A 115,343-nucleotide genomic window follows, 5' to 3' on the forward strand; every position below is an offset into this window, starting at 1 on the left:
GGGAAACGAGATTCGAACTCGCGACCCCAACCTTGGCAAGGTTGTGCTCTACCCCTGAGCTATTCCCGCAGTTAAAATGAAGTCCGCATTCTATCAGATTGTTTTTCATTTGTCAAGATTTTATGGAAGTTTTATAAGAGAAATTTCACTATTTTGTAAAATTTCGCTTTGATCTGGGCTAGTTAAAAACATAAAAGTACTTTTTAAAATATGATCTATCATGCCAGAGCCGTATTTTCCACCATTTGTTGCTATAAATTTATCATTTTCAATATTTCCAAAAATGGCATTGATCCTGCCTGATTTTACCTTTAAATTTTGCGCATTTATAGCATTTTGTATCACAAAGCAATCCTCTTTTAAAAGAGGCAAAACAAGCATCATCATGCAAACATAAGCTGCCATTGGATTTCCAGGAAGGACAAAAATAAGTTTGCCATCTTTTTCATAAGCCTTGCAAGGTTTGCCAGGTCTTATATCAATATGTGAAAAAATTTCATTGTATCCAAGCTCGCTTAGAGCTATTTTCATAAAGTCAGCCTCACCAGCGCTTGCTCCGCCAGAACAGATAACTATGTCGTAGTTTGTGGCATTTAGAAATGCCTGTTTGACAGCACTTAGCTCATCTTTTATGATGCCAAGATATGAGCTATCTTGCCCAATAGAACTTAAAAGTGCAGCGATGCCAAAGGCATTTGCATTGTAAATTTCATCCTCGCTCGCTCTTTGCCAAGGCTCGATGATCTCGTTTCCGCTTGAGTAAACTGCAACACTAGGCTGTTTTTTAACATTTATAAAACTTATGCCCTGTGCTGCTAGTATCATTATGCCTCTAGTGTTTAAAACCTCGCCACTTTTTAATAAAATTTCACCAATCTTTACCTCTTCGCCTTTAAAGCGATACCCATCACCTTTTTTAAGATTATTTGGTGCTTTTATAAAATTTCCATCAACTACGCAGTCTTCAATCTTTATGATAGTATCAGCACCCTTTGGCATCTTCGCGCCAGTCATTATCTTAACGCACTCATTTTTGCCGATGCTTAGCTGCTCTTTATCGCCTGCAAAGGCACTTGCAACTATTTTATATGGCTTGTCTTTATCTTCAAATTTCACAGCAAAGCCATCAAGCGCAGAGTTATCAAAACATGGCAAGTCTTTTACCGCCACTACATCATTTGCCAATGTTTTACCAAGAGCCATGCTGATAGGTAAAATTTCACTATCTGTTTTTAATTTGAATTTAGATTTAAGCGCATCTAATGCATCATTTAGTAGCATTTTTACTCCTCAAGCCTAGTAATATTTGCACCAAGGCCTTGAAATTTCTCTTCTAAATTTTCATATCCTCTATCAAGGTGATAAATTCTATGTACCAAGCTTTCGCCATTTGCTATAAGAGCAGCTAGTATCAGCGCTGAGCTAGCTCTAAGATCTGTCGCCATCACATCGGCTGCATTTAGCTTGGCTGGTGCATAAACGCTTGCAATATGCCCATTTAATTTAATATCTGCTCCCATTCTAGCAAGCTCGCTAACGTGCATAAAGCGGTTTTCAAAAAGTCTCTCATCTATCGTGCTAACACCATTTGCCGCAAGGCAAAGCGCCATAAATTGAGCTTGCATATCTGTTGGAAAGCCCGGATACTCAGTGGTTCTTATCTCTACTGGTTTTATCTCTTTTGCTGGCAATATCGTGATCTTGTCGCCATCTATCTCTATACCAAAACCCATCTCTTCAAATTTATTTAAAATAGCCGTCATATGGGCTGCATTTGCCTTTGTGACTGAAATTTTGCTATTTGTTATAGCTCCAGCACAAAGGTATGTACCAGCCTCAATCCTATCAGGGATGACCTCGATATCGCAAATTTCAAGCAATTTTTGGCCGCTTCCAGTTATCTTTAGTTCACTTGTGCCGATGCCTTCTATTTTAACGCCACTCTTAGCCAAAATTTCACAAATTTGCACCACTTCAGGCTCAAGCGCTACGTTAAAAAGCTCTGTCGTGCCGTGAGCTAGAGCTGCAGCCATGATGATATTTTCGCTGCCAGTTACGGTGATCTTATCAAAAACGATCTTTGCGCCTTTTAGTCCATTTGGTGCTGTTGCAACGACGTAGCCTTGCTTTATTTCGATATTTGCTCCCATTTTTTCGAGTGCATTTAGATGCAGATCAATAGGTCTTTGTCCGATCGCACATCCTCCAGGTAGGCTCACTTCGCAGTGGCCAAAACGTGCAAGAAGCGGTCCGAGCGTTAAGATCGATGCTCTCATCTTTCTAACGATGTCATAATTTGCAGTAGTTGAGCTTACACTGCTTGTATCTATGCTTAGTGAGTTTTTGTCTTTAAATTCGCACTTTGCTCCTAGGTTAGTTAGCAGTTGGCAAAGCGTTTTTATATCAGCGACATTTGGGATATTTGTTAAATTTACACTTTTTTTTGCGAGTAAGGTTAGGGCGATGATCGGTAGAGCAGCATTTTTAGCACCGCTTATTTTTACTTCGCCACTTAGTTTGGTATTTCCTTTTATCTTTAAATAGTGCATCATTGTTTTTTGCCTTAAGAAAATATGTTTTTTGCCGATATTATATTGCTTTTTAACTTAGAATAAAGAAAGCAAAGCACTATTTCCGGTTCATTTACGTTTAAAAGTTAAAATTGCAAATACTAAAATTTTGGATATAAATATGTCAAATTCAATAAATAAAAAAATCTTTTTTATTCTTAGCATTATATTTTTTACAGGTTGTTCTTTTACCTCTAATCAACCGACAACTCCACAAAATGAAACAAATCAGACCGTAACTTCAAGTGTTGATTTTAGCGAGCAAATGATTGGTGAAATCATAGATGAAGATAATGATAGAGAAGATAAAAAATTTGGTTCTTTTTTTAAAAAATACCTAAATACAAGAGCTGGCGGTGATTGCTCAGGATTCGTTTCTATCGTAAATGCAAAGCATCAAAATATGTATTTTGATGAAAAGACAATAAATCGCTACTACGATAATGGCGGTAGAAAGTCAAAAGCGATCTATAATTTTTATGAAAGTAAAAATTTAATTACTCATAAAAATCCAAAAATAGGCGATCTTGTATTTTTCTCAAATACTCTTGGCAAGGGTGTTCAGAAAAATAAAGATAAGAAAAATATCACTCATGTTGGCATAGTTACAGCTGTTCTTGGCGATGAGACGGTAAAATTTATACATAATTCTGGCGGAAAGATAATTCATAGCTATATGAATCTAAAACAAAAAAATGTGCATCTAAAAGGAAATCAAGAGATAAATAGCTACCTTGTAAGGTGTTCAAACTCAAGTTGCTTGGCAGCAAATAGATTTGCTGGATATGGCAAAGCAAAATAAATCAGAAATTTTTACTAAAAACCTTTTAAAACAAATACTAGGCTCAAATTTTAAGCATTATTTATATAAATTTACACTTGTAAATGCAGATTTAAATAAAGAGAAAATATGAATTTTTTTGATGAAATTTGGGAAATTTTAAATGAAGGTGACATCGGGCTTAAATTTTTAAAATTTGAACTATTTTATGAGAAATTTAAACGAGATTTTAATATAAATTTTTGTGAAAGCTCTAAACCAAACGAGCTAATAACGCCTAGCTATGCAAAATTTTGTGAAGTAGTTAGCATGAAAGAGCTAAACAAAAAAGTAAAGCCAAAGGATAAAAATTTAAATTTTATCCATTCGGTAGCTCATATTGAATTTAGTGCTATTGACATCGCGCTTGATGCTTGTTATAGATTTAGAAATTTGCCAAGAGAATTTTATGAAGACTGGCTAGAAGTAGCTGAAGATGAGATCAGACACTTTTGTATGATAGAAAATTTGCTCTTAAAACAAGGCGGTAGATACGGCGAACTAAGTGTGCATGATGGCCTATTTATCGCACTTCAAAAGACTTCAGATAGTCTAACTAGCCGTATGGCGCTACTGCCACGATATATGGAGGCAAACGGCCTTGATGCAAACGCTCATATTATAAAAAGGCTCGAAGGTGAGGGCGGAAACGAAGAGCTCATTGAGTGCCTAAAAGTCATCTTAAAGGAGGAGGTCTCTCATGTTTATAAAGGCGATAAGTGGTTTAAATTTGCTTGTAAAAAAGAGGGTATTGATGAAAATAGTTACTTTGACATTATCTTAAGTTTGTATCCAAATTCATTTAAAAATGTTAGAGAGATCAATGAGCAAGATCGCTTAAAAGCTGGATTTAGCAAAGAAGAGCTTTGCTTGATAAAGAATTTCTCAAAGGAGAGATAGTGAGTAAAATTTATTTCATAAGACATTCAAAAGCGGTTGATGAGAATAAGGACGGAGCTAAAGATGCCTTAAGGGAGCTTAGTCAAAAAGGCAAAGAAGACGCTAAATTTATGGCAAATAGACTAAAAATGTATGATGTGATGCCAGGAGCCATCTTTTCAAGCAGTGCTAAAAGGTGCGAGCAAACGGCAAAGATTATCACTAAAACTTTAAAATTTAAAGAAGAGACCAGCCTTATAGATGAGCTTTATGATATAAGTTTTGAAGATCTTTTAAAATTTGTCAAAAATATAGATGAGAGTTTGGATGAAATTTTTATCATCACGCACAACCCAAGCATAACTGAAATTTGTGAGTATTTAAGCGATTCATCAATAGACAATATCCCAACTTCTGGAATATTTTGCGTTGAGTTTGGATGTAAATTTAGTGAGTTAAAAGAGGGTAGTGCAAAAGCGTTATTTTTTGACCACCCCAAAAAACATCAAAGATAATTTAACACTTTAGTTTTTATCTTTAAAAATTTCGTTATACGAAGCAAAAATTTGCTCGCTTAGATCTTCTATTTTTTTAGACTTATCAACAAAATAATTTAAATTTTGTTCATTATAGCCAGAAGCTGACTTCTCGAGCAAGAGTTTGATTTCATTATTTAGCGACGTTGTAAGTTCTTTTGACTTATCAAAATTTTTATTTTGCTTGTGTTCGCTTATACTCTCGTTCTCATACCAATCTAGCAGACTTTGCGCTAAATCACGTATTTCTTCACTATATCCTTGTTCGTTTATAAGATCAGAGTACACTTTAGTTTTGTAGGCAATTTGCGAAATTTTTGCAATTATGGCAAAGGTTTTATTTTCGACATATTTTGATGTTTGAGCAGTATTTTGTGCATTTGCATTAAACTCGCTCAATACCTTTTTGAAATTTTCTACATTTTGTGTCGTTAGTTTAGAAATTTCATCGATTTTTTTAGAATTTTCATCGATATCATTTACCTCTTGCTGAAGTGTTTTTATATTGACTTCTATGTCGCTTGCGGCTTTTTGTGTGTTTTCAGCTAGTTTTCTTACCTCATCAGCAACTACCGCAAAACCACGTCCGTGCTCTCCTGCGCGGGCAGCTTCAATGGCGGCGTTAAGAGCAAGCAGATTTGTCTGATCGGCAATATCTTTTATTAAATTTAAAACAGAGCTTATTTCAGAAGCCCTAGTGCTTAGCATACCAGTAGCATTTGAGCAGCTTTGTACTAGACCATCAAGCTCTCCCATGTTTTGACTAAGTTCGACGATGTTTGACATATTTTCTCTTGCTATTTGTGCAGTTTGTTTAGCATCTGTTGCTGTTTGGCTTAAATTTTTGATACTTTCATTTAGATCATCTCTTACATAATTTATACCATTTATACCGTTTCCAAGTTTGTCAAGCTCGCTTGATAGAAGACCTCTAACCTTGCTTTTTTGGCCGTCTTTTATACCTGTGACACCCTTGCTCATAGATATGGCATTTCGTTTAAATAAACCCCTAAACCCTTCTACAAATATATTTCTATATGTTTTCGAGTTTTGTGCAGCTTGGACTGAGGTTGAAATTTCACGTTGAAGCGCCTCAACTTGATCTAATAGATCATTTATGCCAAGGGCGACTTCATACATCTCGTCCTTTTCTCCAACATTGACAATGCGAGGCTCTAGTATGCCATTTCTTGCCGATTTGACAACACTTAAAATCTCATTTATTGCATTTGATTTTTTCTTAAACATATCTAGAGCCTTTGTAAGTTGTTTATAAATTCATCATAGCTTGTTGATTTTTCTTCCAAAAAATTAAATAAATATTTTTTAGATGCTTCGATACCGCCATCTCGTTCTAGCTCAAGTAGTTTTGCATAAAGTGGTTTTATGATCTCTATCGCTTTTGCATTTGGCTTACGTCTAACAGAATAGTATCCAACGATATTATCTTGTTGATCAAGTGAAGCTGTGATATTACCAAATACCCAGTAAAATCCACCATTGAGAGTTTTATTTTTAATAAAGGCAAAAATTTCCTCTTTATTTTGTATGCGCTCCCAAAGTAGCTTAAAAATAACTCTTGGCATATCAGTGTGTCTTATTATATTGTGCGGTTTTCCCAAGAGATCACCTTGTTTTACTCCTACGATATTTAAAAAAGGCTCGTTGCAATAAGTGATCCTTCCTTTTGTATCTGTTTTTGAAACTAAAAATGCGTTCTCATCAACGCCATATTCTCTTTCTATAGGCATTTTACTCCTTTAAATGTTGATTTAATTTTTAACAGCTTTTGCCATATCCCACATTGGCATAAATATACCAAGGGCGAGCAAAAGCACCATAGCTGCGATAAATATTAGTAGTATCGGCTCAATATAGTTTGAAATATTATCAATAATATCATTAAATTTCACTCTATAATAATCAGTAACTTTTTGTGTCATGTCATCTAAGCTACCACTTTGTTCGCCAGCACCTATCATTTGTATAAGCATGCCCTCATAAAGTCCTGTTTGCCTAAAGGCCTCGGTTAAGCTTATGCCGCGACCAACCAGTACTTTTACAGCAGTTAGCTTATTTCTTATATCTTGATTTGAAACAGTTACAACGGCAGTATCTAGCGCATCAGCGATAGGAAGTCCTGCGCGAACAAGCTCTGTAAAGATTAGATTAAATCTACTCATATTTGCAAAAAATATTATTTTGCCCACAAGATAGACTTTTAGTAGATATTTATCGACCTTATCCCTAAAATTTTCATCATTTGAATATTGCCTTTTTAGCAAAAAAGCAAATGCGACAAGAACAACTATTATGTATATACCGTAATTGCTCATTATGTATTCAATGTTTAGTAAAATTTTAGTAGGAAGTGGGAGATCGGCATTAAGCTGGCTAAAAATTTCTCGAAATTGTGGAACAACTGATGTCATAAGCACAATAAAAGCCAAAATTATAGAGCATATTACGGTTATTGGATACCTTATGGCTTTTTTAAATTTTTGCTGGTTATCCCAGACTTCCTGTAAGATAGAAGCTAGCTTTGATAATGCATCGGCCATATTACCAGTACTCTCTCCAAGCCTTACCATAGCGACAGTGACATCGCCTAGCTCTTCTTGAAAATTTTCTATACTTTGAGTTAAGCTTGCACCTTGATTTAGGTCTTCATCTAGTGTTTGAAATATTGCTTTTAGCCTTTTATCCTCGGTAGCATTTGCTGTCTCTTTTATGCCATCATGTATTGATATACCAGCATTAGTCATAACGCTAAGTTGCCTTATGGTAGCAACAAGAGCTGGAATTTTTACTTTTGAAGAAGAGAAAATTTTGTTAAATTTTTCTTGCAAGTCCAAAAAATCATTATTGATACTTGAAACTTGAGTTTCTTTGATCTTTACTATCATGCCTTGAATATTTGCACGATTTTTTACATCATTTTTGCTATTGGCCTTTAGGCTCATCTTTTGGCGTTTGCCATCTTTTATATATTCTATTTCATAAAATTTCATATCTTGGCAACTCTATATACTTCTTCGATTGTTGTTACACCATTTGCTGCGCGTATAACGCCATCGTGGAACATATCTATAAAGCCTTCGTCATAGGCAGCCTTTTTAAGCTCTTCTTTTGAAGCGTTGTTTGCTACGATACTTGCTATATGATCGCTGATAGACAATATTTCACTTATCATTTCACGCCCTAGATATCCGGTTTGTGAGCAGTGTTGGCAACCTACGCTTTTATAAAACTGATAATCTTTAGGAAGAAATTTCTTAATCTCATCAAGAGCTTTTTGAGATAGCGTGACTTTTTGTTTGCAATACGGGCAAAGCTTTCTTACAAGCCTTTGCGCCTCAATGCAAACTAGTGCACCACTCACTAAATATGGCTCAATACCCATATCAACCATACGAGGTAAAGCGCTAATAGCGTCGTTTGTATGAAGTGTAGAAAAAACCAAGTGGCCAGTTAGTGCTGCTTGAATTGCGATTCTAAGCGTCTCTTGATCTCTGATCTCACCTATCATAATAATGTCTGGATCTTGCCTTAAAATAGAGCGAAGAGCTGAGATAAAAGTAAGCCCAGCCTTCTCATTTACATGTACTTGTTGGATCATATTTAGCTGATACTCAACCGGATCTTCAACGGTAATAATCTTAGTTTTTACACTTTTTATGTCATTTAATGCACCATAAAGTGTAGTCGTTTTTCCTGATCCTGTCGGACCAGTAACTAGGATGATGCCATAAGGCGCTTTCATGCTCTTTTTAAACTTAGCAAAGTTATCTGGATGCATACCGAGGTCTTCAATGTTTATGATAACTTTTGATTTGTCCAAAATTCTTAAAACTATGCTTTCGCCGTTTAAAATAGGTAGTGTGGAGATACGAAAATCGTACTCTTTATCTAAAATTTGAGCTGAAAATCTACCATCTTGTGGGCGGCGACGCTCTGCGATATCCATATTTGAAAGTAGCTTCATACGGCTAACCATCGGAGGATAGATATCTTTATCAAATATAAATGTCTCACTTAGCATACCATCTATCCTGCTTCTTACGATGCAGTTTGTCTCAGTTGGCTCGATGTGAATATCGCTTGCTCTGCTTTGAATAGATGTTTTTAAAATTATCTCAATTAGTTTTAAAATTCCAGAGCTTTCTGTGCTTTGCCCTTGACTGCTAGAGCTTGAAAGCTCTTTTCTAATCTCTGTAATGACGTCTTTTATACTTTCATTAAGAGCTATTTTATTTATATATTTTTCTATCTGGGCTGGATCGGCGCAAGCTACTTTTAATAGCTTTCTGTTAAATAAATTTTGAACTTTATCTTGAATGATCACATCAAAAGGATTTTTAAAAGCAACATAAACGCTTATCTCATCTTCTTTTACAGGGATGGCGTTATATGATTTTAGCTGCGAGGTGCTTAGCTTTTCACTGATACGGTAGTCGATATCTATATCATCAAGATCAAAAAATGTGATTTTAAATTTATCACATACATATTGAATAAAGCGCTTTTGATCTATCTGAAGACTAGTCGAAATTTCATCAATGTCAGTGTGTCCTCTTCTATAAATATCAGATAGAATTTCAAAAAAAATCTCTTCTTCTAGCATATTTTCTTCAAGCAAAATAGCCAAAAGACTTTTTTCGTTTATTTTTTTTATCTCTATAATCTTTAAAATTTGCTCATCATTTAGTTTATTAAGTTGTTCTAATGTCTTTAGCGTTAAATTTTCTAAATTATTCATCTCTTCTCTTTATCTATACTCAATCTGCGAAGTAAGATCGTCATTTTTAAAAATTTTTAAAATCATTTTTGCAAAATTTGAGCCAACAATTGCACTAAGCTCATATCTTGTGTCTGAATTTGGCTCTTCAAAAATAAATACGCCAAGCTCCTCAACGTATTCTTTTTTGACAAATTTATCAAATATAAATGAAAGAATGTAATCGCTCTTTGGAAGCCTAATATAGCTTATATCAGCCCCATCCAAGATAGCATGAAGCAATAGCTTTTTTTTAAGTAATATATCAGCAAAATACGCTGCATTCTCTCTTGAGCTTTGTGTTTTTGATAGTTTGCTTGCTGGAAGAGCGAGCCTATCTATATCATTTGTTTTTAAGCAAGATATGCCAAAGATATTAAGAAATTCTTCATTTTGTGAATCTTTTAAAAGATCTTGTATTTTTTGATTACAAATTTTAGGATATTCAGCTTTTTCAAAATAACTTTTAATGTCAGCCGTCCCAATAGCAAAGGCATTTAATGATAAAAATATAATAAGTAAAAATTTCACAACGTATCACTTTTTATCTTATTTATTAGCTCATTTATCTCGGGCTTATTTTTATTTTTATTATATTCTTCTAATGCGCGCAAGGCATCATCTTTTTGTTTTAGCATATATTTTGCCTTAGCAAACATGACCCAAGACTCCTCAATGCTACTATCTAAATTATTTGCCGATAGTGCCCATTTTATAGTGTCGCTATATCTTTTATCTTGATAGCATTTTCTTGCTATTTTAAGGGCTATTTCTGGATTTTTATTTTTATTAAAATCTTCCTTTAGTATAGAAATTTCATTGTTTTCACTTGAAATTTGAATATCAATTTTTGGCTTTGCCTTTGGTTCTAATTCTATTATTTCTTCATTTGGTAAAGGCTGTTCATTTTGCATATTTTCATTTTCAGTTGGTAAATTTAGCTTTAACCAACCGCCACCGCTTCTTTGCTTTTTATCTGCTGTCTGCTCTTTGTTATCTTCATTTAATTTTATGGATTGTTCTAGCTTTTTGGCTATTTTCTCAGCAAGCTCATCTTGCTTCTTATCTGATTCAAACCTCTCTTTTGCCTGCTCACTTTTTTGTTTGCCATCTTCTAAAATATTTTTGCTGACATTAGTTTCAGCAAAGGTCATGTTCTTTTCTTTTATATCTGTTTGTATTGTCAAATTTTTCTCAACTAAAGTTGGAGTATCGGTTGTCTCTTTTTCGTTTTTAGCATTTGAGAAAAATAAAAAAGCACCAAAGATAAAAGCAATTAGCAAGGTTGTAATAATTAAAAGACCTAGCTTTTTATGTGACAACAATTTTAAAAGGCTATTTTTATTCTTTTTTTCGTACTCTTCATAAAGCTTTTCTAGCCTTTGAATTTCTTGTAATTCAAGCATGAATTATTCCTGTATCAAGTGCAGACATTGTCAAAATTTTAATATTTGCATCCTCGCTACTTAATTTTGATGGCTGGTTTTGTTCGTAATATTCACAAATTTCATAAAATTTATACATAATTTTATTTAGTGTGCGTAGATTTCCACAACAAAGCTCATAGGCTTTGTCATAGTCTTTTTTCTGAAAATTTAGGTATTTATCGTAGCCCTTTTGTCCTATTTTTCTTTGCAAATAAACTATAATTTCATTCGTGTTTGCACTTCCAAGCTCTATACTCTCCCAAATTCTAGTTTGAAAATAGTCCTTTGCTAACACATCTTCATTTTCAGTTTTATGAATAGTAAATAGAAATTTAAATAATCTTGTATCGGCCATTAGCCTTATTTTTTCGATCAATTCAGTAGGATAAAGTTGTGCTTCATCCAAGATGACGACTATTTGGTTTTGTAAAATTTCATCTTTATTTTTAAATTCTTTTGAGTAGTGTGCAACAAAACTTTCAAAATTATTTATATTATCAATTTTATTTCCGTATATATCTTCACAAAGAGCTTCTATAAATGTAGCCTCGCTAAAAAAAGGATGCGGGAAAAAAATTAATTTTTTATCCTTTTGAAGATCAGAGGCTATCTTGTTTAACAAAAAGGTCTTTCCACTACCAGGCTTGCCATAAAAAAGTATAAGCTTTAATGGCTTTTTTAGAGCCGAAACGATCTTATTGTAACAAGTGATTGAGTTATCTAGATTAACAAAATCAGCTACTTCGTCTTCGTTGATAAAGATATCTTTTATATCTGTATAAATATTCTTGTTATTCATAGATCGTTTTAGAAAAACCTAAGTCTTTTAGTGATTGATTAAGTGGCTTTTTTTTGTCAAAATCAACTACATGAGGAGTGATGACAAAGATAAGCTCTGTTGTTTTTATATTGTCTCTTGTACTTTTAAAGACGCCACCTATAAGTGGGATGTCAGAAAGAAGAGGTACAGAAGTATTGTTTTTACCCTTTGTCTGACCTATTAATCCACCAAGAATAATAGTATCACCGCTATCAACTTGGACGACAGTTGAGAGTTTCTTTTGTACTGTATCTGGAGCGATCTCTCTTAACGCATTTTGTCTTGTGTCGTCTTCAGCGTATTTGAAGTTACTAAGCGATGGATTGATTCTAAGCATGATTTTATTATTATCAGAAACTTCTGGTAATAAATTTAATAATATACCTATAAAAACAGAGTATTGTTTATAAGTAGTTGTCAGCCTATCACTATTGCTGTTTCCATTGTCAGTTTTTTGTTGAACACGGTAGTTTATATTATCACCAACTGAGATTAGTGCTTGCTGATTATTAAGTGTTGTTACTTTTGGGCTTGATATAACCTTTGTCTTTCCATTTGTTTCAAGAAAATTTATCATTCCATCAAGGCTGAAATTTAAATTAGCTGCAATATTTAATGTGCGTCCAAATCCATCACTTAGGCTATTGCCTTTATTTGTCCAAGTAGCACTTGAGCTCGGATTATTTCTTGAATTACCAATGTATGTATTAAACCCGAGTTCAAATTTACTCCAGTCAACACCTTGCTTGTATTCATTATTTAACTCAACTGAAATAATAGAAACATCAATAATTACTTGTTTTTTTAGTCTTTTTTGCATTTCATCTATATATTTCTCGACACGCTTAAGTTGAGAAGGAGTGGCTGTAACAGTGATAAGACCTGCGTTTTGATTTATGATAGGATCAGGTGCTGTGATATGTTCGCTACTATTATTTAAAATAGCTTTGAGCTCAGCATCTAGTTTTTCCCAAAAGTCAAACCTTTCGGTAGTTTTTATAAGGTTGCTTGAGCCTTGAGAACTATCATCTTGGGAATTATCGCTACTACTTGAGCTACTAGAAATTTCAGATGGAGTAGCATCCACTGAAGCTTGGGTGACAGCAGTTCCTTCTCTAATAGAAGTTATATAGTCTAGTTTAAAAATTTGAGTTTTTAAAGATAAAATTTTTAATACATTATTTGAAAACTCGTAGCTTAAATTTTTCTCACTTAAAAGCAGGTCAAAAACTTCGCTAAGACTCATATTTCTGATATTAACACCAAAAACTTTATCTTTTAGCTCTGTCTTGCTATAAGTATCCTTTGCAACAATACTAAAGTTACACATCTCTGAAAGCTGATTTAACACATCTACTAGTGCAACATCATCTGAAATTTTCATATTAAAATTCTTGCTTAAACAACTACTCTCATTAGCACTAGCATAGTTCATATTCAAGCAAATGAGTGCACCTATTATTAATATTTTATTTAATTTTAATCTCAACATTTTTACTTCCATTTTTTAAAATTAGCTCTTGTTTTTCATCACCTTTTACTAAAAAAACACTATTTTTAGTAATGTTGGTTATTTTGTAACCATCAACAATATCACCGACAGCATACCACTTGGAATCAATATTTGCTTTGTTTAATAAAATTGCTTTTAAACTAAGCCCTTTTGAAGCTTGAGTGACAATTGATGAATTTTGATCTGTTATCGTCTTGATAGGTTCTTGTTTAAAAGGATTTTTTATACTAGAAAGCTCAATATCGCTAAGACCGCTTCTTTTTTCCTTTATTTTTTCAAAAATTTTATCATAAGAGTCCATTTCCTCTTGAAGCTGATTAGCAAAAGCAATATTTAAAAATAAAAAAGCCAATAAAATTTTTATTTTCATTAGTATTTCATCCCCCAAACAGATATTGAGATCTTAGCGCCAAGCTCTTTTTGGGTAGAATTTACATCCATTTTATGAAGATCAACTACTAGCTTTGATTCTTCAAGGCCATTTATATATGAAAGCATATCTTTAAAACCTCCCAAAAATGTCAAGTCAATATTTAAAATTTGCTCAATCTTTTGGAAATTTGGCTCTTTTATATCGCTTTTTAACTCTAAAATTTTTATATTATTTTGCTTTGCTAAAGATACGATGTTGTCTAAAAAATTTGCCCAATTTTGATCGTTAAATAATAAAAATGATAGTTCTTTTAGCTTTGAATCAAAATGAGCATTAAATTTTAAAACACTAGAGTATTTGCCTTTAAGCGTTTCAAGTATTTTTGACTCTTCATTTATTTTAAAATTTTTATCCCCACTAGGTGAGCTAGTTGATCTTAAATAATCTCTTGTTCTTGAAAGATCATTGCTAATTTTAGTATGCGCATTAAGTCTTTCATCATAAAAATCTTGCGACGGATCAAAGCAAAGCATATAAACAATATAAATAATAATTAAAGCTGAACCCAAAAAAATTATATTTGTTTCGCTTTGCTTTTTTGCATCAAAATACTTATCTATTTTACTTAAAACGTCTTGTCTCATTGTCTAATCTCTATACTTATATTGCTTTCATACTCGTTGTTTTGTTTATCTTCTTTAATTTTTTTTGTATTTACTGAATATTTAGGCATCTTGCTAATATCTTTTATTAGCTGCGTAATCCTTTTTTCATTATCGCTAACAACCGTTACAGTTAAATTTTTATCGTTATTTTTAATATTTGTTATAAAAACGCTATTGTTATTTATCATATCGGTAATTTCAAAAAGATTTAAACCTTTCATTACGTAATGATCTTTTTTGTTTTCAATTTCTTGAAGCAACCCTTTTCTAAAATTTAACTTCTCTTCCTCTTTGTCAGTTAATCCTTTTATATCATTTTGATCTTTCTTTAGTCTTTCAAGAGTATTTCTTATTTGTGCTGCTTGCGCATTAAGCACATCAAGCTCATCACTTAGTCTTTGCGAATCTGCCTCTAAAATACTGCCAGCTATATAATTATAAAGTGGATAGGACATGCTTAGGCAAAAAGCGGCAGCACATGTCAGTATAAATTTACCACTTTTTCTTTTTGTGAACGGATCAGGCCTAAGCAAATTTGAGAAGTTAAAATCAGCATTAAAGGCCTCTTTTTTGTAAAAATTTGCATATAAAGCCATCATGTTATATCGTTCACTAATGGCTAAATTTTTAGAATTTATTACAGTACTTGTATTTAATTTCGTAGCATTTGTGCCAAGCTTTGTATTGATAAATTTTTCAAAACGCTCTATTTTATAGTCGCAGTCAATATAGATATTTTTTATATTTATGCTATAGATTCTATTGACAACATTTATCGTGTCATTTACGTAAAATATGTAGTCCTCAAAAACAGTATTTAGATCGTAGCTAAAGCCTTCTTCATTGCTATCTAAAAGTCCTCTTGTCTTTAGGATATTCAAAAAGCTTTCTAGGCTTACTCTTTCGCCACTTTGCTCTATAAATTTATCTTTTAGATAATTTAGTGTGTATCTTAAACCTCTTGATGTAAGGTATTCTCCATTTACATAAATGCTTATAAATGCTTCATCGGCCCTAAATGTCAAAAAACAATCACTCTGAGTGCTAGGAAGTAAGCCCTTTTTATAGATAGCACTATATAAGAGTGGCTCTACAACGACATAATCTATAAAAGGTACTCTTTTAGAAATATTTTTAAAAATTTTATTTATCGTTTCGTTTGTAGCAATAAAAACATTAAAAATTCTATCTTCTTTTTCAACATTGCTTTCAAAATAAACTATTTTATAGTCAATCGCAGGATCAAGAGAGAGCTCTTCGTAAATTTTGATAGAGATATTGTTTTCAATATCCTCATCATCTATTGTTCTTGAGATGTTTATGGTAGCTGTTATTATATCTTTGTACTCAATATAAGATATAAAAAAGTCTCGCTTTAGAATATTCTTTGAAAGACTTAGCGTATCGACATTGCTATTAGAAAATCTAAAACCTTCATATTCATAAGGATCTAGTGTAACGATTGGATTATCGTTAATTTTTCTAAGCTTTAACATAAAAATTTACCTCATAATGCTCTAATTGGGCTGTATTTTAATATTTTTACAATAAAAAATCAATAACCAATTATTTTATTAAGGCTCTTTTCTTCTTTACTCCAGCCTTTTTTAACGACTACATCGAGCTTTAAAAAGACCTTTGATCCGGTTAAATTTTGTATTAACTTTCTTGCAAAAATTCCTATTCGTTTTATCGTTTCACCATTCTTACCGATGATCATACTTTTATGAATTTCACGCTCAGTGATGATGCTCGCATAAATTTCAGTTATGCCAGGTTTTTCTTTTACGCTTTTTATGATCGCATCGCTAAGATATGGGACCTCATCGCTTAAATTTTCATAGATCGCTTCAAGTATAAATTCTCTAAAAATTTCTTTTTCATTTGTTGAAGTAAGAAATTCCGGATCGTAAAAATACTCATGCTCTGGCAAAAGCTTACAAATTTCATCAAGAAGCGGCTTTTTATAGGTTGGCTGCTTGGTGCTAAAGGTAAGCAAAGCTGTAAATTTATCTTGAAATTTTTGATACTTAGTGATCTTTTCAAGCACTTTTGCGTTTGAGCTCTCATCGACTTTTGTTAGCACTAAGATGTGTGGTTTTTCAGGATTTAAAGCTAGAAATTTTTCATAGTCACTTGTATCATCATGAATAGGCGCTAAAAATACGATAAGATCGCAGTCTCCCATCGATTTTATTGCTTGGCTAATTAGTAATTGATTTATCGCCTTGTTGCTCTCGTGAAGTCCAGGTGTGTCGGTGAAGATGATCTGATCTTCACCGTTCATTACTATACCATTTATCTTTCTGCGGGTTGCATTTTGCTTGTGCGAAACAATGGCGATCTTTTCGTTTAACAAAGCATTTAAAAACGAGCTTTTGCCAGCATTTGTGCGTCCTATGATGCTAACAAAGCCTGATTTCAAAGTATGTACCTCGCTAGATCTTGATTCTCAACCACGTCTTTTAGGCGCTCTTTTACGAGCTCTTTTGTCACATTTATCTTCTCGCCGCTCTTTTCGCTAGCTTCAAAGCTGATATCTTCTATCACGCGCTCGATCACCGTATGAAGGCGTCTAGCACCGATGTCTTCCATCTTTTCATTTGCTGCGTGAGCGATCCTTGCTATCTCTTTTATCGCTTCATCGTCAAATTCTAGCTCGACATTTTCAGTTGAAAGAAGTGCGATATATTGTTTTAAAAGCGAATTTTTTGGCTGAGTTAAAATTTGATAAAGCGCGTCCTCATCAAGGCTATCAAGCTCCACTCTTAGTGGAAAACGGCCTTGAAGCTCTGGGATGAGATCGCTTGGTTTGCTTATATGAAAGGCACCAGCCGCGATAAACAAAATGTGATCTGTCTTTAAATTTCCAAATTTAGTATTTACGTTTGAGCCTTCAACGATAGGTAGTAAATCTCTTTGTACGCCTTCTTTACTAGGATCTTGCCTGTTTGAGCTACCTGAGCCAACGGCTACTTTATCGATCTCGTCTATAAAGATGATACCTTCGTTTTCAGCTCTTCTTAAAGCCTCAGTTTTTATGCTCTCAAGGTCTAAAATTTTATCATTTGCTTCGCTTTGAAGAGCTTTTTTAGCGTCTTTTACCTTCATCTCTTTTTTGATGTTTTTACCGCCGATGCCAATTATCTTTATAAAGCTCTCTTGCATCTGCGCCATATCAGGTGGCACATTTGAGCCAGCTTCAAGTGGGTTTTGCTGCACCTCGATCTCGATACTTAGCTCGTCAAGCTCGCCGTTTCTTAGTCTATTTAACATTTTTTCATAGCTCTTTGCGTACTCTGCTTGTTTCTCTTCACTCGCACCTTTTGGAAGTGGTGGAAGTAGCTTTGAGACGATCTTTTCTTCGATGTAGGCGTTGATTTTATCTTGATTTTTCTCGCTTTGCTCGTTTTTTACGAGATTATATGAGGCCATTGCAAGGTCTCTTACCATGCTCTCAACGTCACGACCAACAAAGCCAACCTCGGTATATTTGCTAGCTTCAACCTTGATAAATGGCAGTCCCATCATCTTTGAAAGACGCCTTGCGATCTCAGTTTTACCAACACCAGTTGAGCCGATCATCAAAATGTTTTTTGGCATGATGTCATCTTGCAAGCTCTTTTCAAGCTTCATACGGCGATAGCGGTTACGAAGTGCAATCGCTATGATCTTTTTGGCGTCCTTTTGACCGATCACATAGTCATCTAAAAATTTAACAATTTCTCTTGGTGTTAAGTTCATTTTCTCTCTTATTCTAAAACATAAGTTTTGATGTTCGTATTTGTATAGATGCAAATTTCGCCGGCGATCTTGAGGCTCTCTTTGACTAGCTCCTCTTCGTCTATATCGGCAAATTTATCTAAGGCACGGGCCGCTGAAAGTGCGTAGTTACCACCACTTCCGATAGCTGCTATCTTGCCATCTTCTGGTTCTACAACATCTCCAGTGCCACTAAGTAAGAAAATTTTATCCCTATCAAGCACAAGCATCATCGCCTCAAGCTTTCTTAGATACTTGTCTTTGCGCCACTCTTTACTAAATTCTATAACCGCTTTTAGCAAATCGCCCTTTGTATGCTCTAAATTTTTCTCAAACATATCAAAAAGATTAAACGCGTCAGCAGTGCTACCAGCAAAGCCAGCTAGGACTTTGCCGTTGTGAATTTTGCGGATTTTAACGGCATTGCCTTTTAAGACAGTATTGCCAAAACTCACTTGTCCGTCGCCGCCGATGACAGATTTATTTTTGCCTTTGTAGGCTAAGATGGTTGTCGCATGAAACATCTACTCTCCTTGCACATCAACCTTTAAATTCGCATTTATCGAGTGTCCGAGCTTTACATGAACGTCATAAAGGCCGACTGCTTTTAGATGCGTATCCATGTCGATCGCTTTTTTCTCGACAACTAAATGATGAGTTTTTTCAAGCTCTGCTGCGATCTCCTCTTTTGAGACCGAGCCAAAAAGCGAGCCATTTGCACCAAGGGTTTTTTTGATGACGACTGTCACTTTTTCAAGCTCTTCTTTAAGCTTTTCTAAATTTGCGATCTCATATTTTAGCTCTTCAGCCTTTCTCTTTTGAGCCGCTTCATATTGGCGAAGGACATCTGGAGTGGCTGCTTTTGCAAAGCCTTTGCCGATTAAAAAGTTATTGCCATAGCCATCTTTTACCTCTTTTATCTCGCCAGCTTTTCCAAGCGCCTTAACATCTTTTATTAATAATACTTTCATTTCTTTCCTTTTTCAATTTTATTTTTTAGTAAAATTTTCGCCCATTTTTACGTGCGATGATGAAGCGAAGTGCATTTAGCTTGATAAACCCAGCTGCATCTTTTTGATCATACACGCTGTCTTCCTCAAATGTGCAGTATGCCTCGCTAAATAGATTGTCATTTTTGCTGTTTCTGCCAAGGATAGTCACGTTGCCTTTATAAAGCTCAACTTTAACAGAGCCATTTACGTGCTCTTGACTTTTGTCGATGAGAGCTTGAAGCATATTTCGCTCAGGTGACCACCAGTAGCCGTTGTAAATTAGCTCGGCGTATCTTGACATGATCTCATCTTTTAAGTGAGCCGCACCGCGGTCAAGTGTGATGCTCTCTATCGCTCTGTGAGCTTTTAGCATTATCGTGCCGCCAGGAGTTTCGTAGCAGCCGCGGCTCTTCATGCCAACTGAGCGGTTTTCTACGATGTCAAGTCTGCCTATACCGTGTTTTGCGCCAAGGCGGTTTAGCTCGGTTAAAATTTCAGCTGGGCTCATTTTTTTGCCGTTTATGCTCACTGGATCACCTTTTTCATAGCCGATCTCGATGATCTCGCTCTTATCTGGAGCATCTTTTGGACTTACTGTCCATCTCCACATATCATCTTCTGGTGCGTGGCTTGGGTCTTCAAGCACTAGACCCTCATAGCTTATGTGAAGTAAATTTGCGTCCATTGAGTATGGGCTTTTGCCTGGTTTTTTGGTGATATCTATGCCATTTTTCTCAGCGTATGCTAAGAGCTTTTCACGGCTGTTTAGATCCCACTCACGCCATGGAGCGATGATAGTTAGGTTGTCACCAAGTGCGTAATATCCGAGCTCAAAGCGAACTTGGTCGTTGCCTTTGCCTGTTGCTCCGTGGCTCACGCCATCAGCGCCAACAAGTCTTGCGATCTCGCTTTGGCGTTTTGCTATTAGTGGGCGCGCTATCGAAGTGCCAAGCAGATACTCGCCCTCATAGATGGCATTTGCTCTAAACATTGGAAACACATAATCACGTACAAATTCTTCTCTTAAATCTTCTATAAAAATATTTTCAGGCTTTACACCAAGTGCTAAGGCTTTTTTGCGTGCAGGCTCTAGCTCCTCGCCTTGGCCAATGTCAGCTGTAAATGTGACTACTTCGCAGTTATATTCATCTTGAAGCCATTTTAAAATGATACTTGTGTCAAGTCCGCCAGAGTATGCTAAAACCACTTTTTTTACGTCTTTTTTCATAGCTCTTCCTTTTGTTAAAATGGTCGTATTTTAGCCTAAATTGATTAATTTTTAATAAACTAATTTAATAAATAATGTAAGTTTTTTCTTAGAAAATTTTATAAAAAAGCTTACTATTTAAAATTATGATAATTAATATTGTTTTAAAAGATACTTCGCTAAATTTCAAACTTTTTCAAATTAAATTTTTAAAAGGATAGTCGTGAGAAAAACAAAATTTATTGCCATCTGCCTTAGTGTTTGTGTGACAAATTCGCTCTTTGGAGCAGAGCATAAAGACAATAACGAAACAAGGCTTGATGGTGTTGTAGTAAGTGCGAGTGGCTTTTCGCAGCAGATCAAAGAAGCTCCTGCGAGCATAAGCGTGATAAGCGGCGATGAGCTTACAAAAGATAGCTTTACTTCGCTCCAATCTATCGCCCAAAAAGTGCCAGGCGTAAATGTCGTTGGTGGCGAAGACGGAGCAGCTAGTGGTATCTCGATACGTGGTATGGAGAAGTCTCAAACGCTAGTTTTAATTGATGGTAAAAGAGTAAATTCAAGTAGCGCAAATCCAAAGGGCGGAGCAGGGGATATGAACTCAAATTTCATCCCACCAGCCGAGGCGATCGAGCGTATAGAGGTCATCCGTGGTCCTATGAGCTCGCTTTATGGTAGCGACGCAGTTGGTGGCGTGATAAATATCATCACTAAAAAAGATTTTTCAAAATTTAGTGGCAATGTCGGCATCTCAACCACGATAAACACTCATAAAGGTATAGGCGATGGCAGGCAAGGCGACTTTTATCTAAATTTACCTCTCTATAAAGACCTTTTTGCACTCCAGCTTTGGGGCTATAAAAAACTAAGAGATGAGGACAACTATAAAGGCGGATATCAAAAGAGCGATAAGAGAAATTTAAGCGCAAAACTTTGGATCACACCAGACGAGCACAATAAATTTTTCATCCTTGGCTCAAATGAAAGGCATGATTACTCAAGAACTATTGGAAAGTCAGCCACTACTAGAACAAACAGACTTCTAAACGCCTATGACTATGAGAAAAAGAGCTATGGCGTGGGCTATCTTGGCGAATTTGATAATCTAAATGCCGATCTTAGCTACATTTATGATGAGACACAAAGAACGAGCCTTTTTGACAGCCTCATACCTGCAAAAGCCAAAAATCACAACTTTAATTCAAAATTTACAACCTTTCTTGGTGCTCACGCACTAACTTTTGGCTATGACTTTAGCAAACAAAATGTTGGTACGACCTTCATCGTCTCAAACGCCTCAAGGAATGGTCTTAGAAATCCAAAAAGTTACTCAATGAGTGAGCATGCGGGATTTATCGAGGATGAGTGGCAAATTTTAGATGAGAAGCTATTTTTAACGCTTGGCTCAAGACTCACTCACAACGAATTTTTTGGTAATCACCTCTCGCCAAGAGCCTACCTAGTCTATAACGCCACAGATACGCTAAGCTTAAAAGGTGGCGTAGCAACTGGCTATAAAACGCCAAATGTCAATCAAATTTCTCCAGAAGTAGGCACTATTCAAAATGCTTGGAGAATAGTTGATTTTGGAAACAAAGATCTAAAGCCAGAAAAAAGCATAACTTATGAAGTTGGTGCATATTATGACAATCAGGCTGATTTTAGAGGCTCGGTAATGTTTTTTAAAAATGAATTTAAAGACAAGATCCTAGATACCGACGGCAGTAATGTAAATAGAATTCCAGCTTTTGGTACTTGCACAAATGCACCAGACGTTACTTGCCCTGGCTGGGGAACTTACTTTAACATTGAGGGTGCGACCGTTTGGGGAGTGGAGCTAAGTGGCGACTATGACATCCTTTCAAACTTAAATCTAAGCTCAAATTACACCTATAATAAGTCAAAGATAAAAACCGGCAACCCAACTATAAATACGCCAAGAGGCCCTATGAAATTTAGTGAGACAAATCTTGGTAGACTTGATGCAAAAAGCCTAACAGCAACCCCAGAGCATGCATTTCATGCAACACTTGCTTATAAACCAATCAAGAGTGTAAAAACATTCTTCACCACAAACTATGAGAGTAAGCTTACTAGTGTGAAATTTGGCCCTGGCAATAAAGTGAGTGAAAATAATAAAAATTTACTCACATTTGATACAGGCGTAAGCTGGGATGCGAACAAGCACCTAACGCTTAGCCTAAATGCTTACAACATCTTTGATAAAATAAGATACGATGAGGCGCTAGCAGACGACGGCAATTACTACTGGTATCCACAAGAGGGCAGGAGATTTTGGTTTAAGGTCGCTGCAAAATGGTAAGAGCGTTTAAATTTTTGCTTTTTACGCTTGGTGTGACGCAGACTTTGCACGCAGGACCTAGCCAAACGCCTGAGCCACTTAGCCAAAAAGCTGCTAGTAAATTTGAAATTTCAACCTTTAAAATGAGTGCAAATGATGAAATTTATAAAATTTTTACAGCCAAGCTAAAGGGGCAAAATGAGTTTAAAAATGTGCTTTTCTTACTTGATGCAAACGCCCAGTTTAACATGCTTTTAAATGAATTTGATGGCAAGGCTGCACCACTAATAATAGGCATAGGATATGACACAGACAAAAGTTACGAGGTAGAAAAACGCACAAGAGACCTCACGCCAAAGGCAGAGGGTGAGGAGTTTAGTAAAGGTGGGGGCGCAGATGCGTTTTACCACTTTTTAACTAAAAATTTAGTGTCGCTAATCGATGAGAAATTTAACGTGCAAGGTAGCCAAAAGAGCCTTTATGGACACTCTTTTGGCGGCCTTTTTACGCTTTATGCTTTGCTTAAAAATGATGGTGTATTTTCGAATTTCTTTATCGCTTCGCCATCTCTTTGGTGGGGCGAGTCTGAAATTTTAAAGCGAAATTTGAGCGAGGGTAAATTTAAAGAGAAACTAAAGGCTAAATTTGTCTTTCTCAGCGTTGGCGAGCTTGAAAAGAGAAAGGGCAAAACAGACAAAGCTGGCATTTTAAAGGCGAGCGATCTAGCCCAAATTTTAAAACAAAGTGGCGTAAATTCTCACTTTGAGCTTTTTAAAAATGAAACCCATGGCAGCGTCATACCTCTAAATTTAAAAGAGCTTTTAAAATATCTAAAGGATTAAAAATTTAAGGCTATTTTTGTTAAAATCCGCCGCATGAGAGTAGATAAATTTTTAAACGTAGTAAATATCACCAAAAGGCGTGCCGTTAGCGAAGATATGTGCAAAAGCGGCGTTGTGAGCATCAACGGCGTGCAGGCAAAAGCAGCAAAAGATGTAAAGATCGGCGACGTTATCACTATAAAATTTCTAGCTCGTGAGGCGAGATACGAGGTGCTAGCGATCCCAACTACAAAAAGCATACCAAAAAGCGCTCAAAGCGAATATGTAAAAGAGCTTTGATGTTTTTTGAGCTTTTAGAAAATGAGCTTAATGAGCTTGTGCGGGTGCTGCCAAAAAGTGGCGTGGTGCTACTAAGTGGCGATCTAGCAAGTGGTAAAACGACGCTTGTAAAGGCGATCATCAAGGCTCATGGCATAGAAGAGAGTGTGACGTCGCCTACGTTTTCTTTGATGCAAATTTATGGTAAAGATATCTACCACTACGACATTTATCAGATCGGATTTGACGGGATGGCAAAAAACGGCCTTTTTGAAAATTTATTTGAAGAGGGGCTTCATCTAGTAGAGTGGGGCGATGAAAATTTAGAAAAAGCTCTAAAGAAAAACGGCGAGAGCTATACGTTAGTAAAAATTTCTCCTAGCAAAAATGGCAGAAAATACGAGGTTATAAGTGCATAAACTAGAAGTAAAAGATCTAAAAAAGACGATTAAGAAAAGTGAGATCATAAAAGGCATATCTTTAGAGGTAAATAGTGGCGAAGTCGTGGGGCTTCTTGGGCCAAATGGCGCTGGAAAGACGACCACTTTTTATATGATCTGCGGGCTGATCTCGCCAACTAGCGGAGATGTCTTTTTAAATGACGAAAAGATCACAAACGTCCCACTTCACAAAAGAGCGCACCTTGGTATTGGCTATTTGCCGCAAGAGTCAAGCATATTTAAAGAGCTAAGCGTCGAAGAAAATTTGCTCCTTGGGGCTGAAATTTTAAATCAAAGCAAAGAAGAGATCTCTAAAAGAGTAAATGAGATGCTAAATATGCTAAACATCGAGCCTATTCGCCTAAGAAAGGGTGTTAGTCTAAGTGGCGGCGAGCGCAGACGCTGTGAGATCGCTAGAAGTCTCATCATAAAGCCAAAATTTTTGCTGCTTGATGAGCCATTTGCAGGCGTCGATCCTATCGCAGTTAGCGACATCCAAAGTATCGTTAGAGACCTTAAAAAGCTAGGCATCGGCGTTTTGATAACTGATCACAACGTCCGTGAGACGCTAGCCATTTGCGACAGAGCTTATGTCATCAAAGATGGCTCACTTCTAGCAAGTGGCAGTGCGAGTGAAGTAGCAAACAATAAGCTTGTAAGAACGCACTATCTTGGCGAAGAATTTAAGCTGCTTGAGTAGATGATGCTAAGGCAAAAGCAAACTTTAGCGCCAAAGATCAAACTAAACCAAACGCTAAGAAGCTGGCTTCCCATACTTCAAAGCGGACTTGATGAGCTAAAAGAGACGCTTGAACCTTTCATAAAAGAGAACCCATTTGCCACAATTGAGCATAAAAATTTAGAAAAAAACGAGAAAAAGCGAAATTTTTTCGAGCAGGTTAGCAAAAACTCGGTTAGCGAGAGTATCGAGGCTTTAAGCATCTATAAAGAAAGCCTCTATGAAAAGCTCATTAGCCAGATAAATCCACCACTTTTCCCCACGCAAAAGTCTCAAGATATCGCGTATAAAATCATCGAGTGCTTAGACGATGAGGGCTATTTTTCCTATGATAATGAAATTTTTGCTGATTTTTGCGAGAGCGAAGTGGAGCGGGTTAGGGCGAGATTTGCCTACCTTGAGCCCTGTGGCGTGGGTGCAAAGGATGTCAAAGAGAGTTTTTTGTTTCAGCTAAGCGAGGCAGAGGCGAGTAATGAGATCATAGAGTGCGCAAAAAAGATCATCTTAAATTTTGAAAATATAGAAAAGCTTAGAAAGCTTAAATTTTACGACGACGCGCTAAAGATCATAAAAAAATTTAAAAATCCCCCGGCCATTGAGTATCTTGAAGATGAAAAAGAGGCGGTGCCTGATATCTTCGTGCTAAGCACAAGCAGTGGCATAAGTGTGCAGATAAATGATGAGTACTATCCAGAAATTTTGGTTGATACCGAGGGATTAGACGAGAAAGAGGCCTTTGTAAGCTCGCGCATAAAAGAGGCAAGCGAGCTTATAGACGCCCTTGAGATGAGAAAGGCGACGCTTTATAAGATAGGGCTCATGATAGTTGAGTATCAGTATGACTACTTTTTGGGTGGCGACATAAAGCCTATGAAGCTAAAAGACCTAGCTGACGAGCTTGGACGCAACCCTTCAACCATCTCAAGAGCGATCGCAAACAAATATCTAAGCTGCTCAAGAGGCACGGTCGCGCTTAAAAATTTCTTCGCAACTGGCTTTGACGATGAGACTTCAAACGCTGCAATAAAGGAATTTTTACTAGAGCTCATTAAAGGCGAAGATCACAAAAAGCCACTTTCTGATCTAAAAATCCAAGAGCTTATACAAGCTAAATTTAACATCCAAATCGTTCGCCGAACCATCACAAAATACCGCAAAATCCTAAATATCGGAAGCTCAAGCCAGCGAAAAAGAGTCTATCAGATAAACGGCTAACTACCACTCATTTACAGCAAAAAGTATGGCCTTGCGCATCTGTGCAAAAAGTTCGCTACTAAGCTCTTCGTACTCTTTGCCACGTTTTTTATATTGTGCCATGCCCGCTGCATCGTCATTCCAAGAGCCCATACCGCCAAAGACATCAGCTAAGCTTGCCGTAGCAAAAAGGGCTAAATTTTTCTTTGGCATAAGCGGTGCATTAAATATCTTTTGATCATCCTTACTAGGAAATTTAAGTGATTTTAATGCCCTGCGAAAACACTCACCAAAATTCTCACACTCTATCTCATCTGCAAAGGCTGCTATCTTGGTAAGTATGGCCATAAAAGCCTCTGTGTTGTCGCTAAAATTTTCTAAATTTACATCTTTTTCAAGACCAAATTCTTTATATATTATGTCCCAGTCTCTTTGATCTTTGTTGTATTTCCAGTAGGGCACGAAGCAGCTCATGTGCTCTTTAAAAATACAAATGATCGATTTTGCGGTAGAGTTTGAAAAGCTAAGCAATAAACGTTCATCTGATGAGCCAGTTAAATTTGCAGTAAGTCTTACATCGCTCAATCCAAGTTTTAATGTGTACTCAAACCACTCATTTACGCTATTTGCCCTATGGCCTGAGAGAAAGTGAAAATTTATACTATTTTCGTAGCTAGTGCCATTATACAGGATAGGAGAATTTGACTTTATGGCCTGCTTTACGGCAACAATAATGGCGCATATATTAAACATTTCACCATTCATTTTTTCTCCATTTAACAGCCCTCGTGGCAAGCTGTGCTTTAGCCAACCATCACAAAATTTTCTTGATTTTTAAAGTATGGCTTTAGGCTCTCATAAGCAGATTGAATATTTTTAAATTTCTTTGCGTATTCTTCTTGTATGAGAGGATTTTTGTTGGCGTGCCTGTCTGGGTGATAGATATTTACGAGCGAAAGGTAGCTCTGCCTGATAGTTTCAAAGTCATCATCTTTTTTACAACCCAAAATCCCAAAATTTTCCTCAAGTAAATTTGCAAGCACAGAAAATCTGCTTACAAATTTAGATGAGCTTTTTATTTTTATGCCTTGTTTAAAGGCTTTGTAGTCTTTTTCATCATAGATAAAATTTACGCTAAATTTTGGATAGCTTCTTTTGTAAAGCAGTTTGTTTAATGTGTTTATGTCGTTGTCATTTGAGATGGTGATGTTTAAAAAATCATCATTTTTGCTAAAAGCAACATTGCTTTTTACTAGACTCTCACTGATGTAGCTAGCAAAATCTCTGCAAAGTGTATCTTTTAGTTCAAATTTGACTTCATTTTTTACAAAATTTACATTTAGGCTAATGACTGGAGTTAGAGTATTTTTTTGAACAAAGCCAAGTTTTATGGTTTTATAGTTTGCAAAACGAATATCAAGCTTATCATCGCTTTGCTTTTCATAAAGTTTTTTTATAAATTTTAAAAAGCACTTGCGTTGTGGGATCTCGCTCTCTTCGTAAAACGAAATAACCTTATTTTTATTAGATAAAATTTTTGTAAAATTTCTGCTTATCATATCTCTAAGCTCACGAAACAAAGTGTCATTATCAGTTAAAATGCTTAGAGATTCTAATGTTTGCGTAACTTTCATTGCCTACTCCACATAAAATATTACATGTTTTAGCAATAAGCATTCCAAATTTATATTTTTCTTATATCTTGGCCTTTAATGTACTCTGCAAATTCGTTTTTTAGCTTATTTTCTTTATACAAGATCGCCTCTTCTTTTGTATGAGAAACGGCTTCTTTTTGAGTTTTTTTGATCTCACCTTGCTCTTTAGTAAGTTCTTTTTTTATCTCTTTTAAACTATCGAAAAAATCATTCATTTTTACTCCTTTTGTTTTTATCGGATTTTACTAAAACAGTTATAAAATTAAAATGAATACAATTTTTCTTTAAGGAAAGTTTGGCTAATATCTCGACTTAACTTTCTTGTGCGCTCGTAGCTCAGCTGGATAGAGCATTTGATTGCGGTTCAAAAGGTCAGAGATTCGAATTCTCTCGGGCGCACCATCTTTTTAATTCTTAATGACAAACTTCATGATTTTTATAGTAAAATAAGTAAAAATTTGAAAGAGAAAAAATGGATTTTCAAAATATTCAAAAACAAATTTCGGTACTAAAAGAAAGTTTGACAGCATTAGAACAAAATAGTGAGCACGAGATCGGCTTGGCAGTTGGGGTTGTTGAGTTTAATAAAAATGCTGATGAACTTAAAAAAAAGCTTACAAATTTAAAAGGTGAAAGCGATTTTTTTAAAAGTGTCTTCAACACAGAGGACTATTATGAAAACATTAGTACTTATTTGGAGCAGATAAAGAGAAGCTTAAACTATAAAATTGAGAAAAACGGTGTGAGCTTTAAGGCAAATGAAAATTTACAAGAAAGCTATGTCGCCATTTTAAATATAATAGAAATTTTAGTAGCAGAGTATCAAATACAAAACAAAAATAAAGCGAAAAATCTCTTTTCTAGGACAACAGATACTACTCAAATAAAATCACTACTTGCGGAGCTAAATACTCTACAAGAGCGTATACATAATGTTTTGCATATTCATTCTAGGATAGTTTCAAATGTTATTTTGCAAAATTTTAAGATAATTTATACGTTCTTTTATAATTGTATTAAGGCTGCGAAGCAACGCAAAGATGAGCTTTTGCTAGTGGAGATTGCGGGTATAACTGATAAGATAATAACTATGATAAAACCAGTCTTTAGTGCAAAAATTTTAAATACAAATGAGCTTATTTATCACTACTTGATCTTTGAGCTAAAAGAACTAAAAGCTTGTGCGATAGGCGAGGAGCTAGTTTAAAATTTTATCAATTATCTCTTTTGCTCCATTTGGCAAAAGGATCTCTTTTAGAGCTTTACTGCTTTTGTTTAGATCAAAATTTTCTATCATTCTTATAACTTCGTCTTTGTCTAAAATTTCTCCATTTTGTAAGCAAATTTCAGCAATGCCTTTATCTTTTAAAAATTTAGCGTTATAAAATTGATGATTACCAGCAGCATAAGGAAATGGCACAAAGATAGATGGCAAAGCATTTGCGCAAAGCTCCCAAAGCGAGCTAGCTCCTGCTCTTGATATGGCAAGGTCAGCCTTGCTCATCTTATTTTCTATCTCTTTACTAAATTCAAAAATTTCTAAATTCGTTTCATTAAAGCCAAGTTCATCATATCTTTTTTTAAGTTCATCAAAGCCATTTTTACCACATTGATGAATTATTTTTATGCCTTTTTCTTTAAGATATGGAGCTAAATTTATAGCTAGCTCGTTTATCGCTTTTGCACCTTGTGAGCCTCCTAAAAACAAAATAGTCTTTAACTCCTCTCTCACTCTTGCGCTATCAAAAAATTTCTTTGCCACAGGGTAAGGGTAGGGCGAAGCTTCATCATAAGAGCTAAAAAAGCCCTTCGCGTAGGGCTTTAAAATTTTATTTAGTTTGCCCATTACAGCATTTTGTTCGTGGATAAAAAGCGGCACTTTTGAGATAATGGCTGCAATGGCTGCTGGAGCTGCTGAATAGCCACCAACGCTAATAACTGCCTTAACGTCATTTTGCTTAAAAATTTTTCTACATTTTAAAGCAAGATTTACGATATTTATTAGTGATTTTAGCTTAGCAAAGCCTCTCTTATTTACCACGCCACTACTTGGTAAGAAAAATTTTTGTAAAAAATTCTCGTCATTTTCAAACCAAAATTTATCTTGACCACTAGTTGAGCCGATAAATATAGGCTTGATATCACGAGTATTAAGCTCCTCGCAAAAGCTTCTTGCGATCGCTAAATGCCCACCAGTGCCTCCACCGCAAATAACAATCATAATTTTGCCCTTTTACTAACCATCAAAACCATGCCGATACCGATACAAATCGCAAGCACAGAGCTACCGCCATAACTAAGAAATGGCACAGCAATACCTTTGATAGGCGTGATCGATGTGATACCATAGCTATTCATTAAAAATGAAAACGATAAGATAAGCCCGACACCAAGCGTAAATAGATGATAGACCTTATTTTCGCTTCTAGCTGAAATTCTAAAAATTCTATAAAGTAGCGTTATAAATATAGCTACGATACACAAAATACCAAATACACCAACCTCTTCAGCGATACCAGCTAGTACAAAGTCAGTATGGACCTCACTTAAAAAGCCAAGCTTAAAGATGCCAGCGCCAAGCCCTTCGCCGAAAAATTCGCCATGCTTTATAGCGTTTAACGAGTGAGAAATTTGATATGGCTCTGGTGCATCAGCCACTCTTAATACATCTGCAACGCTATCAGGCAAGAAAGAAAGCACCATATTTTGTATCGTGCCCCACCATGACTTTATACGTAAAATTCTATGCTCAGAGCTGATTATCGCTACTGTCATAACAAAAGCGGCCCCTAAGATACCGATGCTAAAAAGTCTCGCACTTGCTCCTGCAAAAAGTGCCATCGTCACAAATGTAAGCGCCAGCACGACCACTTGACCAAGGTCATTTTGCATAACAGCGATAAGAAAGATAGCAACACCAAAAAGAATAATATAAGGCATGAGTATCTTAATCTCATCTAGCAAGGTTCTTTTGCCCTCACTAAATTTTCTAGTAAAACTCCAAGCTAAGAAGTAGACAAAACCGATTTTAAAAAACTCGACTGGAGCTAGCGAAAAGCCAGGTAGCCTAATCCAACGTCTAGCACCACCAGCGTCAGTTACCATTGAAGCTGGCAATGCATGCATTAGCCCCATGGCGATACCGCAAGATATAAGAAGGCCAAATCCTATCCAAACAAGCGTTTTTTCGGGATTGAGCCTAGAGAGCCACCACATAATGAAAATTCCAATACAACCAACAATAAACTGGCGGATGAAAAAGTGAAATTCGTCGTAATTAAAAAATAAAACCGTAAAAACTGGCAAAGATAGTGAAAAAATAATGCTTATAGCGATCAAAGTCGAACAAAGATAGAAAATGATCTTATCAACTGCCAAAATTTAACTCCAAGTTTAAAAAGTGCCAAAGTATAATAAAAAACGGCTTACAAAGATATTATTTGCTATAATTGCAGGCTTTAAGGAAGGGCATGAAGATAGGTATATTTGACTCAGGACTTGGTGGACTAAGTGTCTTAAATGAAGCTTTAAGCAAGCTTAGTGAGCATGAATTTTTATATTATGCAGACGTAAAAAATGTCCCGTATGGACAAAAGAGCAGAAATGAGATTTTAAAATTTAGTTTTGATGCGGTGAAATTTCTCATAGAAAATGGCGCAAAAGCTGTCGTAGTAGCTTGTAATACGGCAACAAGCGTAGCGATAAAAGAGCTTAGAGCAAATTTAAGTATACCTATAATCGGCATGGAACCAGCTGTAAAAAAGGCTCATGACTTAAGCCATAATGATACCTTAAAAACGCTTGTCATAGCCACTCCAGTCACCGTAAATGGTGCAAAACTAAAAGAGCTGATCGCAAATTTACACGCAAAAGACAAGACTGAGCTGCTCGCTCTACCACGTCTTGTAAATTTTGCTGAAAATGGAGAATTTGATACCGAGAATGTGAAATCATATCTAAAAGAAGAGTTAGACAAATTTGATCTAAGTAAATTTGGTTTTTTAGTGCTTGGCTGCACGCACTTTAACTATTTTAAAGATAGCCTAAGAGAAATTTTGCCGTCAAATATAAGCATAATTGATGGCAACGAAGGGACAATAAATCGCCTTATAAGTGAGATTGGACTAAAAATTTCTACTTTAAATAAAGCCCCAAAAATTAGATTTTTCTATTCTGGTGATGAAGTATTCAGTAAATTTGAGCTAGATAAAATTTCAAGAAATTTAACTCATCTAGAAAAGATGAGGGCGATTTGCTAGGTTAAATCTAACTAAATACCACAAATAAAAATTTTATAAAATACACTAAATTTTACATACTCTTATATGTATTTAGCCTTTTCTTTGCTTTATTATATAGACCACGCTTATTACAGTAACTACAGCCAAAAGAGTGATCGTGATCAATAAAAGTGTCTGTTTGCTAGGATTTGAACCTAGAAAATAGCCAACTCCAAGCAAAACAGCACACCAAATCCCGGCTCCAAGTGTGGTAAATAGACAAAATCTAAATATATTCATCTTGGCAAGTCCAGCTGGTAGGCTGATGCATTGGCGAATGCCAGGAATCAGACGTGAGTTAAATGTAGAAATTTCGCCGTGTTTATTGAAAAATGCTTCAAATTTATCCATTTTTTCGTGAGTGATTCTCACAAATTTGCCGTATTTTAAAACGATCTCGCGACCAAAAAAGTAGCAAAGATAATAGTTAAAAATAGCGCCAAGCAGGCTTCCAAGCGTGCCTGCAAGAAAGGCCAAAATTAAACTCATTTCACCTTTATGCGCCAAATAGCCAGCCGGTATCATTGCGACCTCGCTTGGAAATGGAAAAAACGAGCTTTCTAAAAACATCATCACAAATATGCCAGCATAACCCCAGCTACTTACGCTCGCAACTATAAAATCAATAACATCATGCAGCATTTAAATTCCTGAAAAATTTTAAAGTGAGCCATTTTAGCAAAGCATAGCTTAAGCTTTTTGACAAAAATAAAGAGAGTTTGTAGCTTATAAAACAAAACGAAATTAGAAACAAAATAGGGCGAAAGCTCGCCCCGTTTTTAAAATGCAGGTATAACCTCGCCTTTATAGCGAGTAATGATGAAATTTTTAGTATCAGGGCTAAGCACCGCATCAATCAAAGCTTTGATCTTAGGGTTATTTTCATTGCCAGCCTTTGTGACGATGATGTTAGCGTAAGGACTATTAGCGTCTTCAAGCAAAAGTGCATCTTTTGCCACGCTCATACCAAGATCAAGGACGAAATTTGTGCTAATAGCAGCGATATCTACATCATCAAGCGTTCTTGGTATCTGAGCACCCTCAAGCTCTACAAACTGTAAATTTTTAGAATTTTTAGTTATGTCATTTATAGTTGCAACTTTTACGTTTTTATCGATCTCGATAAGGCCAGCCTTTTCTAAAATTCTAAGCGCTCTGTTGCCATTTGATGGATCATAAGCGATCGCAACTTTTGCACCATCTTTTAACTCTTTTATGTTTTTTATCTTTTTAGAGTAAAAGCCAAGTGGCTCTACGTGCACGTTTGCAACGCTTACAAGATGCAAGCCTCTAGCCTTGTTTTGCTCCTCAAGATATGGTAAATGTTGAAAGAAATTTGCATCCAAACTGCCATCTTCTGTGGCGACATTTGGGATAGAGTAGTCTGAAATTTCAGAGATAACAAGGTCGTAGCCTTTATCTTTTAGCTTTGGTTTTACAAATTCTAAAATTTCAGCGTGTGGTACTGGTGAAACGCCAACTACGATAGTGTGGTCCTTGTCGGCTGCGTGAAGGCTTAGAGCAACTAAAGATGCGGTTAAAAGTTTGATAAATTTCATTGTTTTTCCTTTTTTGTTTGGTTTAAGCGACGCTAAAAAGGTAAAAGCTTTTACGTCGCTTATTTAAAATTTTAATTAAAATGCTGGAAGAATCGCGCCGTTGTATTTGATCTCGATAAATTTTTTAACTTCTGATGAGTTTATTGCTTTATCAAGAGCCTTTATTTTAGGGCTATTTTCGTTACCAGACTTTACTACAACGTAGTTTACATACGGGCTATTTTTGCTTTCAAGCACAAGTGCGTCTTTTACCGGATTAAGATTAGCATTTAGAGCATAGTTTGTGTTAATAACTGCGATAGTAACATCATCAAGCGTTCTTGGTACTTGAGCAGTCTCTATCTCTTCAAATTTAAGCTTTTTAGGGTTATTAACTATATCAAGCGGAGTTTTTAGTGGATTATCGTTTAGCTTAATAAGTCCAGCGTTTGCAAGAATATCTAAAGCACGGCTTTCATTTGTCGGATCATTTGGGATAGATACGGTCGAACCATCTTTTAGATCTTTGATATCTTTTATCTTTTTAGAATAAACTCCCATTGGCTCAAGATGAACGCCAACTGTTTTTATAAGATGAGTGCCTTTGTTTTTGTTAAATTCTTCAAGATATGGAAGGTGCTGAAAGAAATTTGCATCTAAATCGCCATCTTCTGTTGCAAGGTTTGGCGTAGTGTAGTCGTTAAATTCTTTGATCTCAAGCGTATAGCCATCTTTTGCCAAAATAGGCTTTACAACCTCTAAAATTTCAGCATGTGGAATAGGTGTAGCACCAACGATTATTATTTTTGATTTATCAGCTGCATTTGCGCTTACACTAAGTCCAAGAGCAACTAAAGAAGTGAGAAGTAGTTTTTTCATTTATTATCCTTTTAAAATTTGCCAAGCACCAAAAAAGGATAAATTTAAGCTAGAGGGTTAAATTTCTTTTTAAGCGCTTAAGCTAGTTCTAAGCACTTAAAAAGAAATTTTGCGCTTAGAGATTAGTCTTTCGACAACGCGTTTTTTAATAGGCGGCACATGTGGCACATATCTGATTTCATCTTTTATCCTTTCAGCTAAAAATTAATTCGGGCAATTTTAAGGAAAAAAGCTTAAAATCAGATAAAAACAAAGGCCTATTTTTTAGAAATTTTATATAAGTAGTTACCTAAAACTTGAAAAATTTGAACCATAATGATAAGAATAATCACGGTGTAAAGCATGATATCTGGGCGAAATCTTTGATATCCGTAGTTTATAGCAACAGATCCTAGTCCGCCACCGCCAACCGCACCAGCCATCGCTGAAAAGCCGATATTTACGATAAGCGTTAGCGTAAATGCCGAGATAATGCCAGGAAGTGCTTCTACAAACATGACTCGAAATATGATCTGAAATTTCGAGCTTCCAAAGCTTTGAGCAGCTTCGATGATGCCTTTATCAACCTCTTTTAGCGCATTTTCAATAAGCCTTGCCACAAATGGAGCCGCTCCAATAGTTAGCGGAACGATCGCAGCCGTAGTACCGATGCTTGTGCCTACGATCATTTTTGTGACCGGAAAGAGCACAATAATGAGGATAATAAATGGAAAGCTTCTAAGCACGTTTATAACGATATCAAGCACAAAATAAAGTTGTTTGTTTGGCTTTAGTCCGTCTTTGTCTGAAAGGATGAGCAAAACCGCAGGTATGAGGCCTATGGCAAAGGCGAGCAGGGTAGAGACGATGCTCATATATAGCGTCTCGCCGATAGCTGGCAACAGTATCCTAGAAAATACATCTGGAAATTTAGAAAAATCAATACCAAACATCAAGCAACCTCCCATAAAACGCCACTTTGCTTGATGTAGTTAAGTACGTTTTCTTTATCTTTTTCATCTATGTTTATGACAAGCGAGCCAAGAACATTTTCGTTTAGCTTTTCAAGCTTGCCCCAAACTATGTTAAAGTCGATATTTAGGCTTCTAGCCATATGCGTGATCAGGCTATTTTGGGCCACTTCTTTTGGGAAAAATAGCCTGATATTTGTGCCAGTGCTTGGCAGAATTTCAACCTCGCCCAAAAACTCTTTCATCTTCTCATCTGGCTTTAAAAATAGCTCTTCAATGCTTCCAGAGCCTATGATCTTGCCGCATTCTAGCAGTATTGCACGTTTTGCGATCGATTTTACGACCTCCATCTCGTGCGTGACGATGACGACGCTTATGTCTAGCTCTTTGTTTATCTTCTCAAGCAGCTCTAAAATTTGATTTGTCGTGTTTGGATCAAGAGCCGAAGTCGCCTCGTCGCTTAATAAAATTTTAGGATTTAAAGCAAGCGCTCTAGCGATCGCCACACGCTGTTTTTGACCGCCACTTAGCTCGCTTGGATAGCTTTTTGCCTTATTTTCAAGACCGACTAAATTTAAAAGTTCTCTTACTTTTTTTTCAGTTTCATCGCTTTTATAACCCCAAAATTTAAGTGGAGTAGCAACGTTTTCAAAGACATTTTTTCTAGCCATTAATGCAAAATGCTGAAATATCATCCCGACATCTCGTCTTAAATGCCTTTGCTGCATCTCATCTAATTTTTTTATCTCTTTATCAAAGACTTTTAGGCTGCCACCTTGATAGCTTTCAAGCCCGTTTATGCATCTTAAAAGCGTTGATTTGCCAGCACCACTGTGTCCCACTATAGCAAAAATTTCACCCTTTTTAACTTCTAAATTTATATCAAAAAGGATCTGTGTATCACCATAAAATTTGCTTAAATTTTCTATCTTTATCACTATTTTTCTCCAAGAGCTTCTAGCTCTTCGCATACTTTTTTAAATTTAGCCTCAGCGCTTTGCAAAGCCTCTTTGTTTGTCTCTATAACTTCTTTTGGTGCGTTTGCTACGAAATTTTGGTTATTTAGCATACCTGAAAGCTTAGCTATCTCTTTTTCAAGCTTTGTCTTTTGAGACTTGAGCCTTGTGATGATACCGCTCATATCAAGCCCTTCAAGCGGGACAAATGCCTCTAAATTTTCGCTCACATCTCTGATAGAATTTTCTATTTTCTCATCTACAAAGCCGATCTCCTCGCATTTTGCAAGCAGTTTGATATACTCTTTGACCTCGTCAAGATCTATTTTTTCATTAAATTTAACAAAGGATTTTGCGATCTTTGAGTTGCCAAGATCTATGGTCGCTTTTGCACGGCGAATAGCCACGATCGCTTCGATAACTAGCTCAAATTTCTTCTCAACGTCTAAATTTCGCTCTTTTACCTCTGGGTAGCTCATCACCATTATTGACTTTGCGTTTTCAAGCTGTGTGCCGCTAAGCTCCTGAAATAGATACTCTGAGAGAAACGGCATGAAAGGATTTAGCAGCTTCATCGCCTCTTTAAATATACTTCCAAGCTCTTTTACACTCGCTTTATCAGCCTTGCTAAGCTCGATACCCCAGTCGCAAAACTCATCCCAAAGGAATTTATAAAGTGTGTTTGCAGCGTCATTGAAGCGGTAGGCGTCGATGTTTTCGCGCACCTCTCTTACACACTCGTTAAAGCGGCTATTCATATAAATTCCAAGCTTTGTTTGAAGCTTGATATCCTCTAAATTTGCAAATTTGCTCTCATTTAGCATGAGGTATTTGCTCGCGTTATAAAGCTTGTTTGTAAAATTTCTTACCTGCTTCATCTTGGCGTCACTTAGCTTGATGTCGCGTCCTTGAACAGCTAGAAGCGTTAGCGTAAAGCGCAAAATATCAGCACTATACTCATTTATGCTATCAAGCGGATCGATGACGTTGCCAAGGCTTTTACTCATCTTTCTACCAAACTCATCTTTTACAAGCGCGTGCAGATAGATATCGTCAAATGGTAGCTTGCCAAGAGCATTTTCGCCCTGAAACATCATCCTAGCAACCCAGAAAAATAATATATCAAAGCCAGTTATAAGAAGGTTGTTTGGATAAAACTCAGCCAAATCGCCTTCAAACCATTTTTCATTTTTTAGCTCATTTTCATTTCCCCAACCAAGCGTGCTAAATGGCCAAAGACCAGAGCTAAACCATGTATCTAGCACGTCTGGATCTTGGTGAAAATTTTTACTTTTACACTTTTTGCACTCGCATGGCTCTCCCTCATCAGCCCACATATGACCGCAATCATCGCAGTAAAATACTGGAATTTGATGTCCCCACCAAAGCTGGCGTGAGATACACCAGTCCCTTAGCTCTCTCATCCACGCGTTAAAGCTGTTTATCCAGTGCGGCGGATAAAATTTAGCAAGGCCCTCTGAGACCTTTTGTATCGCTTCGTCTGCGATCTCTTTTTTGACAAACCACTGCTTTGAGATGTATGGCTCGACGACATTTTTGCAGCGGTAGCAGTAGCCTACCTGGTTTTCGTAGTCTTCTATCTTTTCAACATTGCCAAGTTTTTCAAGCTCGGCCACGACGATATCTCTAGCCTCAAGCCTCTCAAGTCCTGCAAATTTATCGCACTTGTCGTTTAAGATGCCCTTTTCATCAAAGATAGTAATAAACTCAAGGTCGTGCCTTTTGCCAACTTCGTAGTCGTTTTGATCGTGCGCAGGAGTGACCTTAACAAGGCCTGTTCCAAACTCCATATCGACGTGCTCGTCTGCGATGATCTCGATCTCTCTATTTATGATAGGTAGCACCACCTTTTTTCCGATTAAATTTTTATAGCGCTCGTCGTTTGGATTTACCATTACGGCAGTGTCGCCAAAGTAGGTTTCTGGACGAGTTGTTGCAACAACAACAAATTCACTTGGCTTGTCTGCAAAATAATATCTCAAATGATAAAGCTTGCCTTTATTCTCTTTGTGCTCGACCTCGATGTCAGAAAGCGCCCCATCATGCGTACACCAGTTTATCATATAGTTTTTCTGAACGATCAGTCCTTTGTCGTATAAATTTACAAAGGCTTTTTTTACAGCTTTTCTTAAGCCCTCATCCATAGTAAATCTCTGGCGAGACCAAGCTGGAGTGATACCAAGCTTTCGCATCTGATGGACGATCATGCCGCCACTTTTCTCTTTCCACTCCCACACTTTTTCTACAAATTTCTCGCGTCCAAGCTCCTCTTTTTTGATCCCTTGGGCTAAAAGCTGTTTTTCAACGACGTTTTGAGTGGCGATACCAGCGTGGTCAAGTCCTGGCTGCCAAAGCGTCTTGTAGCCGTCCATCCTCTTGTAGCGCGTCATGATATCTTGGAGTGTAAAGGTTAGGGCGTGTCCGATGTGAAGCGAGCCAGTCACGTTTGGAGGTGGCATCATAATGCAAAATTTACGTCCATCTTTTTGGATATCTTTGTTCGCGTCTATCTCGAAGTATCCGCGTTCTTCCCAAATTTTATAAAATTTATCTTCTATCTCTTTTGCATTGTAAAATTCTGCCACTTTTGTGTCCTCTTTCGTTTAAAAAATGCTTAATGTTATCTAAAATTTGTTTAAAAAAATCTTTGCAAAAGTTGGGAAATATGGGCTTGGGGCGGTTAAACGCCCCAAAGTTTAAATAGCTATTTTACGGTAAAGCTTCTTTGAGCTAAGTCGTAGTCGTTTTGTCTTTCGTTATACATATTTTCAGTTGTGACCGCACCAAGCGAGCATTTGCCGCTAAGTCTTACACGATAAGGTGTGTAAAGCACAGCCTCTCTCTTATCACTATCTAATGTATAAAAACTTAAAACGCGATCATCTTTTATGCTCTGATATTCAAGCTCAATACTATCTTTAAAACTCTTATTAAAACCACTTAAATTTTCATTTATCGGCTCAAAGCAGCTACTTACGACCTCGTTTATAACGCCATTTCTGACCATTGTTTTTGAGTTTATTACTACTTTTGAGTAGATGACGTCATTTACTTTTAAGCTGTCAAGACCTAGCTCTTTGCCCTTTTCATCCACGAATGTTCGGTAGATGTCAAGCTCTTTTGGCTCTATTTTGTGCTTGATCTCAAGTGGCACGTAAGCGTAGCTTAAAATAGTGGCATATAGCTTGTTTTTGCCAAGTGGTGTAATAGTGAAATTTCCATCTTTTGTTGTAAAAGATACGCTTAAAAGGCCGTCAAATTCTTTACTTGAACCGTTGTAGGAAAGCTTAAATTTATTGTTTTTCTCGCCACTATCTTTGCCAAAGTAAGCATTTAGTGCCCTAAGGGTAAATGCACGCTCCTGTGTTGAGCTTAGCTCATTTAAATTTGTGATCAAGAAATTTGCAAGATCATCTGAGTAGTCGTTTTTCTCAAAATATTTTGCATGCAGATATAGAATAAACGCATTATCTCTCATCTTTGAGCCAAAGCTAGAATAATCCTTGCTGTAATCAGCCGCTTGAGCTTTTTTAATATCTTTTAGTGCTACTTTTGCTTCGTCATTTAGTCCGCTTAGTTTCAAAGCTGCTGCCATTAAATATTTATTAAGCGCGGTTGTATTGTAGGCTTTGTCATCGTAAATTTTATTTAGTAGCGACTTGTCAACCATATTTGCACGAGCACTTACATATAGAGAGTAGAGCGCTTCAAGATCGCTATTTACATATTTTGCCATTGAATTTACAGCACTTTGTTTTACTCTTTTGCCTATATCATATCCAGCCTCTTCAAGATCCAACAATACATCAGTTGTAAAGATGTTTGCAAATGCATTTGTATAGCCTAGATCACTCCAGTAACCAAAGCTACCATCTGGCTTTTGCATCTTGATAAGCTCACTCATACCGTGAGTGATAAACCTCTTTTGATCATTTTTTTCAAGCTCATCTTTTGGCTTTAAATTTAAAAGCGCGAGCAGTCTTGAGCTCCTTTGCTCAGCACATCCATAAGGATACTCGACTAAATTTTTAGAAGCTGCCAAAAGCACACTTGAGACAGAGCTTGACGCATCTATACTAACATTATGAAAGCCTTTTGGAAGTGAGATCATGCTCTCTTTGTCAAAGACACTACTTTTTGCGTAGGTGCTTATTGTGTAAGGGTTGACAACGTCAAGTAAGCTTTGGACAGTTTTTGAGCTATTTTTGTCACTTATAGTCACGTTATACTCGGCCGCACCAGCCTCAAGAGCTGAAATTTTAAACGTAAAGGCTTTATTTTCAAGTGGCTTTAAATTTGCATTTTCTTTTGTCTTGATGCTTAAATTTTTACTGCTAGCCACTTTTATGGTTAAATTTTTATCCTCATTTGTCGTATTTATGAGCCTTAAATTTGCATTTAGCTCATCGCCTTTTAAGAGATAAACTACGACACTTGGCTTTATGATGACTTCATCTTTTATGAGAATTTCGCTACTTACTGCGTTCATACCGCTTTCATTATTTGCCACAACGTCCACTCTGACAGCCGAGTTAAAACCATTTGGTGTTTTAAACTCGTATGAAATTTCACCCTTGTCGTCTGCTTGAAGGCTTATCAAATTTGCAAAAGTTTTTACATTTTTACTATCGACCGGGCTTGCATGTTTTGCCATCTTGGCCTCCATGGCCATCGCCGTCATGTCACCACCAAAATTTAGTATTTTACCTTCGACCTTGTAATTTGTGAGCCTATTATAAATGTCGTAGTCAAATACACCGTCTGGTAAAATTTTGTCAAAAAATTTAAGTGGATCGGCTGGTTTTTGTGAGGTTATATCAAGTACGCCAACATCTGTGATAAATAAATTTACATATGCTTTTGGCTTTGTTTTTAGTGAAATTTTGATGTTTTCATCGCTTTTTGCGACTTTTGGCGCATCAAGACTAAGGTCAATCTTTCTTGAAGACTTATCGCCATTTGCATAGACTTTGCCATATGTTCTAAACGGAGTTAATCCAGCATCAGTCATGCGGTAGATGTTTGCACTTACATAAAGACCACTAAAGTCAAAGTCGAGCTTAAATTTAACATTTGCTGAATTATTTTTGATCTTAACCACCTTGTAGGCCTTGACACCTGCATCCTCAAGCGTGACAAGAGCGATACCTTCTTTTATGGCAGAACTGATGTCCGCACTTAGCTCATCGCCTCTTTTATAAACGCTTTTGTTTAGCTTGATCTGAGACTTGCTAAGCTCTTTTGTAGGTGCAAGAGTTGAATAGTTATATCCGCTAACATCGATATCAAGGCTCGTACTTGCTCCACTTACTAAATTTGTCGCAGTGATCACATACGAACCGCTTTGTGTAAATTTATACCCAAACTCACCGCTACTTTTATAAAAACTATCAATATCTTCTAGTGTTCGTATCCATTTTATATAGCCATTTGCATCCCTTTGGTACTGCCATGAAACACGTTTTACATCAAATTTTAAATTTGACTTTACAGCCTTTTGGCTTGACATCTCAAGTACGACCGTTCTTAGTTTTACATCCTCGTTTGGCTCAGCAAAAGTCGTACTAGCGGCTATTCCGACCATATCTTTATATGGATAAAGTGTAAAGCTTTTTGCCTCGCTTACGTTCTTACCATCGTCATTTACGTTGAAATTTATAACACCTCTTATGATAGAAGGTGCGTTTTTAGTACTAAAACTAAGATCTATAATATGGCTTGATTTGCCATCTTTTGAAAGTGCAAAATCACTAACATAGCCTGGATATGAGCTTGCTTTTATCGTATCGTTTTTAAATTTATACTCTTTGTATTCACTATTTTTGTATTCATCATCAAAAAAGTCTACTTGTAAATTTCCATCAAGCTCGCTAGCCGCACCGCCAAAAAGGTAGTTGCTTATTAGATTTGCCCTTAAAAGATCGTTTTTGAAAAATTTTTCCGACTCAAGGACAATTTCATTTTTAATCCTATTTGGCACAAAGCTCTCGACATAAAATGGTACGCTTGATATCACTTTGCTAGCGTAAATAACTTGCATGTTAAATCTACCGCTTAGATCACTTAATATCTCTTTTTCGAAATTTATCATGCCAGCATCATTTGTATTTTGTGAAATTTCACTACTGCTTTTGCCTTGTGGGTCTATAAATTTAATCTTAACTGGCATATTTTTAAGCGGTTTAAAATCTCTATCTCTTAGATAAATTGCCCCTTGCAAGCTCTCATTTGGCCTTATAATGTTTGACGCAAAATGCGTATAGACATCGATGGTATCACTTGGATTTTGGCTTATAAATTGAGCATCATTTAGTGCTTCATTTTCTTGTATGATGAGGAAATTTTGCTCTTTGCCAAGCGAAACCACGACAGATGATGCGATTTTGTGTATATCTTTTTTATTAAATTTAAATACACCCTCATCATTTGTAGCACCAATAGCTATTTCCTCGTTTTTTACACCGTAAATTTTAACATTTGCATTTGGCAGCATTGTATTTTCGCCAAGGCGATTTGCAAAGACAAAAATTTCATCCTTGCCAAGCTTGACGTTTACGGCAATGTCGCTTAAGTAAACCACTTTTGAGACGCTCTTGTTTTTGCCGTAGTTTAAATTTATCTTATATACGCCGTCTCCTGCACCTGCAAAGTCAAGTTTTATCTTGTTAAGCGCGATCTCATTTAAAGCACCATCAAGCTTATAGCTCTTTTGTGCTACTTGAGTACTAAAGCTACTTAGATTTTCGCTATCGTAGTTAAAATTTAAAAAAAATCTAAAATTTTGTTCAGCAAGCCTTTCCACACTTACATTTAGCTCAGCTAAATTTGCACTTCTGATACCGATCTCACCGACGCTTGAGATATATGGCTCATTATTTATAAAATTTGCAAATGGAGTGAAATTGCCAGCTACTACTTCATAGCTACTTTCTTCTCTTACTACATTTCTATCATCGCCAAAGCCTGGCTTAATGGTGATTTCATAACTATTTTGTGGCTTAAAATCGTCACTTGTAATATCAATGTAGTAATAATATTCGCTAAGCTCTGAGTTTTCTTCATAGTTGTCACTATATTTGACGTCACTAATGCTAAAGTTTTTTACACCTTTAATGTTTATAAATTTCTTTAAGTTAATGTCGTCATCAAGCCAATTTTTTAGATAAATTCTGAAGCCCAAGATGCCATTATCAAGGCTCACTGGATAAATTTCTGGTATCTCAAGACTCTTTGCATTATCATTTATATTTACGCTTTCTTCACTTATTTCATCAGCAAAATTTACTATCGTTTCACCTGAAAGCGTTGCGCCAAATTTGCTCTCAAATTTTTCACCAAAATCAAAAACTGGATTGCTTAAATTTTTATCAAGATTAAGCTCAAAGCTATTGTTAGAAAGCTCAATCGCTTTAAATTTTGCATCTTTTACAGCAATATTTTTGATAGCTTCAATATTTACTTCATCATTAAATTTAACTATATATTTGCTATCGCTTATTTTTTCTATCTTTGTTAGCTCAAATTCTTTCGTGGCAAAACTAGCAGTGCTTCCGTTTTCAAGCTTGCAGCTATAATCCAAACCAGCGTGCATATCTTTTGTAAAAAGTAGCAAGCTTTGATCCCTAAATTTTACTATGCCATTTAGTGCCGGCTGGCATGAGATGATCTTTTTATCGCTTAGTGTTCCAATAAGATTTTTGCTTACTTTATCTTCTAGTCCAAATTCTACACTTAGGGGCGATTTTATCTCAGCAGTACCATTTAGGCTAAAAGCATATAAATTTACCACCCCCAGGAGTGCCATAAGTGCTACTTTTTGACGCATGTTATCTCCTTAGTTTTATTGTTATTTCACTTTGATTTGAATTCTCATCAAGACACTTTAGACTATGCTCGCCAAGAGTCATATCAAGCTTTTTCTCACTTGCATTCTCTATCTTTGTAAAATTTAAATCATCTATTTTTAGGTAAATTTCATCACCTAAGAACGCGTAGCATTTTACCATAACTTGGGTAATATTTTCATCTGTCACTATCTCTTCTTTGTCATAAGGATAGGCAAAAACTGGCTTTTTATCTTTAAAAATTTCAGCACAAGGACTTTTTTGTATCTCATCTTTATCCAAAAGCTCATTTTTAACCAAAAAATCAAGCTCTTCGCCCCTTAAACTTTCGCATTTATCCTTTAAATCTATACCCTTTATCCTATCATCAAGTGCCGTTTTTTTGCACGTTTCATAGCTAAAAGCATCAAGGCAGGTTGGTAGCTTTTCTATGCCATCTGGCTCACTCATAAATCTTAACTTCTCTTTTTGAGCAATTATCTTAAACATATCAAAAAGGCTCTTTGATACGTCATTTAGTCCTGTTAATTTATCAGTTTTACTGGCATTAAAATTTCCAATCCAAATAGCAATTGTGTAATTTTCATCAACGCCTATGGCGTAAAGATCACGTGAGTTTGCGCTTGTGCCAGTTTTAAAAGCGATCTTTGGCGTATTTTGGGCGTACTGCCAAACATTTTTTAGATACGATCTTGAGGCTTCGCTTAGCATTTTAGCGGTTAAATAGGCACTTTGAGGCGAGATGAGAGTTGCATTTTTCTCTTCATTTTTGTAATTTTTGCCAGCAAACTCAAGTGGCCTATAAATGCCGTCGTTTGCATAAATAGTATAAAGATGAGCAAGATCAAGCAGGCTCATTTCAGCACTTCCAAGCGTTATAGAAGCTCCATAATACTCTTTATCTTCATCTACTAAATTTACCTTTTCAAGTAGTTCGTAAAGCGAATTGTCTTTTAGCTTTAAGTTTAAATTTATAACTGGGATATTTAGACTAAAATTTAGAGCATCTTTCGCACTTACGATACCTAAAAAATCATTACTAAAATTCTTTGGAGCATACTCTTTTATATAAATTTGCGTGTCTATTAACTGCGAATTTGGCGTTATAAGCCCGCTATCAAGCGCAAGTGAGTAGATAAAAGGCTTTAATGTGCTGCCAGTATTTCGCTTCATATTTAGAGCTGAGTTTTTGCCATCACGTGCGTGCTCATCGTGTGAGCCGATAAAGGCAACAACGCTCATTTTTTTATTATCAATGACTACCGCAGCGGCATTGTTTGCATTTTTAGCCTTTAGCGAAAACATCGCGTCTTTTAAAATTTTAAGCATATCTTTTTGTAAATTTAGATCCAGGTTTGCCTTTGAAATTTGGTTTTTAAAAGCGACATTTGCATAATCTTCCGCGGTTACGATAGCTTTTGCTCTTACATTTTTAAATGGCTCAGCCTGCGCTCTTTTAAAGGCGCTAAGATCGATTAAATTTGCCTTGTAAAGCATCTTTATGACCCTGTTTTTTAAGGCATTTATGTTTGAAACGCGGTCTAGTCTATTTTTATTTGGATTTTTAGGGATCGTGCTTAAAAGTGCGGCCTGAGCGTAGCTTAGCTCATTTAGCTCCTTGCCAAAGTAAAAGAAACTTGCCGCCTTTGCACCCTCGATGTTACCGCCATATGGGGCTAAATTTAGATAAAAATTTAAAATTTCATCCTTGCTAAAGTGAAGCTCAAGCTGAAATGCTCTAAAAATTTCTTTTATCTTGTTTTTATAGCTTCGATCACTTGGCTCAAGCATCCTAGCTACTTGCATCGTGATAGTGCTAGCCCCTATGCGGTTGTCGCTTCTTAGGTTGTGAAAAAATGCTCTAAAAATGGAGGCAAAATTTACGCCAAAATGGTAATAAAAGTATCTATCCTCAAATAGCACAACGCATTGTTTTAGCGAGTTTGGGAAGCTTTGCTCGTGAAATCTCCAAATTCCATCGCTACTAAGCTTCATATTTATGATCTCGCCATTTTTATCAAGTAAAATTTTGGCTTCGTCTTTTTTAAGCGCGTCTAAATTTAGTGGATAAATTTGATCAAGTATCAAAAAAATAGCGACCACTAAAGCCAAAAATAGGGCAAGGAATTTTAGAAATTTAAACTTTTTCATCCGCGTGATTATAGCTGTTAAAGTTTAAGTAGCTATAATTAGCCCTTTTTAAAAAAGAGGAAACAATGCCCTTATCTAGGTTAAACAAAGAACAATACACTGCCGCAACTGCGCCATTTGGACACAATCTCATCATCGCTTCAGCTGGCACTGGCAAGACTAGCACGATTGTCGCTCGCATCGCTCATCTACTAAATTTAGGCGTAAAGCCTGAGAAAATTTTGCTTCTAACTTTCACCAATAAAGCGGCCAGCGAGATGATAGAGCGTTTAAATAGATATTTTGATAAACAAATCACCTCTAAAATCACTGCAGGCACATTCCACTCGGTCTCATTTTCGCTTTTAAAAAGCCTTGATAAAGGCGTCACGCTAAAGCAGCCAAGCGAGCTAAAGACGCTTTTAAAAAGTCTTGTTGAGAGGCGAAAATTTTACCATTTAAGCGATGTCAAGCCTTATGGCGGAGCCTATCTATATGACCTTTACTCGCTATTTCAAAACAGCGAGCAAGGCACCACCTTTGGCAAGTGGATAAGCGATAAGAGCGAAGAGCAGGGCGTTTATGCTGAAATTTATGAAGATGTTTTAGAGGAGTTTGAGGCTGAAAAGGCTAAATTTGCCTACGCTGACTTTAACGACCTTCTCATAAAAATGCGCGACGAGCTAAAAAAGGGAGCAAATTTAGCTTATGATGAAATTTTGATCGACGAGTATCAAGACACAAACACGCTTCAAGGCAGCCTCATAGACGCATTTGCGACAAAGAGCCTCTTTTGCGTGGGCGATTTTGACCAGAGCATCTACGCGTTTAACGGCGCAAATATCGAGATCATTGGCTCATTTAAAGATCGCTTCCCAAACGCAAATATCTACGCTTTAAATGTAAATTACCGCTCAAGCTCAAGCATACTTGCCCTTGCAAATAAGGTCATAAATAACAATCCAAGGCTTTATGAAAAGCACCTAACCGTAAGCCGTGAGGGAAATTTCAAGCCTCCAAGGCTACTTGTCTATAACGAGCTTTTTGATCAGTATCAAAATATCGCCGACATCATCTCGCTCTCGCCATTTAATAGAGAAAATATCGCCATAATTTTTAGAAATAACTCATCAGCTGATGGCATCGAGGTCGCGCTAAAAGAGCGAGGCATCGGCTCAAAGCGAAAGGGCGGGGTGAGCTTTTTTGAGAGCCGCGAGATCAAGGCGCTCATCGACATCATGGGAATTTATGTCAATCCAAAAGATATAATGGCATTTATCCACATCTGCGAATACGCAAAAGGCGTTGGCAGCGCAGTTAGCAAAGAAATTTTTGACGCACTACTTAAGCTTGGGCATGGAAATTTGATAAAAGGGATAGTTGAGCCAGATGAAAGCGTAAATATCTCATCAAACAAAAGGCGAAACTACCAGCTTGGCCTTTTTGACGATCTTGACGAATTTGCCGAAGTTTCAAGGTTTTCTAAGCTTGGCTTTAGCGATAAATTTCTGGGCCACCCAGTGCTAAAACTACAAAAGCTAAGCGAGAGTGGGGCGCAGTTTTTATATGAAATTTACAACTTTTTAAGAGGTATGAGAAATATCTCAAAGCCAGCTACAATGATAAACGAGATAAAAACTAGCAAAATTTACTCTCTCATCGTCGAAAACATCAGCACAAAAAGGGCAACTCTAAAAAACGGCAATGTTGATCTTGCCCTAAAAGAAGAGGTCAAAGAGCGCATAATGGCAAAGAGCGTGGTGCTAAGCGAGCTAGCTAAAAAATATCAAGATATCAGTAAATTTTATAACTTCTTAGCCCTTGGCAGCAACGAGATGAGCGAAGGGCAGGGCGTTAGCTTACTTAGCGTGCATGCGAGCAAGGGGCTTGAGTTTGACCAAGTTTTTATCGTCGATCTCGCGCAAAACCGCTTTCCAAATTTAAAGCTAATGAGTATGGGCGGTAGTCTAGAAGAAGAAAGACGGCTCTTTTACGTGGCCGTAACTCGTGCAAAAGACGAGCTATATCTAAGTTATGCAAAATACGACAAGATAAAGAAGGTGAATTATCAGCCAAGTAGGTTTTTGATAGAGGCTGGCATGGCAAAAGAGGAAGTTTAAAGAGAATTTTAATCTTATTAAGTAAAATTGACCAATTTTTTACAAAGAGAAGCAATGAAAAAATCTAAAATTTTAATAATCCTGCTTATTTTAGGCGTCGGTGGATATTTTATCTATGATAATTTTTTTAAGATAAAAGATGAAAAGGTGGAATTTATCACCAAAAAGGCAAAGAAAGGTTCATTCAGTAAAAAAGTCGATGCGACTGGAGAAATTTTCGCCACCGAGCTAGTTGATGTGGGTGCTCAGGTGAGCGGCCAGATAAAAAAACTCTACATTAAGCTTGGAGATCAGGTCAAAAAAGGCGATATGATCGCAAGTATCGATAGCTCGACCCAGCAAAATAACATTGATAATAAAGAAGCACAGCTTGCTATCTACAAAGCTCAGCTTGAAAGCGCAAAAGTGGCTCTAAACATTGCAAAAACGCAGTTTGATAGAGAAAATGCACTTTTTGCCAAAAACGCCACTTCAAAACAAGAATTTGAAAGCGCAAAAAATACTTATAGCGCAAATAGTGCCAAGATAAAGGAGCTTGAAGCTCAGATCAAGCAGACAAATATCGAGCTAAGTACTGCTAAGATAAATTTAGGCTACACAAAGATCACCGCCCCAAGAGATGGCATAATAGTAAGCGTGCAGGTTGAAGAGGGACAGACTGTAAATGCTAATCAAACTACGCCAACTATCGTAAAGATCGCAGATCTTAGCTATGTTAAGATGAAGATGCAAATAGCTGAGGGCGACATCACAAAGATAAAGGTTGGCACACCAGTTGAATACTCGATACTCTCTGAGCCAACGAAAAAATTTCAAACGACGGTTAGCTCGATCGACCCTGGCTTAACGACATTAAGCGATGGTAGCTATGGTTCTAGCAGTAGTAGCAAATCCACAAGCTCAAGCACTTCAAGCAACTCAGCTGTTTATTATTACGCGCAAAGCATAGTTGAAAATAAAGATAAAATTTTAAGAATAGGTATGACAACACAAAATGAGCTTTTAATAGCAAATGTAAAGGACGCTATCATCGTACCAAGCATCGGCATCAAAAGAGATGAAAACGGCACTTTTGTCTATATTTTAAAAGACGGCAAAGCGGTAAAAACAGCGGTCAAAACTGGCATAAAAGACAACCTTGATACGCAGATCATTAGCGGTGTGAACGATGGCGACGAGATCATCACATCACAAGGCTCAGCAAGCGAGATAGCCAAGATGATCGAAAAAGAAAATAAGAAGTTTTAAGTGATAAGCCTAAAAAATATCACAAAAAGCTTTAAGCTTGGCGATAATGAGATAGAAATTCTTCATGGCATAAATTTAGAGATAAAAAAGGGTGAATTTATAGCCATTATCGGTCAGTCTGGCTCTGGTAAATCAACTCTGATGAACATCCTTGGCTGCTTAGATAGCCCAAGTGGCGGGCAGTACTTGTTAGATGGCAAAGATATATCAAAATTTGATAGCGACGCACTTGCTAAGCTTAGGCGAGATAAATTTGGCTTTATCTTTCAAAGATATAACCTTCTTAGCACAATGAATGCTCTTGAAAACGTCGCACTTCCTAGCATCTACGCAGGAGCAAATAAGAACGACCGAGAAAAAAGAGGTATGGAGATCTTAGACTCACTTGGCCTTAGCGAAAAAGCAAAAAATTTACCAAATAAACTCTCAGGCGGACAACAGCAAAGGGTCTCCATAGCAAGGGCACTGATGAATGGTGGCGAGATCATCTTGGCTGATGAGCCAACAGGCGCGCTTGATAGTAAAAGTGGTCTAAGGGTGATGGAAATTTTAGTGGATCTTTATAAAAAAGGTCACACCATCATCATCGTCACGCACGATCCAAAGATCGCCGAATACGCGAGTCGTGTGATCGAGATAAAAGATGGCAATATCGTAAACGATAATGTAAAAAGTAGCGAAATTTACGAGGCGACAAAGCAAACTCAGCCAGAGAAAAGCAAATTTACCTACTATAAAGATCAGCTAATTGAAAGTTTTAAAATGTCGGTAAATGCGATGCTGGCTCATAAATTAAGATCGCTTTTAACGATGCTTGGCATTATAATTGGCATCACGGCGGTCATTAGCGTCGTAGCTCTTGGTAAAGGCTCACAGGAGCAAATTTTAGCTGGCATCAGAAAGATCGGCACAAATACGATCGACATAATGCCGGGGAAAGGCTTTGGCGATATGCTCTCGGGCAGGGTAAAAACGCTCTCTATAAGTGACGCAAATATGCTCTCAAAGCAGTCGTTTCTTGACTCAGTCACTCCAAACACAAGTACTTCAGGCGTACTAACGTATGAAAATATCTCCTTAACAGCGACGCTAAAAGGCGGTGGAGTAGGGAGCTTTGACGTAAATGGACTAAAACTAGAAAAGGGAAGAATTTACGATGATGAGGAGGTTTTAAACTCAGATTCTGTCACATTAATAGACCAAAACACCAAAAACAGTATATTTAAAAACGAAGACCCTATCGGTAAGATCATACTTTTTAATAAAAAGCCACTTCGCATTATAGGTGTTTTACAAAAAGATGAGTTTAAAATCGGCGATGCTAGCTCACTTAAAATTTATGCTCCATATACGACTGTGATAAACAAGATAACGGGCGATAAATTTATTAGCTCAATAACCGTAAAAGTAAATGAAAGCGTAAATGCTCAAATCGCAGAAAAGAGCCTAACCGATCTTTTAACGATAAAACACGGCAAAAAAGACTTCTTTACAAGGAATTCTGATAGCATCAAGCAAACTATCGAAGAGACCATCTCGACGATGCGCCTTCTAATATCAAGTATCGCCGTAGTTTCACTAGTAGTTGGTGGCATAGGCGTGATGAATATCATGCTAGTCTCAGTTACAGAGCGCACCAAAGAGATAGGCATCAAAATGGCAATCGGAGCTAGGCAAAGCAACATCTTGCAGCAGTTTTTGATAGAGGCGGTGCTACTTTGCTTAATTGGCGGAGCTATTGGTATAGCCTTTTCTTACGCGATCGGCTACATATTTAACAACTTTTTAGATGGCTTTAGCATGATCTTTTCAAATGGCTCGATCGTGCTTGCGCTTGTTACATCGATGGCCATTGGCATCATCTTTGGCTACATGCCCGCCAAAAATGCCTCAAAACTAAATCCAATAGATGCGCTTTCAAGGGAGTAATATGAAATTTCTAAGCTTAGCTTTAGTACTTGTTTTAAGCGGCTGCGCTGTTAAAAATATAGATGAAAATTACAAGCAAATTTTACTTGAAGATAACGCTAGCAGGGAGCTAAATTTAAACACATCTTGGTGGAAAGAGTATCATCAAAGCTACCTTGATGAGCTTGTAGAACTTGCGCTTAAAAACAATACCGACCTTGCAAAAGCAGCGATAAATGTAAATAAAGCGCTCGCTCAAGCTGGCGTTTTAGAAGCAAATCTCATCCCAAGCTTTAGCGCTGGCATCAAGGCTGGAAGTAGTAAAAATATAAAAGAGGGCGGCGCTTCTAGTAGAAGCTTTGGCTCAAGCATAGGGCTTAGCTACGAGCTTGATCTTTGGCAAAAGCTTGCAAATAGCAAAGATGCAGCGATGTTTGAAGCAGATGCTACTAAATTTGATCTGGAAGCTAGCAAACTAAGCGTGATAAACTCCGTAACAGACGCCTATTTTCAGATTTTATATCTAAATGAGAGCATTAAAACTTATGAGCAAATTTTAGAAATTTATAATGAGCTAAATAAGATAGTCGGGCTTAAATTTGAGCTTGGCAAAGAGGAAGCGTTAAGCCTAAAACAGATAAACTCGCAGCTTTTAAGCGCTCAAAATAAGATAGAAAGTGCCAAAAAAGATCTTGTGACTGCTAAAAAAACGCTTAGGATTTTGCTAAATGAGAGACCAGATTTTGAGCTTAAATTTGAGGGACTCACACTAAGTCCAGTTAAAAGAACGGGCGTTGATCTGGAAGTGCCAACAAGCGCCATAGCAAACCGTCCGGACCTAAGAGCGGCTATTTACCGCATAGAAGAGAGTCTCCTAAACTACAAAGCGAGCCAAAAAGAGTTTTATCCAAGCATCACGCTAGGAGCTAGCCTCAAAAGTAGTTCAAGCACCAAAGAGGGCGCATTTAGCCTTAAATTTCTAAATGGCAATATCGCTTTAAATTTACCGTTTTTAAACTACTCTAAGCTAAAGTCAAATTTAAAAGTAAGCGAGGCAAATTTCGAGCTTGCAAAGCTAAACTACATAAGCACTCTAAATAGCGCATTAAACGAGATAGATGCATTTTACAAAGGCTACCTAAACGACGAAGCGCTACTTGCTAACTACCAAGAACAGATAAAAAACTACGAGGAAATTTCAAAAATTTACGAGCTAAAATACTCCTACGGCAAAGTCGAGCTAAAGCAGTTTTTGGAGGCTAAAAACAGCGAGCTAGAGGCTAAAATAGGGCTACTAAAGGCAAAATATACTCTCCTACAAGACGAGCTAAATATCTACAAAGCCATGGCTGGTAAATTTAATAGGTAAATTTATGAGCTCAGCTTGGGACTATGAGGCAAATGCGTGTAGCAGTGATGGCAAATTTAGCGCCAAATTTGAAGGCTGTGAGGTCGCTATGGGCGCTCCAACCCTTGGCGAGCTACGACTTTTTATAAATAGCAAGCACTGTCTAAAATTAAAAAATGAGCCTTCAAACCACGAAAAAAGACTATCAAATTTTGATCAAAATTTAGTTAAAGATGACGATGCGCTTCAAATTTTACTTAGCGAAAGGGCGACTGCTTGCTTTTTGTTTTCAGAGGACTCTAAATTTCTAGCTTTTTCTGAATGGACGGCAGATAAAATGCAGATCGTAAAGGTAGTGCACCTAGCCGATATGAGCATAAAAACTGATAATAGGCGCAAAAGAGTAGTGGAATTTCTCTCATTTGATGATGGCTTGCTTGAAATTTTAGACTCGCCGATCTTTATGCCTAAAAACTACACACTGGATATCCGCACACTTTTTGACGATAAAATTTAATTCTTGAGCGAGCGCTTTATGTACATTTATCGCAGTTTTTGCAAGGTTAGTGCTCTGCGCTTAAAAGCAAGAACCACAAACTCCAAAGATAGCTCTTGCTCACTTTTTCAAAATAGGGTAGATCAAATTTTAAGTTATATATAAGATAAATACAAATTTCACATTTTTTGAAAAGTGTAAAATTTAACTAATTTTCTTACAAATATTTTTATGTCAAATTTAATGGATAAATTAAAATCATACAAAAGATAAAGTCTAAAATAAGCCTATAAATCAATATTTAAATTCATATAAAAGAAAAAATAAGAAAATTAAAATAACAATTTGAAAATTATAGTTTTCAATACAAATATATAAAAAAGCTTATATTTTACCTTTTAACATATTCATATTAAGTATTATGCTTTTAAATTATCTTTTTAAATTAAAGGTCGTATTTGATTTTTTGAAAACTTACACATTACAAAGTAAGTTTTCAAGAATTAGAAGTTTTATAAAATTGTAGATTTTAAGCCAAAAGCTCTTTTGCGATCATACTTATGCGTTTTGCTTCAGCACTTGCTCCGATCTCATCTTTTGCCATTTTCATTACAGCGCCTAAATTTTTACCAACTCTTTCAATAATCTTTTTTATTTTTTCTTTAAGCTCTTCATCGCTTAGTTGTGCTGGCAAATATGCCTTAATAAGCTCAATCTCGCCCTGCTCTTTTTTAGCCAAATCCTCTCTAGCACCTTTTATATAAAGCTCAACCGAGTCAGCCCTCTTTTTGATCTCCTTTTGAAGTAGTGGAAGTACCACTTCATCAGTCATTTCGATCCTTTGATCGACTTCGACCTGCTTAAGTGCTGCATTTAGCGTTCTTAAAGTATCTCTTTTAAACTCATCTTTTGCCTTCATAGCCTCTTTTATATCAGCTAAAATTTGCTCTCTTATACTCATTTCCTCTCCTTTAAATTTTTGAAATATTAACTAAAAATTTGTGATAATTTCTTGAAATTTTCCTTGCAGATAGGCCACCCCAACACCCTCTCTAAGCCCATCGTCAATAACTAAAAATTTTGCTTCTTGCCCGATTAAAAGCTCCTCTAAAAGCAGCGTTCCAGCGATGAGTGGATACTTTCTGTTTCTTCCAACCGCTACGTCAGCGCTTATATCATCCATCTTTAAAAGCTCATCCATAAACCAGGCAAGATCGTCATTTTTAAGCTCAAATCCACTTACTTTTTTTGGATCATAGTTCTCGTAGTTAAGTCCAAGTCGTAACGCTGCGATAGTAGTTGGTACGCCAGAAGTCAGCACGATAAATCTATTTCTTAAGCTATTTAAAAATTCTTTTGCATCTTTTGTATAAATTTTTGCATTTTCTTGCATTAAATCAAGCGTTTTAAATTTCTCAAAAAATGTAATAATGCCAAATTTAAAGCTCATGAAATTTCCATCTTCACCGATCTCTGAGCTTGCTCCACCGATGTCAATGACGCTAAAATTTTCATTTATTCTAAGCTTTTTAAAAGCATTTTGAACACCCAAAAATGTAAGTTTTGCTTCAGCTTCGCCGCTTATTAGATGAAAATTTATACCAAATTTCTCTCTTATCTCGCTAAAAATTTCCTCACTATTTGACGCCACCCTAAAAGCCTCAGTTGCGACTGCTACGCATTTAAATTTATCAAAACCAAATTTACTTTTAGCCTCCGCTATCGCTTCAAAGAGCCTATTTTTAGACTCATCTGCTATCTTGCCACTTTCATTTAGCCCTCTAGCAGCTCCTACTATCTTTTCATAAATTTGCTCATTACTAAAGCCATTTTGCTCTTTTTTGACAAGTGCTACGCGAAATGTGTTTGAGCCAAGATCGATCGCTATAACCAAAATTTATCCTTAAAATTTTTGCAGATTCTAACATATGATAATTTAGTATCATTTAAAGTTGAAAAATTCTAAAAACTTTAATATTTTTCAAGATATAATCCCTATCAAAAACCTTATAAGGGGGCTTGATTGCTTCGAGATAACTTATTGGCATTTGTTATTTTTGCAATTTGTAGCGTTGGATTTTTCGTTTGGGGCTATCAATACATCCCGACAAATAACTACTTTTTATTCTTGATCGCTGGCATGTTTGGTCTTTTTATGGCCTTTAATATCGGTGGAAATGACGTTGCAAACAGCTTTGGCACAAGCGTCGGCGCAAAAACACTCACACTAAAACAAGCTCTTGTAATCGCCGCCATTTTTGAGCTTAGCGGCGCGATATTTGCAGGATCTGAGGTTACAAATACGATTAGAAACGAGATCGTGAAATTTCCAAGCGATCTAAATCCGATGAAATTTGTCATCATTATGATCTCAGCCCTTCTTAGCTCAGGTCTTTGGCTATTTTACGCGTCCAAAAAAGGTCTGCCAGTCTCGACCACTCACTCGATAGTTGGTGGCATAGTTGGAGCAGGACTTGCTATGGGTTTTATGATAAAAGATCCCGAGCCATTTAGTATGGTTTCATGGAGTGAGATCGGTAGAATTGCCGTAAGTTGGGTCATTTCGCCACTGCTTGGCGGCGTGATGTCTTACGTTATATTTGGCTACGTAAAAAGCAAGATTATAGAACCAACACATGAACTTAAAATGAATCTAAAAGCGTTAAAAGCTGAGAGAAAAGCCTACAAAGAAAGCTTTATAAAAGCACTCAAAACAAAGCCAGCTGAGGAGCAGATAGCCACTCTTTCAAAGATCGCAGTTATCGATGAGGATGAGATCGAAACCACTGAATATAGCGAATACCGCTCAAAAATTCGCATCATGAAAGATAGCGAAAAAGAGATAGATACTTTTAAAGCGATGAAAAAGCACATCCCAATCATCGCTGGATTTGCCGCAATGGTCATCTCATCAATGATGCTTTTTAAAGGGCTTGAGCATATAAATTTAGCCTTTAGCATCATCCAAACAGTCTGGATCATCTTCGTCATCGGAGCTCTAGCATATCTTGCAAGCCTTGCTATCATAAATGTCATGAGCAAAAACGATAGCGAAAAAAGCATCAATAGAATTTTCTCATGGTTTCAAATTTTTACCGCTTCATCTTTTGCGTTTTCACACGGCGCAAACGACATCGCAAACGCAGTTGGACCATTTGCCGCTGTGCTTGATGTGCTAAAGACTGGCTCTATAAATGAAAGCTCACCCATACCAAGCATCGCAATGGTAACCTTTGGTATCTCGCTTGTCGTTGGACTTTGGTTTTTAGGCAAAGAGGTGATCACTACTATCGGCTCAAAACTAGCTGAAATTTTACCTACGACCGGCTTTAGCGCCGAGCTTGCCTCAAGTATCGTCATACTTCTAGCCACAAAGCTTGGCATACCAGTTAGCTCGACGCATATCCTAATAGGTGCAGTTTTAGGCATCGGCATCGTAAATAAAAATGCAAACTGGAAAATGGTAAGACCAATCATTCTTGCTTGGCTCATCACGCTTCCTGCTGCTGCTATCTCATCAGCTATATTTTATTTTGCTCTTGCTAAATTTTTAGGCGTTTAGATATATTTTTAAGTAGCAAAAACCGCCCTATTTTTTAGATATTTTTGTATAAATTTATATGAGAGCTTGGCAAGTCAGATCAGACCTGCCAAGTAAATTTGAAGTTATTTTTTCTTAATGATGATCTTCTCACCATCGCTATCAATGGTAATCTCATCGCCACTTTCAAGCTCATCTTTTAAGATCATATCAGCGATCTTGTCTTCAACCAGCTCATAAAGCGCTCTTCTAAGAGGTCTTGCGCCATAAACTATGTCAAAGCCAGCTTTTGCAATAAATTTCTTGGCCTCTTCGCTCAAAACTGCCTTGATACCGCGGTTGTGAAGAGTTTTTTCAAGCTCTTTAAACATGATCTCAATGATAGAGATTAGGCCTTGTTCATTTAGAGGATTAAAGATGATAGTATCATCAAGCCTATTTAAAAACTCAGGTTTAAAGTAGTTTTTAAGCTCGTTTTTAACAGCCACATCGCGGTCTTCACCCTTTAGCTCCATTATGAAATTTGAAGCGATGTTTGAAGTTAAAATGATGATAGTGTTTTTAAAATCAACCGTTACACCTTTGTTATCAGTAGCACGTCCATCATCAAGTATGCCAAGAAGTATGTTAAATACATCTTTGTGGGCCTTTTCAACCTCGTCAAAAAGTATGACTGAGTATGGTCTTCTGCGAACTGCCTCTGTTAGCTGACCGCCTTCATCGTAGCCTACATATCCTGGAGGCGCACCAAGAAGCCTACTCACGCTATGTTTTTCCATATATTCGCTCATATCAAAGCGGATAAGCGCCTTCTCATCGTCAAATAAAAATTTAGCCAAAGCTTTAGCTGACTGAGTTTTACCAACGCCTGTTGGTCCAAGAAATAAAAACGAACCAATAGGCCTTTGACCCTCATTTAGCCCTGCTTTGTTTCTTTTTACAGCACGTGCAAGTGCGTGTAATGCGTCATCTTGACCGACAACGCTCTCTCTTAGATGCTCTTCGATGTGCAGATACTTCTCTTTTTCACTTGTTAGCATCTTCTTAACTGAAATTCCAGTCCATTTGCTCAAAATTTCAGCTACAAGCTCTTCATCGACTTGATTTTTAAGAAGCACGCCCTCTTTTTTCATGTGCTCCCATTTTTCTTCAAGCTCATGTTTGTGCTTTTTAGCGTCAGCTATCTTGCCGTATTCTATCTCGGCAGCCTTTTGAAGATCGCCATTTCTTTTTGCTATCTCAGCTTGTGATTTTAGACTATCAATCTCTTTTGTTGCTTTTGAAATTCCGCCAAAAACGGCCTTTTCGTTTTCAAATTTTGTATCAAGTGCTAGCTTTTTCTCATTTAGGTCAGCTATCTCTTTTTCGATCTCGCCAAGTCTTTCTTTGTTTTTATCAGCATCCTCCATCTTTAGAGCTTCTTTTTCTACTTGAAGCGTTACGATCTCGCGTTTTATCTTTGAAAGCTCGTATGGCTCGCTTTCTATTTGCATCTTAAGTTCAGCTGCTGCCTCATCTATAAGGTCTATCGCCTTATCTGGCAAGAAGCGGTTTGCGATATAGCGGTCACTTAGTCTTGCAGCGGCAACTAGCGCACTATCTGTTATCGTGATGCCGTGATGAACTTCAAGACGCTCTTTTATGCCACGTAAAATTTGAAGCGCCTCATTTACGCTTGGCTCTTTAACGTCTATCGGCTGGAAGCGTCTTTGAAGTGCTGCATCTTTTTCAAAGTATTTTCTGTATTCTTTTAATGTCGTCGCACCAACAGCGTGAAGCTCGCCACGTGCAAGAGCTGGTTTTAGGATATTTGCAGCATCCATTCCACCCTCGCTCGCACCAGCTCCTACTATGGTGTGAATTTCATCTATAAAAAGTATGATGTTACCAGCTTTTTTCACCTCGTCGATGACAGCTTTTAACCTATCTTCAAACTCACCTCTATACTTTGCGCCAGCCACAACTGCACTCATATCAAGTGCGATGACACGCTTGTTTGCAAGGCTTGTTGGCACATCACGAGCGACTATCTTTTGAGCTAAGCCCTCAACGATGGCTGTTTTACCAACGCCTGGCTCACCAAGCAAGATAGGGTTGTTTTTACTCTTTCTTATTAAAATTTGCATCATTCTAGTGATTTCTTCATCACGGCCAATGACTGGATCAAGCTCTTTATTTAGCGCTTTTTGCGTTAGATCGATACCAAATTTCTCTAAGCTATCAAGAGTATCATCGCCAGTTTGGCTATCTATCTTTTTGCCACCTCTTATGCTCTCAAGGTTCTTTTTGATCTCCAAGATGTCACAAAATTTACTTAAAATTTGTTTGATCTCACTAAGCTCAAGAGATGAGATGATCCATGTATCAACAGCTATGTAGCTATCGCCCATGCTTACCATCAAAGCTTTTGCATTTTCAAGAGAATTTATAAGCTCTCTTGAAACTGAAACGTTATCTTTTGTAACGTTTGAGCTACTTGGAAGTGAAGAAATTTTACTTTTTACTTCAAGCTCGACAGCGTCTTTACTTACATTCATTTTATTAAACACTTGGTTTAAAATAGAATTACTATCTGCAAGTAAAGCCCAAAAAATATGAAGTGGAACAACTTGCGGATTTTTAGAAAATATCGCTAAACTAATACCTTTTTCAAGAGCTTCTTGCATCTGAGCTGTTAAATTTTCTGTTATATCAGCCATTAAATCTCCTTGGATTATTTTATATGGTCGCCATTATATAACTTTAGTCTTATATTGTCAAGTATTTTTATAATGCTTGTCACTCTTTTTATTTAATTGCTAAAATTTACTGTTATAAATTTGTATCAAAAACTATCCAAAAGCAAAAATATAAGCTTAAATTTATACTTTTTTTAGCCAAAAGCTAATAGAATTGAGCCAAAAATTATAGGAGAAATTTTGAATAAATTTAGTAGATTTTTTGCACTAAAAATTACAGGTGCCTTGCTTATCTCAAGTGTAGCAGTGAATGCACTTTTTGCAAAGAGTGAAGACGAAGCAAGTGCGAAGCTTGAAGCACTTTCAAAGCTTACAAAAACAATTTCAACCGTTGAAAAATACTATGTTGATGACATTAAATTTAAAGAGATCATCGATAAAGCCATTGCTGGTTTAATGCAAAATTTAGATGCCCACTCAAGCTTTTTAAATGAAAAAGCTTACAAAGATATGCAGGTGCAAACAAGTGGAGAATTTGGTGGCCTTGGCATAACAGTTGGTATGAAAGATAGCGCACTAACCGTTATCTCACCGATAGAAGATACCCCAGCTGATAAAGCAGGTATAAAATCAGGCGATATTATCTTAAGGATAGATGGCAACTCAACTATCGGTACAACGATAGATGAAGCTGTAAATAAAATGCGCGGCAAGCCAAAAACTCCAATAACTATCACAATTTTGCGAAAAGGTGAGCAAAAACCATTTGATGTAAAGATCATAAGAGATCTTATAAAGGTTGAGTCTGTCTATGCAAAAATGATAGAAAATGACAACATTCTTTACGTGCGTGTCACAAATTTTGACAAAAATGTTGTTACAAAGGTAAAAGAAGCGATCAAAGAGTATCCAAAAGCAAGTGGCATCATACTTGATCTTAGGAATAACCCTGGCGGACTTTTAAATCAAGCTGTTGATCTAGTTGATCTTTTTGTAGATAACGGCGTCATCGTCTCTCAAAAAGGTCGCGACGCATCTGAAAATGTAGAGTATAAAGCAAGTGCTAGTAAAACTCTTTCAAAACTACCACTTGTTGCACTAGTAAATGGTGGAAGTGCTAGTGCTAGCGAAATCGTAAGTGGCTCACTTCAAGACCATAAACGTGCTGTAATAATCGGCGAAAATACCTTTGGAAAAGGCAGCGTTCAAGTAATCCTACCAATAGACGATACAGAAGCATTAAGGCTAACCATCGCAAGATACTACTTGCCAAGTGGCAGAACTATCCAAGCAGTTGGCGTAACACCTGATGTAGTCGTGCATCCTGGTAAAGTGCCGCAAAGCGACGATAGTGCATTTAGCATCAAAGAAAGTGAGCTAAAAGCGCACCTAAAAAGCGAGCTAAACAAGATAAATCCTACAAGTGAGGGCAATAAAACTGAAGCAAAAGATGATAAAAAGATAATTACGCAAAAAAAAGTTGATGAAGATATTCAATTAAAAACGGCAATTGACACGATCAAAATTTTAAAAATAAAACAATAAATTAGAAGGAGATCTCCATGCAAAAAAGAGAGCTTATTTACGAGGGAAAAGGTAAAAAAATGTATGCCACAGACGATGCAAATTTACTTGTGGCTGAATTTAAAGACGATCTAACAGCATTTGATGCTCAAAAAAGAGGCAACGAAGCTGGTAAAGGCGCATTAAATAATAAAATTTCAACACAGCTTTTTAAGCTTTTGGAGAGTAAAGGCATCGTGACTGACTTAGTTGAGACCATCAGCGACACTGAGCAAGTAGTTAAAAAATGCGAGATCATACCTCTTGAAGTTGTTGTGAGAAATATCGCAACTGGTTCACTAAGCAAAAGACTTGGTATAAAAGAAGGCACAGTTCTACCTTTTACACTTGTTGAGTTCTACTACAAAAATGACGATTTGCACGATCCGCTAGTTACTGATGAGCACTGCATCATCATGGGTCTAGTAAAGAGCGAAAAAGATCTTCAAACTCTAAGACACACAGCTAGAGAGATCAACTCTATATTATTTAAATTTTTTGCCGAAAGAGATCTAAAACTAGTTGATTTTAAAATAGAATTTGGTATCGACAAAGACGGCAATATCATTCTAGCTGATGAGATAAGCCCTGATAGTTGTAGATTCTGGGATGCTAAAACCAATGAAAAACTTGACAAAGATAGATTTAGACAAGACCTTGGTAGCGTAAAAGTCGCTTACGAAGAAGTTTTAAGAAGAATTCTTTCTTAAGGACAAAGATGAAAGCTGTTGTAAATATAGCATTAAGAAGTGGGGTCCTTGACCCTGCTGGCAAAGCAGTAGAGCATGCTTTAAATTCTCTTGGATTTAGCGGTGTATCAAATGTCAGGATAGGCAAACAAATCGTTTTAGATATCGACGAGAGCGATAAAGCTAAAGCGAATGAGCAGCTAAAAGTGATGTGTGAAGAGCTTTTAGCAAATACCGTCATCGAAGACTATGAGATTGTGCTATGAAAGTAGCGATAATACTTTTTCCTGGCACAAACTGCGAAGAAGATACAGCTCACGCATTTAAATTACTTGGATGCCAAACACAGATCATTTGGCACAAAGAAGATAAAATAGATGCTGATCTAGTCGTACTTCCAGGTGGTTTTAGCTATGGAGATTATCTAAGAACAGCTGCAATAGCCAAATTTAGTCCAGCTATGCAAGCTGTAAAAGAGCATGCAAAAAAAGGTGGCTATATCTTAGGAATTTGCAATGGTTTTCAGATGCTGCTTGAGCTTGGGCTCTTAAAGGGTGCAATGAGAAGAAATGAAAATTTAAATTTCGTCTCAAAATATCACCACCTAAAGGTAATCTCAAATAACAATAAATTCTTAGCAAATTTAGCCAAAAATGAAGTAGTAAATATCCCTATCGCTCATGGCGAGGGCAACTATTATACTGACGAAAACACTCTAAAAGGCCTTTACGACAACGATCAAGTATTGCTAAAATACTGTGATGCTAAAGGCAACGAAATAAATCCAAACGGCTCAGTCGATAGCATAGCTGGAATCTGCGATGAAAGCAAAAGAATATTTGGACTTATGCCTCATCCAGAGCGTGCTTGTGAGAAAATTTTAGGTACAGATGATGGTATGAAGATGCTAAAAGGTCTAGTTTGGTAAAACATTTTCTTTTTATCGCCCTACTCGTACTAAATTTATTTGCTGTAAATACCGACGAAGTAAGCGTTTTTGATATGATGGACGAAGCTAGGGAGGATAAATTTGTAAATAGCCCTACTTCAAATCCAAAAACTCAAAAACCACCAAAAGAACAAGATTTTTCAAGAAAATTTGTGTCACCACAGCCAGAACGTATCACTCCAGAGCAGATGCGAAACATCGTGCCAACAAACGAGCCAGATATTAGTGTCCCAGACAATCAAGTATATGATAAGATCAAAGTAAAAGAGCTTCTTTTAAAAGCCACAAATGTGCCAAAAAATGTTGTTATAGGAGAAATTTTTAGTGTTGAGATAGTGGCTGATACGCAAAATGACTTTGAGTTTGAGTTTGAGACACAGCTTGATGAAACAAATATCAAATGGCTAAATAAGAAAAATTTTCAATGGGTAAAAAGCGAAGGCAATCAATATGTAGGTACTTTTTATCTTGAGGCAACAAGCATTGACGCAAAGACTTTAAAAGTTAGCTTAACCCTAAAAAGAAATGGTGAAAACTATCAAAACTCTAGCATAAATATCTTCTTGCCAAAGCTAAAAGAGCTTAGAAGCGATGAGAACTACAACCATATCGTGGCCGATAATCTTGAAGTTAAGAAATTTAAGACAACAAAATTTGATGATATAAATAATATCATGGTTGTAGAAATTTATGGTAACAACGTAGATCTAAGTGCTTTTAATATAGAAAATAAGACAATCTTAAAGCAAGGCGTAGATACGATAAATGGCGACTTTAACTCACAAAGCGCATATTATTTTGCAGTATTTAAGCCAAATAAAAAATCGCTTGACTTTAATTATTACAACCTAAAAAAAGCCAAATTTGAAAGCTTTTCGTTGCCAGTAAGTGTCGAAGATGACGACGTCAGCACACAAATCGGACTAAACCCAAAACAAAGCGAGTTTAGCACCTATAAAGATGTCATGATCTACTCTTGTGCGGTAATTTTTATATTATTAGCTATTTGGCGCAGAAGGCTTAGCTACTTTTTCGTAGCAGCCATTTTTATAGCACTTGGAATTTACACCTACAACCCTTTTGGCAAAGCAGTGCTTAAGCCAGATGTGAGTGTCACTATCCTTCCAACTAAAAATTCAACTGTTTTTTACACATCTCGTAAAAATGAAAATGTTGAAATTTTAGATACAAAAGACGACTACTCAAAAATTTTATTTGCGGACGGTAAAATCGGCTGGGTAAAAAAGGATAATCTTGTCAAAAATTAGAGCTTTATTTTTTGCTATTGAGTTTGTTATCAGCGTTGTTCTAGTCGTCTTTTTTATGTGGCTATTTAATGACAAAAATAGAGCCATAAGAAAATTTTGGGGAAGGTCGCAAAGGTTTTTTGGTGGATATAAACTTGAAGTGATAGGCGATTTTAGTGATGAAGCAAATATCTTACTCATAAACCACCAAAGCATGCTTGATATCATCGTCATCGAAGAGCTTCACCCAAAAAATGTTTGCTGGATCGCAAAGGCACAGATCGGTAAAATTCCTATAATTGGTAAAATTTTAAGCTTGCCAAAAATGATAGCAGTTGAGCGTGAAAATAAACACTCACTTATAAAGCTTTTAAGCGAAGCAAAAGATAGGGTTGAAAATGGTCGCGTTTTAGCGATATTTCCCGAAGGAACTAGATCTCAAACCAATAAGCTTTTGCCTTTTAAAGGTGGCGCAAAGATGCTAGTTGAAAAGCTAAATTTAAAAGTTCAGCCTATCGTTATTGTAGGAAGCGATGCGATGAAAGTAAAAGAATTTAGCTTTAAAAAAGCAGATATCAAGCTCTTTTGCCTTGATTTAGTCGATACTTCAAAAGAAAACTGGCTAGAGGCTACTAGAGAGAGTATGCAAAAAGTCCTAGACGAAAATAGAAAATAAATTTGGCTTTGCAAATTTACAAAGTCCCCCCTGCTCTATATCATTATCTATAAAAATTTGATTTTATATACTAGAAATTTTTATCAATAAATTTAAAATGGTCTAGCGGGAGCTAGACCTAAAAATATTAGCTTAAGAGGTAAGCTTTCAAGTCCTAAAGACACTAAGTTTTGAATTTAATGCATCTGTCATCTTGTTTAGATGTTCTGCTGCTGAAGCTATCTCTTCGACGCTTCTAGCATTTTCAGATGAAATTTGGTTGATATTTGAGATGCCTTCCATGATTTCATTTACATTTTTGCCAGTTGCGATGTAGTCTTGCATAGTCTTATCAGACATTGCTATAGCGTTATTCATCGTTTCACTCATAACATTTATAGTTTTTTCAACATCGCTTGCCACGTGAGTTAGCTCTTGGATCTGTTTAGAGTTGATACCCATTTGCTCACTACTATCATTGATCGCTTGAACGATGACATTGATAGTTGCATTTATCTCAGTTAAACTCTTTTGAGTCCTCTCAGCTAGCTGTCTAACTTCATCAGCAACAACGGCAAAGCCACGTCCATGCTCACCTGCTCTTGCAGCCTCAATAGCGGCATTAAGTGCAAGTAAATTTGTTTGATCAGCTATATCATTGATAACAACAAGAACTGATTTTACCTGCTCGGCATCACGGCTAAGTTGATCGATCTTATCAGCCATTTGATTTTCTACATTAGCAGAGTCAATAATCTGCGCCGATAGCGATCTTATAGCTTCAGTTGCCGTTTTTATATGTATGCTTGCTTTTTGAAGGTCATCTTTGCCAGCTTGAGCTACCGCTAAAGATTCTTTCATATTCTCTTGCATTACTTTACATCTTTGATTTGTCTCTTCCACTATTTCAGTTGATTTTTCTACACGTTTGCCTGTTTGAAGAGATGTAGAACTAAGCTCATTTGCAACGGAACTATTTTCACTTGAAAGGTGCTTTGTATCACTTATTAATACCCTTATTCTTTCAATAAAATCATTTATATCTTTACTTATTTTAGCTATTTCATCTTTACCATAAATAGGAATTTTAATTGTAAAATCAGATGTTATCGCATTTAAATTTGTTCCTAGTCTATCAATAGGATTTGCAACCATCTTCTTAAGCAAGAACATCGAAACAGCTATCAAAAGTAAGGTAACTATGACGCTTGCTATGATGAAATTTTTACTAACTACTTTTAGTGGTGTTAAAAAATCATCAGTAACAGCTGAACCTAAAACCATCCAGTCTAGTTTATCAAATGACTCAAAAGCAACTATGCAGTCAACCCCATCAATTATAATAGGCTCAATACCCTTTCCTTTTTTAACAATATTATCCATAGTAGTTTTTAATTCACTACTTAGCTCTTGATTTGCCTTGGTTGGATGAAAGTCAAATTTACCAGTTTTAGTATTGTAAAGAGAAAAATATCCATGCTTACCAAGTTTCATCTCAGAAAAAGTCTTTTTCATATTGTTTAATCCCTCGGTAGGATCATAACCAACAAATAAAATTCCTATTACCTCGTTATTTTCAATAATAGGATCATAAATACTCATATAGTTGCGTCCAAATAAATTTACAACGCCTATATACCTCTCTTTATTCATGATATTTTTATAGGCTTGACCGTTTTTGTCAATCATCGTACCAACAGCTCTACTACCATCAGCCTTCGTCACCGATGTACTAACTCTTAAAAAATTATCACCTGATTTTGCAAAAATCGTTGAAATTCCACCTTTTGTAGCTTTATTAAATTTATCCAGAATATCGTAGTTGTTGTTTAAAATACCATTTTGAGATATTAGATCTATCGCTTCGTATTTGTCAGTCTTGCTCATCTGGTGATTAGTTGAAATTTTTCCGATCATCTCTTTAAAAACACTCATTATCAGCTCTGCACTACTTACATTATCTTTTTCAAATAATTTAACCGTATTCATAGCAAGCTGGACGTTTTGTTCTACTGTTGTAAGCACACCATCTTTTATCTCGCGCTCTAAAATATTTGACGTATATACAACAAAACATGTCATAGATACTGCCAAAACCGTAGCAATCGTTGCTGAAACTTTTACCAAAATGCTTCGTAAATTCATTTTGTCTCCTTTTTCTAAAAATTTTAGCCTTGATTATAGCACTATTTTAAATAAACTTTATACAAGAATGCATAATTAATAATATTTAATAAATTATCATTATTATTTTATTCATAAACTATAACTTTTTTGAAATTATTTTAAAAAATTAATTTAAAAATCTTGATAGTAATGCTATCAAGGTTAAGTATATTTTTATCACTTTATGTTATAATCTGCCAAAAATTTTAAAACAAGGAAAAGAAAAATGCCAGATAAATTTGAATTTCAAACCGAGGTCAATGACCTTTTAAATTTAATGATCCACTCTCTTTACTCAAACAAAGAGATATTTTTAAGAGAGCTCATATCAAACTCAAATGACGCTCTTGACAAGCTAAACTACCTTTGCTTAACTGATGAAAAGTATAAAAGCTTAAGCTACACTCCAAGGATCGACATCAAAGTAGATGAAAAAGCTAAAATTTTAACGATCAGCGACAACGGTATCGGCATGGATAAAGACGAGCTTATCGCAAATTTAGGCACCATTGCAAGAAGTGGCACAAAGGGTTTTATGCAAAGCTTAAGCGGTGACGCAAAGAAAGATAGCTCGCTGATCGGCCAGTTTGGCGTTGGCTTTTACTCAGCGTTTATGGTGGCAAGTAAGATCGAGGTTATAAGCAAACGTGCGCTTGGCGATAAGGCTTATAAATGGACATCTGATGCAAAAAGCTACGAGATCGAAGATGCTAAAAAAGATGGCTTTGGTACGGATATTATCTTACATTTAAATGACGATGAATTTGCAAATTCTTGGCGCATCGAAGAGATAGTCAAAAAGTACTCAAACCACATCCCTTATCCTATATTTATGGATAAAGAGAGCTATGTCGCACCAAAAAAAGGCGAAAAAGAGGGCACTTATGAGACTAAAAACGAGCAGATCAACAAGGCAAACGCGCTTTGGAGGCTAAATAAAGCCAGCCTGAAAGAGCAAGACTACAACGACTTTTATAAGCAAATTTCACACGATAGTAGCGATCCGCTCTTTTATATCCACACAAAAGCTGAGGGTAAGATCGAGTACTCGACACTATTTTATGTGCCAAGCACGGAGCCGTTTGACCTCTTTAGGGTTGATTATCAAAGTGGCGTAAAGCTCTATGTAAAAAGAGTCTTTATCACAGATGATGCAAAAGAACTCTTGCCGCCATATTTAAGATTCATCAAGGGTATCATTGATGTTGAGGATCTACCATTAAATGTAAGCCGTGAAATTTTACAAGAAAATGCGATCATGAGAAGCGTCAAAGAGCAAAGCGTGAAGAAAATTTTAAGCGAGCTTGCAAAGCTAAAAGATAACGATCGTAAAAAATACATAAAATTTTACAAACTATTTGGCAAGGTTTTAAAAGAGGGGCTTTATGGATTTAACGCTGAAAAAGAGCAAATTTTAGATCTTTGCCTATTTAAAAGTTCAAAAAGAGACGGACTTATCAGCCTAAAAGAGTACAAAGAAGCGATGAAAGAGGATCAAAAGTCGATCTACTACATCAGCGGCAACAATGAAAATATGCTAAGAAATTCTCCGCTTCTTGAGAGTTTTAAGAAAAACGACATCGAAGTGCTTATTATGGATGAAGAGATCGATACGATCGTTATGCCAATGGTCAATGAATTTGACAAAACACCTCTAAAATCAGTCTCACACGCTGATATAAATGATGAGATCAAAAGCGGTGAGAAGGTCGATGAGAGCAAGGTTGCAAACACGCTTGTTAAAATGAAAGAAATTTTAAAAGACGAGGTAAAAGATGTAAGACTAAGCTCAAGACTCTCAAGCTCCGCTGCGGTGTTAATTTATGATAAAAACGATCCTGATTATGCTATGCAAGAGATGCTAAAACAGATGGGACAAAGCGCAAATGCTCCAAAAGTTAAGCCGATCTTGGAGATCAATGCTGATCATGAAATTTTTGCAAAACTTGAGAAAAATGAGGCGATGATTTACGACATCGCACCTTTGCTTCTTGATATGGCAAGGCTAAATGAGGGCATGAGCCTAGAAAATCCAGCTAAATTTTCAGAACTTCTAACAAAAGTGATGATAAAAGCTATATAAAATTTGTAAGCCCAAAGAAATTTGGGCTTTAACCTACTTCTATAATTTTTTAATTTCATATATTTATTTATTGTCTTTATTGCAGTAAAAATTTAATTGTGTAAGTCAAATTTCCCACGCCAAAAGACGTGGGATAAATTTACGCTATCTTGGTAGCGTCGATGATATTTAGATCAAGTCCAAGATCTTCAACAGATAGTCCAAGTGCAAGACCTACAAGCTGAGATAGGTGAATGATTGGCTTTCTCACGTTTGAATGGTTTTCATCTTGATATCTCTCTTGGTAGATGTCAAGTTGCATTTGACAAAGTGGGCATGGTGTGACAACTACGTCAGCGCCGTTTTCATCGGCGTTATTTACGATCTGGCTTGACATTTTTCTTACAGATGTGCCGGCTGGATAACTAGCGTGAAATCCGCAGCAATCAAGTCTTTTCTCAAATGGCACAATAGTAGCGCCAAGTGCGCCTACAACGGTTTCAAAGCTCTTTGGATTGACTGAGCTTTCTCTATTGTGCAGATCTTTTTCAGGTCTTAGGCTATGGCAGCCGTAAAATAGCGCTACTTTTAGCCCACTAAGTGGTTTAACAACCTTTGCTTTTAGCGTTTCTACGTTTTGATAAAGCACCCAAAGAAGGCTTGTGATCTCAGTTGAGCCATTATATTTCATATTGCCCTCAGCCAAGAAAGTATTTATGCGGTCCTTTGCACCCTTATCAAGTGTAGTTTTAGCTCTTGTTAGAGTTAGCATACAAGTTGAGCATGTAGTAAGCATCGGCATATTCATCTGCTCTGCAAGCGCTATGTTTCTAGCATTTGCCACAAGCGTAGCGATAGGATCGACGTCTTGTGCTTGTTGGGCACCACAGCAGCTCCAGCCCTTTATCTCGTGAAGCTTCCAGCCAAGTATCGGAGCGATAGCCTCAAGCGACATCTTAGCCTCTTTAGCTGCTTGAGAGAGTACGCATCCTGGGAAAAAAGCGAATTCGTTTTGCATAATTACTCCTTACTAGCAGCTTTGCGAGCCGCATTTATCATTTTTACTAGATCATCATGTCCTTCTATGTCCTCTTCTCCGAAAATATGAAGTGGATTCATCTTACCTGCAAGCATTAAATTTGCAGCGATATCCATTTTGCCCATATTTCTAAACACTCCCTCAGAGCGAAGCGCAAGCTTGATCTCATTTAGTCTGCCTGAGCTATCAACTAGATCGGTTAAGAACGCCTCAGCGTGATCTGGTCCCATACCATCATCAAAGCCTTTTTGTATAGCCATAATGCGAAGATCAGTTATATCCTTGCATGCGCTTATGCCTTTTGGACAGCGATCAGCGCACTCTTGGCACTTTACACACATCCAAAGGCCATTATCTATAGCTGGTTTTAGATGCGGCATAGGATCTTTGCTACGTGAGTCAAAGGCCGCTCTATAAGCATGCACAAAGACAAATGGCTGCATATAATCGCTCGCATCAGCTTCAAGTTTATTGCACTCACTAGCGCACGCTCCGCAAAGTATGCAGTCCCATTCAAGCGCTACTTTTTCGTACTCTTTTTGACTTTGCTTACAGCCTTTTTCTGCGCTAAATTCTGACTTAGCTGTAATGCTAGGCCTAATCTTGCGTAAATTTTCGATACTTGGCTCCCAGTCCACCATAAGATCAGAGATGACCCTGAAATTTCCAAGTGGAGAAATTCTTATGCTATCTGGATTGTCATACTCCGCCAAAAGCTCATTCATCTTTGTATCACAGGCTAGATATGAGTGGCCATTTACTCTAACAGCACACGCTCCACATATCGCTGAACGGCAAGATGCTGTGAAATTTAGCGTCGCATCTTTTTTTTGTTTGATATCAAGAAGCACTGTTAAAAGAGTTTTGCCTTTGATCTCTTCATTTGTTAGCTCATAAGTTGATTCATATTTTTTAGTTCCGTCAAAGCGGTCGATAATAATTTTCATCCTAGCTCCTTACTCTGGCTTCTTGCCGTCAAGTGAAAATATGCCTGTCACAACATCTTTGTAGCTAAGTTCAAGCTTGCCGTCTTTTAGTGTGACTATGCTGTGTTTTAAGAAATTTACATCATCTCTTTTTGGATAGTCCTCTCTTGTATGAGCACCACGGCTCTCAAGACGATTTTGCGCTGCAAGACATGCTGCACGAGAAAGAAGTATAAGGTTGCCAAGCTCGACATAGTCAGTAAATGCTGTGTTCATGATTGGGTTTTGATTTGGCACTTTGAGGGTGTCATATTTTGCTTGGATAGCTTCTAAATTTTTAGAGAGCTGATCAAGTTTTGCACCAGTTCTAAAGATACCCATTAGATCCCAGTTGTTTTTACCAAGCTCTTCACGAAGTGCGTACATGTCGTTCACACCGCCCTCGCCTGTTGCTATGGCTTTAAATTTATCCTGCCACATTTTTGCTAGCTCAGAAGTCTTTTTACCGCTTGCAAATTTTGCATTTTGCGCATAAGCGCCAGCACCCTTGCCAGCTAGATCGCCAGTTACAACTGCGTCAGTTAGGCTGTTTCCACCAAGGCGGTTTGCACCGTGGATAGATACACATGAAGCCTCACCGCCTACGTAAATTCCAGGGATTTTTGTGCTCATATCATCAAATTTAGCTACCTCTATACCACCCATTGAGTAGTGAGCTGTTGGGCGAATAGGTACTGGTTGCTCAATTAAATCGATATTTTGGAAAAGCATAGCAGTGTGGCGAATTTTTGGAAGCTTTTTCATAATGGTATCTTTGCCAAGGTGACGAACGTCACAAAGCACGTAAGCGCTCATGCCCTCGCCAAAGCCTCTACCCTCGCGAATTTCTGTCTCGATCGCACGAGCGACGACATCACGAGGAGCTAGTTCCATCTTTTCGTGATAGTTTTTCATAAAGCGCTCGCCCTTGTTATTTAACAAGTATCCACCCTCGCCGCGAGCAGCTTCTGTGATTAGTGTGCCACCATTTTGAACGCCAGTTGGGTGAAACTGAAGCATCTCAGGATCTTCAAAACCAAGACCTGCTTTAAGCGCAGCAGCGATGCCATCACCAGTTGCTATAAATGGAACTGATGTGCGGTTATAGAAAATTCTAGTGTATCCGCCAGTTGCGATAACAAGTGACTTGCAAAGGACTGGATAAATTTGACCATCTTGGATATTGCGAAGAACGACGCCTTCGACCTTGCCGTCCTCAAGACCGATCTCAAGCAGCTCATGATCCATTAAAAATTTAACGCCAGCTGTGATAGCGTCATCAAGACAAGCGTGCATCAAAATGTGACCAGTTTTATCAGCTGCATAGTTACAGCGTTTTTTGCTAGCGCCACCCATGAAACGAAATGCCACGTCGCCGTTATCTTTACGGGACACGTCGCCATTATCTATACGAGAAAAGAGCATACCATTGTGATCTAGCTCATGTATGACTACGCCTGCTGCCTCGCAAAATTTCACAACTGCATCTTGATCGGCAAGATAAGCCGCACCTTTAACTGTGTCATAAGCGTGAAGCTTGAAGCTATCGCCATTACTAAAGTCAGTAACGCCGTTTATTCCACCCTCTGCCATACAGGTCGCATTACGTGATGGCATCATCTTTGTAGCAACAACGACGGTTGAGTTTGGATATTGCTTGCGAACGGCTGTTGCTGCACGAAGTCCGGCACCACCAGAACCGATTATTAGCACATCAACAGATGGCAAGCCACTTTCATTGCCTTTTGGCAACTCACCAGCAAAAACATTGGTTGCACCAGCTGTTGTAGCTAGCGCACCTACGCTGATACAGGCACTTTGTAGAAATTCTCTTCTGGTAAATTTTTCACTCATTGATAACTTCCTATCTTAGTAAATTTTTAGCGTTTAAAACGCACCGCCAGTTCATTTCTTAATATTTTTTAAAACAATTATATTAATTAAATAATTAATAATGAAAGATTACATTAAATTTACTTAAAAGAAACATAAAGATTTATTTTAGATTAAGAAATGAGAGCTGATATTAAAATCAAAAAGGATAAAATGGGCTTTTTAGGCGGTTTATATAAATTTAGCGGTAGAAATTTTATAAGATGTATAAAAATTTCTACCGATTTGAAGTTTATTTTTATTTTTGAGTTTTTAAGCTTTAGAAGCTCTTTTTTAGGATATTAGAAAAGATAAATTTACTTTTATACTTAAATAAATATATTAAATATAATAAATAACATTATTTTTGTCCTATTATCAAAATTCACCCTTTGGGTGCAAAATTTCTTTTAGCTCGCTATCACTTAACTTGTAATTATAAAATCTCTCGTAAAACTCTTTTGTTTTTTGCTCTAAATTTAGATCACTAAATTGCTCTGGATAAAATGTCTTAGCCAGCCAAAGCGGATAAAGCGCACCCTCAGCACTTCTTACACTCCAAAGATAAACGCCACTTGGCACTACAAAAATTTGCCCATTTTGCACAGCTTTTAGCTTGGCAAATGATGCGTTTTTAGCGATGGCATCGGCACTTTTTTGTGAATTTGTAATGATGATGTCTGGGTTGAATATGATGACTTGTTCTTCGTTTATCGCTTTTGAAATTTTAAAATCCCCATCGCTTAGCTCTGAGCTTAAATTTATACCGCCAGCCACACTAATATACTCAGCGCCGATATCCTTTGAGCTAATGGTGTTAAAATTTCCAGAGCTATAGTTAAGCACAAGAACTCTCTTTTTTGGCGTTAAATTTGCTGTTTTTTTGGCTTACAAATTTTATGTTGTCATTAAAATAGTCATTAAACTCACGCGCTCTTTTTACACTCTTTTCGCCCCAAATTTCAGCGATCTTACTAAAGCTATCTTGTATCTCTTTGATGCTTTGAAATTTATCTATCTTCACAACTGCGATGCCAGCGCTCTCTAACTGAGCCTTGCTATTTTCATCAAACATCATACCAATTGGCCCAAAAACAACTTGCGTTTTTGAAGCGATAATCGTTTCAACACTGCTACTTAGCATGCCACTTTTGTTGTCATTGCTCTTTATCTTTGGAAAAATTTTTGACATTAGTGGAGGCAGTTTTGGCGCACCGCTAATTATGTGATCTTCGTTGCCAAGCATCGCAGAGACCTGCACAAATGCCCCTATCAAAGGCGTTGCACGCTCGATAACATCAGGCACTTCAACCTTTTTATCGTCGCTATCAAGCACCACTCTTGCTTGCAAACTAACAAGTAAAAAAGCCAAAAGTAAAATTTTCTTAAACATATTTTCTCCTTTCAATCCACCATCACGCAAGAGTAATGCTCGCGCTCATCGATGATATTTTTCACCACTCGTATATCTACGCCGTAAATTTTCTTTAAATTTTTGCCGTTCATCACCTCGCTAGCCTCGCCGTAGATGTAGTTTTTATCACGCCCAAGCATCGCAACCTTTGCATTTAGATAAAAGACCTGCTCTGGCTGATGTGAGGTTAAGATGATGATGTAGCCTTGCTTTGCGAGCATTTTTATCTCTTTTAAAACTCGCATTTGGTTGCCAAAGTCTAAATTTGCCGTTGGCTCATCAAGTAGCATCACCTTTGAGCGTTGCGCTAATGCCCTAGCTATGAGCACCATTTGCCGCTCGCCGCCACTTAGATCGGTGTAAATTTTATCTTTAAAGCTCTCTAAATTTAGCGTCTTTAACGCGTCTAGCGCTATCTTTTCATCCTCTTTGCTAGGACGCTCAAATATACCAAGTCTGGCATTTGCACTCATCATCACCACGTCAAAAACGCTAAAAGCAAATGGCGGTGTGTGAGCTTGCGGGACGTAGCTTATAAAGCTTGCTCGCTCTTTTTCGCTCATCTTTAGCACATTTTTGCCGTCTATTAAAATTTCGCCCCCAAGTGGCTTTAAAAAGCCAAGTATCGTCTTAAATGTTGTCGTTTTGCCAACGCCGTTGCTACCAAGCAGGCAAAAGATGTCGCCATCTTGTAAATTTGCATTGAAATTTTCTATAACGACCTTTTTGTCGTAGCCACAGTTTAAATTTTTTATCTCAAATTTCACGCAAAACCCTTTTTGCTCTTATAGAGCAGATAGACAAAAACAGGTGCGCCAACTAGCGAAGTGATGACGCCAAGCGGGATCTCGCTTGCCATTAGGCTGCGTGAAGTGGTATCGACTATAAGCAAAAATAGCCCTCCGCCAAGCAGAGAAGCTGGAAATAGCGTGATGAAATTTGCCCCTACGACAAAGCGCATGATGTGAGGGATGACAAGCCCCACCCAGCCCACGATACCGCAAAATGAGACACAAGTAGCGGTTAGAAGCGTTGAAGCGATGATGATTATGATGTTATAAAATTTCACATTTAGCCCCATCGCCCTAGCCTCTTCTTCGCCAAAGCTAAGCGTATTTAGCTTGTAGCGAAGCATGAAAAGTGGTACAAGGCAGATCATAACTACGCAAAAAAGCAGAGCTAAATTTTTATATCCGCCGCTTCTTGCAAGGCTTCCCATCAGCCAAAAAGTGACTTCTGGTAGCTTATCTTCGCTATCGGCTAGAAATTTTATTAGCGAGCTAAGCGCCCCAAAAAGAGATGAGATGACGATGCCAGTTAGCACCATCACGAGTAAATTTAGCCTACCCTTTGCGATGACGCTGCTTATAAAAACGACGGCAAAAACAGCAAAAAGACCGCAAGCAAAGGCGCTAAGCTGCACGCCTATGTAGTTAAAATTTAAGATGATAGCCACGCTCGCCCCCACAGCTGCGCCACTTGAGACGCCAAGGATGTCAGGCGAGACTAGAGGGTTTTTAAAAAGGCCTTGATAGACAGCTCCAGAGCTAGCAAGCGCTGCACCAACAAGGACGGCAAAAAGCACCCTTGGCAAGCGAATGAGCGTAAAGACCGTGTAGCCTTGCTCGTCGCCTGGTTGCTCGTTTAAAATGGCCGATCTTATAAACTCAAAAATTTGCGCGTAACTTATCTCGTAGCGTCCGATGCCTAGCGAAAAAAAGAGCACCAGCAAAAGAAGCGCAAATAATGCGAAAATGATCTTTTGACTACTCAAATTTCATCTCCCGCACATCCCACCAGATGAGATAGCTCTTTGTTGCTCTTTTAAATTTATATCCGTCATTTGTTTTAGTAAGATACTTTTCTACATTTTTTTTGTAAATTTCTTCTTTTTGGGGCGCTATCTCGCCAACAAATCTAAAATAAGAAAACGCCTCTTCAAGGCTAGCAAAATCCCTCTCAAAAATGGTGTCGATTATCTTTAAATTTGGATTTGCTCCCATGTCGTAAGCGATGTTAAAGATAAAGTTGTAGCCAAATCTCCTATCGCTAAAACCTGCCTCTTTTTCATCTTTTATCCCTTTTAAGAAGTCTTGCCAGAACGTCTTTAAACTTGGATAATCCATTAAAAAAGAGGTCATCACGACATATTTTTTAGCAAATCTGCAAAGCTTTTTTATATCAAAAAGTCCAACTGAGCGTGATGCTAGCACAATATCGTGTTTTGGTAGGTCTTTTATGCTTTGCTCATCGCTCCAGTCTTTTTGGATGAAATTTATATTTTTCGCTCCAGCCTCTTTTGCGTTTTTCTTGGCGTATTCAAGCATTTTTGCAAACGGATCTAGCGCACTTACGCTCTTTGCTAGCTTTGCAAGTGGCACGCTAAGCCTTGCAGGACCACACCCAACGTCAAGCACGCTGTCATCTTTTGTGATAGGTAAATTTGAGAGCAAATTTAACGTAGAGGCTGTCTCCATGCCAGTCATCTCGTTATACATATCTGCGCAATCATCCCAGTTTACGCCACCATCTTTGCCCTTTACTTTTTGCAAAGTAGGCGAAAATACTCTCTCTAAAATCGCTTGATAATCAACCAGCCCTTGCATCTTTCTCCCCTTGGTTATTTAAATCTACCCTACAAAAAGGACAAATTTAAAGAGCCTAAAGCCAAAATAAATTTGGCTTTAGTTTTGGTTTTAGAATTTAACTTCAGCTGATAACATAAAAGTTCTTGATTGTCCTAAGAATAGGCTAGAGCCTGTTTTATTGTCTGTTCCATCAATGTTTGACGGGAACATTCCGACCCAGTATTTTTTATCAAATACGTTATTTACGTTAAATCTTAGCGTAGTTTGCTTTCCTAGCCACTCTTTGGTCACGTAGCGGATGCCAAGATCGGTTGTAAAGTAAGCAGGAGCTGCATTTATGTTACGTTGATCAGCATAACGTTTGCCAGTATAGTGAAAATTTGCACTTAATGCTAGCTTATTTGTATTTGGTACAAGGTAGTCAAAGAGTAGGTTTGATTGCACGCGCGGCTCGCCAACTACGATTTTACCCTCTGCGTAGGTTTGTTTTGCTCTTTTTAGCTTAGGCTGGATTAGCGCGATACCGCCCATTACGCTAAGATCGTTTGTGATCTTACCGCCTGCGCTGACTTCAAGTCCTCTATTTACTTGCTCGCCTTGCTCGCCGTATTCATTATTGTCGCCAAGATAAATTAATGGGCGTTTGATCTCAAAAAGCGCAGCCGATAGGTCAAGCTCGTCCATCCTAGCCTTTGCGCCAACTTCGTATTGCTTACTTCTGTACGGCTTTACGACAACCGTCTCACCGTATCGCGGGTTGCTTGCGTCGGTGTAGGTATAAGCAGATCCGCCTTGCAAGCTATCAGCATATGTGAAATACAAGCTGACGTTCTCAACTGGGCGGTAGATGAGGCTTCCTGCATAGCTATTGCCGCTTTTGTCGTAGCTTTTTACACCCGTTTGCTTGTTTTTACTTTCGAAGTTGCTTCTAGCCGCACTTAAAATGACGCTAAAATAGTCGTTTATTTTGATGTCGTCAGCGATAGTTATATTTTTCATAATAGTATCGCTACTTTTATAAGCTCCGCTTGCTTTTTTTGTGTTAGGCTGTGCAAAGACGCGCGGACTATATAAGTTAGAATTTCCTAAAGAAACTGGTCTTGAAGCAGGATTTCTAGCACCATATAAAGTCCATATATATCCATTTGTTTGCACGCCAAGATTGTGTTCTATGCCAAATGTTTCAAATTCGGTTATAGCCTTTGCAAACCAGCTTTGCACGTCAAATCTTTGAGCTGCACCGCCACCGCCACCAGCTTTTACGTCAAAATCACCGTTTTGATTAGTAAAAGTTTTGCTTGTGCCATACATATCACGGATGGCCTTTTGCCACTGATAGCTACCTCGAAATACCAATTCTCGGTAGGTGCGTATTTAAATTTAGCGCTTGCAGTCGTTGTTTTTAGATCACTTCCAGCCCACTCTTGTTCTAAACCAGCTTTAGTAGTTTTAGTAGCACTTGGAATATCAAAATTTAAGACACCGTTATCACCTGGCATAGAAAAGCCACCAGGATTTCCTAACATTTTATGTCTGTAGTAGCTAAAATTTGTCTCGATCGTGAAATTTTCAGTTAAATAAAAGTCAAGTCCAAGACTAGCCAAATTTCTTTCGTAGTCGCTTTTTTTAGCTTGTTTTGCACCGTCGCTTTTATAAAACACACCACGATATCCAACATGTTCAAATCTATTTGAAGTATCCCAACCTATACCAAAATTTGAGCGGCTCGTATAGTCAGCCCAAACCGTATTTGAGAAAGGTATCGGACGTTTTCTTGTGTAGTTAAAAAAGCCTGCTGGATTTTGTCCGCCATAAAGTGAGCCAGCAAGTCCGTTTTGGATTTGCAGACCTTCAAACATATACATCGGAATAGCTGTCGTAGAAACCGCATAAAAACCGTCCCAAAGTACGTTTCCAACGACTGATCCCTCAAAGCCACGCGTTTGCGGACGACCGACTTCTATACCACCTCTGGTTTGAATTTGCGCCGAAGGGAAGTATTTTACTGCGTCTTCAAAACCTGCTACACCTTGGTTGTTCATAGCTTCAATAGACATTGTATTTACCTGATAAGGCATATCAAGCACTCTTTTTCCTGCTAGAGGACCACTAGCAACGCCTTTGTTTAGTATGCCTTCGCTGATACCACTCTCGCTGATGTTATCACCGACTGAATTTACTTCAATACCCTCAAGCTTTGTCGTTTGCACAGCAAAAACTTGACTTAAAAAACCACTGCACATCAGAAGTGCAGCACATGTTGCAACTGAGATTTTGTAACTCAACTTTTACTCCTTTTACAAAAATTTTACATCTGAAATGTTACTAAAACAAATCTTAAATATAATTTATTAATTTATTAAATATTTAAAAATATATTTTATTTAAGAAAGCTAAAATAAGGCATTATGAGAACGATTTTTAAAAATTTCATAGCTTTGATAAGATAAATAAATACTATAAATATAATCTTTTATATCGACAAGTGATGCTTTAAATTTTAATAAAAGTAATAATTGATTTTTCTGTTTATAGTAGAAATTTTGGCTAAAAATTAGCCAAAATTTATTTTAAAAGCTCTTTTGCATATTTTAGGCCTAGCTCATAAGCTTTAGCATTTGCTTCTTTGACCTTGGCTGGCACGCTTGCTAGCATCTCTTCACGCACTAAATTTTCATCCATGCACTTGCTCATCGCCACAGCCACGCCAAGAGCTACAACACTTTGAGTGATGACATTTCCAACCTCGTCTTTTGCGATAGAGATGATAGGAATTTCATAAATTTTCCAGCGCTTTTTGTCTTCATCACTTACTTTTACCAAATTTGGCTCGACAACGATCGCTCCGCCCTCTTTCACGCCACTTTTAAAGGCGTTGTAGCTTATCTGCGCAGTGGCAAGCATAAAGTCTATCTCGCCCTCGTTTGCATAAGGATATAAAATTTCTTTCTCATCAAGTATGATATCGACCTTCGTTGGACCGCCACGCACCTGAGATGTGTAGGTAGAGGCCTTGACGCCGTATCCGCCTGCTTTTATCTTGGCAGCTGAGAGGATCTCGCCTGCTAGTATGACGCCCTGTCCGCCAACGCCGACAAATCTTAGCTGTGACTTCATGCTAGCTCCTCAAAATTTATCGCTTCATTGCTCATTGCAGCCCTTCTTACCTTGTCGTAAGCCTTGGTGTATTCGATCTTTTCTTCATCTTTGTGAAGCACACCAAGTGGGAAAATGCCCTTTTTCTCTTCGTCGCTTAACATGTCAAATTTAACCTTGCTAGTCGTGCGGCCTTTTATCCACTCTAAATTTTTCACCGCCTCGCCCATTTTGTTTTTACGACCTAAATTTATGTGGCAGTTTGAAAATACATCAAAAAAGCTGTATCCATCGTGGCTAAAGCCCTCTACAAAGAGCTTTGTAAGCTTCTCTGGCTCGATGACGCTACCACGTGCGACAAAGCTAGCACCTGCGGCAGTTGCGAGCTTACAGGCGTCAAAGCTAGGATCGATGTTGCCGTATTGCGCTGTGACCGTCCACATACCCTTTGGCGTGGTTGGGCTGGTTTGCGAGTTTGTTAGCGCGTAGATGAAGTTGTTGATTAGGATGTGATTTAGCCCGATATTTCGGCGGCATCCGTGTATCGTGTGGTTGCCTCCGATCGCTAGTCCGTCGCCATCGCCAGTTACTACGATTACGTGCTTATCCGGATTTGCCATCTTTACGCCAGTGGCGTAGGCTACGGCTCTGCCGTGAGTTGTGTGAATGGTGTTGCAGTCGAGGTATCCGCTAAAGCGACCAGAGCAGCCTATACCTGAGACCACGCAAACGTCGTTCATATCCCAGCCCATGGTGTCGATAGCTCGGATGAGCGCCTTTAGTATGACGCCATCGCCACAGCCCCAGCACCAAAGAGTAGGCATTTTATCTGTTCGTAAATATTTATCGTAATTAAAAGCCATAAATTTCTCCTATCTTCGCCTCGATCTCGCTTGGGCTTATCGGTCTGCCGTTTGCTTTTAGCAGTTTTGCAAAGTCATCTCTTAATATGATTTTTGAAATTTCGCCACTATACTGACCTAAATTTAGCTCGCAGACTAAAATTTTATTAAATTTATTTGATATCTCTTTTAGCTTTTTAGCTGGAGCTGGAAAAAGTGTGAGTGGCTTAAACAGCCCTACTTTTAGCCCTCTTTCACGTAAATTTAAGATCGCTTGCTTGGCTGAAAGCGCCACGCTACCAAAGGCGATGATGCAAATTTCAGCGTCGTTAAGCATAAACTCTTCAAATTTCTCGCACTCATCAGTGTGTAAATTTATCTTATCAAATAGCCTGTTCATTGAGTATTCAACGATCTTGCCATCTTCTGTTGGAAAGCCAGTAGCGCCGTGATGAAGCCCAGTGATATGGTAGTGGTAGCCTTTAAAGAAAGGATTTAACGTAGCTGGCTCATCGGGTGCTGCCTCGTAGGGTTTATACTCTTTTGGCTTGCCACCAAATTCTCTTCTTTTATAAATTTCTAGCTCGCTGATTTCTGGCAAACGCACCCTTGCTTGCATGTGTCCTATCGTCTCATCAAGTAGCAGCATAACTGGCGTCATAAACCTAGCTGCGAGGTTAAATGCTCGAACTGTCTGCGTATAGCACTCCTCGAGGCTGCTAGGGGCTAGCACTATCATATTTATATCGCCATGAGTTGGGTTTTTAGCCTGCAAGATATCGCCTTGTGCGACGCGGGTTGGCAAGCCAGTTGAAGGGCCGCCGCGCATGACATTTACGATGACAAGTGGTATCTCAGCGATAAAGCCAAGGCCTATTTGCTCAGCCTTTAGTGAAATTCCAGGCCCTGAGCTAGCAGTCATCGCCTTAGCTCCGCTCGCACTTGCACCAAGAGAAACTGAAATTCCAGCTATCTCATCTTCCATTTGTATAAATGTACCGCCATGTTTTGGCAAAAGCACGCTTAGCTCATGGGCGATCTCGCTACTTGGAGTGATCGGATATCCGCCAAAGAAGTTACAGCCGCACTCGACCGCAGCCCTTGCTACTAGGGCATTTCCAGTTGATACTAGCTCTCTCATGCGCTCTCTCCAAGCTTTGCAAATTTATTTGCCTTTACGGCAGCGGCCCGCTCTTTGCTCTCAGGCGTTAGCTTTGCAAATTTAAAGCCTTTTTCAGCCACATAAATGGCAAAATCAGGGCAGTGAAGCTCGCAGTCGCGACAGCCTATGCATGAGTCAGCATAGACGACCTCTATCATCTTACCAAGTACCGCCTTTGGCTCAAGTCTCATCGCTAGCACGCCTGCTGGGCAGTAGCTCACGCAGACATCACAGGCTTTACACCTGCTCTCATCGACCCAAACAGGTACATTTTCTTTTATTATCATCTATATTCCTAATCCAAATTTTCTTTTAAAAATTTAATGTTTTTTCTAATATCAGCTTCGCTTTTACTTAGCTGCTCTTGCTCACTTTCATTTATATTTAGCTCTAAAATTTCTTTTAAGCCATCATGTCCAAGTCTTACTAGCCTGCCGCAACTTAGCTCATCATCAAGAAGCACGCTAGCGCTTAAAATTTCATCACTCTTGCCCATGATCGCTTCACACATTTTCACAACTGCAGCTGCTGGTGCATAGTAAGCTGAAGTGCCAAGGAGTTTAACGATCTTTGCGCCACCTGTACTTGTCTCTTTTTTAAGAGTTGTTAGCTCATTTTCGTTTAAATTTTCGCTGATATTGCTAGCAGATACGATCATCTCGTCGTTGTGAGCACCAATTATCTTTGTCTTTAGCTTTTTTGCATCTTTATCTTTTAGAAGTGCTAGCTCATATCTGCATCTTGCACCATCCAGCTCACCAGCCATGCCGATCACTTTATTTTTGCTAAAACCGCTAAATTTGTGAGCCGTCCAAACCATCACATCAAGCGGATTTGTCACGACGATTATCACCGCATTTGGTGCAAATTTTGCGATATTTTGAGCTGTTTGTTTTACGACTACGGCATTTTTAAGAAGCAAGTCCTCTCTTGTTTGACCCTCTTTCCTTGGGCTTCCAGCAGTTATCACTACGATATCACTGCCCTCTATTAGCATAAAGTCATCGCCACCACAAACGATAGTTTTTGCGTTAAACACGCAGCTTGACTGCGCTAGATCGATCGCTTTTGCGCGTGCCACATCACCAAATATATCCACAAGCGCGATCTCATCGCAAACTTCTCTCATACAAAGCGCATATGCTATGCTCGCACCGACGTTTCCAGCTCCAACTATACTTATTTTCATTTTCTCATCCTATTATTTGATTTAAAATTTTACTTGGTCTCATGACCTCATTTGCCCTCACTTCATCTGGCAAATAATATCCACCAAATTCCACGCTTGCACCATCATTTTGTCTTATCTCTTTTAAAATTTCGTTCTCATTTTTCTCTAGATCGTCCGCTAAATTTTCAAAAATTTTACTTAAAATTCTGCCACTTTTTGCCATTTCTCTTGCCCAAAAAAGCGCTAGATAGAAGTGTGACTCCCTAGTATCAAGAGTGGCATTTGGCGTTTTGTTTTCGTCCAAATAGCTAGCAACCGCTCTATTTAGCGCATCACTTAGCTCTTTTGCCTCTTTTTTTTGCTTAGCAAATGCCAAATGCTCGAGCGAAGCACTAAGCGCTAAAAACTCGCCCAGACTATCCCAAAGTAGATGATTTTTCTCTTTTAGCTCTTTTACAAGCGTTGGGGCCGTTCCGCCAGCACCTGTTTCAAACATCGCTCCACCAGCAAGTAGCGGCACAACTGAGAGCATTTTTGAGCTACCACCTAGCTCAAAGATCGGAAAAAGATCGGTTAAATAATCTCTTAAAACGTTACCAGTTACACTTATAACGTTTTTGCCAGCTCTTATTACCTCAAGCGTTTTCGTAGTCGCTTGCTCGTAGTTTAAAATTTCAAATTTTACGCCAGCGCTAGCAAATTTCTCTCTAAATTTTTCAAATTTAGCTATCAAATTTCTATCGTGAGCACGGCTACTATCTAGCCAAAATATAAGCTCATCTTTTGAAATTTTGCCTCTTTTTAAAGCAAGCTCAAACCACGCATTTATCGCATCATCCTTTGCCTGAGTCATCCTAAAAATGTCGCCCTTTTTGACGCTAAATTTAAAGACACTCTCGCCAGCCTCATCAAAAACAACAAATTCTCCATCTTCTTTTGCGATGAAAGTCTTATCATGGCTGCCATACTCCTCGGCCTTTTTGGCCATTAGCCCTACGTTTGCCACGCTGCCAATCTTGCTCACATCAAGTGCGCCATACTCTTTAAAGTCCGCTATGCAAGCCTCATAAACCCTAGCGTAGGTCCTATCTGGGATCATGCAAAGCGAGAAATTTAGCTCGCCACTTCTATCTTTTACCTTGCCAGAGTTTCTAATGAGCGCTGGCACGGAGGCATCGATGATGACATCATTTGGTACATCAAAGTTGCTAGCACTTTCATTTAATGCCCAAATTTTTGCCTTTTTGCTCAAAATTTCATCAAATTTAGCCAAAATTTCATCTTTGTTTTTAAGCTGTGAAATTTTAGCAAACATATCTTTTAAGCCGTTTTTAGCCTCCATGCCGTGAGCCTTAAATTCTTCGCCATATTCAGTAAAAGCCTCTTTGAAATAGCTTTTTATCGCATGCGCAAAGATGACTGGATCGCTAACTTTCATCATCGTGCATTTTAGGTGCAGACTCAAGGTCAAATTCTCTTTTTTTGCCTCTTCAAAACAGTTTTCATAAAATTTATCAAGTTCATTTATGCTTAAAAAGGTGGCATCTACGATCTCGCCGCTTTGAACTGCAAGCTCTTTTAAAAGTTCTTTTTTGCCCTCTATACTTATAAAATTTACATAAAATTTCTCATCTTTACTGGCGATAATTGAGCGCTCATTCTCATAAAAATCGCCCTTTTGCATGTAGCAAATTTTAGTTTTATTTGTCTTGTCCCAGTCGCCATTGCTGTGAGGATGCTTTTTGGCAAATTCTTTAACCGGTGGCAAGACTCTTCTATCTGAGTTTCCTTGCCTAAGCACTGGATTTACCGCGCTGCCAAGCACTTTTTGGTATTTTTTAGCAACCTCTTCGTCGTAGTCTGTGATGATCTCATCTGGGTAAAACGGCACATTTATGCCCTTGCTTCTTAGCTCCTCTATCGCTGCTTTTAGCTGAACAAGCGTAGCTGAGATGTTTGGCAGTTTTATGATATTTGCCTCTTTGTGACTGGTCAGCTCGCCTAAAAGCTCCAGCTCATCGGACTTATTTAGTCCAAGCTCTTTGCTAAAAAGAGATAAAATTCTCCCAGCCAGGCTAATATCGGCCCTAGTTATGCTAATGTCAGCGCGTGATAAAAAGCTCTTTACGATAGGAAAGAGAGAGTAGCTTGCAAATAGCGGTGCTTCGTCAGTTTTGGTCCAGATAATGTCACTCATTTTAGCCCTTTTAGTTTTTTAAAATTTATCACTTTCTTTATTAAATCTCGTTGTATTTTAGGCATTTGCCGCAAATTCTAGCTCTATTTTCCTATATTTTGGTTGTGCTCGCTTAAGGTTTTTGAAAAAATGTGTTTTTTCGCCTTTTTATCAAGCACAAAGTATAAATAATCGCTCTTTGCAGGGTTTATTGCCGCTTTGATCGCACTTATCGAGACCGAGCAGACTGGACTTGGCGGAATGCCGTCGTTTAGATAGGTATTAAACTCGCTCATATCGCTTCTTATGCGCTCAGCCGTGATCACATCGTGTGAATAAATTCCGTAGTTTAGCGTGCCGTCCATTTGTAGCCTCATGCCCTTATTTAGGCGGTTATAAATGACTGAGGCGACAAGTGGCATCTCAGCGTCGTTTGCCGCTTCTTTTTGAATGATCGAGGCGATCGTTAAAATTTTAAACCATTTTTTCTCGTTGTATTCGCCAAAAATTTTATTGCTGATCTCGCTTTGAGCCTTTCTTGATGAATTTACAAGATAAAAAGCAAGGTGCCTTTCGCTGATACCTATTGGAATTTTATATGTATTTGGCATCAAAAAGCCGTCACTCACTGGAGCAAGAGCGTTATATTCGCTATTTAGCTTAACTGGATCAAGTCCTAGCTGGGCGGCGATCTGGTTTAAAAAAATGATAGTCGTCTCGCCTGGTATTAGCGTTATCTCGGTTAAAGCCGCTTTTGATTTTGCGAGTTTTTTTAAAAAATCAACCCTTGAAATTTTGTCTTGGCCGATCTCTATCCAGCCAGATTGTGGAGAGCCGATAAAAAGTATGGCGTATTTGTCTATCACGCTTAAGTTAAAGTTGCGATTAGCTAAATAAGATATAATCTCGCCCACACTTCCCTTTGGTATAAAAACGACCTTGCTTGTGTTTATAGGGCGTGCCAAATAGACAAAAACACTTAGGAAAATGATGGCTACGATATCAAAAAAAATGTCTAAATATGGCTTTTTCATAAAATTTTTTATCATCTTGATTCTTTCATTTATCTTACTTTTAAAATACGGCATAAAAATTAACGATTTCGAGTTTTACGGCGTAAAATTGGAGCAATTATATATAAAATTAGATAAAAAAATAATTGCAAGAGCAAAGCAGATAAGGCTTCCAAATTTTAAGAAAGAAAGCAAGCAAAAAAGCAGCGATGAGCGCCTTTTAAATCTTAGTAAAAGCGTAGATTTTATAGATACGATTTTTCAAGAAATTTCACTTGAAAATGTGCAAATAGGAGATGATTTTAAACTAAAAATTCTATTTTTAGATGATATATTTTTTGTTGATAGCCCTTATTTAAATGTAGACATTAAATTCCAAAACGAACAGCAAGACGGAATAGATCTTTTTAGCGTTAGAAATTTAAGCTTTAAGGATTTTAACGTAAGTATTAGCGGCGAAGGGAGTGCAGATTTTGATAAAAATGACTATAAATTTGAAGGAAATTTCACCTCTCATGAGCTGTGCGGTAAGCTAAATTTTGCCCTAAAAGATACATTTTTAACTTACAAGGCTTATGATGTCGAGGCTGGAAGCATTAAAAACTTCATTGATGAGCTTGATAGACGCATAGAGCTAAATGGCGAAGTTAAAAACTGGATATATGGATACATCGTTGCTGATGATTACGAGCTAAAAGAGATAAATGGCAAGGCTGATCTAGCTAAAAATAACTTTTATCTAAATGATCTAAATGCCACCGCAAATACTAAAAATTTGCTCGTTAAATTTGAAAAAGGCTTGCCGGCCGTAAATGTAGGCGAGGCAAATATCACGCTTAAAAACTCAAAGCTTAAATTTGATCTTATTTCGCCTATTTACAAGGGCAAAAAGCTTGATGGCTCAAGCGTTGTGATAAATAATATCTTTGATGAAAAAAGCGCAAATTTAGAGCTACTTATAAAGACAAAATCGATCTATGATGAAGCTATAAATGAGATATTAAAAGCCTACAAGATCATCGTGCCAGTAAGGCAGCTAAGCGGAAAAATGGATGCTAGCTTAAAAATTTTGATAAAGCTTGATGAGAAAAGCTTAGAAAATTTTGATGAAAAAAGCGTCATCGCAAATGGAGAATTTAAGCTAAGTGACGCGGTTTTAGAGATTGCTGGGAGTAAATTTAATACCAAAAATGCTCTCGTAAAGCTCATAAATACGACAAATTTAAGTATCGATGCTACTGGCTTTGGGCTTGAGTTTTTTAAAGCAAATGCTAAGGCCGATATAAATTTACAAAAAAGTACTGGCGAGATAAAAGGCGTGATAGAAAGCTTTGATCTAAAAGAGAAAAATGATGAAATTTTAACTTTTAAAAATGAGCCATTTAGCGCATTTTTAGACTTTAGCAAGGCTGGTGAAACTTTGCTTAAGATAGAGCCATTTGGGCTTGATATGAGCTTTGGCAGTGAAAGTAAAATAGCAACAAAAAATAGTAAATTTTTCATAGAGAACTCGCCTGTTTTAAAGCAAAACGGCGTGCGTGGTTTTGATGAGCTTAGTATAAAAAGTAAGGATTTTACTGATCTTGAAATTTTTGCCAAAGAAGCAAACTTTGATTTGCCGTTTTTAGACAAAAATGGCTCAAAGTATGAAAATGATGATCTTAAAATTTTAGTTTCAAAAGCTGGTGTAAAAATAGATAGTGCAAGCAAAAAGCTAAGCCTAGACATAAAAGAAAAAGCCATAAACGTAAAAACTAAAGATCTAAATTTGCTAGTGCTTGACGATAACAAAACCAGCGAGCAAATCACGCCGCTTGAGCTTTTAGCAAAAAATGGCGATATCATTTTAAGGGATCTAAACAAGACCTTGCCATTTGCTAGCTTTAGCGCCGAGAAAAAGGGCAAAAGCACCTCGCTAAATGGGCTGGCACAGCAAGGAAGAGTTGGCTATTTTAACGATGAAAAAAGTATAAATTTAGACGCAACCGACATAAGCGGAGAATTTATTAACGACCTTTTTGGTATCAAAAGCTTTGAGGGTGGTAAATTTCGCCTAAAAATGCTTGGAGAAAACTCTAAGAATTTCAAGGCTGAGGTGAGATTTTTTGATACTTTTTTAAAGGACTATATCTTTTATCAAAGATTGCTTAGCTTTTTAAACTCGGTTCCATCGCTTCTTAGCTTTAAAACACCTGATTTTAACGACAAAGGCTTTACTGTTAAAAATGGTAAAATTTTACTCACTAGAAATGGCGATATGATCGAGTTTTTGGCGATTGAAATGATAGGAACAAGTGCTGATATCGGCGGACGTGGTACGATCGATCTAAAGAGTAAAAAGATAAATATCGACCTTGAGCTAAAGTTACTAAAAGATGCTAGCAGTATCATTGATAAAATTCCACTGGTAAATCAAATAATCCTTGGCAAGGACCGCTCGCTCTCAACTGTCATCGCCATACGAGGCACGACTGAAAAGCCAGAGTACTCGACACAGATCCTGCAAGACGCCCTGCTCTCACCTCTAAAGATAATAAGAAACGTGATTCAGGCTCCGTTTTTGATATTTGAGTAGTTTAAATCTGCAACGCACAGAAATTATAGAAAAATTATTGGCTGCTTCTAAAGCCAAAAATAGGCGTTCATTTTTGATTATATATATTATCCTCGGCTCGCAAAGCGCATAAAAAGGATATCGAAAGCTAAAGATCAAGACCTTGGTAGCTATTTTTTTGCTACTACCACTATTAAAATATTTTAATAAAAAACATAAAATTTTACATATAAAAATATGTAAAATTTACTTCATCTCAAGGCGCATCAGATACATATCCTCGCCGTCAGTTACCTTTAAATTTTGACTTTTACACTTTGGACAGGTGAAGTCATTTTCATTAAGCTCTCCGCCAAATCCGCAATCCAAACACTCAACAACAATGCCTTGTAAATTTATCACAAGCTCGGCGTTTTCGCAGATCGTGCCAGCTTTATAAACATCAAAGGCGCTCTCTAGATAATGAGGCTCCACTCCGCTTAAACGGCCAACCTTTATCTCGATCTTGCTTATCTCTTTAGCATTTTCTTTAGCGGCATTTTTCTCGCAAAGGCTAACTAAATTTTGAACGATACTAAGCTCGTGCATTAGCAGATCCTTGGTAGTAGTTCGCCCTTTGGCGGCTCGAGAAATCTTCTTGATTTATAGGCGTTTTCGATGATGACGCGCTCGTTTTTTGCTTCCATTACCTCGCCTATTATCATCGCATTTTTGTCAAATTCTCTTAAAATTTTAAGCGCGTCCTCGGCCTGGCTCTCATCAACAGCCATCACAAAAGTGCCCTCATTTGCAAGCTCATAAGGCTCAAATCCAAATAGCTCACAAACACCCATCACTTCGTCTGCGACCTTGATATTTTCTTCAAAAACTAAGATGTCAAATTTACTAAATTTAGCCCACTCGTTTAGCACCGCACTTAGTCCGCCCCTTGTCGCATCGCGCATAGTTTGCGGCTTTATGCCAGCGCTAAATAGCCTTAAAGCAACCTCTTTTAGGCTCTTGCAGTCACTTTTTAGATCAAGTCCAAGCTCAAATTCCTCTCTTGCTGCAAGCACCACGCCGCCGTGTCTGCCAACATCTCCAGAGATTAAAATTTTAGCCCCTGCTTTTAAATTTTTAAGCTCCACGCCTTCGCAAACTATCTCGCCGATGCCTGCTGTGTTTATAAAAATTTTATCGCATTTGCCCTTTGGCACTACCTTCGTATCGCCACAAACTACGCTCACACCGCTCTCTTTGCAAGTTTTTGCAAGCGAGCCAAGCACGCGTTCAAGCTCCTCTATACTTAGCCCCTCTTCGATGATGAGCGAGCAGCTTAGGTATTTTGCGCTTGCTCCAACCATCGCTAGGTCGTTTATCGTACCGCAAGCTGCGATCTTGCCGATGTCACCGCCGTTAAAAAAAATGGGAGTTACCACAAAGCTATCAGAGCTAAATGCGATCTTGCCTTTTAAATTTAATATCGCCGAATCGTTGCTCTGCCTTAAAATTTCGTTATCAAAAATTTTAAATATCGTCTCGTTTATAAGCGAGTTCATCTCCTCGCCGCCGCCGCCGTGGCTTAGCATTATCTTTTTCATTAAATTCCTTAACCAACTCTTGCGTATTTAAAATATGCCGCACAAGCGCCCTCGCTTGATACCATGCACGATCCTATCGGATTTTGTGGGTTGCAAACCTTGCCAAAGACCTTACAATCAGTCGGCTTTGCTAGCCCTCTTAAAATTTGCCCACAAATGCAAGCCTTGCTCTCGCCAGCGCTCTCTACGCTGCAGTCAAACTGCACTCTAGCGTCAAGATAGGCAAACTCATCTTTTAGCTTCATGCCGCTTTGCGCTATCTCGCCAAGGCCTCTCCAGACAAAGTCGCACGGCTCAAAATACTTAGCTATGAGCTCTTTTGCCTTGAGGTTGCCCTCTTCTTTGACCGCTCTTGCATACTCGTTATAAACTTCATATGTGCCTGCGTTTTGCTGACGAACTAAATTTAGCACACTTGCCATGATGTCAAGCGGCTCAAAACCACTAATGGCGATGGGTCTTTTAAACTCATCTGCTAGCTCTTTATAAATTTTACTTCCAGTGATGACGCTTACGTGACTTGGTCCTAAAAATGCGTCTATCCTCACGTTTTCATCGCTCATTATGGCTCTAACTGGTGCTGGGACGGTTACGTGATTTATATGAAAGTATAAATTTTTAATGCCCTCTTGCACCACTTTTTCAACCAAATTTGCGCTCATTGGCGTCGTCGTCTCAAATCCGATCGCAAAAAATATGACCTTTTTGTCTGGATTTTGCTTAGCTATATTTAGCGCATCAAGTGGCGTATAAAGTGCCCTTATATCATGCCCCTCGCCGCGAAGCTTTTGCAAGCTTGTCTTTGAGCCAGGCACTCTTAGCATATCAGCTAGCGTGCAAAAGATCACATTATCCATGCTAGCTAGCTTACAGGCCTCATCTATGCGGCTCTTTGGCATCACGCAGACTGGACAGCCTGGGCCGTGGATGAAATTTATATGCTCTCCTACCAAGCTTGGCAGTGCAAATTTCATAATGCTATGCGTGTGACCACCGCAAATTTCCATGATATTTAGCGGTTTTACGCTCTCTTTTTGTATGAGTTTTGAAAGGGCTAGGATTAAATTTTTATCGCGAAAGTCATTGATAAGATCCATCAAATTTTCCCCGCGTTCATATCATCAGCGATCTTTTGATAGACTTCTAAGCTCTCAAGCGCAAACTGCGTATCGATCTTTTGCATGGCGTAACCAACGTGGATTAGCACGTATTCGCCCACTTTTACTTCTTCAAAGATGAGATCTAGGCTTACCTTTCTAGTAACACCCAGAGTTTCAACCGTAGCGACATTGTTTTCATCTACTTCTATTACTTTTGAAGGGATTGAGAGGCACATTATCTTAGCTCTTTTTTAAATTCCAAATAACTTATCCATTTATCGATGCCCTCACCCGTTTTGCTGTCTATCACAAAGATATCAACCTTTGGATTTAGCTTTCTAGCGTCGTTTTTCACTCGCTCGATGTCAAAGTCAAAATGCGGCGCAAGCGAAGCTTTTGTGATAAGAAGCACGTCAGCAGCCCTAAACATCACTGGATATTTGCTCACCTTATCATCGCCCTCTGGCACTGAAAGAAGCACAGCGTTAAAATGCGAGCCAACGTCGTAGCTTGCAGGGCAAACTAAATTTCCAACATTTTCTATAAAGACTAGATCAAGCTCGTTTAGTGGCAGATGATGAAGCCCTTCATGTACCATAAACGCGTCTAAGTGACAGGTCTGACCTGTGCTTATCTGATGAGCCTTTGCGCCAGCTTTTACTATGCGATCAGCATCTTGATTTGTCTCTAAATCACCCTCAACAACGCCTATTTTAAACTTACCAGCCTTTATCGTAGCTTCTAAAAGCGTCGTCTTGCCAGCGCCTGGGCTACTCATTAAATTTACGCAAAGTATCTTTTTTTCATCAAGATGAGCTCTGTTGTGGGTAGCTTCTTTATCATTTTCAGAGAGAATTTTCTCTATCACGTCTATGGTTTTGCTCTCGTTTAGCACAGGGTGTGCGTGAGCCTCGTGGCTATGTTCGTGCGCGTCATGAGCGTGATCTGTATGTCCATCATGAGTGTGTGGGTGAGAGTGAGTGGTGCCATCAGCGTGAGTGTGAGTGTGGGCGTGATTACCCATTGAACAACCGCAATCTTTACACATTTTTTCATCCTTTTTTATTAATTTATGGAGATTTTAACTCTTAAATTTAAAAATAAAATTAAAATTTAGGAGTTTTGGCAAATAGATCAAAAATTAATTAATTTATTTAAATTTTTATTTAAATTTAAAAATATAAATGAAATTTGCACAAGAATTTTGACTAAATTTACTTTACTCTTTTTGCCTAATCTCATCCAACTTATCAAAATTTTCATCACCAAGTAGTTTTTTACTATTTTTTTGGGCATTCTTTTGGATTATTAGATCCTTTAGTCTAGCCTTGCCATTATCCATCACCATCAAAACCGCATACGCATGAACATCCTCTTCTCTCATTTCATCTTCAGTATTAGCTGCACTATCAGGTGACATATAAAAGTGCTCTATGCCGTATTTTACGAGCGAGTAGCCATCATATCTACCAGCTAAAAACACTCCATTCTCTGGTTTGCTTATACTAAATTTAGCAAAGCTGTAAGTGCCATTAACATCTGGCTTCAAAACAGCATAAACTCTAGCTCCATCTCTTACTCTCTCATCGTATTGGTCGATATAGTGGTCATCTTTATCATTTTCGTCAAAATTTCTTGAATGAAAATTTGAAAATTCATAGTTTAAATCAACATAGTTTCCACGAAAAAGATCTCTTGGGTCGTAAAGATTTACCCTCACTCTTACCTCTTGCCCAAAATAAAGTGGCATAAGTGCGTAGCCAAGCATAATGCCAATAAGCGAAATTTGAAAAACTACAGCTACTATTAATACTTTTATCTTCATTTTTTACGTCCTTTTCTAGCGACAACTAGCACTATAAAAGCAAACACCATAAATAGCGCCGTAGCACCAATATAATCGCCTATGAGTTGGAAATACCTCACGGCTGCGACCAAAAATATCATACAAAGACCAAGTTTTAACTCACCCTTTTTGATAAGAACCGCAGCTGTTATGATATTTGCGAGCGAGAAAAATATATTTGCGTATCCAGGACCGTAGCTAAAGACAAATGGCAACAACACGAGCAGTGCCCCAAGTAGCAATCCACTCTTATTTTTTTCTTTAAAAAACAGTGCAAAATAAGCAACACTAAATAGGATAAAGACAAAGCCAAAATTGCTTTTAAAAAACGACTTCACAAACCAAAGCTCTTCATCTCCAACCTCAAATAAATTTCTTTCTTCAAATAAAAATAGACAAAATAACAACACAAAAACGCCAAAATTTTTACCAAATTCTTTCGTAAATGCGCCAAGCCCTACTCTAAATTTATCTAGTAGCGGCGAAATGCTAATAAGTAAAAGCGCATAAGATAGCGATACGATCGCAACCATCGGAAGTCCAAACAAAAATCCATAATCAAATATCGCTTTAAGACCACTAATGTAGCCGCAAAATGAAATGATGTATATAAAAATATCTATAAAAAGCACAAAAGCAAGCCATTTTGAGTCGTCTTTGTAAAGCGTATATGCGCCAAGTGCTATAAAAATGATAAAGCCAAAGCCAAAGTCGCCCTGATAAGTTATCATAAAAAACCAAACTGTCGCAAAGATAAGGCTTTGGGCTACCAATACACCTTTCTTACTAGTAAAAGAAACCGCAAACGCCCCGATACTCCAAAGCAAAATACCACCGCTTGGCTCATCGCTAATGTTATAAATTTGGGCAATAAGAGCAATCGCCGCACCAAAGCAGAAATTTCCAAGAAAAAACATCGCCGTTGATAGATTTTCCTTTCCCTTTGCGAGATAGTAAATTCCACCAAAATTTACAAGCCCAAGTACAAATAACACAAGTGCTAAACGTCCTAGTCTTGGTATCTCTTCCCAGTTTGCACCAACGAGAGTAAAAAATGCCAGTGCAAAAAAGAGATATGCTACGAGTTTTAGGACAAAACTTATCTTGTCACTATGAGCGTCAGTGTCGATGTCATATAAATTTGCTATTTTTATAGCTGTCTCTTTATCGACTATGCCGTCACTTTGCCACCGATCCAGCTCTTTTGTTAGAAAAATTCTATTTAAAAAGTTCATTATTCACACTCTCTTTTATAAGATATACAAAACACCAAATTTCTAGCCAGTGTCTTAAATGCCGTATTTATGTCCATTGACACTGCCTTAGTCTTTCAACAAAAAATATAATTGTGATTTAAAATATAAAAAAATACAGAAGCTAAAATGCCACCGATGATAAAAATTTTTAGCAAGGTAGCTTGGGCCAGACTCCTAAGCTTTGCTTTAAAAATTTCTCGCTTAAGCCTAAACCCAAGTAAAAAGAAAAAAACGGCCATCAAACTATCATTTACCAAAAGGATAAGGGGCTTTTGTATCGGCGATTTGCCAAAATTTAGCCTTGTATCGATTTGTAAAAATGAGTTATAAAAACTACTTAAAAAAACATTTTCAAAGATAAATGCCACTAAAGCAGCAGCGATAAGAAAAATACCACCACTAACTTCATCTATAAAAAAATCCCAAAAATTCCTAAAACCCATAAAGACCCTTAAAAAACTAAAACCTAGGAATAGCTGCCCTTGTGAGTTTAGAAAATTTTACGCCCTTTAAGCCGGCGATCCTTTCAGCAAAGCGTTCAATTTTGCCCGCCTCGCCTCTTATTGAAATCGTTTCTAAGCAGTTATGGTGATCGACATGAACATGGTTTGTACAGATGATTTTCACATCAGAGCTATGCTCTATATCCATCTTTTTATTCACCAAATCGTTGTGATGATGCATATAAATGAGCGTCAAAACCCCGATCAACTCCTCACTAGCGTCCTTCCAGCTATCACTTACGATCTTTTCGCGTATTAAATCCCTCGTAAATTCGCTCCTAGAAGCGTAGCCTTGTTCGCTAACCTTTTTATCTAGTTCGTCAAGTAACTGACTAGGTAAAGAAACACTAAAACGTATAACACTATCCATTTTCTGCTCCTTTCTCGTTTGATTACCGTTTATAATCATTATACATCACTTATTAGAAAATGTGGATAAATAATAATAAATTTGCCCTAAATTTACGTTAGAATCGTTGCTACAGAATTTTTTATTGATATAAAATTTCAAATTTACTTTAGTAAATTTTTTGTAAATAAGTTCGAGTAAAGTCTTATTTTGAAAAACTCCGCCGCTTAGTAAAATTTCCATTTTTTCTTTTTTTGAAATTTCAAAAATAATATCAGCCAAGCCATTTATAAATGCCGTTGCAGCCACTCTTGGCTCATCTTTTAAAGCACTTTTAAAAGCTTCTTTAAAGCCGATCACTCCATTATCTAGGCTAAATTTATAACACGCATCTAAATTTTTATCATAAAGTGCTTCAAGCCTCATACCACTCTCGCCCTCAAAACTAGAGTGAAAAAGCCCACAAATAATCACTCCAAATGCGTCAAATATCCTACCAACCGAGCTAGTCTTTATTAAGTTTAGTCCTTTTTGCTCCATTTTTTTAAAATTTGCAAGCATTTTTTCATCAAAATTTACTAAAAATTTACCAGCTTCGTCCTCAAGAGAGTATTTTAAAATAATAGAATATGCGATTAGATAAATATTTTTGATGCTGTTTTCGCCCCCAAATAGGCTAAATTCATCAAAGTGATAAACACGCTCGTAATTCTTTTTATCTAGCCTAAAGACCTCTCCACCCCAAATTTTGCCATCCTCCCCGTATCCAGTGCCGTCAAAACAAAAGCCAAGGTACTTTTTATCTGCTAGATCGTTTTCAAAGATCACGCTTAGCAGATGCGCGTAGTGGTGCTGCAAATAAACTAGCTCAAAGCCCTGATCCTTCGCCCATTTTGTATTTAAAAAATTTGGATGCAGATCGGCTATAACTTTGTCTATTTTTAGATCATAAGTCGTTTCAAAAAGGGTAAAAATATCCTTAAATCTATCAAAAGTCGCCACATTTTTTAGATCTCCTATATATGGGCTAACCATCAAAAGTCCGTCTTTATAGATGCAAAATGAGCTTTTTAGCTCCGCTCCAAGGGCTAAAAATGTCCCTTTTTGCTTGAAATTTGTATGAATGAAATTTGGATTTAAGCCACGGCTCGTTCTTGTAAAAATCACTTCATCACCAACACAAAATGCGATACTATCGTCACTTGGCGAGTAAATTTCTCGGTCGTGATCAAGGTAAAAGTCTATAACGTCACCTAGTTTCTCTCTTAGCTCACTCTCATCTTTTATCACGACTTCACCTGAGATATTTGCGCTAGTTGCGATGATGTCGTGTTCAAGATAGTCAAAAAGCAAAAGATGTATGCCGCTAAATGCGAGCATGACGCCAAGCTTATTTAAATTTGGCGCAACACTTTTTGCGATATTTGAGCCGTTTTTTGCCTCCAGTAGGACGATCGGCTTTAAATTTGAGCTAAGAAGCTTCGCCTCTGCTTCTGAAATTTGCGCTATTTTTCTAGCGTTTTGCAAATTTTTACTCATCAGCGCAAATGGCTTGCTTGGGCGGTGTTTTCTAGCTCTTAGCTCACAAACTACAGCTTCATTTGTCGCGTCGCAAACTAGATGAAAGCCACCAAGCCCTTTGATGGCTAAAATTTTGCCCTCGTTTATGAGCCCAGCCGCTTCTTTGGCTGCTTCGTTTTTACTGGCAAGCACCTTGCCAAATTTATCTTTTAGATAGAGTTTTGGTCCGCAGTTTGGGCAAGAGATCGGCTCTGCGTGGTAGCGGCGATTAAGCGGGTCTTTGTACTCGCTCTCACAAAATTTACACATCTTAAACTCGTTCATCGTCGTATTTACTCTGTCATAAGGCAATGCTTTGATGATGGAAAATCTCGGTCCGCAGTTGGTGCAGTTTATAAATGGGTATTTGTAGCGTGGATTTGTAGGGTCATAAAACTCGCGCAAGCAGTCATCGCAAAGCGCGTAATCAGGCAAGATAGGCGCTTGTTTGGTGGCTGATTTTGAAGCGATGATCTCAAGCTTTTCATAAATTTTATCTATCTTAATCTTCTTTAGCTCATCGATCCTAGCAAGGGCTGGTAGCTTCTCATAAAGCTCTTTTTCAAAAGCCAAAAAGCTAGCCTCTTCGCCGCTAAAATTTAGCTTCACGCCCTCATCATCGTTGTAAATTTCGCCAACAAGGGCAAATTTATCCGCTAAAGTATAGACAAAGGGTCTAAAACCAACGCCTTGAACTAAGCCTTTGATCTCATATCTAAAGCTTGATCTCAACGCCAAATCCGGGGTCAAAATTTGTTTTTATATTTGGGTTTAGGTGCTTTTTTATCAAGTTGCTAACTACCTTATTATAAAATAAATCCCCGCTTAAAGTAACATTTTTGATGTTAAATTTATCTCGTTTTTCATAGCTAAAATCGCTCAAAAAATGTGCCAAAGACTCGGTGCAACCAAAGCTGATGTTCTTCTCTCCAGCGCCAGCAAGGATAAATGAAATGATACTTTTTACAAACTTAACCCCGTCTAAACCAAAGTCATCTTTCATTTTGTAATCTATCCTAACGCCCTTTTGACCGCTAAAATCACTTGCCATAAGAAGCAAATTCTCCCCTGCTTTTTTAAAGTCATCGCTTAAGCCAAGCAAGCGTCCAGCTATGCAAAATAGCGAGAAAAAGTTAGCATTTGAGCTAAATTTACCGCTTGGCAAGGCGTGCTCTTTACTGAAGTTTTCAAGTAGCCTTTCGCCACCCTCATCGGCTCTTATGAGCTCATAAATTTCTTCAAAGCTACTAAATTTTGGTAAAAATAGAAGCTGCGTTTTGCTTGATTTTGAAAGCAGGCAAATTTCGTCATCACTAAATTTGCTAAATTTTAGCCCCAAAGCTATCTCTTCCAAATAACTAAGCTCAAATTCCTCGTTTTTAGCATAGAAAAATGGGCTTAAAACTGCGCTACTTTCAAGCAAAGTAAGCCTTGAAAGAGCATTTTTTTGCTCCTTTACCTTAATGCTTAAAAAGCTAAAGCTTTCTTTATTTAGCTGCTCGCAAATGGCGTAAAGAAAAAGATCATTTGGTGCCATCACGTCAAAAAATAGCGGTGCATCCTCGTGATTTTGTCTATAAATGGCTGTCGTCTTTAGTGCTAAAAGTGGCTTTTCAAAGCTAGCTAGAAATGTCAAAACTCTATCATCGGCGATAAAAATTTTTGGTAGCTGCTTTAAATTTACAGGCATCAAGAAATTTGCGTCAAAATTTACGCCAAGAGAAATTTCATATAAATTTTCATCTTGCTCTACGCAAATGTTCTTGCTGTTTTTTAATAAATTTAGACAAACTTTGAGCTTTTCATTAAAATTACCAAGCGTTATTTCGCCATCAAATTTACTCTCACATAGCACGCCACTTTCATTTAAGATAGCCTTTTCGCTAGCCAAAAAGGTACTCGCTTGAGTTGGAGTTAAGCCGCCAAATTTTATCTCACTTATCTTGCTTTCTTCATCAAGCTCACTTGCAGCCAAGACCTCACTGTGTTTTATAAAAAGACTAAAAGGCAAGAGCGTACTTGCTTTATTTGCCACGCTCTCAAGCTCGCTGGTATTGCCACTTACCTTTAGACAAATTTCATCATCTTTGCACTTTAGACTATGAGATAGATCACCAGCAAGCAAGCGTAAAAATGGCACTAGAAACGAAGCGTCCTTGTGGCAAGTAAATTTAAAAGCAAGTATCATTTTAAACCTTTTTTAGCGTATTCATCAACGATATCATTTAGGGTAAAATTTGCCACCTTTTCACACTTAAAATCAAGCTCTTTTAAGTGATTAAGCAGCGTTTTTTCTAAAATTACAGAAGCGTTTATAACCTCATCTGAGAGGCTAAAATTTGATGATTCTATGCGGCTAGGCACGATACCTAAAATTTTAGTCGTAGGTCTATCGCCCGCAAGCTCCATTAGATGAAGGGTCTGAAGCATCTCTATCTCGTGAGCCGAGCCGTCCCAGCTGATAAAATTTGGTACATTTAGAAAGTCGAAAAAATAAACATCTCCCACGCTTGCGCCATTTGCGCTAATGCAATCAACGACGATAAGATAGTCAAATTCGCTTATTATGTGAGTTAGGGCGAGGGCTAAAGTGCCCCCATCCATTAGAGTAAGCTCGTTTTTAGAACTTGTAAATTTATAGTTATTAGCCATCAAATTTACAAAATGAACACCTATGCCCTCATCGGCAAACATCACGTTGCCGATACCAAGAACCAGCACTCTCATCAGTGTTCTTTTACAAATTTATAGCCACTAACGATGGCGTCCATCGCTCCATTTTTGCCTTTAACAGCGTTAAATACTGCCATATAAACATGAATCGGCACAAAAATCATAATGACCCACATACAAATTCTATGTATCGTTCTGACATTTGCTAGTCCGCCCATAAGCTCTTCAAAAAACCTAGCTGGCTCATAAAGTGCTCCGCCAAGTCCCTCATGATAAACATGAACATAAAGCACAAGACCGCTTAGGCAAATAAGAGTCAAAATAAGATAAAAGAAAAAGTATGAGGCAAACTGCAAAGGATTATAAACGCCCCTTAAATGCGGATGTGGCCCCATAAAAAGATAGTATTTGATCTGTGCGATCCAAATTTTTGGATTTAGAAAATCAACCACACTCATCCACTCTTTTTTACTATGTTTATCAAAGACAAATAGATAAAATTTAAAGATAAACGCCGCTATTAGCACAAAGCCAGCGATCTGGTGAGCCATACGCCACTTTGCTTGCATAAAATTTGTAGGCTCGCTCGTGATCTCTGGACTCACAAAAACGTACGAGATATAGTAGCCACTCACAACTAAAAGTGTGATCGCTGCAAATCTAATCCAGTGTGTCAGCCTAACGCCGATGGAGAATTCGTATTCGCTGATCCTGTCAGCATTTTTATGTGACATCTTTTCTCCTTACAAATTTGGATTTATCTTATAAGTACTCAAATCATTTCCCTTCGTATCCATAACATGCACAGCACACGCGATGCAAGGATCGTAAGAGTGAATTTTTCGTATTATCTCAAGTGGTTTTGAAAGATCAGCGATCTTTAAACCAACTAAGCACGCTTCGTAGCTGCCCATTTGATTTTGTGCGTCTTTTGGAGAGGCGTTCCATGTGCTTGGCACGACTGCTTGCCAGTTTGTGATAACACCATCTTTTATGCGGCACCAGTGGCTAAGCGCACCTCTTGGAGCATTGCCTTGGAAATTTCCTTTGTACTCTTTTTTGTTATCGATTACATATTTTGCGCAGGTCTCTTGATCTGATTTTAAATTTTCTACTAAGGCATTAAATGCGTCCATTGTATGCTCTGCGACTACTTTTGCCTCAAGCATACGAGTAGCGGTTCTGCCTAGAGTTGAGAAAACTGCGCTTAATGGCAAGCCACTCTTTGCTAAAAACTCATCAACTACCTTTTTAACTCTTTCATTGCCTCTAGCGTAGTTTATAACGATACTTGCTATTGGTCCTACTTGCATAGACATGCCATCATATCTTGGCGCTTTGATCCAGCTATATTTGCCTTTTGTATCAAAAAGCTTACTGTGAGCTAATTTACCCTCGGCGTCTATGCTCTCGCCGTCAATAAGGCCTGTGTAGTTTGCCTCAGTCTCGCCGTCATATGGGTGAAGTGCTTTGTCGTTTTTATACCAAGACCTAGTAGCTTCTTCGGTGATTTTATTTTCATCGATATCATAAACCTTGTTAAGATCGCCATTTAAAATATAGCCACCTTTAAATAGATGGTCATTTTTGCCGATCAAAAACTCATCGTAGCAGAGTAAATTTGCCACACCAACGTCGTTTAGAACGCTTGGCTCATTACCATAAGCTTTAGCCACCATCAAGATATCTGGATAGTAAGCTCTATCAACAAATTCTTTGATCTCGGCAAATTTACTCATATATTCGCCCATTCTAGCTGGATCCATAAGGTCCATCACACAGGTCACACCGCCAACTGTTAGGCTTTGTGGATGTGGGTTTTTTGCGCCAAAGATTGCCATCATCTGAGCTGCTGTTCTTTGAATCCTTAAGCACTCTAAGTAGTGAGAGAGGACGATTAAATTTTGCTCTGGAGTAAATTTATATGTACTATGTCCCCAGTATGCGTTGGCAAATGGTCCAAGATTGCCCTTTTTAACAAAGGCTTCAACTCTCTCTTTTACCTCTTTTAGCTTATCAGCTCCCGTGGCAAATGGCAAATCAGTGTATTTAAACGCCTCTTCGCTAGCTTTATGCACATCTGCGCTTAGTGCAGAGACCACGTCTGCCCAGTCCATGCCATGAAGCTGATAAAAATGTACGATGTGATCGTGAAGATATAAAGCTGCGTTCATAAGCGTTCTAGTTAGCTCTGCATTTAACGGAGGCTTGATACCAAGAGCATTTTCAACTGCGATAATGCCTGCTCGGTAGTGTGAGTATGTACAAACACCACAAATTCTTTGCATGAAAAAGCCAGCATCTCTTGGATCTCTACCTTTTACGATCTGCTCTAAGCCTCTCCAAAGAGTTGAGCCAGAATACGCCTCTTTTACGATATTATTTTCATCTACAACAACTTCTATTCTTAAGTGTCCCTCGATACGTGTTATAGGGTCTATTACTATTCTTTTTTCACTCATTTTTTCGCCTTATTCTTTATCTTTACTCATAGAAGCTATAACAGCGTGAGCTGCTATACCAATGCCAGTAAGAGCTAAAATTCCAATGCCAACTTTATCGCTGACATTATCAGCTCCAAGACCCAAAACAGTATCAAAGAGTCTATCTGCCATAGGCTCTTCAAATGGTCCCATCGTATCCCAGAAGTCTGGCTCTGAGCAGCCTATACAGCCGTGACCTGCTTGAACTGGCCATGATGTGTGCTGGTTAAATCTCTCGCGTGAGCAGTTATTAAATGTATATGGACCTTTACAGCCTACTTTATATAAGCAGTAGCCATTTTTTGCACCCTCGTCGCCAAAGTTTTGGACAAACTCGCCAGCGTCAAAGTGACCACGTCTTTCGCAAAGATCGTGAATTCTTAAACCATAAGCCCATTTTGGTCTATTATAAACGTCAAGCGCTGGAAGTGTGCCAAAAAGTAAGAAGTGAAGCACGTTGCCAACGATATTTTTCTCACTTGGTGGACAGCCCGCAACATTAATAACTGGCTTATCAGTGACCTTTGAAAGTCCCACTGAATTTGATGGATTTGGCCTTGCAGCTTGAATGCCACCAAAGCTAGAACAGGTACCGATCGCAAAGATAGCAGCTGCGTCTTTTGAAGCATTTACAGCATGAGTTTTACCTGTTGTGCCATGAGGTCCAACTGTTAAGAAATTTTCAGTCGCACCAGTTGGGATACCACCCTCAACTAGCAAAATGTATCTGCCTTTATATTTTTCGATCGCACTCTCTAAATTTTCTTCAGCCTGCCAACCAGAAGCTGCCATAATAGTTTCGTGGTATTCAAGGCTTATGTAGTCAAATATAAGACTATCTATGCTTGGAGCATCGGTTCTTAGTAAGCTCTCGCTACAGCCTGTGCATTCTGCCATATGAAGCCATATCACAGGAAGCCTGTCACTAAGCTCAGCAGCACGAGCAACCATCGGTGTCATCGCACTTGGTAGAGCCATAAAAGCTGTCATCGCACCAGCCCACTTCATAAAATCACGCCTAGTAAAGCCCTTATCTTTTAAAAGCTGCGCAATACTTGAGTCGCTTTTCATCTTAGGCAACGCACTAAGCTCACTTAAGCGCCTATCTATCTTTTGACGCAAGTCATTATTCATATAAGCTCCTTTGCTTGAAAATTTTACTTTTGTTAATAATATCTTTGTTTAAAGAAGTAAAAAATTATTTTATAAAATTAATATTTATAATTAAATAAATTTTAACTAAAAAATTTAAAATCCCTTTTTTTGCGATATATTTTCAAAATATAAAAAATAATATTTTGAGAAATTTTATTTTGTTTTGATGAATTTTCAATATTTTAAGCATATTATTCTGAAAGTAAATATCAACTATAATTTTTAATAATTTTTAAAAATTTAGCATATTTAAGACGAAAGAAATTTTTGAGATAAAAATTTTTAAAAGCCCAAATTGATTAAATTTTAGGCTTTTAAAGTTGCATTAAAATGGCCAGATAGCTTCCATAAGCCTTGTGCCCCAAGGTTTTTTGGTAGATTTGTCTAGCTCACCCTCTGTTTTATACAAAATTTTAGCATCAGCTATATATTTTGAGTCGATTTCGTTGTTTTGTGAAATGTCGTAAGGTCTGATGACACCACTTACTTGCATGATCTGCTTTTCGCCGTTTATAAGTAGCTCACGGCTACCCTCGATAAAGTAATTGCCATTATTTAGTATTTTTATGATCCTGGCTGAAATGGTTGCGGTAAATTTCTCGCTTCTGTTACTCGTACCACTTCCTGTAAATTTATTGCCGCCACCTGCTTTAAAGCCGATGTCACCGTATTTATTTAGATTATCAGCCACAGTTGAAAGCGGTGCAGCCCCAGCTGTGAAAACACCGCCACCAAGCGAGATAGTGCTATCTTTGTTGGTACTTTTGCTACCAGTTGAAGTTTGGCTTGCATTTTCTGAGATAACGATAGTCACGATATCATTTACATTCATCGCCTTTCTGTCTGAAAATAGCGGATTCTCGCCCTTACCAAAGAGGCTGCCAGCGTTGCTTTGTCCGGTTCCACTATCTTTTGAAGGGAGTTGCTCGACATAAACTGGGGGTTTCATATTGATATGAGGATCAGCACTTGGTGTGCAGCCAGTGCAAATAATGCCCGCAGACAAGACGAGCCAAATCGTTTTATGGTTCATAAAAAATGCCTTAAAATAAGTATCTTTGTGCTAAAATTAAGCAATTTAAGTTCCTAAAAAGGTCGCAAATGAAAAGTTGTTACGTTTTTACAGACAAAAATTTAGCACATCTACAAGAAATTATAGCTACAAAATTCAAAAAAGTTGAGATTTTTAAGATAATCCCAGATGAAAACGATAAAAATAACTTAATAAATTCAAATGAAAAAGAGTTTTTTCTCAAATTTATAGATAAATTTGAGGAGCTAAAAGCCAAAAGCGACTTTGTCATAGTTCTTGGTTGTGAGAGCTTTAGTGTCTTTGGTAAAAGCGAGCTAAATTTAAAGCTAGCAAGAAATTTAAACGCTCCAATTTTTGACAAAAACGCAAGCGAGCTAAAAGCGCTAAATCCAAACTCAAAGCTTCTAATCACCGATAAATTTGATGAAATTTTGAGCTACAAAGCTGACATCATCACACCATTTAAATTTCAAAGCTTGCTTCTAAAAAGAGCTAAAGCGACAAACAAGACCGTCATTTTGCCTGAAAGTGACGATGAGAGAATTTTAAAAGCGGCTCATATCGTACTAGAAAAAGACGCGGCAAATATCATCTTGCTAGGACTTGAAAATGAAATTTCAAAAAAAGCGGCCGCTTTGGGGCTAAATCTAAGCAAAGCCAAAGTGATCAACCCAGAACAAAACGAGCTAACAGACGAGTTTGCAAAGAAAATTTATGAGCTAAGAAAGCATAAAGGCGTGGACGAAGTCAAGGCAAATATGCTTGCAAAAGATAAAATTTACTTTGCTACGATGCTAATTCATGAAGGCTTAGCCGATGCCTTGGTAAGTGGCGCTACGATGAGCACGGCTGATACGATCCGCCCAGCCTTGCAGATAATAAAAACAAAGCCAAATGTAAGCGTGGTAAGTGGGGCATTTTTCATGGCACTTGAAGAAGAAATTTTGCTTTTTGCCGACTGCGCCGTCACGCCAAATCCAAGCGCAGATGAGCTAGCTAGTATTACTCTAAGCAGCGCTCAAACGGCAAGTGCCTTTGGTCTTAACCCAAAGATCGCTATGCTGAGCTACTCTACGGCTGATAGTGGTAGCGGGGCTGATGTGGATTTTGTAAAAGAAGCTGCCAAAAAGGCGAGCGAGCTTGATGCAAATTTAAAGATCGCAGCACCCATTCAGTTTGATGCAGCAGTTGATCTAAGCGTGGCTAGCAAAAAAATGCCAAACTCAGAGGTTGCTGGGTATGCAAATGTATTTATCTTTCCAAATTTAAACTGCGGAAATATCTGTTACAAAGCAGTTCAGCGAAGTGCAAACGCCCTAGCTGTGGGTCCGATACTTCAAGGATTAAAAAAGCCGGTTAATGACCTAAGCCGCGGTTGCCTCGTTGAAGACGTGGTAAATACTATCTTAATCAGTGCCATACAAGCAGGAGAATAATATGAGAATTTTGGTTTTAAACTCGGGTAGTAGCTCAATAAAATTTCAACTTTTTGCAATGGATACCAAAACCAGTCTAGCAAGCGGTCTAGTCGAGCAAATCGGTAGCTCCAGCTCAAGAGCGGTACTAAAAGCAAATGGCGAAACCTACGAGATAAAACGCTTCATAAAAGACCACCATGACGGACTTGAGGCGATGAACGAGCTCTTTGTCACTTCACACACCTTGCACGATCTAAGCGAGCTTGATGGTATCGGACACAGGATAGTTCACGGCGGCGAGAGCTTTTTTAGCTCGATGATCGTTGATGAGAGCGTCATCAAAAAGATCGAGGAGATAAGTCCACTTGCCCCTCTTCATAACCCAGGGCACCTTGCTGGCATTAAAAACGCAATGAAAGAGAGCAAAAATGTGCCTCACGTGGTCGTTTTTGACACGGTATTTCATCAAAGCATGCCAGAGTACGCCTACCGCTACGCTCTACCTTATGACGTTTGCAAGACTCATCATATCAGAAAATACGGCTTTCACGGCACATCGCATAGATACGTCTGCAAGCAAGCGGCCAAAATGCTTGGCATAGAATTTGATAAATTTAACGCTATCTCACTTCATCTAGGTAACGGCGCCTCAGCCTGTGCAGTACAAAATGGCAAAAGTATCGATACCTCGATGGGGCTTAGCCCACTTGAAGGGCTCATAATGGGTACAAGAAGTGGCGATATGGACCCAGCTGTGGTCATTTACTTGCTAAATATCGGCGTTTTAAAGTGGAACGAGATCGATAACTTTTTAAACAAAAAAAGCGGACTTTTTGGAATTTGTGGCTCAAGTGACATGAGAGAGGTCGTAGCCAAGATGCAAAACGATGAGCGAGCAAAGCTTGCATTTGAGATGTTTTGCTACCGAGTGAAAAAATATATTGGCTCATATTACGCCATTTTAGGACGCGTTGATGTACTTATATTTACTGGCGGTATCGGCGAAAATGCACCAAATACAAGGCAAAAAATTTGTGATGAATTAAAACATCTTGGCATTCACATAAATCACGATCTAAATTTCCAAGACATGCGAGGCGAGAGATGCATAGACGGGGATGACGCTAAGATAAAAACGCTTATCATCCCAACAAACGAAGAGCTAGAAATCGCGATAGAAACGGCTAGGGTCATAAAAGAGAGCAAAGCCAAATAAATAGATGTTTAAGCCAGACTTGATATATAAATTTTAAGCCTAATTAGTTTTAAAATAGAATTAGCATTATTTTTAGGTTATAAGATAAAAAGCTTTTGCGATTTTAAGCTCGCAAAAGCTTGCAATCAATTTTTCTTAAAAAATCTCAAAATTTTTGCTTGAAGTTTAAACTGATCTGAAAGCTCCATTATCGGATAAGCTCCAGCATATTTTTTGCCACCAGGCAGGTCTTTGCTAACGCCTCCACGTGCTGCTATCTGCGCGAAGTCGCCCACTTTTACATGACCGGCTGAGCCGCTTTGTCCGCCCATTACGACGTTTCTACCTAGCACAGTTGAGCCAGCAAGACCAGTTTGTGAGACTATTAGGCAGCCATTTCCAAGCTCGCAGTTGTGGCCTATTTGAACGAGATTATCTATCTTTGTGTAGTTTGCGATCATTGTGCTTTCAAAAACGCCACGATCTATCGTCGTGCAAGCGCCGATCTCGACATAATCGCCTAAAACAACATTGCCATTATGATAAATTTTTACATGCTCGCCAGTTTTTGTATGTGCATAACCAAAGCCATCGCTTCCGATCACACAGTTTGCCAGCAGATGACACTCGTTACCGATGACGCAGTCGTTGTAGATGACGACATTTGGATGGATGATGCAGTTTTTACCGATAGTTACGTTATCGCCCAAAAATGCCCCAGCCATGACTACCGTATTTTCGCCCACACTCACATTTGAGCCTATGTAGACATTTGGCATAATCTTTGCACTCTTAGCGATATTTGATGGCTTTGGCTCGCAAAAAAGTGGCTTAGCATAATCTTTACTGAGCAAGGCAAATGCAAGGTGCGGATTATCACACACAAGTGCGACCATACCAGCTGGCACCAAGTCTAAAAGCGATTTTGTCACCAAGATGGCTCCAGCATTTGAGTTGCTTATAAATTTAGCATTTTTCTCACCATCGCAGTATGTTAGCTCAGCTTTATTTGCATTTTTTAAAGAATTTAAGGCAAAAATTTCTATATCTTCTCCGCTAAAAGTAGCATTTACTTTTGAGGCTATTTCACTTAGTTTCATCATATATCCATTATCACAGATCCGCCGCGTACGACGTCAACTGGGTTAAATTTCTTTATTGATTTTAAAAAGCTCTCGATCCTACTCGCATCGTCAGCCACCATGACAACGATATAGTTTTCATTTGTGTTTGTCACGATACCGTTGTATGCCTTTAGTATCGCTTCAAGGCCAGCAAAATTTTCACCAAGCGGAATTTTCACAAGAGCCATCTCTTTTTCGACAAATTCGCCACTTTCTATGACCTTATACGTTGGTATGAGCTTGTGAAGCTGTTTTACAATCTGCTCTAAAACTCTCTCGTCGCCACTTGTTACGATACTTAGCCTTGAGAAGTTGCTCTCAGGTATCGGAGCAACGGTTAGCGTATCGATATTGTAGCCCCTGCCCGCAAAAAGCCCAGAAATTCTAGCCAAAACACCATGTTCATTTAAAACTATAACTGATATCGTTCTTCTTATACTGCTCATTTTTCTTCCTTGCTCTTTAATATCATATTATAAATCGCAGCCCCTGCTGGAACCATAGGAAGCACGTCCTCAAAGCGGTCGATCCTAACGTCGATCATCGCTGATTTCTTGCTATCGATCGCTTCTTTTAAAGCCTTTCTAAACTCATCCTTACTCTTGCAAACAAAGCCAACTCCGCCAAATCCTTCAGCGATCTTTACAAAATCAGGCTGCAAGCTAAGATCAGTCGATGAGTAGCGTTTTTCATAGAAAAATGTCTGCCACTGACGAACCATGCCTAAGAAGTTGTTATTTAAAATGATGTTTATAACGGGCATATTTATCTCATGAGCAGTCATTAATTCTTGGATATTCATAAGTATTGAGCCATCGCCTGTAAAATTTATAACAAGATTTTCTGGTTTTGCACATTTTGCGCCGATCGCTGCAGGGAGGCCAAATCCCATTGTGCCAAGTCCACCACTTGTGACAAGCTGTCTTGCTCGGTTAAACGGATAAAACTGCGCCACCCACATTTGGTGCTGACCGACGTCTGTTGAGATTATCGCATCAGCTCCTGCTATCTTTGCTGTCTCTTCGATAACCCATTGCGGTTTTAAGACCTTGTCGCTATCTGTGTAGCCAAGTGGATTTAGTTTAGAATATCTATCTAAAATTTCTCTCCAAGGTGCGTAGTTTTCAGGCTTTGAATTGACTTCGTCATAAAGCTCAGTTAGCACGTTTGTAAGATCGCCAACAATCGGATAGTGGGCATTTATGATCTTTGAGATAGAGCTTGGATCGATATCGATGTGAATTATCTTTGCATGTTTGGCAAACTCATCCGTCCTGCCAGTGATCCTGTCACAAAACCTAGCTCCAAGTGATATAAGAAGGTCGCACTCGCTAAGTGCCATATTTGAAGCGTAGCTGCCATGCATGCCTGCCATGCCTAAATTTAGCTCATCTTTTGCATCAAGCACACCAAGAGCCATCAGCGTCTCAACCGCTGGAATGCCAGTTTTTTTCATAAATTTACGGATGATCTCGCTTGCATTTGATGCAACAGCACCGCCGCCGATGTATAGAAGCGGCCTTTTAGCTTCATTTATCGCAACTGCTGCTTTTTTTATCTGTTTTGAGTTGCCCTTATAGGTTGGCTTGTAGCTTGGGATAGAAATTTCCTTTGGATAGACAAAGTCACCAAGTCTTGATGTGATATTTTTTGGGATATCGATATGAACTGGTCCTGGACGGCCTGATCTTGCGATGTAAAAGGCCTCTTTTATGATGCGAGGTAGCTCTTCAACGCTATTAACTAAAAAGTTATGCTTAACACAGGGGCGTGAAATGCCGACCGCATCGATCTCTTGAAAAGCATCTGTGCCGATCATAAATGTTGGTACTTGACCGCTTATAAGCACGATCGGTATGCTGTCGCTATAAGCTGTTGCAAGGCCTGTGACTGCATTTGTAAAGCCAGGGCCACTAGTCACAAAAGCAACGCCAACTTTACCACTAACTCTAGCGTATCCATCGGCCGCATGAACGGCCGCTTGCTCGTGGCGAACCAAAACGTGTTTAAAATAAGTCTGCTTATATGTTTCGTCGTAGATATTTAAAGCTGCACCGCCAGGATAGCCAAAAACTATCTCAACACCCTCTTCGTGCAAGGCCTCGCTTATCATCTGTGAACCAGAAATCTGTTTTATCATCACTTTAGCCTTTTGATAAATTTATCGCAGATTATATCCCAAAGCATTTTAAATCCATTTTAACTTTCTAGCGAATTTTAGGTATTGCTTTGATTTTCTTGAAAAATTTTTAACTAGCTTAGAAGAATAATACAAAATATTTTACATAAAATTAAACATATTATTTTTAGTAGAATTGATAAATTTAAGTGAGCAAAGACTATAAAATTTTAAGAGCTAAAACTCATTTGCATAAATTTTAGGTTTTAATCTTTTGAATAAAATAAGCCTAAAATTTTGCTTCATTTTTTATATTATTTAGCTTTTTAACGGCCTCGTCAAAGTTATCAGAATTTATGAAAACATTAATATTTTCATTTTTCTTATAGACTTTATCGTAGTATTTTGTGAGTAAAATTTCAGCTACTTTAGCAATGTCATTTTCATTAAATTTAGCCACAGCTTCATCTCTAGCTTTTTTATCGATAAATGGTGAAATTTTCTTCATACACTCGTCAAAAAAAGCTTTATCCACACTTTTATAGTCATCTACTATACAAGAAATTCTTTTTTCCAAACTTGCGCTCACTTCGACATTTATACCATTTCGCATCGCCTCATAAAGACTTTTTGGCAAGCTTAATGAGCCTATTCTTCTACTCTCTCCCTCAATAAAGCAAATTTTATCTTTTAGCGTTATGAGCTTTTCAAACAACGCATCTTCAAAGCTTTTTTGGCTTGGCTGCGCGCCATTTATCGCTCCAAAGACAGATCCTAAATGATTTGCCATAGCTTCAAGGTCTATTGATGGACTTAGAGCCCTTATGAGCTTACTTTTGTAGCAGCCAGTATTTCCAAAAAGAGTGATAAATTTTGTGCTCAAAGGTCGATTTAGAAATTCTAAAACGTGATTTCTATAAGCTTTATAGCCACCACTAAGCCTAAAAACCCTATATCCTATCATGCTAAGCACATAGCCAACAGAATTTGATCTAAGCCCACCTTTAGCGCAGTAGATACCAATAGCTGAACCAACCTTGGCTCTTTTATAAACCTCATCAATGATATTTTGTAAATTTTTGCAGATATATTTTGCACCAAGACTCTTTGCTAGGGATCTATCGCTTTTATAGAGCGTGCCTACCTTTTTATGTTCCGCATCATTTAAAGCATATAAATTTATGGCATCTTTTATGTATGAATATAAAAATTCATGTGGTGATCTTGCGTCTATTAAGATTTCAAAAGAGCTTCTTTTCTCTAGCCACTGCTCTACATCAAGCTCAAATAACGGCACTAAATGCCTTTTTTAGTTTCTCAAAAAGCGGATGAAATGGTGTGCCATTTACTCTCACATCAGAGATGGTGGTTATAAAATTTGTATCCCCACTCCACCTTGGCACAAGGTGATAATGCACGTGCTCAGCTATGCCAGCTCCTGCAGCCTTGCCTAAATTCATACCTATATTTACGCCATTAGCATAAAGCTCTTTTTTTAAAATTTCAACTCCAAGCCTTACAAATTTACTCATCTCAAACCAAGTCTGCTCATCAAGCTCTTCGATCTTGTCGGTATGCTGATTTGGTATTATCATAAAATGACCTGGAGAATACGGATATAAATTCATAATCCCAAAACAATGTTTAGCTCGAAAAAGCACACCATTTTTATCATCATCATCTGAGTTTATAACGTCACAAAAAACACAGCTATCTTTTTTAGCGCTAAAGTATTCGCTTCTCCAAGGGGCACAAAGGTGCTGCATTACTCGCCCTCCTTTATCTTTTTGACGGCATTTTTTATATCATCTTGTCTCATAAAATGCTCTCCTATCAAGAAGGCATCAACGCCTATTTTACTTAGCTCTCTAAGCTGTTCATGCTCGTAAAGCCCGCTTTCAGCGACTATTATCTTGCCATTTGGCAAAAGTGGTATTAGCTTTTCGCAAAGGCTCATATCCATCGTAAAATTATCTAAATTTCTGTGATTTATGCCTATTATATTTGCTCCTGCAAAGATAGCCTTTTTCACATCACTCGCGTCGTGAGTTTCAACCAAAACTTCAAGACCTAAATGATGAGCGTAGTCTAAAAGCTCTTTTAGCTCGTTTTGAGTTAATGCTTTTGCGATAAGCAAGATAAAGTCTGCCCCATAAACAAGAGCTTCAAGAATTTGATACTTGTCAACGATAAAGTCTTTTCTAAGGATCGGCCTTGATGCGTAGCGACGAACCTGTGTGATGTACTCGATGTCGCCTTTAAACCAATGTGGTTCAGTCAAGATACTAAAAGCATTTGCGTATGGCTCGTATTCCTGAGCGATTTTTATAGGTTCAAAATCCTCTCTTATCACGCCTTTGCTAGGGCTTGCTTTTTTAATCTCAGCTATGATTTTTATCGGCTCATTTTGACTTGCTCTAAGTGCATTTAAAACATCTCTTGGCACATATGGATTGTACGCTAGCGAGCGACCAAGCCACTCCTCAGGGAAGTCTGCTTTTCTTTTTTCAAGATCATCTTTAGTCTTTTTTATTATCTCATCAAGTATCATTTTTTAAGCCTTTTGTTTAAATTTATTATGCAGCGCTCGATTAGATGCAAGTGCTCTTTTGCCTCTTTTGAAGCCTTAAAATCAACATCTTTCATTGCATGCTGCATAATGCCCTTTGCCTTTTTGCACTCACCAAGCTTAAAATATCCCCACGCTAGCGAATCCTCATAATAAGGCGACTCAGGCGAGATGGCAAGTGCCTTTTGCACAAGCTCTATGCCTTTTCTGGGATCGATGTCATGGTCTATCAGCAAGTAGCCATAATAGTTAAAAAACATATCATTTTCTAGCTTTGGCACGCTAGCTTCAAATTTATCTAAAATTTCAGCCATTTTTTGTTCATTCAAACTATCTTTATTCATCTCGTATTCGTAAATCGCGGCTTTTGCTAAAAAATTTAAATCCCTGCTATCGTTATAAATTTTAACAGCAAGTATGTATGCGTCACCAAAATTACTAGTCGCCGCATAAAGATCCATAAGTGCCACATCGTTGTAGCTATATTTTTTTAAAATTTCAATTGCTGCTTTGTAATTTTTATCATAGATAAAAAACTGCACGATCTTATCAATATACGAAGTGTCGTGACTTAGCTCATAGAGCTCCTCAAAGAGTTCGATCACCTTTGGGAAATTTCTTTGCTGGGAGTAAATTTCAGCCAAAAGCTCGCAAGTCTTTAGCGTGCAGCCTTGTTCATCTCTAAATTTTTCAAGATATTTTGTAGCGTCTTTTATCTTATCCATGCGATTTATCAAAATATCAACAATACGGAGCAAATTTTCTTCTTCTTGCTTTAGTGAGTATGCCTCTTCAAAGTATTTTAGAGCAGTCGTTGTTTCATTTTGCATCATACAAATTGTGCCAAGCATGAGTAAATTTTGAGCATTTGGTTCTTTTGTAGCAAGCTCTTGCATTAAGCTTTTAGCCTCATTTAGCTTTGAAAGATTTACTAAATTTGCCACCTTTATACGGATAAAATCGCTGTCGTCTTTTAAGCTTTTTTCGCCTTCATTTATCAAAGCGTCTAAATTTTCATTTTTTGTAGCAAAGGCGAGTTTGATCGCCTCTTTTAAATAAGCTTTTTGATTTGTATCTTTAAAAATGTTTGAGTAAGCTTGAATGCTAGCATTCACATCTCCGCTATCTTGAAACAATAAAGCCTGCATTAGACGTAAATTTATACTTTTATTATCGTCAGCCAAAAGTAGTTGCGAGTTAAAAAATACGCTCATAAAAAATACTAAAATTTTACGCCAATGCATTCTGCTTTTAGCTCCTTTAAATTTTTTTTAAAATAATTCCAAAATGGAAAAGTCCTACATTGCTGTGGCCTTAGCTCATAAACCGAGCAGTTTTTATTTTTTTCATCAAAAAATACACAAGCAAAGCCATCTTCATAAGGCTTCTCTTTTATGCTACACCTTAGCCCAACTCTTATTAAAAACTGCTTTTCAAACTCATCTTTACTCATATGAAATGCGGTGCAAAATTTTGAAATTTCTTCTTCATTTATCCAAATGTAGCCACTCTCTCCCGTGCAACACTTACCGCCACAGCTCTCGCAAAAGCTGGCATCAAACTCATAGCTAAAGCCTTGCACTCTCACGCTAGCTCCTGATAATCAACGCTCTTTGTATCAGCTTTTTTAAAAATTTCAATCGCCTCTTTTGTATGCGAGCCATTTTCACTCATCACTAAAGGCGGCAAAATTTTTAGCTTTGAGTTTGAATTATTTCTCACCTCAAACAAGGCTAAATTTGCTGGTTTATCAGCCTTTGTATGAATAAATTTTAGGCTTACTAAATTTAGCTTAAACTCTTTTAGACACGCTACAATCTGACTAAGATCATCAGGTGCGTAGCAAAAAAATGCCCTTTTGTGAGGCTTTAAATTTATACTTATGCCTTTTATAAAGTCTTTTAAACTTAAAGAGCTTGTGTATCTACTAGCCTTTATATGCTCATCTTCGCTTTGTTTCGCACCCTCGTGATAAAATGGCGGATTTGATACGATGAGGTCAAATTTCTCACTATCTTTAAAATCTGCAAAATTAGCATTTATAATTTCTGCCTCCAAGCCGTTCTTACTGGCATTAAATTTAGAAATTTCACCATTTATTTGTAAGATATCAAGCAAGCTTAGGCTGGAATTTTTAAAGTCACGTTTAAGCAAAAGCCCAAGTATCCCGCACCCTGCGCCAACGTCTAAAATTCTGCCTGAAAAATTTTTCAAACTTGAGCTTATAAAATCATAAAGTACCAGCGTATCGCTATTGTAGCGATAGCCACTTTTTAGCTGAGCCAAGATCATCTATAAACCTTGATGATAAAGCCACGCGTGATATCTTTTACGATCACTTCGGAGCTAAAGCTGATCCTTGCAAAATCGCCAAATTCTTCTTTTATAAGCTCAGCTGCTGCCTTTGCGCGCTCTTTGCCAACGCCGTAATTTACATAGTTATTTAGTC

104 protein-coding genes, 1 tRNA gene and 2 pseudogenes (1 of these 107 running past the window's edge) are annotated in these 115,343 nt (G+C 37.7%); 28 read left to right on the forward strand and 79 right to left on the reverse strand.

Annotation, left to right across the window (positions count from 1 at the left end):
- Positions 1-120: 120 nt before the first annotated feature.
- Both ATCC51562_RS05765 and murA read right to left on the reverse strand, forming a co-directional pair.
- A complete protein-coding gene (locus tag ATCC51562_RS05765) occupies positions 121-1,281 on the reverse strand; it encodes a molybdopterin molybdotransferase MoeA (RefSeq protein WP_021091391.1) in 1,161 nt (386 codons plus the stop codon).
- A 2-nt stretch (positions 1,282-1,283) separates the two neighbouring features.
- Positions 1,284-2,552 carry a UDP-N-acetylglucosamine 1-carboxyvinyltransferase gene (murA, locus tag ATCC51562_RS05770; RefSeq protein ID WP_021091349.1) on the reverse strand — a complete coding sequence of 423 codons (1,269 nt, stop codon included), beginning with the start codon at positions 2,550-2,552 and terminating at the stop codon, positions 1,284-1,286.
- 139 nt (positions 2,553-2,691) lie between these two features.
- Here murA and ATCC51562_RS05775 point away from each other — a divergent pair, with 139 nt between their 5' ends.
- The 3 genes from ATCC51562_RS05775 to ATCC51562_RS05785 all read left to right on the forward strand — a co-directional run bounded on the left by ATCC51562_RS05775 (position 2,692) and on the right by ATCC51562_RS05785 (position 4,784).
- Positions 2,692-3,372 carry an NlpC/P60 family protein gene (locus ATCC51562_RS05775; protein WP_021091340.1) on the forward strand — a complete coding sequence of 227 codons (681 nt, stop codon included), beginning with the start codon at positions 2,692-2,694 and terminating at the stop codon, positions 3,370-3,372.
- Positions 3,373-3,480: 108 nt separating this feature from the next.
- A complete protein-coding gene (locus tag ATCC51562_RS05780) occupies positions 3,481-4,290 on the forward strand; it encodes a ferritin-like domain-containing protein (protein WP_021091348.1) in 810 nt (269 codons plus the stop codon).
- The gene (locus tag ATCC51562_RS05785; RefSeq protein WP_021091334.1) at positions 4,290-4,784 is read left to right on the forward strand and encodes a SixA phosphatase family protein; all 495 of its coding nucleotides are present in this window, start codon (positions 4,290-4,292) and stop codon (positions 4,782-4,784) included. The genes ATCC51562_RS05780 and ATCC51562_RS05785 overlap by 1 nt, the downstream gene beginning before the upstream one ends.
- Positions 4,785-4,793: 9 nt before the next feature.
- Here the strand turns inward: ATCC51562_RS05785 and ATCC51562_RS05790 are convergent, their stop codons facing one another.
- From ATCC51562_RS05790 to ATCC51562_RS05865, 16 genes are read right to left on the reverse strand one after another with little or no spacing between them, the layout of a single operon-like run.
- On the reverse strand, positions 4,794-6,053 hold the full coding sequence (locus tag ATCC51562_RS05790; RefSeq protein ID WP_021091384.1) for a methyl-accepting chemotaxis protein: 1,260 nt from the start codon (positions 6,051-6,053) through the stop codon (positions 4,794-4,796).
- Positions 6,054-6,055: 2 nt separating this feature from the next.
- Complete coding sequence (locus ATCC51562_RS05795) at positions 6,056-6,556, reverse strand: PAS domain-containing protein (RefSeq protein ID WP_021091396.1); 501 nt, start codon at positions 6,554-6,556, stop codon at positions 6,056-6,058.
- A gap of 21 nt (positions 6,557-6,577) precedes the next feature.
- On the reverse strand, positions 6,578-7,816 hold the full coding sequence (locus ATCC51562_RS05800) for a type II secretion system F family protein (RefSeq protein WP_021091303.1): 1,239 nt from the start codon (positions 7,814-7,816) through the stop codon (positions 6,578-6,580).
- Positions 7,813-9,564: a GspE/PulE family protein gene (locus tag ATCC51562_RS05805; protein ID WP_021091385.1), complete on the reverse strand. Its 1,752-nt coding sequence runs from the start codon at positions 9,562-9,564 to the stop codon at positions 7,813-7,815. Before ATCC51562_RS05805 ends, ATCC51562_RS05800 begins: the two co-directional genes overlap by 4 nt.
- 9 nt (positions 9,565-9,573) lie before the next feature.
- On the reverse strand, positions 9,574-10,113 hold the full coding sequence (locus ATCC51562_RS05810) for a hypothetical protein (protein WP_021091284.1): 540 nt from the start codon (positions 10,111-10,113) through the stop codon (positions 9,574-9,576).
- Positions 10,110-10,988 carry a hypothetical protein gene (locus ATCC51562_RS05815; protein WP_021091318.1) on the reverse strand — a complete coding sequence of 293 codons (879 nt, stop codon included), beginning with the start codon at positions 10,986-10,988 and terminating at the stop codon, positions 10,110-10,112. The genes ATCC51562_RS05810 and ATCC51562_RS05815 overlap by 4 nt, the downstream gene beginning before the upstream one ends.
- Positions 10,981-11,808, reverse strand: coding sequence for an ATP-binding protein (locus ATCC51562_RS05820; protein WP_021091360.1), 828 nt, complete (start codon positions 11,806-11,808; stop codon positions 10,981-10,983). The genes ATCC51562_RS05815 and ATCC51562_RS05820 overlap by 8 nt, the downstream gene beginning before the upstream one ends.
- Entirely contained in the window at positions 11,801-13,321 is a 1,521-nt protein-coding gene (mshL, locus tag ATCC51562_RS05825) for a pilus (MSHA type) biogenesis protein MshL (RefSeq protein ID WP_035167467.1), read from the reverse strand. Before mshL ends, ATCC51562_RS05820 begins: the two co-directional genes overlap by 8 nt.
- Entirely contained in the window at positions 13,299-13,712 is a 414-nt protein-coding gene (locus tag ATCC51562_RS05830) for a hypothetical protein (protein WP_021091354.1), read from the reverse strand. The genes mshL and ATCC51562_RS05830 overlap by 23 nt, the downstream gene beginning before the upstream one ends.
- Complete coding sequence (locus tag ATCC51562_RS05835; protein WP_021091353.1) at positions 13,712-14,359, reverse strand: hypothetical protein; 648 nt, start codon at positions 14,357-14,359, stop codon at positions 13,712-13,714. Before ATCC51562_RS05835 ends, ATCC51562_RS05830 begins: the two co-directional genes overlap by 1 nt.
- A complete protein-coding gene (locus ATCC51562_RS05840) occupies positions 14,356-15,876 on the reverse strand; it encodes a hypothetical protein (protein WP_021091308.1) in 1,521 nt (506 codons plus the stop codon). The genes ATCC51562_RS05835 and ATCC51562_RS05840 overlap by 4 nt, the downstream gene beginning before the upstream one ends.
- Before the next feature lie 59 nt (positions 15,877-15,935).
- Positions 15,936-16,805 carry a GTPase Era gene (era, locus tag ATCC51562_RS05845; RefSeq protein WP_021091341.1) on the reverse strand — a complete coding sequence of 290 codons (870 nt, stop codon included), beginning with the start codon at positions 16,803-16,805 and terminating at the stop codon, positions 15,936-15,938.
- On the reverse strand, positions 16,802-18,124 hold the full coding sequence (gene hslU / locus ATCC51562_RS05850; RefSeq protein WP_021091311.1) for an HslU--HslV peptidase ATPase subunit: 1,323 nt from the start codon (positions 18,122-18,124) through the stop codon (positions 16,802-16,804). Before hslU ends, era begins: the two co-directional genes overlap by 4 nt.
- Before the next feature lie 8 nt (positions 18,125-18,132).
- Entirely contained in the window at positions 18,133-18,666 is a 534-nt protein-coding gene (hslV, locus tag ATCC51562_RS05855; RefSeq protein WP_021084582.1) for an ATP-dependent protease subunit HslV, read from the reverse strand.
- The gene (gene rplI / locus ATCC51562_RS05860) at positions 18,667-19,113 is read right to left on the reverse strand and encodes a 50S ribosomal protein L9 (protein WP_021091415.1); all 447 of its coding nucleotides are present in this window, start codon (positions 19,111-19,113) and stop codon (positions 18,667-18,669) included.
- Positions 19,114-19,138: 25 nt separating this feature from the next.
- Complete coding sequence (locus ATCC51562_RS05865) at positions 19,139-20,362, reverse strand: argininosuccinate synthase (protein ID WP_021091295.1); 1,224 nt, start codon at positions 20,360-20,362, stop codon at positions 19,139-19,141.
- A gap of 202 nt (positions 20,363-20,564) precedes the next feature.
- On the opposite strand from ATCC51562_RS05865, the gene ATCC51562_RS09550 reads away from it, so the two are divergent.
- The 6 genes from ATCC51562_RS09550 to ATCC51562_RS05900 are packed head-to-tail and all read left to right on the forward strand — an operon-like array spanning position 20,565 to position 26,137.
- On the forward strand, positions 20,565-22,664 hold the full coding sequence (locus tag ATCC51562_RS09550) for a TonB-dependent receptor domain-containing protein (protein WP_021091321.1): 2,100 nt from the start codon (positions 20,565-20,567) through the stop codon (positions 22,662-22,664).
- Complete coding sequence (locus tag ATCC51562_RS05880; protein WP_021091344.1) at positions 22,658-23,485, forward strand: alpha/beta hydrolase; 828 nt, start codon at positions 22,658-22,660, stop codon at positions 23,483-23,485. The genes ATCC51562_RS09550 and ATCC51562_RS05880 overlap by 7 nt, the downstream gene beginning before the upstream one ends.
- 33 nt (positions 23,486-23,518) lie before the next feature.
- Entirely contained in the window at positions 23,519-23,764 is a 246-nt protein-coding gene (locus ATCC51562_RS05885; RefSeq protein ID WP_002940508.1) for an RNA-binding S4 domain-containing protein, read from the forward strand.
- Entirely contained in the window at positions 23,764-24,162 is a 399-nt protein-coding gene (gene tsaE, locus ATCC51562_RS05890) for a tRNA (adenosine(37)-N6)-threonylcarbamoyltransferase complex ATPase subunit type 1 TsaE (RefSeq protein WP_021091333.1), read from the forward strand. The genes ATCC51562_RS05885 and tsaE overlap by 1 nt, the downstream gene beginning before the upstream one ends.
- Positions 24,155-24,883, forward strand: coding sequence for an LPS export ABC transporter ATP-binding protein (gene lptB / locus ATCC51562_RS05895; protein WP_009293825.1), 729 nt, complete (start codon positions 24,155-24,157; stop codon positions 24,881-24,883). Before tsaE ends, lptB begins: the two co-directional genes overlap by 8 nt.
- A gap of 3 nt (positions 24,884-24,886) precedes the next feature.
- Positions 24,887-26,137: an RNA polymerase factor sigma-54 gene (locus ATCC51562_RS05900; RefSeq protein ID WP_035167494.1), complete on the forward strand. Its 1,251-nt coding sequence runs from the start codon at positions 24,887-24,889 to the stop codon at positions 26,135-26,137.
- Here the strand turns inward: ATCC51562_RS05900 and ATCC51562_RS05905 are convergent, their stop codons facing one another.
- From ATCC51562_RS05905 to ATCC51562_RS05915, 3 genes are read right to left on the reverse strand one after another with little or no spacing between them, the layout of a single operon-like run.
- Positions 26,138-26,881: a hypothetical protein gene (locus ATCC51562_RS05905; RefSeq protein WP_021091306.1), complete on the reverse strand. Its 744-nt coding sequence runs from the start codon at positions 26,879-26,881 to the stop codon at positions 26,138-26,140. It abuts the gene before it with no gap.
- 38 nt (positions 26,882-26,919) lie between these two features.
- Positions 26,920-27,750: an adenylosuccinate lyase gene (locus tag ATCC51562_RS05910; RefSeq protein WP_035167469.1), complete on the reverse strand. Its 831-nt coding sequence runs from the start codon at positions 27,748-27,750 to the stop codon at positions 26,920-26,922.
- 50 nt (positions 27,751-27,800) lie between these two features.
- Positions 27,801-27,986, reverse strand: coding sequence for a hypothetical protein (locus tag ATCC51562_RS05915; protein ID WP_021091395.1), 186 nt, complete (start codon positions 27,984-27,986; stop codon positions 27,801-27,803).
- A gap of 110 nt (positions 27,987-28,096) precedes the next feature.
- Here ATCC51562_RS05915 and ATCC51562_RS05920 point away from each other — a divergent pair.
- Both ATCC51562_RS05920 and ATCC51562_RS05925 read left to right on the forward strand, forming a co-directional pair.
- Positions 28,097-28,173: transfer RNA gene (locus tag ATCC51562_RS05920), tRNA-Arg, on the forward strand.
- A 70-nt stretch (positions 28,174-28,243) separates the two neighbouring features.
- Positions 28,244-28,978, forward strand: a complete 735-nt coding sequence (locus ATCC51562_RS05925; RefSeq protein ID WP_021091403.1) for a hypothetical protein — start codon at positions 28,244-28,246, stop codon at positions 28,976-28,978.
- Here the strand turns inward: ATCC51562_RS05925 and murG are convergent.
- Both murG and ATCC51562_RS05935 read right to left on the reverse strand, forming a co-directional pair.
- Complete coding sequence (gene murG / locus ATCC51562_RS05930; RefSeq protein ID WP_021091330.1) at positions 28,970-29,992, reverse strand: undecaprenyldiphospho-muramoylpentapeptide beta-N-acetylglucosaminyltransferase; 1,023 nt, start codon at positions 29,990-29,992, stop codon at positions 28,970-28,972. The genes ATCC51562_RS05925 and murG overlap by 9 nt on opposite strands.
- Positions 29,989-31,149: an FtsW/RodA/SpoVE family cell cycle protein gene (locus ATCC51562_RS05935; protein ID WP_021091312.1), complete on the reverse strand. Its 1,161-nt coding sequence runs from the start codon at positions 31,147-31,149 to the stop codon at positions 29,989-29,991. Before ATCC51562_RS05935 ends, murG begins: the two co-directional genes overlap by 4 nt.
- A 92-nt stretch (positions 31,150-31,241) precedes the next feature.
- Between ATCC51562_RS05935 and murI the strand changes: the two genes are divergently transcribed.
- Positions 31,242-32,030, forward strand: coding sequence for a glutamate racemase (gene murI / locus ATCC51562_RS05940; RefSeq protein ID WP_021091359.1), 789 nt, complete (start codon positions 31,242-31,244; stop codon positions 32,028-32,030).
- 72 nt (positions 32,031-32,102) lie between these two features.
- Here the strand turns inward: murI and ATCC51562_RS05945 are convergent, their stop codons facing one another.
- The 8 genes from ATCC51562_RS05945 to pbpC form a co-directional block, all read right to left on the reverse strand.
- Positions 32,103-32,693 (reverse strand): DedA family protein, encoded by a 591-nt coding sequence (locus tag ATCC51562_RS05945; RefSeq protein ID WP_021091290.1) that lies wholly within the window; start codon positions 32,691-32,693, stop codon positions 32,103-32,105.
- A gap of 137 nt (positions 32,694-32,830) precedes the next feature.
- Positions 32,831-33,610, reverse strand: a complete 780-nt coding sequence (locus ATCC51562_RS05950; RefSeq protein WP_021091343.1) for a MetQ/NlpA family ABC transporter substrate-binding protein — start codon at positions 33,608-33,610, stop codon at positions 32,831-32,833.
- 75 nt (positions 33,611-33,685) lie between these two features.
- The gene (locus ATCC51562_RS05955; RefSeq protein WP_021091345.1) at positions 33,686-34,468 is read right to left on the reverse strand and encodes a MetQ/NlpA family ABC transporter substrate-binding protein; all 783 of its coding nucleotides are present in this window, start codon (positions 34,466-34,468) and stop codon (positions 33,686-33,688) included.
- 257 nt (positions 34,469-34,725) lie between these two features.
- The gene (locus tag ATCC51562_RS05960) at positions 34,726-35,400 is read right to left on the reverse strand and encodes a methionine ABC transporter permease (protein ID WP_021091339.1); all 675 of its coding nucleotides are present in this window, start codon (positions 35,398-35,400) and stop codon (positions 34,726-34,728) included.
- Complete coding sequence (locus tag ATCC51562_RS05965; RefSeq protein ID WP_021091335.1) at positions 35,400-36,356, reverse strand: methionine ABC transporter ATP-binding protein; 957 nt, start codon at positions 36,354-36,356, stop codon at positions 35,400-35,402. The genes ATCC51562_RS05960 and ATCC51562_RS05965 overlap by 1 nt, the downstream gene beginning before the upstream one ends.
- A complete protein-coding gene (locus ATCC51562_RS05970) occupies positions 36,356-38,980 on the reverse strand; it encodes a valine--tRNA ligase (protein WP_021091351.1) in 2,625 nt (874 codons plus the stop codon). Before ATCC51562_RS05970 ends, ATCC51562_RS05965 begins: the two co-directional genes overlap by 1 nt.
- A 119-nt stretch (positions 38,981-39,099) precedes the next feature.
- Complete coding sequence (locus ATCC51562_RS05975; RefSeq protein ID WP_021091358.1) at positions 39,100-44,220, reverse strand: alpha-2-macroglobulin family protein; 5,121 nt, start codon at positions 44,218-44,220, stop codon at positions 39,100-39,102.
- 1 nt (position 44,221) lies between these two features.
- On the reverse strand, positions 44,222-46,390 hold the full coding sequence (pbpC, locus tag ATCC51562_RS05980) for a penicillin-binding protein 1C (RefSeq protein ID WP_021091372.1): 2,169 nt from the start codon (positions 46,388-46,390) through the stop codon (positions 44,222-44,224).
- A gap of 65 nt (positions 46,391-46,455) precedes the next feature.
- Here pbpC and ATCC51562_RS05985 point away from each other — a divergent pair, with 65 nt between their 5' ends.
- Genes ATCC51562_RS05985 through ATCC51562_RS06005 form a run of 5 tightly spaced genes read left to right on the forward strand, consistent with a single transcriptional unit; the run spans position 46,456 to position 53,510 of the window.
- The gene (locus ATCC51562_RS05985) at positions 46,456-48,489 is read left to right on the forward strand and encodes an ATP-dependent helicase (RefSeq protein ID WP_021091289.1); all 2,034 of its coding nucleotides are present in this window, start codon (positions 46,456-46,458) and stop codon (positions 48,487-48,489) included.
- 54 nt (positions 48,490-48,543) lie between these two features.
- The gene (locus ATCC51562_RS05990; protein WP_021091319.1) at positions 48,544-49,737 is read left to right on the forward strand and encodes an efflux RND transporter periplasmic adaptor subunit; all 1,194 of its coding nucleotides are present in this window, start codon (positions 48,544-48,546) and stop codon (positions 49,735-49,737) included.
- A complete protein-coding gene (locus ATCC51562_RS05995; RefSeq protein ID WP_021091352.1) occupies positions 49,738-51,666 on the forward strand; it encodes a MacB family efflux pump subunit in 1,929 nt (642 codons plus the stop codon).
- 1 nt (position 51,667) lies between these two features.
- Positions 51,668-53,014 (forward strand): TolC family protein, encoded by a 1,347-nt coding sequence (locus ATCC51562_RS06000; RefSeq protein WP_021091369.1) that lies wholly within the window; start codon positions 51,668-51,670, stop codon positions 53,012-53,014.
- Between the two features lie 4 nt (positions 53,015-53,018).
- Positions 53,019-53,510 carry a hypothetical protein gene (locus tag ATCC51562_RS06005; RefSeq protein WP_021091386.1) on the forward strand — a complete coding sequence of 164 codons (492 nt, stop codon included), beginning with the start codon at positions 53,019-53,021 and terminating at the stop codon, positions 53,508-53,510.
- A gap of 508 nt (positions 53,511-54,018) precedes the next feature.
- Here the strand turns inward: ATCC51562_RS06005 and ATCC51562_RS06010 are convergent.
- Both ATCC51562_RS06010 and ATCC51562_RS06015 read right to left on the reverse strand, forming a co-directional pair.
- Positions 54,019-54,450 (reverse strand): GatB/YqeY domain-containing protein, encoded by a 432-nt coding sequence (locus ATCC51562_RS06010; RefSeq protein WP_021091309.1) that lies wholly within the window; start codon positions 54,448-54,450, stop codon positions 54,019-54,021.
- A gap of 30 nt (positions 54,451-54,480) precedes the next feature.
- The gene (locus ATCC51562_RS06015) at positions 54,481-55,383 is read right to left on the reverse strand and encodes a phosphatase (protein ID WP_021091362.1); all 903 of its coding nucleotides are present in this window, start codon (positions 55,381-55,383) and stop codon (positions 54,481-54,483) included.
- A gap of 129 nt (positions 55,384-55,512) precedes the next feature.
- Here ATCC51562_RS06015 and ATCC51562_RS06020 point away from each other — a divergent pair, with 129 nt between their 5' ends.
- On the forward strand, positions 55,513-57,051 hold the full coding sequence (locus ATCC51562_RS06020; RefSeq protein ID WP_035167472.1) for an inorganic phosphate transporter: 1,539 nt from the start codon (positions 55,513-55,515) through the stop codon (positions 57,049-57,051).
- 104 nt (positions 57,052-57,155) lie between these two features.
- On the opposite strand, the gene ATCC51562_RS06025 is transcribed toward ATCC51562_RS06020, so the two are convergent.
- Complete coding sequence (locus ATCC51562_RS06025; RefSeq protein WP_021091417.1) at positions 57,156-59,729, reverse strand: ATP-dependent Clp protease ATP-binding subunit; 2,574 nt, start codon at positions 59,727-59,729, stop codon at positions 57,156-57,158.
- A 207-nt stretch (positions 59,730-59,936) separates the two neighbouring features.
- Between ATCC51562_RS06025 and ATCC51562_RS06030 the strand changes: the two genes are divergently transcribed.
- Genes ATCC51562_RS06030 through ATCC51562_RS06055 form a run of 6 tightly spaced genes read left to right on the forward strand, consistent with a single transcriptional unit; the run spans position 59,937 to position 64,832 of the window.
- A complete protein-coding gene (locus tag ATCC51562_RS06030) occupies positions 59,937-61,253 on the forward strand; it encodes a S41 family peptidase (protein WP_374057345.1) in 1,317 nt (438 codons plus the stop codon).
- A gap of 17 nt (positions 61,254-61,270) precedes the next feature.
- Positions 61,271-61,981, forward strand: coding sequence for a phosphoribosylaminoimidazolesuccinocarboxamide synthase (purC, locus tag ATCC51562_RS06035; protein WP_021091373.1), 711 nt, complete (start codon positions 61,271-61,273; stop codon positions 61,979-61,981).
- Positions 61,982-61,989: 8 nt separating this feature from the next.
- Positions 61,990-62,226 carry a phosphoribosylformylglycinamidine synthase subunit PurS gene (purS, locus tag ATCC51562_RS06040; RefSeq protein ID WP_021091323.1) on the forward strand — a complete coding sequence of 79 codons (237 nt, stop codon included), beginning with the start codon at positions 61,990-61,992 and terminating at the stop codon, positions 62,224-62,226.
- Entirely contained in the window at positions 62,223-62,888 is a 666-nt protein-coding gene (purQ, locus tag ATCC51562_RS06045) for a phosphoribosylformylglycinamidine synthase I (RefSeq protein WP_021091401.1), read from the forward strand. Before purS ends, purQ begins: the two co-directional genes overlap by 4 nt.
- Positions 62,882-64,177, forward strand: a complete 1,296-nt coding sequence (locus ATCC51562_RS06050; protein ID WP_021091406.1) for an SH3 domain-containing protein — start codon at positions 62,882-62,884, stop codon at positions 64,175-64,177. The genes purQ and ATCC51562_RS06050 overlap by 7 nt, the downstream gene beginning before the upstream one ends.
- Positions 64,158-64,832 (forward strand): lysophospholipid acyltransferase family protein, encoded by a 675-nt coding sequence (locus ATCC51562_RS06055; RefSeq protein ID WP_035167473.1) that lies wholly within the window; start codon positions 64,158-64,160, stop codon positions 64,830-64,832. Before ATCC51562_RS06050 ends, ATCC51562_RS06055 begins: the two co-directional genes overlap by 20 nt.
- A 147-nt stretch (positions 64,833-64,979) precedes the next feature.
- On the opposite strand, the pseudogene ATCC51562_RS09990 reads toward ATCC51562_RS06055, so the two are convergent.
- Together ATCC51562_RS09990 and ATCC51562_RS09995 are read right to left on the reverse strand one after the other, a co-directional pair.
- Positions 64,980-66,032 (reverse strand): annotated as a pseudogene (locus ATCC51562_RS09990) (methyl-accepting chemotaxis protein); the annotation flags it as partial.
- 27 nt (positions 66,033-66,059) lie between these two features.
- Positions 66,060-66,956 (reverse strand): annotated as a pseudogene (locus tag ATCC51562_RS09995) (Cache 3/Cache 2 fusion domain-containing protein); the annotation flags it as partial.
- Between the two features lie 247 nt (positions 66,957-67,203).
- Between ATCC51562_RS09995 and htpG the strand changes: the two are divergent.
- The gene (htpG, locus tag ATCC51562_RS06065; protein ID WP_021091378.1) at positions 67,204-69,060 is read left to right on the forward strand and encodes a molecular chaperone HtpG; all 1,857 of its coding nucleotides are present in this window, start codon (positions 67,204-67,206) and stop codon (positions 69,058-69,060) included.
- Positions 69,061-69,199: 139 nt separating this feature from the next.
- Here htpG and sdhE read toward each other — a convergent pair whose 3' ends face one another.
- The 17 genes from sdhE to mltG form a co-directional block, all read right to left on the reverse strand.
- Entirely contained in the window at positions 69,200-70,057 is an 858-nt protein-coding gene (gene sdhE, locus ATCC51562_RS06070; RefSeq protein ID WP_021091409.1) for an 8-methylmenaquinol:fumarate reductase membrane anchor subunit, read from the reverse strand.
- 2 nt (positions 70,058-70,059) lie between these two features.
- A complete protein-coding gene (sdhB, locus tag ATCC51562_RS06075; protein WP_021091393.1) occupies positions 70,060-71,025 on the reverse strand; it encodes an 8-methylmenaquinol:fumarate reductase iron-sulfur subunit in 966 nt (321 codons plus the stop codon).
- Positions 71,026-71,034: 9 nt separating this feature from the next.
- Positions 71,035-72,897 (reverse strand): 8-methylmenaquinol:fumarate reductase flavoprotein subunit, encoded by a 1,863-nt coding sequence (sdhA, locus tag ATCC51562_RS06080; protein WP_021091389.1) that lies wholly within the window; start codon positions 72,895-72,897, stop codon positions 71,035-71,037.
- Positions 72,898-73,293: 396 nt separating this feature from the next.
- On the reverse strand, positions 73,294-73,761 hold the full coding sequence (locus ATCC51562_RS09830; protein ID WP_235044189.1) for an ABC transporter substrate-binding protein: 468 nt from the start codon (positions 73,759-73,761) through the stop codon (positions 73,294-73,296).
- Positions 73,754-74,308 (reverse strand): hypothetical protein, encoded by a 555-nt coding sequence (locus tag ATCC51562_RS09835; protein ID WP_235044190.1) that lies wholly within the window; start codon positions 74,306-74,308, stop codon positions 73,754-73,756. The genes ATCC51562_RS09830 and ATCC51562_RS09835 overlap by 8 nt, the downstream gene beginning before the upstream one ends.
- 11 nt (positions 74,309-74,319) lie before the next feature.
- Positions 74,320-75,096 carry an ABC transporter ATP-binding protein gene (locus ATCC51562_RS06090; protein WP_021091288.1) on the reverse strand — a complete coding sequence of 259 codons (777 nt, stop codon included), beginning with the start codon at positions 75,094-75,096 and terminating at the stop codon, positions 74,320-74,322.
- Positions 75,093-76,103: a FecCD family ABC transporter permease gene (locus tag ATCC51562_RS06095; protein ID WP_021091380.1), complete on the reverse strand. Its 1,011-nt coding sequence runs from the start codon at positions 76,101-76,103 to the stop codon at positions 75,093-75,095. The genes ATCC51562_RS06090 and ATCC51562_RS06095 overlap by 4 nt, the downstream gene beginning before the upstream one ends.
- The gene (locus tag ATCC51562_RS06100; RefSeq protein WP_021091286.1) at positions 76,096-76,935 is read right to left on the reverse strand and encodes a class I SAM-dependent methyltransferase; all 840 of its coding nucleotides are present in this window, start codon (positions 76,933-76,935) and stop codon (positions 76,096-76,098) included. Before ATCC51562_RS06100 ends, ATCC51562_RS06095 begins: the two co-directional genes overlap by 8 nt.
- Positions 76,936-77,025: 90 nt before the next feature.
- Positions 77,026-78,228, reverse strand: a complete 1,203-nt coding sequence (locus ATCC51562_RS09840; protein ID WP_235044191.1) for a TonB-dependent receptor — start codon at positions 78,226-78,228, stop codon at positions 77,026-77,028.
- Positions 78,177-79,202 (reverse strand): TonB-dependent receptor plug domain-containing protein, encoded by a 1,026-nt coding sequence (locus tag ATCC51562_RS09845; RefSeq protein ID WP_235044192.1) that lies wholly within the window; start codon positions 79,200-79,202, stop codon positions 78,177-78,179. The genes ATCC51562_RS09840 and ATCC51562_RS09845 overlap by 52 nt, the downstream gene beginning before the upstream one ends.
- A gap of 280 nt (positions 79,203-79,482) precedes the next feature.
- Entirely contained in the window at positions 79,483-80,034 is a 552-nt protein-coding gene (locus ATCC51562_RS06110) for a 2-oxoacid:acceptor oxidoreductase family protein (protein WP_021091297.1), read from the reverse strand.
- Positions 80,031-80,876: a 2-oxoglutarate ferredoxin oxidoreductase subunit beta gene (locus ATCC51562_RS06115; RefSeq protein WP_021091283.1), complete on the reverse strand. Its 846-nt coding sequence runs from the start codon at positions 80,874-80,876 to the stop codon at positions 80,031-80,033. The genes ATCC51562_RS06110 and ATCC51562_RS06115 overlap by 4 nt, the downstream gene beginning before the upstream one ends.
- Entirely contained in the window at positions 80,866-81,996 is a 1,131-nt protein-coding gene (locus ATCC51562_RS06120; RefSeq protein WP_021091355.1) for a 2-oxoglutarate synthase subunit alpha, read from the reverse strand. The genes ATCC51562_RS06115 and ATCC51562_RS06120 overlap by 11 nt, the downstream gene beginning before the upstream one ends.
- Positions 81,993-82,304 carry a 4Fe-4S dicluster domain-containing protein gene (locus ATCC51562_RS06125; RefSeq protein ID WP_021091402.1) on the reverse strand — a complete coding sequence of 104 codons (312 nt, stop codon included), beginning with the start codon at positions 82,302-82,304 and terminating at the stop codon, positions 81,993-81,995. Before ATCC51562_RS06125 ends, ATCC51562_RS06120 begins: the two co-directional genes overlap by 4 nt.
- 8 nt (positions 82,305-82,312) lie before the next feature.
- Positions 82,313-83,206 (reverse strand): lactate/malate family dehydrogenase, encoded by an 894-nt coding sequence (locus ATCC51562_RS06130; protein WP_021091350.1) that lies wholly within the window; start codon positions 83,204-83,206, stop codon positions 82,313-82,315.
- A gap of 4 nt (positions 83,207-83,210) precedes the next feature.
- Complete coding sequence (locus ATCC51562_RS06135; protein WP_021091282.1) at positions 83,211-85,385, reverse strand: NADP-dependent isocitrate dehydrogenase; 2,175 nt, start codon at positions 85,383-85,385, stop codon at positions 83,211-83,213.
- A gap of 83 nt (positions 85,386-85,468) precedes the next feature.
- Positions 85,469-86,413, reverse strand: coding sequence for an endolytic transglycosylase MltG (mltG, locus tag ATCC51562_RS06140; RefSeq protein WP_035167474.1), 945 nt, complete (start codon positions 86,411-86,413; stop codon positions 85,469-85,471).
- Between the two features lie 73 nt (positions 86,414-86,486).
- Between mltG and ATCC51562_RS06145 the strand changes: the two genes are divergently transcribed.
- Positions 86,487-88,952, forward strand: a complete 2,466-nt coding sequence (locus ATCC51562_RS06145; RefSeq protein ID WP_080658750.1) for an AsmA-like C-terminal domain-containing protein — start codon at positions 86,487-86,489, stop codon at positions 88,950-88,952.
- Between the two features lie 225 nt (positions 88,953-89,177).
- Here ATCC51562_RS06145 and hypA read toward each other — a convergent pair whose 3' ends face one another.
- The 16 genes from hypA to flgH all read right to left on the reverse strand — a co-directional run bounded on the left by hypA (position 89,178) and on the right by flgH (position 104,469).
- Positions 89,178-89,519 (reverse strand): hydrogenase maturation nickel metallochaperone HypA, encoded by a 342-nt coding sequence (gene hypA, locus ATCC51562_RS06150; RefSeq protein WP_021091292.1) that lies wholly within the window; start codon positions 89,517-89,519, stop codon positions 89,178-89,180.
- A complete protein-coding gene (gene hypE / locus ATCC51562_RS06155) occupies positions 89,519-90,511 on the reverse strand; it encodes a hydrogenase expression/formation protein HypE (protein ID WP_021091387.1) in 993 nt (330 codons plus the stop codon). The genes hypA and hypE overlap by 1 nt, the downstream gene beginning before the upstream one ends.
- 8 nt (positions 90,512-90,519) lie before the next feature.
- Positions 90,520-91,608, reverse strand: coding sequence for a hydrogenase formation protein HypD (hypD, locus tag ATCC51562_RS06160; RefSeq protein WP_021091317.1), 1,089 nt, complete (start codon positions 91,606-91,608; stop codon positions 90,520-90,522).
- Positions 91,608-91,847 carry a HypC/HybG/HupF family hydrogenase formation chaperone gene (locus tag ATCC51562_RS06165; RefSeq protein ID WP_021091301.1) on the reverse strand — a complete coding sequence of 80 codons (240 nt, stop codon included), beginning with the start codon at positions 91,845-91,847 and terminating at the stop codon, positions 91,608-91,610. The genes hypD and ATCC51562_RS06165 overlap by 1 nt, the downstream gene beginning before the upstream one ends.
- A complete protein-coding gene (gene hypB / locus ATCC51562_RS06170; RefSeq protein WP_035167475.1) occupies positions 91,847-92,659 on the reverse strand; it encodes a hydrogenase nickel incorporation protein HypB in 813 nt (270 codons plus the stop codon). Before hypB ends, ATCC51562_RS06165 begins: the two co-directional genes overlap by 1 nt.
- Positions 92,660-92,830: 171 nt before the next feature.
- Positions 92,831-93,436 carry a GDYXXLXY domain-containing protein gene (locus ATCC51562_RS06175; RefSeq protein WP_021091305.1) on the reverse strand — a complete coding sequence of 202 codons (606 nt, stop codon included), beginning with the start codon at positions 93,434-93,436 and terminating at the stop codon, positions 92,831-92,833.
- Positions 93,433-94,692: a DUF2157 domain-containing protein gene (locus tag ATCC51562_RS06180; protein WP_021091285.1), complete on the reverse strand. Its 1,260-nt coding sequence runs from the start codon at positions 94,690-94,692 to the stop codon at positions 93,433-93,435. Before ATCC51562_RS06180 ends, ATCC51562_RS06175 begins: the two co-directional genes overlap by 4 nt.
- A gap of 95 nt (positions 94,693-94,787) precedes the next feature.
- Positions 94,788-95,156: a Na+/H+ antiporter NhaA gene (locus ATCC51562_RS06185; RefSeq protein WP_021091414.1), complete on the reverse strand. Its 369-nt coding sequence runs from the start codon at positions 95,154-95,156 to the stop codon at positions 94,788-94,790.
- 16 nt (positions 95,157-95,172) lie between these two features.
- A complete protein-coding gene (gene nikR, locus ATCC51562_RS06190) occupies positions 95,173-95,586 on the reverse strand; it encodes a nickel-responsive transcriptional regulator NikR (RefSeq protein WP_021091291.1) in 414 nt (137 codons plus the stop codon).
- A gap of 45 nt (positions 95,587-95,631) precedes the next feature.
- Positions 95,632-97,857 carry a carbamoyltransferase HypF gene (hypF, locus tag ATCC51562_RS06195; RefSeq protein WP_021091381.1) on the reverse strand — a complete coding sequence of 742 codons (2,226 nt, stop codon included), beginning with the start codon at positions 97,855-97,857 and terminating at the stop codon, positions 95,632-95,634.
- Positions 97,841-99,313 carry a hypothetical protein gene (locus ATCC51562_RS06200; protein WP_021091287.1) on the reverse strand — a complete coding sequence of 491 codons (1,473 nt, stop codon included), beginning with the start codon at positions 99,311-99,313 and terminating at the stop codon, positions 97,841-97,843. Before ATCC51562_RS06200 ends, hypF begins: the two co-directional genes overlap by 17 nt.
- Positions 99,310-99,852, reverse strand: coding sequence for a HyaD/HybD family hydrogenase maturation endopeptidase (locus ATCC51562_RS06205; protein WP_021091328.1), 543 nt, complete (start codon positions 99,850-99,852; stop codon positions 99,310-99,312). The genes ATCC51562_RS06200 and ATCC51562_RS06205 overlap by 4 nt, the downstream gene beginning before the upstream one ends.
- The gene (cybH, locus tag ATCC51562_RS06210) at positions 99,852-100,532 is read right to left on the reverse strand and encodes a Ni/Fe-hydrogenase, b-type cytochrome subunit (RefSeq protein WP_021091370.1); all 681 of its coding nucleotides are present in this window, start codon (positions 100,530-100,532) and stop codon (positions 99,852-99,854) included. Before cybH ends, ATCC51562_RS06205 begins: the two co-directional genes overlap by 1 nt.
- A gap of 9 nt (positions 100,533-100,541) precedes the next feature.
- The gene (locus ATCC51562_RS06215) at positions 100,542-102,260 is read right to left on the reverse strand and encodes a nickel-dependent hydrogenase large subunit (protein ID WP_021091366.1); all 1,719 of its coding nucleotides are present in this window, start codon (positions 102,258-102,260) and stop codon (positions 100,542-100,544) included.
- 9 nt (positions 102,261-102,269) lie between these two features.
- Entirely contained in the window at positions 102,270-103,415 is a 1,146-nt protein-coding gene (locus tag ATCC51562_RS06220) for a hydrogenase small subunit (protein WP_021091342.1), read from the reverse strand.
- Between the two features lie 346 nt (positions 103,416-103,761).
- Positions 103,762-104,469, reverse strand: coding sequence for a flagellar basal body L-ring protein FlgH (gene flgH, locus ATCC51562_RS06225; RefSeq protein ID WP_021091364.1), 708 nt, complete (start codon positions 104,467-104,469; stop codon positions 103,762-103,764).
- A 68-nt stretch (positions 104,470-104,537) separates the two neighbouring features.
- Between flgH and pta the strand changes: the two genes are divergently transcribed.
- Together pta and ATCC51562_RS06235 are read left to right on the forward strand one after the other, a co-directional pair.
- Positions 104,538-105,905: a phosphate acetyltransferase gene (pta, locus tag ATCC51562_RS06230; RefSeq protein ID WP_021091416.1), complete on the forward strand. Its 1,368-nt coding sequence runs from the start codon at positions 104,538-104,540 to the stop codon at positions 105,903-105,905.
- Between the two features lies 1 nt (position 105,906).
- Complete coding sequence (locus ATCC51562_RS06235; protein WP_021091399.1) at positions 105,907-107,103, forward strand: acetate kinase; 1,197 nt, start codon at positions 105,907-105,909, stop codon at positions 107,101-107,103.
- A gap of 125 nt (positions 107,104-107,228) precedes the next feature.
- On the opposite strand, the gene lpxD is transcribed toward ATCC51562_RS06235, so the two are convergent.
- From lpxD to ATCC51562_RS06285, 10 genes are all read right to left on the reverse strand, one after another.
- Positions 107,229-108,182, reverse strand: coding sequence for a UDP-3-O-(3-hydroxymyristoyl)glucosamine N-acyltransferase (gene lpxD / locus ATCC51562_RS06240; protein WP_021091388.1), 954 nt, complete (start codon positions 108,180-108,182; stop codon positions 107,229-107,231).
- Positions 108,182-108,643, reverse strand: a complete 462-nt coding sequence (ilvN, locus tag ATCC51562_RS06245) for an acetolactate synthase small subunit (RefSeq protein ID WP_223154400.1) — start codon at positions 108,641-108,643, stop codon at positions 108,182-108,184. The genes lpxD and ilvN overlap by 1 nt, the downstream gene beginning before the upstream one ends.
- Positions 108,644-108,648: 5 nt before the next feature.
- Positions 108,649-110,343, reverse strand: coding sequence for an acetolactate synthase large subunit (locus ATCC51562_RS06250; RefSeq protein WP_235044194.1), 1,695 nt, complete (start codon positions 110,341-110,343; stop codon positions 108,649-108,651).
- A gap of 271 nt (positions 110,344-110,614) precedes the next feature.
- Complete coding sequence (gene mnmH / locus ATCC51562_RS06255; RefSeq protein WP_021091405.1) at positions 110,615-111,622, reverse strand: tRNA 2-selenouridine(34) synthase MnmH; 1,008 nt, start codon at positions 111,620-111,622, stop codon at positions 110,615-110,617.
- A complete protein-coding gene (locus tag ATCC51562_RS06260) occupies positions 111,609-112,091 on the reverse strand; it encodes an HIT family protein (protein WP_021091390.1) in 483 nt (160 codons plus the stop codon). Before ATCC51562_RS06260 ends, mnmH begins: the two co-directional genes overlap by 14 nt.
- On the reverse strand, positions 112,091-112,876 hold the full coding sequence (trpC, locus tag ATCC51562_RS06265) for an indole-3-glycerol phosphate synthase TrpC (RefSeq protein WP_021091376.1): 786 nt from the start codon (positions 112,874-112,876) through the stop codon (positions 112,091-112,093). The genes ATCC51562_RS06260 and trpC overlap by 1 nt, the downstream gene beginning before the upstream one ends.
- Positions 112,873-114,138, reverse strand: coding sequence for a tetratricopeptide repeat protein (locus ATCC51562_RS06270; protein ID WP_021091374.1), 1,266 nt, complete (start codon positions 114,136-114,138; stop codon positions 112,873-112,875). Before ATCC51562_RS06270 ends, trpC begins: the two co-directional genes overlap by 4 nt.
- Positions 114,117-114,482, reverse strand: a complete 366-nt coding sequence (locus ATCC51562_RS06275; protein ID WP_021091298.1) for a YkgJ family cysteine cluster protein — start codon at positions 114,480-114,482, stop codon at positions 114,117-114,119. Before ATCC51562_RS06275 ends, ATCC51562_RS06270 begins: the two co-directional genes overlap by 22 nt.
- Entirely contained in the window at positions 114,479-115,186 is a 708-nt protein-coding gene (locus ATCC51562_RS06280; protein ID WP_021091331.1) for a tRNA1(Val) (adenine(37)-N6)-methyltransferase, read from the reverse strand. Before ATCC51562_RS06280 ends, ATCC51562_RS06275 begins: the two co-directional genes overlap by 4 nt.
- Positions 115,183-115,343 carry the 3' portion of a hypothetical protein gene (locus tag ATCC51562_RS06285; protein ID WP_021091293.1) on the reverse strand. 2,092 nt of this gene lie beyond the right edge of the window, so only the last 161 of its 2,253 coding nucleotides appear in the window; the start codon falls outside the window, past its right edge — the gene reads right to left on this strand; the stop codon is at positions 115,183-115,185. The genes ATCC51562_RS06280 and ATCC51562_RS06285 overlap by 4 nt, the downstream gene beginning before the upstream one ends.

Origin of the sequence: Campylobacter concisus ATCC 51562 (assembly GCF_000466745.1) — a bacterium.
Lineage (GTDB): Bacteria > Campylobacterota > Campylobacteria > Campylobacterales > Campylobacteraceae > Campylobacter_A > Campylobacter_A concisus_B.

Coding starts and splice junctions, on each gene's coding strand:
- ATCC51562_RS05900 (WP_035167494.1), top strand. CDS start 24,887: ATGCTAAGGCAAAAGCAAACTTTAGCGCCAAAGATCAAACTAAACCAA.
- ATCC51562_RS06235 (WP_021091399.1), top strand. CDS start 105,907: ATGAGAATTTTGGTTTTAAACTCGGGTAGTAGCTCAATAAAATTTCAA.
- ATCC51562_RS05960 (WP_021091339.1), bottom strand. CDS start 35,400: ATGTTTGGTATTGATTTTTCTAAATTTCCAGATGTATTTTCTAGGATA.
- ATCC51562_RS05765 (WP_021091391.1), bottom strand. CDS start 1,281: ATGCTACTAAATGATGCATTAGATGCGCTTAAATCTAAATTCAAATTA.
- hypA (WP_021091292.1), bottom strand. CDS start 89,519: ATGCACGAGCTTAGTATCGTTCAAAATTTAGTTAGCCTTTGCGAGAAA.
- murG (WP_021091330.1), bottom strand. CDS start 29,992: ATGATTGTTATTTGCGGTGGAGGCACTGGTGGGCATTTAGCGATCGCA.
- ATCC51562_RS05885 (WP_002940508.1), top strand. CDS start 23,519: ATGAGAGTAGATAAATTTTTAAACGTAGTAAATATCACCAAAAGGCGT.
- purC (WP_021091373.1), top strand. CDS start 61,271: ATGCAAAAAAGAGAGCTTATTTACGAGGGAAAAGGTAAAAAAATGTAT.
- hypB (WP_035167475.1), bottom strand. CDS start 92,659: ATGTGTAAAGATTGCGGTTGTTCAATGGGTAATCACGCCCACACTCAC.
- ATCC51562_RS05835 (WP_021091353.1), bottom strand. CDS start 14,359: ATGAGACAAGACGTTTTAAGTAAAATAGATAAGTATTTTGATGCAAAA.
- ATCC51562_RS05985 (WP_021091289.1), top strand. CDS start 46,456: ATGCCCTTATCTAGGTTAAACAAAGAACAATACACTGCCGCAACTGCG.
- ATCC51562_RS06165 (WP_021091301.1), bottom strand. CDS start 91,847: ATGTGCCTCTCAATCCCTTCAAAAGTAATAGAAGTAGATGAAAACAAT.
- ATCC51562_RS06260 (WP_021091390.1), bottom strand. CDS start 112,091: ATGCAGCACCTTTGTGCCCCTTGGAGAAGCGAATACTTTAGCGCTAAA.
- ATCC51562_RS05925 (WP_021091403.1), top strand. CDS start 28,244: ATGGATTTTCAAAATATTCAAAAACAAATTTCGGTACTAAAAGAAAGT.
- flgH (WP_021091364.1), bottom strand. CDS start 104,469: ATGAACCATAAAACGATTTGGCTCGTCTTGTCTGCGGGCATTATTTGC.
- ATCC51562_RS05795 (WP_021091396.1), bottom strand. CDS start 6,556: ATGCCTATAGAAAGAGAATATGGCGTTGATGAGAACGCATTTTTAGTT.
- pta (WP_021091416.1), top strand. CDS start 104,538: ATGAAAAGTTGTTACGTTTTTACAGACAAAAATTTAGCACATCTACAA.
- mshL (WP_035167467.1), bottom strand. CDS start 13,321: ATGTTGAGATTAAAATTAAATAAAATATTAATAATAGGTGCACTCATT.
- ATCC51562_RS05975 (WP_021091358.1), bottom strand. CDS start 44,220: ATGCGTCAAAAAGTAGCACTTATGGCACTCCTGGGGGTGGTAAATTTA.
- ATCC51562_RS05915 (WP_021091395.1), bottom strand. CDS start 27,986: ATGAATGATTTTTTCGATAGTTTAAAAGAGATAAAAAAAGAACTTACT.
- ATCC51562_RS05790 (WP_021091384.1), bottom strand. CDS start 6,053: ATGTTTAAGAAAAAATCAAATGCAATAAATGAGATTTTAAGTGTTGTC.
- htpG (WP_021091378.1), top strand. CDS start 67,204: ATGCCAGATAAATTTGAATTTCAAACCGAGGTCAATGACCTTTTAAAT.
- ATCC51562_RS06100 (WP_021091286.1), bottom strand. CDS start 76,935: ATGCAAGGGCTGGTTGATTATCAAGCGATTTTAGAGAGAGTATTTTCG.
- ATCC51562_RS06280 (WP_021091331.1), bottom strand. CDS start 115,186: ATGATCTTGGCTCAGCTAAAAAGTGGCTATCGCTACAATAGCGATACG.
- ATCC51562_RS06270 (WP_021091374.1), bottom strand. CDS start 114,138: ATGCATTGGCGTAAAATTTTAGTATTTTTTATGAGCGTATTTTTTAAC.
- ATCC51562_RS05780 (WP_021091348.1), top strand. CDS start 3,481: ATGAATTTTTTTGATGAAATTTGGGAAATTTTAAATGAAGGTGACATC.
- ATCC51562_RS09835 (WP_235044190.1), bottom strand. CDS start 74,308: ATGTTTAAGAAAATTTTACTTTTGGCTTTTTTACTTGTTAGTTTGCAA.
- lpxD (WP_021091388.1), bottom strand. CDS start 108,182: ATGAAACTAAGTGAAATAGCCTCAAAAGTAAATGCTACTTTTAGCGGA.
- trpC (WP_021091376.1), bottom strand. CDS start 112,876: ATGATACTTGATGAGATAATAAAAAAGACTAAAGATGATCTTGAAAAA.
- purQ (WP_021091401.1), top strand. CDS start 62,223: ATGAAAGTAGCGATAATACTTTTTCCTGGCACAAACTGCGAAGAAGAT.
- ATCC51562_RS05815 (WP_021091318.1), bottom strand. CDS start 10,988: ATGCTTGAATTACAAGAAATTCAAAGGCTAGAAAAGCTTTATGAAGAG.
- ATCC51562_RS06025 (WP_021091417.1), bottom strand. CDS start 59,729: ATGGCTGATATAACAGAAAATTTAACAGCTCAGATGCAAGAAGCTCTT.
- ATCC51562_RS05820 (WP_021091360.1), bottom strand. CDS start 11,808: ATGAATAACAAGAATATTTATACAGATATAAAAGATATCTTTATCAAC.
- ATCC51562_RS05955 (WP_021091345.1), bottom strand. CDS start 34,468: ATGAAAAAACTACTTCTCACTTCTTTAGTTGCTCTTGGACTTAGTGTA.
- ATCC51562_RS05950 (WP_021091343.1), bottom strand. CDS start 33,610: ATGAAATTTATCAAACTTTTAACCGCATCTTTAGTTGCTCTAAGCCTT.
- ATCC51562_RS06200 (WP_021091287.1), bottom strand. CDS start 99,313: ATGATACTTGCTTTTAAATTTACTTGCCACAAGGACGCTTCGTTTCTA.
- cybH (WP_021091370.1), bottom strand. CDS start 100,532: ATGTCACATAAAAATGCTGACAGGATCAGCGAATACGAATTCTCCATC.
- tsaE (WP_021091333.1), top strand. CDS start 23,764: ATGTTTTTTGAGCTTTTAGAAAATGAGCTTAATGAGCTTGTGCGGGTG.
- hslU (WP_021091311.1), bottom strand. CDS start 18,124: ATGAACTTAACACCAAGAGAAATTGTTAAATTTTTAGATGACTATGTG.
- ATCC51562_RS06110 (WP_021091297.1), bottom strand. CDS start 80,034: ATGAAGTCACAGCTAAGATTTGTCGGCGTTGGCGGACAGGGCGTCATA.
- ATCC51562_RS05830 (WP_021091354.1), bottom strand. CDS start 13,712: ATGAAAATAAAAATTTTATTGGCTTTTTTATTTTTAAATATTGCTTTT.
- ATCC51562_RS06000 (WP_021091369.1), top strand. CDS start 51,668: ATGAAATTTCTAAGCTTAGCTTTAGTACTTGTTTTAAGCGGCTGCGCT.
- pbpC (WP_021091372.1), bottom strand. CDS start 46,390: ATGAAAAAGTTTAAATTTCTAAAATTCCTTGCCCTATTTTTGGCTTTA.
- ATCC51562_RS06180 (WP_021091285.1), bottom strand. CDS start 94,692: ATGAACTTTTTAAATAGAATTTTTCTAACAAAAGAGCTGGATCGGTGG.
- sdhA (WP_021091389.1), bottom strand. CDS start 72,897: ATGAGTGAAAAATTTACCAGAAGAGAATTTCTACAAAGTGCCTGTATC.
- murA (WP_021091349.1), bottom strand. CDS start 2,552: ATGATGCACTATTTAAAGATAAAAGGAAATACCAAACTAAGTGGCGAA.
- ATCC51562_RS06115 (WP_021091283.1), bottom strand. CDS start 80,876: ATGGCTTTTAATTACGATAAATATTTACGAACAGATAAAATGCCTACT.
- hypD (WP_021091317.1), bottom strand. CDS start 91,608: ATGGATCTTATCAATGACTTTCGCGATAAAAATTTAATCCTAGCCCTT.
- murI (WP_021091359.1), top strand. CDS start 31,242: ATGAAGATAGGTATATTTGACTCAGGACTTGGTGGACTAAGTGTCTTA.
- ATCC51562_RS05800 (WP_021091303.1), bottom strand. CDS start 7,816: ATGAAATTTTATGAAATAGAATATATAAAAGATGGCAAACGCCAAAAG.
- ATCC51562_RS06130 (WP_021091350.1), bottom strand. CDS start 83,206: ATGAAAATAAGTATAGTTGGAGCTGGAAACGTCGGTGCGAGCATAGCA.
- purS (WP_021091323.1), top strand. CDS start 61,990: ATGAAAGCTGTTGTAAATATAGCATTAAGAAGTGGGGTCCTTGACCCT.
- ATCC51562_RS05805 (WP_021091385.1), bottom strand. CDS start 9,564: ATGAATAATTTAGAAAATTTAACGCTAAAGACATTAGAACAACTTAAT.
- hypE (WP_021091387.1), bottom strand. CDS start 90,511: ATGAAAAAGATAATGCTAAGCCACGGCGGCGGCGGCGAGGAGATGAAC.
- ATCC51562_RS06120 (WP_021091355.1), bottom strand. CDS start 81,996: ATGAGAGAGCTAGTATCAACTGGAAATGCCCTAGTAGCAAGGGCTGCG.
- ATCC51562_RS06215 (WP_021091366.1), bottom strand. CDS start 102,260: ATGAGTGAAAAAAGAATAGTAATAGACCCTATAACACGTATCGAGGGA.
- ATCC51562_RS06205 (WP_021091328.1), bottom strand. CDS start 99,852: ATGAGAGTGCTGGTTCTTGGTATCGGCAACGTGATGTTTGCCGATGAG.
- ATCC51562_RS05990 (WP_021091319.1), top strand. CDS start 48,544: ATGAAAAAATCTAAAATTTTAATAATCCTGCTTATTTTAGGCGTCGGT.
- ATCC51562_RS06005 (WP_021091386.1), top strand. CDS start 53,019: ATGAGCTCAGCTTGGGACTATGAGGCAAATGCGTGTAGCAGTGATGGC.
- ATCC51562_RS05910 (WP_035167469.1), bottom strand. CDS start 27,750: ATGAAAGTTACGCAAACATTAGAATCTCTAAGCATTTTAACTGATAAT.
- ATCC51562_RS09840 (WP_235044191.1), bottom strand. CDS start 78,228: ATGTATGGCACAAGCAAAACTTTTACTAATCAAAACGGTGATTTTGAC.
- sdhB (WP_021091393.1), bottom strand. CDS start 71,025: ATGAAAATTATTATCGACCGCTTTGACGGAACTAAAAAATATGAATCA.
- ATCC51562_RS05905 (WP_021091306.1), bottom strand. CDS start 26,881: ATGAATGGTGAAATGTTTAATATATGCGCCATTATTGTTGCCGTAAAG.
- ATCC51562_RS06185 (WP_021091414.1), bottom strand. CDS start 95,156: ATGGGTTTTAGGAATTTTTGGGATTTTTTTATAGATGAAGTTAGTGGT.
- hslV (WP_021084582.1), bottom strand. CDS start 18,666: ATGTTTCATGCGACAACCATCTTAGCCTACAAAGGCAAAAATAAATCT.
- ATCC51562_RS05865 (WP_021091295.1), bottom strand. CDS start 20,362: ATGAAAAAAGACGTAAAAAAAGTGGTTTTAGCATACTCTGGCGGACTT.
- ATCC51562_RS05775 (WP_021091340.1), top strand. CDS start 2,692: ATGTCAAATTCAATAAATAAAAAAATCTTTTTTATTCTTAGCATTATA.
- ATCC51562_RS06125 (WP_021091402.1), bottom strand. CDS start 82,304: ATGATAATAAAAGAAAATGTACCTGTTTGGGTCGATGAGAGCAGGTGT.
- ATCC51562_RS06135 (WP_021091282.1), bottom strand. CDS start 85,385: ATGAGTGACATTATCTGGACCAAAACTGACGAAGCACCGCTATTTGCA.
- ATCC51562_RS05880 (WP_021091344.1), top strand. CDS start 22,658: ATGGTAAGAGCGTTTAAATTTTTGCTTTTTACGCTTGGTGTGACGCAG.
- ATCC51562_RS06220 (WP_021091342.1), bottom strand. CDS start 103,415: ATGAATAATGACTTGCGTCAAAAGATAGATAGGCGCTTAAGTGAGCTT.
- sdhE (WP_021091409.1), bottom strand. CDS start 70,057: ATGCAAAACGAATTCGCTTTTTTCCCAGGATGCGTACTCTCTCAAGCA.
- ATCC51562_RS05945 (WP_021091290.1), bottom strand. CDS start 32,693: ATGCTGCATGATGTTATTGATTTTATAGTTGCGAGCGTAAGTAGCTGG.
- ATCC51562_RS06175 (WP_021091305.1), bottom strand. CDS start 93,436: ATGAAGATAAAAGTATTAATAGTAGCTGTAGTTTTTCAAATTTCGCTT.
- mltG (WP_035167474.1), bottom strand. CDS start 86,413: ATGATAAAAAATTTTATGAAAAAGCCATATTTAGACATTTTTTTTGAT.
- ATCC51562_RS06010 (WP_021091309.1), bottom strand. CDS start 54,450: ATGAGTATAAGAGAGCAAATTTTAGCTGATATAAAAGAGGCTATGAAG.
- nikR (WP_021091291.1), bottom strand. CDS start 95,586: ATGGATAGTGTTATACGTTTTAGTGTTTCTTTACCTAGTCAGTTACTT.
- rplI (WP_021091415.1), bottom strand. CDS start 19,113: ATGAAAGTATTATTAATAAAAGATGTTAAGGCGCTTGGAAAAGCTGGC.
- ATCC51562_RS05840 (WP_021091308.1), bottom strand. CDS start 15,876: ATGTTAAAGCTTAGAAAAATTAACGATAATCCAATCGTTACACTAGAT.